Below are 115,343 nucleotides of genomic sequence, written 5' to 3' on the forward strand. Positions count from 1 at the left end.
CAGCGCCAGGGACTTGGCGCCGAAGCCCTTCGAGGACACGTGGACGCGGCCCTCGTCGGCGAGGTAGGTCAGCAGGCAGGCCGAGCCGTGCAGCTTCTCCGTCACGACGACGGGCTCGCCCGGCGTGAAGATGTCCGGGTACCGCTGGATGTTCTCGATGTCGACCCAGGGCAGCAGTTCGGGCGCCGACTCGACGTCGCCGTTCATCGTGGGCGGGATCGGCGGCACCCATTTCACGATGCCGAGGAACTCCGCGAAGTCCGTGTCGTTGTCAGCGGCGCGCGCCAGGTCCACGTCCGCCAGCGCCTTCGGGCGGCACACGATGCCCTGCGACAGCTCGCCGCGCAGCCGCACCGCCCTGACCCGGTCCGACGCGCTGCCCGCGAGTCGCCCGGTCAGCCCGAGCTCCTCGATCAGCCCGGCCGGCAGCACGGACTGCTCCGGGATGTAGAGGGCCCACTCGCCGGTGCGGTACGCGCCCTTGGCGACCACGGCCCGATACAGGCCCACCTGGGCCAGTTCGAGCGCGTCGGCGTTCGGGTGCTCGTGGATGGTCAGCATTTCGGCGGTGACGCGCAGCGTCGACACAGGGGACTCCTCGGGTTGCTCAGCCGTGTTTCATCACCCCCACTCTCCGCGGGGATATCGGCTGGAACCAGCGGATTTACGGGTGCTACCGTCGCCCCCGATCGGGTCATCGGCACAGGCGGCATCGGCACGACGGCGGCGTCGTGCCGACACGGGCGCTCTGTTCGGACGGACCGGCACCCTGTCCCCGATGCTGCCGGACACCCTGACAACCCGGGCGCCGGGAACTGCGTGCCCGGCCACGGACCTTCCGCGGCCGACGGCTCAGCCGCAGTCCCCTGCCCGGTGCCGCTCAGCCCGGCGGAGTTCCGGCCGCCCGGCCCGGCGGGGCACTCACGCGGACACGAGCAGCCGGACGCGCCTTGCGCCGGCCAGCGCTTCCGGGGTCAGGACGGGCCGCGGGACCACGATTCCGCAGCTCGTGCAGACGGGACCCGACGACGGTTCGTGGGCCAGGTCGTACATCCATACAAGGCGCTCACCGGCGCACACCGGGCAGACGGCGCCCGGCTTGCGCTCCAGCGCGGCGATCAGCCGGCGCAGCACCTCGGCCAGTGGTTCACGGGGGTGGACACGGGGGTTGTCGCACCAGGCGACACCGAACCCGCCCCAGGTCAGCCGGTGCCAGTCGTCGACACTGCCCGGCCTGCGCAGCCCGTCGTGCTTCTCCTTCTTGCGACGCTGCGCGAACTCGACCTCGTAGGCGAGCCAGACGGAGCGGGCCTCCTCCAGTTCGTCCAGTGCGGCCACGAGCCGCACTGGATCGGGGGATCGGTCCTCGGGACCGAACCCGGCCCGGGAACACAGATGGTCCCAGGTCGCCCGATGCCCGTAAGGGGCGAACCTTTCCAGGCACTTGCGCAGTGAGTACCGCCGCAGTGCCAGATCACACCTCGGATCTCGCACCTGTCTCGCCAGACTCCGGAAACCGGCCATCGCCCTGCACCTCCGTCACACCTGCACCTGTACTCCGGTCACTTCGGCGCCGTCTCGTACGGACGTCGTCGAGTAGACGTATCGACAAGCGATTCGGCTCCATCCAATTTTTCGACGACCCCCACAAGTCACCCGCCGAGTGCCCTGGACCAACCTCCCGTCGCTGTCGGCCGGCTGTCCGCCGGTCGTCCGACGCGCCCTCGCTCCCTATGAATCCCAAAAACTGACGCATGTTCATCTTCAAACTCGGGGATACCGGCGGTAACGTCCGGCCCACCCCCGTCGGTAGGAGCTGACATGCCACCGAGCACCTCACGCACCACCTTGGACAGACTGAGAACTCCCCGCAGATTCCCCAAGTTCCTCAAGGCAGCATCCCTATGCGTGCTCATTGCCGGACTTTTGTCGCCGCTTTCCCCGGCGGCGGCAGCCGACACCTCGACGGCGGCCGCAGCGAACGACTACTGCGGCGGCCAGTGTTCGGACATCCTGCCGCCCGGTGAGAACGGCAATGCCACCCTCGCCCAGATCCTGCTCAACCAGGCCTTCGGCACCCAGCCCAGCCACGCCGAGGACCAGCTCGGCCTCTACGGCAGCCTGCCCTCCGGTTACTCGACCCTCACCGACGCCAAGATCAACAACTTCTTCAACGACTCCTCCTTCGGCGTCGCCTCCGGCCAGGTCGAGTCGACCACCAAGCCCGGCGGCCGCACCGACGTCACGATCGTCCGCGACAAGAAGGCGGGCGTCCCGCACATCACCGGAACCACCCGCTACGGCACCGAGTACGGTGCCGGCTACGCCGCGGCCCAGGACCGGCTGTGGCTGATGGACGTCTTCCGTCACGTCGGACGCGGCCAGCTGACCAGCTTCGCGGGCGGCGCGGCCTCCAACCAGGGCCTGGAGCAGGAGTTCTGGCGCAACGCGCCCTACACCGAGGCCGACCTGCAGTCCCAGATCGACGAGGCGACCAGCAGGGCCGGAGCCCGTGGAGCCCAGGCGCTCACCGACGCCAACGCCTACCTCGACGGCATCAACGCCTACATCGACGCCTCCGACAGCGGCCGCTACTTCCCCGGCGAATACGTCCTGACCGGCCACAAGGACTCCATCACCAACGCCGGCACCATCGACCACTTCAAGCTCACCGACCTGGTCGCGCTGGCCTCCGTCATCGGCTCGCTGTTCGGCTCCGGGGGCGGCGGCGAGGTCAACAACGCCCTTTCGCTGCTCGCCGCCCAGAACCAGTACGGAGTGACCGAGGGCACCAAGGTCTGGGAGTCCTTCCGCGAGCGCAATGACCCGGAAGCGGCGATCACCGTGCACAACGGCGAGAGCTTCCCGTACGCCGCGAGGCCGGACAGCGCGCAGGGCGAGGCCCTGCCCGACGCCGGCTCGGTGACCCAGGAACCGCTGGTCTACGACCGCACCGGCAGCGCGGCCACCGCGAGCGCCACCAGCGCCTCCGCCACGGCGGCAAAGACGTCGCTCACCTCCGCCAAGCGCGGGATGTCCAACGCCCTGGTCGTCAGCGGCAAGTACACCGCGAGCGGCCACCCGATCGCCGTCTTCGGCCCGCAGACCGGCTATTTCGCGCCACAGCTGCTCATGCTCCAGGAGATCCAGGGTCCGGGCCTCAGCGCGCGCGGCGCCTCGTTCGCCGGCCTGAGCATGTACGTCGAACTCGGCCGCGGCCAGGACTACTCCTGGAGCGCGACGACCTCCGGCCAGGACATCATCGACACGTACGCCGTCGAACTGTGCCAGGACGACTACCACTACCTGTACCACGGCACCTGCACGGCGATGGACAAGGTCGAGCGGACCAACTCCTGGAAGCCGACCACGGCCGACGGCACCGCGGCCGGCTCGTACCGCATGCAGGTCTACCGGACCAAGTACGGACCCGTGGAGTACCGCGCGACGGTCGGCGGCAAGAAGGTCGCGTACACCACCCTGCGCAGCTCCTTCATGCACGAGGCCGACTCGATCATCGGCTTCCAGATGCTCAACGACCCCGACTACGTGAAGAGTCCGGCGACCTTCCAGAGCGCGGTGCAGAACATCAACTACACCTTCAACTGGTTCTACGCCGACTCGGCGCACACCGCCTACTACAACAGCGGTGACAACCCGGTACGGGCGAGCGGCGTCGACGCCGAGTTCCCGGTGTGGGCGCAGGCCGCGTACGAATGGCAGGGCTGGGACCCGGCCACCAACACCGCCACCTACACCCCGGCGTCCGCGCACCCCAACTCGGTCGACCAGGACTACTACATCTCCTGGAACAACAAGCAGGCCAAGGACTACACGACGGCCTCCTGGGGCGACGGCTCGGTGCACCGCGGCGACCTCCTGGAGGATCGGGTCTCCAAGCTGGTCGCGGCGGGCGGCGTGACCAGATCCGCGTTGGTGAAGGCCATGGCCGACGCGTCACTGGCCGATCTGCGGGCCGAGGACGTGCTCCCGAACCTGCTCAAGGTCGTCAACAGCTCCCCGGTCACCGACTCCACGGCCGCCGCGGCGGTGAGCAAGCTGTCCGCGTGGGTGACGGCGGGCGCCAAGCGCACGGAGACCTCGTCCGGTTCGCACACCTACGCCGACGCCGACGCGATCCGCATCCTGGACGCCTGGTGGCCGCTGCTGGTGAAAGCGGAGTTCCAGCCGGGGCTCGGCAGTGATCTCTACACGGCGTTCGGCAACAACCTCCCCGTCGACGAGGCACCCTCCGCCGGACACGGACCGACCGGCTCGCACGCCGGAAGCTCCTTCCAGTACGGCTGGTGGAGCTATGTCGACAAGGACATCCGGGCGGTGCTCGGGGAGTCCGTGCAGGGCGGTCTGTCGCAGAAGTACTGCGGCGCCGGCAGCCTCACCGCCTGCCGGGACGCCCTGATCAGCTCGCTGAAGGAGGCGGCTGGCAAGACCGCGTCGGCTGTCTACCCCGGCGACGACCAGTGCTCGGCGGGCGACCAGTGGTGCGCCGACTCGATCGTCCAGCGGACGCTCGGCGGCATCAAGCACGGCAAGATCACCTGGCAGAACCGGCCGACCTTCCAGCAGGTCGTCGAGTACACCTCGCACCGATGAGCACGGAACGGCGCCGACAGGACAGCTCCTAGGCGCGGTCGGCACCGGAACGGCGGCGGGTCGCAGGACGCGGCCCGCCGCCGGCACCAACTGGGTCAGTGGATCCGGCCCGCCGCCAGCACCAGCTGGGCGAGTTCGCGATGACAGATGTCGCTGTGCGCACCTGCCGGGACGCCACCCCGGCACACCACCGAGGCGGCGTCGATGTTCACGCACCCCGAGACGGGCAGCCGGGTGCGCAGGGCCTCGGCGAGCGTGAACGCCCTGGTTCCCGGCACCGCCTGCACCCCGTCGTGGCCCATCGCGCCCCACTGCGCGCCCAGGGCACCGCCGATGCCGAAGTCCGCCACGACGGAGCGGTCGTCTCCCGCCATCCGCGAGGCCAGCGGGTAGATCGTGCCGAGCGCCGAGTCGAAGTGGGAGTAGCAGCACACCAGAGGGCCGTCGATCCGGTTGTACTGCCCGTCCAGCACACCGCTCGCCCGCGCGTCGTGCGGCAGCCGTGCCGCGAACGCGTAGTGCGAGAAGGCGCCTTGGAGCAGCGTCACCGACTTCACCGTGCGCACTCCGGGGGGCAGCCCGCGCAGCGCGAAGGAGACCAGCCGGCCGCCGAAGCTGTGCCCGACCAGATGCACGCGCACGTCCGGTGCCGCCGCCGCGAGCTGACCGATCGCCCGTCCGAGCCCGCGCTCACCGACGGTGCCCGCGCGCCGCTTCATTGCGTAGTACGTTGCCTGGCGCAGCAGTTCGAGCGCGCCGTCCCACAGCCGGGGCAGCGCGAACGCGGCGGTACCGGGGGCCTCGGCCCCGGCGAGCGCCTGCGCGAACTCGGCGCAGACCGTCGCGGTGTCCCCGAACAGCATCTCGGGATCGCTCTCCGGCACGCCCTCCGCCAGGGTGTCCGCCGCGAAGGAGGTCTGCGGCCCCTGCGGCCGGACCTCGACGAGCAGCCGTACGAGACGGCCGAACTCCTCCAACGAGGCTCCGTCGTCCGGTTGTTGGTCGAGCAGCCGGGCGATCTGCTCGACCACCGTTGCTCGGCCGGGGAACACCTCCAGAAGGGCGTGCCGGGTGTTCTTGCCGAGCAGCGAACGGTCGTCCGGGGTGGCATCGGGGGCCACCGACGGGGGGAAATCGGGGATCGGCTCGTCCGAGAACCGCATCGAGGGCCAGATCACCCCCACGTATCCGAGGCGCGCGGCCGGCGCGAGTTCCGGGACGGGTTCGAAGAAGCCGCTGAAGAGGCGGGTGGCCGCCGAACGGTCGTTGTTCCAGCCGTGCGTGAAGACGATCAGGTCGCGGACCTTGCGTCGCGGCACCTCCTCGATCCATCGGTCCCGCTCGCGGCCGTCCGCGTCTCCGTCCGCGTCGAACGTGAGCTCCCAGTAGGGAGAAACACTCACTGCCGGTTCCGTCATGAGAGGCCCCCTGACCCCGCGAGTGGCGCGATATGGGCGCATCGTCCACCCGGCGGGGAAAGTTGGCCATACATCACGACTTACTCGTCACGCATCCGTCACTCGTCCGTGGAAAAGGGGGGCGGCTCACTTGTAGATGAGGTAATGCTTCCGAATCCTGCGGAAGGCCTCCAGCTCGTCCTGCCAGGCCGCGACGACCTCGTCGGTGCCCGCGCCCGCGTCGATCATCGTGCGCGCCAGTGTCGAGCCCGTCAGCTTGTCGATCCAGTTGTCGGAGCGCCAGGCGAAGCCGCTCCACACCCTCTTCGCGGTCACCAGGAGGGCGATTCCGGTGCGGACGGGCTCGTACGCCGCCCGGTCGTGCACATGGATCTGGACGCCCCCGATGGTCTTGCCCTGGAACTTGGAGAAGGTGGGAGCGAAGTACGCCTCTCTGAAGTGCACGCCGGACAGCCCCAGTTCACCGGCCGCCGCGGCCCAGTGCCCGTCGACGCCCTCCGCGCCGAGCAGTTCGAACGGCCGCGTCGTGCCCCGCCCCTCCGACAGGTTCGTCCCCTCGAAGAGACAGGTCCCGGAGTACACCAGTGCGGTGTCCGCCGTCGGCATGTTCGGGCTCGGCGGCACCCAGGGCAGCCCCGAGGCGTCGTAGAACTCCCCGCGCCGCCAGCCCGACATCAGTACGGTGTCCAGTTCCACGGGCGCCGCCAGGAACTCCCCGTTGAACAGCCGGGCCAGCTCCGCCACCGTCATCCCGTGCGCCTGAGAGATCGGCTGCCGCCCGACGAACGTCGCGAACTCCTTGTGCAGGACCGGTCCTTGGGCCGACCGGCCGGTGACCGGGTTCGGCCGGTCGAGCACCACGAACCGCTTGCCGGCGAGCTGCGCCGCCTCCATGCAGTCGTACAGCGTCCAGATGTACGTGTAGAAGCGCGCTCCCACGTCCTGGATGTCGAAGACGACGGTGTCCACGCCGGAAGCGCTGAAGATGTCGGCCAGGGCCTGACCGCTCTTCAAGTACGTGTCGTAGACGGGGAGTCCGGTCGCCGGGTCGTCGTAGCGGCCCTCGGAGCCCCCGGCCTGCGCGGTGCCCCGGAAACCGTGCTCGGGGCCGAAGACGGCGACCAGGTTCACGCGGTCGTCGGCGTGCATGACGTCGACGATGTGGCGGACGTCGCGGGTGATGCCCGTAGGGTTGGTGACCATGCCGACGCGCCCGCCGCCGAGTTGGGAGTACCCGGCCCCGGCGAGACGCTCGAAGCCGGTGCGGAGCCGGGTGCCGGGGCTCGCGGTCCGCACCGCCGCCCCGGCGGGCAGAGGCGTGAGGGCCGCCGCGGCGGTGCCGGCCGCGAGCAGTGACCGTCGGGACATGCGCATGGTGGGACCTCCGTGATCGCGGAAGGTTGGCACAGGCACGCTAAGGGCTCCCGGGGGAAGTTCGTAGGGCACGGATCCCACCGGCCTGTCGTGGCTCGTCACGCGGTCGCCCGCGCGGCGGAGGGGAACCCTTCCCTTGTTACATACCGACTGGTTAGTCTGGAGTCGCAGCAGAGCCGTGTCACGTCGCGTCGAAGGAGACCCGTGGTGGAAGCCATGCAGGGTGCGGGAGTCGTCGTCACCGGAGCGGGGGGCGGCATAGGGGCCGCGCTGGCCCGCCGTTTCGCAGCCGAGGGAGCGCGGGTCGTGGTCAACGACCTCGACCCGGACAAGGTGAAGGCCGTGGCCGACGAGATCGGCGGCACAGCGGTCGTCGGCGACGCCTCCCTGATCGTGGCCGAGGCCCGCGACGCCCTCGGCGGCGCGGTCGACGTCTACTGCGCGAACGCGGGAGTGGCCTCGGGCGGCTCCGAAGCGGCAGGCGAGAACGTCTGGGCCCTGGCCTGGGACGTCAACGTGATGGCGCACGTACGCGCCGCCGAGGCGCTGCTGCCGGACTGGCTGGAGCGCGGCAGCGGCCGTTTCGTCTCGACCGTCTCGGCCGCCGGACTGCTCACCATGATCGGTGCCGCGCCGTACAGCGTCACCAAGCACGGCGCGTACGCGTTCGCCGAGTGGCTGTCGCTGACGTACCGCCACCGCGGTCTGAAGGTGCACGCGATCTGTCCCCAGGGCGTGCGCACCGACATGCTCGACGCCACCGGCAGCGCGGGCGACCTGGTGCTCCAGCCGACCGCCATCGAGCCCGAGGCCGTCGCCGACGCGCTCATGAAGGGGATCGAGGAGGACCGCTTCCTGATCCTGCCGCACCCAGAGGTCGCGGGGTACTACCAGGCGCGGGCCGCCGACCCCGACCGCTGGATGACGAACATGAACCACCTCCAGCAGAAGTGGGAGACCACCGAGTGACTCGCTACGCAGACCGGCCCTGGGTGGCACTGCTCAACGAGGCGCAGCGCGGCCCGGTGAGCCCCGCGGACACCCTGGTCCACGCCATCCGGGACGTGGTCGCGCACACCCCGGACCGCACCGCGCTCGCCTACTTCGACGGGCGGCTGAGCTACCGCGAGGTCGACGACCTGAGCGACTCTGTGGCCGGGCACCTCGCCGCCCGCGGTGTGGAGCGGGGCGACCGGGTGGCGATCATGCTCCAGAACTCGCCGCACTTCGTGCTCGCCCTGCTCGGCGCCTGGAAGGCCGGCGCGACGGTCGTGCCGGTCAACCCGATGTACAAGTCCGGCGAGGTCCGGCACGTCCTGCACGACGCCGAGGTGAGCACCCTCGTCTGCTCCGACCGCGCCTGGGACACGTATCTGCGCGAGACCGCCGCCGACTCGCCCGTACGGGTCGTCCTGACGGCCTGTGAACGGGATCTCCAGACCCGCGACGACCCGCGGGTGCTGGCCTTCGAGCGACTGCCCCGGGACGCGGCGGCCGACGATCTCCTCACCGTCGCCAGGCAAGGACACAAGGCGCCCGCCGACCGTGCCCTCGGCCCGGCCGACACCGCGCTGATCAGCTACACCTCGGGCACCAGCGGCACCCCCAAGGGAGCCACCAACACGCACGGCAACATCATGTACAACGCCGAGCGGCAGCGGACCGGCCTCGCGCTGCCCGAGGCGCCGGTGTACTTCGCGATGGCGCCGCTGTTCCACATCACCGGGATGGTCTGCCAGCTCGCCGCCTGCCTCGACAGCGCGGGCACGCTGGTCCTCGCGTACCGCTTCGAGGCCGGGGTCGTCCTCGACGCCTTCGCCGAGCACCGGCCGCTCTACACGGTCGGCCCCTCGACCGCCTTCATGGCGCTGGCCGCCCACCCGGCGGTGACGCCGGACCACTTCTCCTCCTTCGCGCACATCTCCTCCGGCGGCGCCCCGCTGCCGCCCGCCCTCGTCGAGAGGTTCCGGGCCGGCTTCGGGCCGTACATCCGCAACGGCTACGGGCTCACCGAGTGCACGGCGCCGTGCGCTTCCGTGCCGCCGGGCCTGGAGGCCCCGGTGGACCCGGCCTCCGGGACCCTGGCCGTGGGAGTACCGGGCCCGGAATCGGTCGTACGCATCGTCGACGACCTGGGCGAGGAGGTCCCCTTCGGAGAGCAGGGCGAGATCCTCGTGCGCGGTCCGCAGGTCGTCCCCGGCTACTGGCGCCGTCCCGAAGCGACCGCCGAGACCTTCCCGGACGGCGAGCTGCACACCGGCGACATCGGCTTCATGGACGAGAACGGCTGGCTCTACGTGGTCGACCGGAAGAAGGACATGATCAACGCGTCCGGCTTCAAGGTCTGGCCGCGCGAGGTCGAGGACGTCCTGCACACCCACCCGGCGGTCCGCGAGGCGGCCGTCGTCGGGGTCCCGGACGGCTACCGCGGGGAGACCGTCATGGCGTACATCAGCCTGCGGCCGGGCGCTACCGAGGACCCCGCCGCGCTGGCCGCGTACTGCAAGGAGAGACTGGCCGCCTACAAATATCCGCGGCGGGTGGAGATCCTGCCCGAACTGCCGAAGACGGCGAGTGGGAAGATCCTCCGTCGGGAACTGCGTTCCCGGTCCCAGGACTCCCAGTAGCCCCCAGGACGGTCAGTGGTCCCCAGGACTCTTCGCGGACGACGGTTATCGATGTGAACGCACGGAAAGCAGGTGGCGGCAGTGCCCAGGACGACGGACGGTGACGGTACGCCCGTCCCGCAGCGGCTGCTCGCCGCCGCCACACGGCTCTTCGCCGAGCAGGGTTACGACCGCACCTCGGTGCAGGAGATCGTCGAGGCGGCGGGCGTCACCAAAGGGGCGCTGTACCACTACTTCGGCTCCAAGGACGACCTCCTGCACGAGGTCTACGCGCGCGTGCTGCGCCTCCAGCAGGAGCGGCTCGACGCGTTCGCGGACGCGGACGCGCCGGTGGAGGAACGGCTGAGGGGAGCGGCGGCCGACGTGGTCGTCACGACCATCGACAACCTCGACGACGCCTCGATCTTCTTCCGTTCCATGCACCACCTCGGCCCCGAGAAGCTCAAGCAGGTGCGCTCCGAGCGGCGCCGCTACCACGAGCGCTTCCGCGCCCTGATCGAGGAGGGCCAGAAGAAGGGCGTCTTCTCCACGGCCACCCCCGCGGACCTGGTCGTCGACTACCACTTCGGCTCGGTCCACCACCTGTCGACGTGGTACCGCCCCGACGGTCCCCTCGCCCCCCAGCAGGTCGCCGACCACCTGGCGGACCTGCTCCTGCGCGCACTGCGCCCGTAGCGGCAGCGGCGGGCACGACAAGCAGACCGAGGCCCCACCGAACGGTGGGGCCTCGGTCTGTTCTTGTCGGTCAGACGTACTTCTTGATCTCCTGGCGCGCCAGTGAGCGCTGGTGGACCTCGTCCGGTCCGTCGGCGAGCTTCAGCGTCCGCGCGGCGGCCCACAGTTCGGCCAGCGGGAAGTCCTGGCTGACACCGCCCGCACCGTGCAGCTGGACGGCCTTGTCGAGGATGTCGACGACCGTGCGCGGAGTGGCGATCTTGATGGCCTGGATCTCCGTGTGGGCGCCCTTGTTGCCGACCGTGTCCATCATCCAGGCGGTCTTCAGGACCAGCAGACGCAGCTGCTCGACGGCGACCCGCGCGTCGGCGATCCAGTTCTGGACGACACCCTGCTGGGCCAGCGGCTTGCCGAACGCCGTACGGGACACCGCCCGCCTGCACATCAGCTCGATGGCCCGCTCGGCCATGCCGATCAGCCGCATGCAGTGGTGGATCCGGCCGGGACCGAGCCGCGCCTGCGCGATGGCGAAACCGCCGCCCTCCTCGCCGATCAGGTTGCTCACCGGCACCCGGACGTGGTCGAAGACGACCTCCGCGTGCCCGCCGTGGGAGTGGTCCTCGTAGCCGTACACCTGCATGGCGCGCCGGACGACGAGGCCCGGTGTGTCGCGCGGGACCAGGACCATCGACTGCTGGCGGCGGATGTCGGCGCCGTCCGGGTCCGTCTTGCCCATCACGATGAAGATCTTGCAGTCGGGGTTCATCGCCCCCGAGATGTACCACTTGCGGCCCGTGATGACATACTCGTCGCCGTCGCGCTTGATCAGCGTGGTGATGTTCGTGGCGTCGGAGGACGCGACCTCCGGCTCGGTCATCGCGAACGCGGAGCGGATCTCACCGGCGAGCAGCGGCTCCAGCCACTGCTTCTTCTGGCGCTCGTCGCCGAACTGGGTGAGCACCTCCATGTTGCCGGTGTCGGGGGCCGCGCAGTTCAGTGCGGTGGGCGCCAAGTGCGGGCTGCGGCCGGTGATTTCGGCGAGCGGTGCGTACTGCAGGTTCGTCAGCCCGGCACCGTACTCGGCGTCCGGAAGGAAGAGGTTCCACAGGCCCTGCCTGCGCGCCTCGGCCTTCAGCTCGCCGACCACGGCGGGCGTGTCCCACGGCGAGGCCAGCAGGGCGCGCTGCTCCTCCGCGACGGCCTCCGCCGGATAGACGTACTCGTCCATGAAGGCGAGCAGCTTCTGGCGCAGCTCTTCGGTGCGTGCGTCGAATCCGAAGTCCATGGCGGATCAGCCTTCCTGAAGGGTGGTCAGGCCGTGCTCGATGAAGACGGGGGTCAGTTCGCCGATGCGGTCGAAACCGGCGCCGACCGTCTGGCCCTTGGTGTAGCGGTAGTGGATGCCCTCCAGGATCACGGCGAGCTTGAACCAGGCGAAGGCCGTGTACCAGGAGACCGCGGAGACGTCGCGCCCCGAGCGCGCGGCGTACCGCTCGACGATCTCGGCCGCCTCCGGGTGGCCGGCGGCCGAAGCGGTCGTGCTGATGGGCGAGTTGGGCAGGTCCAGGGGGGTGCTGTACATGACGAGCAGCCCCAGGTCGGTGAGCGGATCCCCGAGCGTGGACATCTCCCAGTCCAGGATCGCCCTGATCCGGTCGTCGGGCCCGATCAGTACGTTGTCGAGCCGGTAGTCGCCGTGGACGACGGTGGGCGCGGGGGAGGCGGGCAGGTCGCGTCCCAGAGCTGCGTGCAACTCGTCGATGCCGGCGAGCTCGCGGTTCCGGGACGCGTCCAACTGCTTGCCCCAGCGGCGCAGTTGCCGGTCCAGGAAGCCCTCGGGGCGGCCGAAGTCGGCGAGACCCACCTCGGCGGGATCCACCGCGTGCAGTTCGACCAGTGTGTCGACCAGGCCGAGCACCGCGTCGCGGGTGCGCTGCGGGCCGAGCGGGACGAGCTGGCCGGCGGTGCGGAACGGGGTGCCCTCCACGAACTCCATGACATAGAACGGGGCGCCGAGCACCGACTCGTCCTCGCACAGCAGCACGGGGTTCGGGACCGGCACGGCCGTCGGGTGCAGCGCGCTGATCACCCGGTGCTCGCGCTTCATGTCGTGCGCCGTGGCCAGCACATGGCCCAGCGGAGGACGCCGTACGACCCACTGGGCGGTGCCGTCGGAGACCGCGTAGGTGAGGTTCGACCGTCCGCCCTCGATCAGTCGGCCGGTCAGCGGGCCGTTCACCAGTCCGGGCCGCTCACGGTCGAGCAGGCCGCGCAACCGGTCGAGATCGAGACCTGGCGGGTGGTCCGGGCTCATCATTGCTCCTCAGCACACGGGAACGGGACGTGACTATGATGCCGACCAGTCGGTATGTCGTCCAGCGGCTGCGCGAAACGTGATCGGCGTCTCCCTCGGGGCGCGAGCCCGGGGGAGACGCCGTCGGGGCCGGGGGGGTGCCTCTATGTCTTTCGTCAAGGCGCCCATGTTGGGTTTGGGGTGGTTTGGGCTTGCTGAGGTCATGTAGCGAGTTCGACGTCCGTGGGGGTTCGGGGTTCGTAGAAGGTGCCGTCGCGGAGCATGGCGAACAGGACGCTGATGCGTTGGCGGGCGAGGCGGAGGAGGGCCTGGGTGTGGGTCTTTCCGCGGGCGCGTTGCTTGTCGTAGTAGGTGCGGGAGGCCGGGTCGGCGTTCATGCAGGCGAAGGCGGAGAGGAACATGGCGCGTTTGAGCTGCCGGTTTCCGCCTCGTGGTGCGTGTTCGCCGTGGATGGAGGTGCCCGACTGCTTCGTGGTGGGGGCGAGTCCGGCGTAGGAGGCGAGGTGGGCGGCGGTGGGGAAGCTGGTGCCGTCGCCGACGGTGGTCAGCAGGACGGCGGCGGTCCTGACGCCGACGCCGGGCATCGACGTCAGGACCGGGGAAAGAGGGTGGGCCTCCAGCAGGGCGTTGATCTGTGCTTCCAGAGCCCGGCGCTGGGTGTGGACGGCGGCGAGCGAGGCAGCCAGGGAGGGCACGACGATGTCGAGAGTGGCGGTGCCCGGGACGACGACGGTCTGTTCGTCGAGTGCGTCGAAGACCTCGTCGATCAGCCGGGTGGCCATGCGCGGGGCCCTGGGCCGGATCAGCTCGACGAGTCTGCGGCGGCCGGCCTTGCGCAGGGCGGCCGGAGAGCCGTGGCGTTCCAGGAGCCAGGTGACGGCCTGGTGATCGAGGCGTGGGCCCAGGACGCGTTCCAGCGAGGGATGGAACTGGGTGAGCAGGCCGCGTATCCGGTTGCTGGTGCGGGTGGCCTCGGCGGCGAGGTCCTGGTCGAAGCCGGTCAGCACGGTCAGCTCGGCGGTGATCTCGTCGGTCAGTTCCAGGGAGCGCAGGGTGTGGGGCATGGTGCGGGCCGCGTCCGCGATCACGGTCGCGTCCTTGGCGTCGGTCTTCGCCTCGCCCGGGTAGAGGTCGGCGATCCGCCGCATCGCCAGGCCGGGCAGGTAGGCGACCTGGCAGCCCGCGTCACGGGCGACGGTCAGCGGCAGGGCGCCGATCGAGGCCGGCTGGTCCACGATCACCAGGACGGTGCCGAACTTCGCGGTGAGCTTGTCGAACACCGCCCGCAGCTTCGGCTCGCTGTTGGGCAGCTGTTTGTCGAAGACCTTCTTCCCGGCCGGGGTGAGCCCGTGGCCGTGGTGCGTACTCTTGCCGACGTCCAGGCCGAGGAACACTCCGACGTCTTCCGTGTCGAACATCGCGCCCTTCCAGGGGAGGTGGACGGTGCCGGCCTCGGCGGTGGTGTCGTGCGCGCGCATCCACGTTATGCAGACCTGCCGCCCGCGAGCTGTCCGGCGTTGCGCCAGGCCGGGCGGTGGCCGGACCTCTCATCAGCGTCTCCGACGACACCTCCCGAGCCCGGTGACACCACCCCCCAGGTCATGCCTTCGACAGGGGGACACAGTCATGCCGGGCCCGGAGGCCAGCGGTCCCATTGCAGGACCGCGAAAAAGATAACGGGGGCCGGTGCTGAGAGGTCAGTGGTCGTCCCAGTGGCCGTCGTGCTCGGCGTGCCGGTGGCCGTCGTGCAGATAGTCGACGTGGTCGCCGTGCGCCACGGCGGGATGCCCGCAGCCCTCGCCGTGCTGATGGGCGTGCCGGTCGTGCGCCGCGTGACCGCTCGGCTCGCACTCGTCCCAGTGTCCCGCGTGCTCGCGGTGCAGATGCCCGTCGTGCGCGTAGTCGACGTGGTCCCCGTGCCGTACCTCGGTGTGACCGCACTTCGGACCGTGGACGTGCTGGTGGGTGGGGTGCTCCTGGTGAAGGGTGGTCAATTTGCTCACCTTCGGCTGTGACGTGGAATGGAGTGCCCGCGTGACGCGTCGCCCGCGCTGCGCGGGGGTGGAGCGACAACCCAGGCTATCGCCACAAACCATCCCGATTCAGGCCATTTCGGGGCGCGTGGCGCCCGCGTGCCGGAGAGCTGCCGACGCCGCCCAGGCGGCGCCGTGGGCGCCGCGGGAACAGCGCGGTCGCCCGCCGACCCGGCCGCCACCGCAGGGAGGGCGCAGCCGCCGCCGGAACATCGATCACCGGAAAACGGCCGCCGCCGGAGCGCCGATCGCTGGAGAACGACAGCCGCCACCGCTAGAACACGAACGCCACCGCGCACACGGCCAGCGCCACCGCGCACAGGGCCGTCGCCGTCGCGTGCCGGGGGGTGAGCGCCGCCGGACCCGCCGCGCCTGCGGTCGCCAGTGTCCGGATGCGGAGGTGGGCGAGGCCGAGGAAGCCCAGCCAGAGAATGCAGCAGAACGCGCACGCCACGATCCCGGCGGCCGAGCCACTGTCGTGCAGGGCCGCCTTCGCGGCGAGCACAGCGACGACGGTGCTGGAGAGGGTCGTACGGCGCCAGGCCAGCCGGGTACGTTCCGGCTGGAGGCCCGGGTCCCGTTCCTCCCGGGCGGGCGTGGTCATCCCGCCCAGCCGACGAGCACGACGACGACCATCGCGACGGCGACGACCGCGACGACGATGCTCAGCACCGCCGGGAAGCGCGACACCGGCAGGTCCTCGCCGCGCCGTATCGCCCGCTCGCAGCGCACCCAGTGATTGACGGCCCGCAGCGCGCAGAGCACGCCCGCCGCCAGCAGCGCCAGGGCGAGGCCCGCCCGCCAGGCCCAGCGCAGGTCCGGCAGGAACTGGTCCACGGCGAAGCCCCCGCCGATGAGTGCGAGCGCGGTGCGCAGCCAGGCCAGAAAGGTCCGCTCATTGGCCAGCGAGAACCGGTAGTCCGGGGTCTTGCCCTCGTCCCGGATCTCCTGCGGCGCGAACCACATCCGGACATTGCGCACGAGTTCGATCACGCCCAGGACCCTACCGGGGAGCCTGGCGAGGGTCGCTGCCGGTGCCGCCCGTCACCGTTCCCGAACCCGGACGCTCAGTCCATCGCCCGGTAGTCCGTGAGCCGCTCGTAGGCCGCCAGTCCGTCCGGCACCCAGGTCCACTCGGACAGCCGGCGCTCCACCTCTTCATCGGGGAGGAAGTCGTGCCAGGCGACCTCCTCCACCTGCGGGTTCACCGGAAGCTCGCAGCGGACCTCGTACACGGCCGACCACCAGGTCGCGCCGGCCCCGTCGTCGTACAGGAACTTGAAAAGGGGAGTCGGCCGGGGGAGCCCGAAGACGCCGAGTTCCTCCTCGGCCTCGCGCAGCGCCGCGTCGTCGTAGGACTCGCCCGCGCCGACGACTCCGCCGACGAACATGTCGTAGAACGACGGGAACACCAGTTTCGTTGGGGTGCGCCGATGGACGAAGACCCGGCCCTCGGCGTCCCGCGCCTCGATGAACACGCACCGGTGGCGCAGCCCCCGCGCGTAAGCCTCCCCGCGCGGGGACTGCCCGATGACCTGGTCGTTCTCGTCCACGATGTCGAGGATCTCGTCAGCGGCACTCATGGATCCATCCAAGCAGCTCGTGACGCCTCTGAGGGGGCGATACGTGGGCCGCCCGGGTGTTGCGGGGAGCCGCCGGCGTGCCGTGCGATGCCCTCTGGGGGCCGTGCGGGGGCGGAACGGGGGTCGTGCGGGGGTCGAGTGAGGTGGTACCGGGCCCGGGTGGGCCAGGGACTCGCTCAGTGCGGCTGGAGGTCCCGCGAGCGTTCCGGTTCCGCCGTGCCCGAGGGCATCGCCGGGTGCATGCCCAGCAGGACGATTCCCGTCACGACGCCCGCGAGCCCCGCGGCCTGCCAGGCGAGGGCGCCGGCGTCGGTGCGCAGCTGGTCCCCGAGGAAGCCCACCCCGCAGGCGATGCCGGCCAGTGGCTGGGCGGCGGTGAGCGCGGGCAGTGACATCCGCAGCGGTGCGGTCTCGAAGGCGCTCTGGACCAGGATCAGACCGGTCACGCCGAGGACGAGCACCGCGTACGGCTGCCAGCCGGTGATCAGCTCGGTCCAGCCGCCGGCGCTGAACCGCTGGCCGCTGACCCGGGTGAGCGCGTCCTGCAGGCCGTACAGCAGCCCGGCGGCGGTGGCGAGCAGCACGGGACCGGCGCTCAGCCGGGACCGTTTCGCATAGGTGGTGAGCAGCAGGGCGAGCCCGACCACGATCCCGATGATCAGCCAGTGCCGCAGCGGGTCGTCGACCGCGTCGCCGCCCTGCGGCTGCCCGGCCACGATGAACGCCGAGACACCGCCCGCGAGCAGCAGGAGCCCGGACCAGCCCTGCCGGCCCAGCGGCTGTTTGGTCTGGTGGCGGGAGAGCGCGAGCGCGAAGAGCAGGTTGGTCGCGAGGAGCGGTTCCACCAGCGAGACCTCGCCGTTGCCGAGCGCGATCGCGCCGAGCACCATGCCGCACACCATGAGCCCGATGCCGCCCAGCCAGCGCGGGACCCGGATGAGGTCGAGCAGCAGGCGGGGGGAGAGGAAGTCGCTGAGCGGGGCGTGCGAGGCGGCGTTCTGCTGGAGCACGAAGCCGAAGCCCAGACAGCAGGCCGCGCTCACAGCGAGGACCAGAACCAGTACCGACACGCTGGGTACCTCGAAACATCGGGAGTCGGGGCGGGCCAGTGTTGCGTTTCCCGCCGAATGTAGTGCCATGGGCCGGGGGCCTGCCCCCGGGAGTACCGAGATCCAGGCAGTTGACTCGGTCACCTTTCTTGCCGAAGGATCTGACCGATCAGTAACAAGTGCCGGCCGGCCGTACGGCCGACCACCACCAATGTCTCACCAACCAGCACGCTGTCGATCGGTTCGTGACGAATGTCATCAAAGCGCCCTTTTTGGCGTCGACCGGTCCGACCAGTCGGAATGTCGAGAGGACGGGCCCATGGCCTACGACGCAGATGTGATCGTCATCGGAGCGGGCCTTGCGGGGCTCGCGGCGACCGCGGAGCTCGTCGACGCGGGCCGCAAGGTGATCCTCCTCGACCAGGAGCCCGAGCAGTCGATCGGCGGTCAGGCCCACTGGTCCTTCGGCGGGCTCTTCTTCGTCGACTCGCCCGAGCAGCGCCGCATGCGGATCAAGGACACTCACGCGCTCGCCCTGCAGGACTGGATGGGCACGGCGGGCTTCGACCGGCCCGAGGACCACTGGCCGCGCCAGTGGGCCGAGGCGTACGTCGACTTCGCGGCCGGCGAGAAGCGGCCCTGGCTGCACCAGCAGGGTGTGCGCTTCTTCCCGGTGGTGGGCTGGGCCGAGCGCGGGGGCTACGACGCCAACGGGCACGGCAACTCGGTGCCGCGCTTCCACATCACCTGGGGCACCGGACCCGGCCTCGTCGCGCCCTTCGAGCGGCGGGTACGGGAAGGGGTCGCCCGCGGCCTGGTCGAGCTGAGGTTCCGGCACCGGGTCACCGGTCTGTCCCGCAGCGCGGGCTCCGTCGACACCGTCACCGGGGAGATCCTGGAGCCGTCCGGCATCGAGCGCGGCCAGGCCAGCAGCCGTACGGTCACCGGCGCCTTCGAACTCAGGGCCCAGGCCGTGATCGTCACCTCCGGCGGCATCGGCGGCAATCACGACCTCGTGCGTGCCAACTGGCCCGAGCGGCTCGGCACTCCGCCCGAGCGGATGATCTCCGGTGTCCCCGCCCACGTCGACGGCGCCATGCTCGGGATCACGGAGGAGGCCGGCGCCCGCCTCATCAACCGCGACCGCATGTGGCACTACACCGAGGGCATCCAGAACTGGAACCCCATCTGGGACAAGCACGGCATCCGCATCCTGCCGGGCCCCTCCTCCCTCTGGCTGGACGCGCGCGGCAACCGGCTCCCGGTACCGCTCTTCCCCGGCTTCGACACGCTCGGCACCCTCGAACACATCATGCGGACCGGGTACGACTACACCTGGTTCGTGCTCGACCAGAAGATCATCGGCAAGGAGTTCGCGCTCTCCGGTTCGGAGCAGAACCCGGATCTGACCGGCAAGTCGATCAGGGGCGTCATCGGGCGGGCCCGCGCGGACGTGCCCGGACCGGTCAAGGCGTTCATGGACAACGGCGCCGACTTCGTCGTGGAGAACGACCTCGGCGCGCTGGTCCGCGGGATGAACGCCCTCACCGAGAAGCCGCTCATCGACGAGGCGGCGCTGCGCCGCGAGATCGTCGCGCGCGACCGGGAGATCGCCAACCCCTTCACCAAGGACCTCCAGGTCATGTCCATCCGCGGGGCCCGCAACTACCTCGGCGACAAGCTGATCCGCACCGCGACCCCGCACCGCATCCTCGACCCCAAGGCCGGTCCGCTGATCGCGGTGCGCCTCAACATCCTGACGCGCAAGACCCTCGGCGGCCTGGAGACGGACCTCTCGTCGCGGGTGCTGACGGAGGGCGGCGACCCGCTGGAGGGTGTGTACGCCGCCGGTGAGGCCGCCGGTTTCGGCGGTGGCGGAGTCCATGGATACCGGTCGCTGGAAGGCACCTTCCTCGGCGGCTGCCTCTTCTCCGGCCGCACGGCGGGCCGGGCGGCGGCCAAGGCGGTGAACTGATCACCCCCGAGGCGCTCGGTCAAGTCGCCCGTCCCGGGCGGCCGTTCAGTGCGTGAGGTTGTGACGGCCGCCCAAGGCATCGGTCCTGGGCGGCCGTTCGGCCGTTTGGTCGAGCGGCTGTTCAAGCCATCGGTCCCGGGTCGGCTGCTCAACGCGTGGGCACAAGGTGGTCCTTCAGGTTGTGGAGACAAGATGGCTGTTCAAGTCGTTGGGGATAGGCGGTCGTTCAGGATGTTGGGGGCGGCGTTCAGTCAACTACAGCGCAAGTAAAGGCAGTTGACACGTGTAGTGACTTGGCCGGAGCTTGACTTGAACCCATGGCTCCGGGTTTGCTGTGCGTGATCACTCCTTGACGAACCGCGCCTGTGAGGTTGAGCAGCGGTGTCACCACCCCCTCCTCCGCTGGGCCGCGGCCGCAAGCGGGCGTCCCAGGCGTTCGACGCCGCCCTCGACGACGCCGGACTCGTTGCCGCACGCACCTCGTTGAACCAGGGGCGGTGGACCGACGTCCGCGCGCTGCTCGCTGCCACCGGCGACGACTGGGACCGCCGAGGGCACCGCGTCACCGTCCTCGCGCAGGAGTCCGCGACGCTCGCCTGGGCCCGCGACTGGCAGCTCGCCGAACCGGAGTCCCCCGACGCCGCCGTACTCCTCGGCTGCGCCACCGTGGAACGCGCCCTGCACGGCAAGGAACGCCCGGAGAGCGCCCGCGAGGCCTGCCACCGGGCCGCGGCCCTCGCTCCCGACGACCCCACCCCCTGGCTCGGTCTGCTCCTCCTGGAGCGCGCCCTCGGCGCCGAGGACGAGGTGGTCCGGCTCTTCGACGAGGTGCGCCACCGGCACGCCGTCCACCACCACGCGCACCATCTGATGGTCGCCCGGCTCGCCGAGCGCCGCGCCGCCGCGGGCCAGGACCCCCTTCATGAGGTGTACGACTTCGCCAACTGGTCGGCCGAACAGGCGCCCGCCGACTCGCCTCTCGCGATCCTTCCGGTCGTCGCGCACGCCGAGCGCTTCCGTGTGCTCGCCGGCGCCGGGAGCGAGCCCGCCGACCCGGTCGCCTCCGGACACTGGGCCGGGCGCCGGGCCCGCCAGGTGATGAAAGCCGCCTTCGACTGGTGGCTGGAGTGGGAGCACGGCGACCATCCGCGCCGACTCGTCGACCTCAACTTCCTTGCCCACGCCAAGATCTGCGAAGGCCGGGACGGCGAGGCCGCCGCCCTGTTCCACCGCATCGGGGAGCACGCGACCCCGGCTCCGTGGTCGTACCCGGACCGCGATGGGTACCAAGCCTTCCGTGCCGCGCGCGACAGCGCGCTCGGCACGGTGTGAACGCCCCCGAAGACCCGACATCCGAAAGGACGACCCCGCGATGACCACGGGCAGTTCGAGCACATCGAGTACGTCGAGCACGGGAAGACCGGACGCCGACGGCGCCGGCATCAGCACCTTCAAGGGCCAGGACCGGGCCCTGCGCGCCGGCCGACTGGGCACGGGAGGGCTGTTGCTGTCCGTCCTCGCGGCGACGGCCCCGCTCATGGTGGTCGCGGGTGTCATGCCCGCCACATTCGCGGTGATGGGCATCGTCGGGCAGCCCCTGCTCTTCGTCATCCTCGGCATCGTCCTCGTGCTCTTCAGCGTCGGGTACGCCGAGATGAGCCGGCACGTCCACAACGCGGGCGCCTTCTACGCGTACATCTCGCGCGGGCTCGGCGGCACCCCGGGCGCGGGTGCGGCCGCGGTCGCCCTCGTCGCCTACAGCGCGCTCCAGGTCGGCATCTACGGACTCTTCGGCTTCGAGGTCTCCGGGCTGTTCGCCACCTACCTCGACACCGAAGTCGCCTGGTGGATACCGGCGTTGGTCGCAGTGCTCGTCGTGGGCGCGCTGGCCTGGCTGAAGATCGACGTCAACGCCTGGGTGCTCGGCGTGCTGCTGATCATCGAGGTGACGCTCGTCGTCGTCTTCGATGTCGCGGCCATCGGCGATCCCGCCAAGCAGGGCCTGTCGCTGCACGCCTTCAACCCGGACACCCTCACCGGAGCGGGGCTCGGCACCGCACTCTGCTTCTGCATCGCGGCCTTCACCGGCTTCGAACAGGCCCCGGTGTACGCCGAGGAGACCAGCCGCCCGCACATCCTCGTGCCGCGCGTCATGTTCCTCGCGATCGGCTTCGTCGCCGTCTTCTTCGCGATCAGCTCCTGGGCTCTCACCATCGCCACCGGTCCCTCCGCGATCGTCGGGACGTCCCAGAAGCAGAGCGCCGGTCTGCTGTTCTTCCTCACCGAGTCACGGCTCGGCTCCACCTTCACGGACGTCCTGCACGTGCTGTTCGTGACCGGCATGTTCGCGGCACTGCTCAGCTTCCACAACGTCGTCGCGCGGTACGCCTTCGCCATGGGCCGCGAGGGTCTGCTGCCCACCGCGTTCGGCCGCACCTCCGGGGCAAGCGGCGCCCCCGGCACCGGCTCCCTCCTGCACACCGTCGTCTCGCTGATCGTGGTCGGCGGCTTCGCCCTGGCCGACGACAAGCCGACCGGCGACCCGACCGCGCCCGTGCTCCAGTTGTTCACCTGGGGCGGCAACGTCGGAGCGCTCGGCGTCACCCTTCTGATGGCGGCCGCCTCGCTGTCGGTCATCGTGTTCTTCGTCCGCCGCGGCGCGGCCCGCGCCCAGTTGTGGCGGCTGGTCACCTCCGCGATCGCGGGCGTGGCCCTGATCGTCATCGCGGTCTACACGGTCAAGGACTTCGACGTGCTCGTCGGCGCGGGTCCGGACTCCGTCCTGAACGTGCTGCTGCCCGCCGTCATCGGGGTCGCGCTGGTCGTCGGACTGGTCCAGGGTCTGGTACTGCGCTCCCGCAAGCCCGAGGCGCACGCCCGGATCGGCCTCGGCAACGAGGCGTTCCAGTTGGACAAGGCGGCCGAGTCCGCCTCCTGATGAGGCCCGGCCGTCCTCTCCGGGGCCGAAGTTCCCGGACCCTACGTGAGAAGAGATGACGGAACGCTGACGAGCACCCGCCACCGCTGGCTTTTTGGGGGTCGCGGGTGCTCGAATCAAGGGGTGAACACTGAAAGGCCCGGGGAACCGGACCCGGAGCGACCGAAGCCGAGGGAACCGGAGCGGCCGCAGCCTCGCGAGCCGGAACGGCCGGAGCCGCGGGCTCCCGAAGAGCGCCACGCGCGCGAAGAGCACGAAGAACACGAGGACCCCGCGGAGCGCGGCAGGCCCATCGGCCGCCGGGTGCTGCTCGGCACGCTCGGACTCGGCGCCCTCGGCGTACTGACCGCGCCCACGCTCCAGCGCGGGATGGAAGCCTTCCTCGCCGGCGCATCCCAGAAGGACCCCACAGGTCTGACCGGGCTGCTGCCCAACGGCGGCGGCTTCCGCTACTACTCGGTGGCCGCGTCCGTCCCCCACAAGAACGAGACGAACTACCGGCTCACCGTCGACGGCCTGGTCGACCGTCCCACCAGCTACACCCTCGCCGACCTGCGCGCCCTGCCGCAGACCCGCCTGGTGCACGACGTCCAGTGCGTCACCGGCTGGCGGGTGCCCGGCACCCCCTTCGAGGGCGTACAACTGTCCCACCTGCTCGACGCCGCCGGGGTGCACCGCACCGCCGGGGCGATCCGCTTCACCTGCTTCGACGGCACGTACACGGAGAGCCTCACCATGCGCCAGGCCCGCCGCCCGGACGTCCTGGTGGCACTGCGGATGCAGGACAAGCCAGTCGGCCACAACCACGGCGGCCCCGTGCGCCTCTACGTGGCCCCGATGTACTTCTACAAATCCGCCAAGTGGCTCTCCGGCATCACCGTCACCGAGGACGTCCGTCCCGGGTACTGGGAGGACCGGGGGTACGACGTCGACGCCTGGGTCGGCCGTTCGAACGGACGCGACGATGAACCCACGAGTTGACGACACCCCGGACGTGTCCGCGCACTCCTCCCACGTACGGCGCTTCACCCGGGCCGAGCACTGGGTGCACCGGGTCACCGCCCTCCTGATGGGGGTGTGCGTGGCCACCGCGGCCTGCCTCTACATCCCCCAATTCGCCGAACTCGTCGGCCGTCGCGAACTCGTCGTCCGCGTCCACGAGTTGGCCGGTGTGATGCTTCCGGTACCGGTCCTGGCGGGCCTGGCCTCCCGCGCGTTCCGCCGCGACCTGGGCTTCCTGAACCGCTTCGGCCCGCACGACCGGGTGTGGCTGCGGGCGGCGCTGCGCCGCGACAAGGACCACCGGTCGCGCCCGGCGGGCAAGTTCAACGCCGGACAGAAGATCTACGCCGCCTGGATCGCCGGGGCCACGCTGGTGATGCTGGGCACGGGCCTGCTGATGTGGTTCACCCACCTCACCCCGCTGATGTGGCGCACCTCGGCGACCTTCGTCCACGACTGGCTGGCCCTCACCGCCGGCATCGTCCTCGCGGGCCACGTCGGCATGGCGCTCGGCGACCCGGAGGCGCGGCGCGGCCTGCGCACGGGATCGGTGAGCCGGCAGTGGGCCGACCGCGAACACCCGCTGTGGCGACCGTGAGCCGGCGCTGACGACCCACGACGACGATCGGGCCGTGGGGAGCCGAACTCGGCTCTCCCCACGGCCCGATCACGGCCGTACAGACCCTGGATCCGTACAGACCCTGGATCCGTGCAGGCCCTAGATGACCAGGGACAGCAGCAGCACCAGTCCTCCGGCCACCACCGAGATGATCGTCTCCATGACGGACCAGGTCTTGACGGTCTCGCCGACGCTCAGGCCGAAGTACTCCTTCACCAGCCAGAAGCCGGCGTCGTTGACGTGGCTGAAGAAGAGCGAGCCCGCGCCGATCGCGAGGACGAGCAGGGAGGTGTGGGTGGTCGACATGTCGGCCGCGAGGGGCGCGACCAGACCGGCCGCCGAGATGGTGGCGACGGTCGCCGAGCCGGTCGCGAGCCGGATCGCCACCGCGATCAGCCAGGCCAGCAGCAGCGCGGGGATCGACCAGTCCTGGGAGATCTCCAGGATCATCCGGCCCACACCGGAGTCGATCAGTGTCTGCTTGAAGCCGCCGCCCGCGCCCACGATCAGCAGGATGCCGGCGATGGGCGCGAGGGACTTCTCGACGGTCGTCGAGATGCGGTCCTTGGTGAAGCCCGCCGCCCGGCCCAGGGTGAACATGCCCACGATCACGGCCGCGAGCAGGGCGATCAGAGGAGCTCCGACGACGTCGAAGACGCGCTGCGTCATGTCCGTCGGGTCGTCGACGACGATGTCCACCAGCGCCTTGGCCAGCATCAGCACCACCGGCAGCAGCATGGTGGCGAGGGTCGCGCCGAAGCTCGGGCGCTTCTCCAGGTCCTCCGAAGCACGCTGCGGGACCATGCGGTCGGGGGCCTGGACGTCCACCCAGCGGGCCGCGTACCGCGAGAACACGGGACCGGCGATGATCACCGTCGGGATGGCGATCAGGACACCGAGGGCGAGAGTGATGCCGAGGTTCGCCTTGACCGCGTCGATCGCGACCAGCGGGCCGGGGTGCGGCGGAATCAGACCGTGCATCACCGACAGGCCCGCGAGCGCCGGGATGCCGATGCGCATCAGCGAGTAGTTGCCGCGCCTGGCGACCATCAGGACCACCGGGATCAGCAGCACGATGCCGACCTCGAAGAACAGCGGCAGACCGATCACCGAGGCGATCAGCACCATCGCCCACGGCATGGCGCGCCCGCCCGCCCTGGCGAGGATCGTGTCGACGATCTGGTCGGCGCCGCCCGAGTCGGCGAGCAGTTTGCCGAGGATCGCGCCGAGGGCGATCAGGACACCCACACCTGCCACGGTCGAGCCGAGTCCGGTGGTGAAGCTGACGATGACCTTGTCGAGGGGGGCACCGGCGAACGCGCCGAGGGCCAGTGAGCCGATGGTCAGGGCCAGAAAGGCGTGCAGCTTGAACTTGGTGATGAGCAGGACTATGACGGCGATGCCCGCCAGCACGGCTATGCCCAGTTGAGCGTGGCCCGCCGAGGTGATCGGTTCGACGGTGTCCGCTGCCAGCGTCTCGACACTGAGTCTGGTCACGGTTGTTCCCTTGCTTGAGAAACGGACGCGGGGAAGGTGGTGCGCGAAGACGTGCCTTCCGTAGGGAAATCACGGGGAAGGCACGGGGAAAGCACGGCGAAGGCACGGGTGGAGACGACACCCCCGCCGCGCGGGGCGGGGCGGGTCGGCGCGGTGAGGGACGGGCGACACCGTGAGGGGACGGAGTCACCGCGAGAGATGCGGCTAACGCCGGGGCGGTGCGAGGCCGTCGAGCGCCGCTACGGCCCGCTCGGTGATCTCGGCGGGGTCGCCGGACACGTCCACCTGGACCCCCGCCTCGTCCGCCGCCAGCGGCTGGAGCGTGGCGAACTGCGAGTCCAGGAGTGCTGTGGGCATGAAGTGCCCCTTGCGGTGCGACATCCGGTCCTCGATGAGTGCCCGGTCGCCGGTGAGATGGACGAAGACGACCCCGGGCGCCGCCGCCCGCAGCCGGTCCCGGTATCCGCGCTTCAGCGCCGAACTGCTGACCACACCACCGAGCCCGGCCCGGTCGTGCGCCCAGTGCCCGATGGCGTCCAGCCACGGCCACCGGTCCTCGTCGGTCAGCGGCGTCCCGGCCGTCATCTTGGCGATGTTGGCCTGCGGGTGGAAGTCGTCGCCCTCGGCGTACGGAACGCCGAGCCGGGCCGCGAGCAGCGGGCCGACGGTGGTCTTCCCGGTACCTGCGACGCCCATGACCACGACGACATGGGGGTTGGGACTGTGCTGCATCGCGCTCTCGCTGTCTTCGTCGCCATCTGATGTCGACGCCACTGAAACGTATTAGGTACGACGAATTCAAGAGTGTGTGACATATAAGTCTGACTTTTTATTGGTGACGTCGGCCTCGTACGCTGGCTTCATGACCACACGGGGCCGGGGACTGCACGGACACGTACTGGAATCCCTCGGGCCGGCGATCACGGCGGGCGACTACCCGCCCGGGAGCGTGCTGCGCACCGACGAACTCGCGCAGCGCTTCGAGGTGTCCCGTTCCGTGATGCGCGAGGCGGTCCGGGTGCTCGAATCCATGTATCTGGTCGAGTCCCGCCGTCGCGTCGGCGTGACGGTCCGCCCCAAGTCCGAGTGGAACGTCTACGACCCTCAGGTCATCCGCTGGCGGCTGGCCGGCGCCGACCGTCCCCACCAGCTGCGCTCACTCACCGTCCTGCGCTCGGCGATCGAACCCGTCGCCGCGGGGCTCGCCGCCCGGCACGCCACCGCCGAGCAGTGCGCGCGGCTCACCGAGTGCGCGCTCGGCATGGTCTCCACCTCACGCGGGCAGCAGCTCGAGGCGTACCTCGTCCACGACGTCGCCTTCCACCGGGTGATCCTCAAGGCGTCGGGCAACGAGATGTTCGCCCGCCTCGGTGACGTCGTCGCGGAGGTCCTGTCCGGCCGCACCCATCACGACGTCATGTTCGAGGACCCCGACCCCGCCGCCGTCACCCTGCACGTCCAGGTCGCCGCGGCCGTCCGCGAGGGAGACGCGCCCCGCGCCGAGCGGCTCACCCGCGAGATCACCGTCGGCGCACTCCAGGAACTGGACGTCCTGGCCCCCTGACGGTCAGTGCGCCCCGGACGGTGTCGGCGCACCCCGGACGACCGGCGCACCCGGACGGGTCAGTTGGCCCCGACGGTCAGTCGAGGAACTCCCCGTCCACGTACACCCAGGCCCCGTCCACCCGCTCGAACCGGCTCCGCTCGTGCAGCGAGCCGCCCCGGTACGAGGCCCGGAAGGTCACGGTCCCCGTGCTGTGGAACGCCGAGCCCTGGCCCGCCTCGAGGATCTCCAGGCCGGTCCACCGCATCCCGGCATCGAACTCCACCCGGGCCGGCCGCGTCCCCGGATGCCAGGTCCGCAGCAGGTACCCCTCGTCCTCCTTCACGAAGGCGCAGTACCGCGACCGCATGAGCGCCTCGGCACTCGGCGCGGCGGCCTCGCCGCGATGGAAGCGCCCGCAGCAGCGCGCGTACGGCTCGGCGAGCCCGCAAGGACAGGAACGGCTGGGCATGGCGTCATTCTCCCCGGACCCGCGCCGAGTCCGCGTTCGTCGGCGGATAGGTGGGCCGGGCCGGCATCTGCGGGGCAGGCAACTGCGGGGCCTGCGCCGGCAACGGCGGCAGCGCCCTCTCGTACAGCCACGCCGCGAAGAGGTCGTCCAGGGGCTCGGCCGCGTAACGCGAGACGTGCGAGGTGAAGACGGCCGTGGTGACCGCGCCGCCCCGGTGCAGGGCCGCCCAGCCGCGCAGCATGCGGAAGAAGGCGTCGTCGCCCATCGCGCAGCGGATCGCGTGCACCGTGAGCCCGCCGCGCTCGTAGAGCCGGTCGTCGAACATCAGCTTGCGGCCCGGGTCGGACAGCAGCAGGTCCTGCGGCAGCGCGGACAGCTTCCGGTGCGCGGCGGCGGCCAGCTGACGCGCCGGGCGCCCGCCGGAGCGCTCCGACCACAGCCACTCGGCGTACTTCGCGAGCCCCTCGTTCAGCCAGATGTGCCGCCAGTCCGCGATCGTCACGCTGTTGCCGAACCACTGGTGCGCCAGCTCGTGCGCGATCAGCCGCTCCGAACCCCGCGACCCGTCCAGATGGTTGGCGCCGAACAGCGAGAGACCTTGCGCCTCGACCGGGACGTCGAGCTCCTCCTCGGTCACCACCACCGCGTACTCGCCGAACGGGTACGGCCCGAAGACGCTCTCGAACAGCTCCATCATCGCGGGCTGCCGCGCGAAGTCCCGGGAGAACTCAGGGAGGAGCTGCGCGGGCAGATGCCCGGACTGCGGTACGCCCCCGAGGCCCGGGTCGCCGAGCAGCACCGTCTGGTACTTGCCGATCGACAGGCCCACCAGATAGCTGGAGGTCGGCGCCGACTGCTCGTACACCCAGGTGGTCGTCGACGCCTTCGTGGTCCGCGTCAGCAGACGCCCGCCGGCCACCACCGCGTACGCGGAGGGCGTGGTGATCGAGATCTGGTACGCGGCCTTGTCGGCCGGCCGGTCGTTGCACGGGTACCAGGACGGCGAACCGGTCGGCTGGCTCGCCACCAGCGCCCCGTCCTCCAGCTCCTCCCAGCCGATCCCGCCCCAGGGGCTGTTGACCGGCTTGGGGTTGCCCGACCAGTGCACCTCGACGGTGAAGGCGGCGCCGGCCCGTATCGGCTTCGGCGGACGGACCCGCAGCCTGCCGCCCCGGTGCGTGTAGTGCGGTGCCTTGCCGTCGACCCGGACCCGGCCGATCCGGAAGTCGGCCAGGTTCAGCTGGAACTCGGTCAGCGCGGAGCGGCCCGCTATGGCGTTGATCCGTGCGGTGCCGGAGAGCCGGTTCGGGCCGGGGCGGTAGTCCAGCGCGAGCTCGTACCGGTGCACCCGGTAACGGGGATCTCCGTTGGCCGGGAAATAGGGGTCCGGTCCCGCTGTCTGCTGAACGCTCACTGCTGCGACTGCTCCCTGCCCTGTGCTGGACGTACCGCTGTACCGCCCTTCGTATCCGATATCAGGTCACGTCTGCTACGAACGCCAGGCCTCGATCGGATTGCCAAGCCAGCGGGTGTCGTCGGGAACGGACTCCGCCGCCATCACCAGCGACGCGGGGCCCAGGGTGGAACGGGCCCCGACGGTGCTGCCGGGCAGGACGATTCCGCCCGGACCCAGGGTGGCGCCCTCACGGAGGACCACAGTATCCGTCCGCAAGATCCGGTCGTGGAAGAGGTGGGTCTGCAGGACACAGCCCCGGTTGACCGTGACCGCGTCCCCGAGCGTCACGAGGTCCGTCTCGGGCAGCCAGTAGCTCTCGATCCACGCGCCCCTGCCGATCCTGGCGCCGAGCCCCCGCAGCCACGCGGTCATCAGCGGTGTGCCGGGCACGGATCCCGCCAGCCACGGCACGGCGACGACCTCGACGAAGGTGTCGGCCAGCTCGTTGCGCCACACGAAACCGCTCCACAACGGGTGCTCACCGGCGCGGTGCCGACCGACCAGCGTCCACTTCGCCACGATGGAGAGCAGGCACCCGAGCACGCCCACGGCGAGCAGTACGGCCCCCGAGAACGCCCACGCCCACGGTCCCAGCGCACACAGCGCGGCGACCGTCAGCACGGCCAGCGCCGCCGAGCAGAACACCGGCACCAGACGGCACAGCTCCACCAGAGCGCGGGCCCACAGCAGCCGGGCCGGCGGGTCGTAGGTACGGCTCTGGTCGCCGCCCTGCGCCGCACGCGGCAGCTTCATCGGCGGCAGCCCCAGATACGAGCTGCCCTTCTTCGCCTTCTTCGGCGTCGCCGACAGCACGCCGACCAGACCGCCGTCCGGCACACTGCGCCCCGGAGCTGTCATCCCGGAGTTGCCGAGGAACGCCCGGCGGCCGATCTCGGCCCGCCCGATACGCATCCAGCCGCCGCCGAGCTCGTACGGCGCGGTCAGTGTGTCGTCGGCGAGGAACGCGCCCTCGCCGACCGTCGTCAGACTCGGCAGCGCGAGAACCGTCGACACCTCGGCGCCCCGGCCGATCCGCATGCCGAGCAGCCGCAGCCACACCGGCGTGATCAGCCCGGCGTACAGCGGGAACAGCGTCTCGCGGGAGCGGTCCATCAGCTGCGTGACCGTCCAGGCCTGCCAGCCGATCCGGCTGTGCGTCGGATGCGTGCCCTCGTGCAGCCCGAGGCTCAGCAGCCGTACGGAGACAAGGAGCAGCAGCGCGTACGCGAGACCGAACGCGAGCGTCGCCGGCACCAGGGCGATCCCGGCACCGCGCAGCGCCGCGCCGAGCCCGGCGTCCGCGCCCACGAACACCCGGGCCACGAGCAGCGCGGCGGCAGCGGCCAGCACCGGCAGAGCGCTCAGCGCGAACCCGGTCGCGCCGTACATCGCCCGCCAGTACGTGCCGCGCTGCGGCCGGTCCTTGGGCCACGCGCGCTTCGCCTTGCCGAGCTTGCCCGCGGGCGCGCCGGCCCAGCGCTGCCCGGTCGGAATCTGCCCGGCCACGGCGGAACCCGGGGCCACCTCGGCGCGCTTGCCGACCCGGGCCCCGGGGAAGAGGATGCTGCGTGTTCCGACCACGGCACCCGCGCCCACCTTCACCGGGCCGATCTCCAGCCGGTCACCGTCCAGCCAGTACCCTGACAGGTCCACCTCGGACTCGACGGCGGCACCCCGGCCCAGCTTGAGCATGCCGGTCACCGGCGGCAGCGAGTGCAGATCCACGTCCGGGCCGATCCTGGCGCCCAGCGCACGGCCGTACCGCTCCAGCCAGGACCCGGTCAGCGAGGTCGCGCCGCTGAACGCGGCGAGCCGCTCGGCGGTCCAGAGCCGCAGATGGAGACTCCCGCCGCGCGGGTACCGGCCGGGCTTCACCCCGCGCAGCAGCAGCTGCGCACCGCCCGCGGCGACGGCGAGCCGTCCCGGCGGGCTGTAGAGGACGAGCGCACCGGCGCCCACCAGCCACCACGAGGTGCCCGGCGCCCACGGATACGGACCGAACCAGTGCAGTACGTTGCCGAGCGCGGCCAGCGCCACGGTCCAGCGCAGCCCGAGCAGACCGAACAGCGGGATCAGCACGAGGAGCTGGATCAGCTTGGCGCGCAGCGGGACCGGCGCGATGATCCGCTCGCCACCGTCGTCCTGGCCCGACTTCTCCAGATGCCGGGCCAGCTTGCGCAGCACGGGCTGCTGGTAGATGTCGAGCACGGCGGCGTTCGGGTAGCGGGCGCGCAGCTTCGTGGTGAGCTGGGCGGCCGCGAGACTGCTGCCGCCGATCGCGAAGAAGTCGTCGGCGGCGCCGCCGACGGGAATGCCCAGCACCTCGCTCCACTGCTCGGCGAGCCAGGCCTCGGTGCCGTACAGCTGCTCCTTGGCACCGCTCGCCTCCAGACCCTCCAGCGGCCAGGGCAGCGCGTTCCGGTCGACCTTGCCGGACGTCCGGGTCGGCAGGTCCTCGACCGGGGCGATCAGCGGCACCAGCGCGGCGGGCAGTTCGGCGCGCAGCTTCTCGACTGCGGCCGCCTGGTCCCAGCCGTCCTGGATGACGACATAGCCGACGAGGAGCTGATTGCCGCCGCGCGCGGTCCGCACGGCCGCGGCGGCGCCCGCGACACCGGGCAGCGCCTGGAGCGCCGCGTCCACCTCACCGAGCTCGATCCGGCGTCCGCCGAGCTTGATCTGCTCGTCGGCCCGCCCGAGGAAGATCAGTCCCTCGGGTTCGGCCTTGACCAGGTCACCGCTGCGGTACGCCCGCTCCCAGCCCAGCGAGGCGAGGGGCGCGTACTTCTCGGCGTCCTTCTCGGCGTCGAGGTAGCGGGCGAGCCCGACCCCGCCGATCACGAGCTGGCCGCTGCCGCCCATCGGCACCAGCTCGCCCGCCTCGTCGACGACGGCCAGCTCCCAGCCGTTCAGCGGCAGCCCGATACGGATGGGCTCGTCGCCGGTCAGCAGCGAGGCACAGGCCACCACGGTCGCCTCGGTCGGCCCGTACGTGTTCCAGACCTCCCGGCCCTCGGTCACCAGCCGCTGGGTCAGCTCGGGCGGGCAGGCCTCACCGCCGAAGATCAGCAGCCGGACGTCGTTGAGGGCCTCCGGCTCCCACAGGGCGGCGAGCGTGGGCACGGTGGAGACGACGGAGATGTCCTGCTCGACCAGCCAGGGCCCGAGGTCGGCGCCGCTGCGCACCTGGGAGCGCGGCACGGGCACCAGACAGGCTCCGTACCGCCAGGCCAGCCACATCTCCTCGCAGGACGCGTCGAAGGCAACGGAGAGGCCCGCCATGACCCGGTCACCGGGGCCGATCGGCTCCTCGGTCAGGAAGAGGTCGGCCTCCGCGTCGACGAAGGCGGCGGCGCTGCGGTGGCTCACGGCGACGCCCTTGGGCTTTCCGGTGGAACCGGAGGTGAAGATGATCCACGCGTCGTGCTCGACGCCGGGCCGCCCGGCGGGAACCTCGGAGCGGCCGTTGACGGTCAGCTCGTGCCCGGCGCCGACGACCGCGCGCACCTCGGCCTCGCCGAAGACCAGCGCGGCCCGCTCGTCGGGGTCCTCGGCGTCGACCGGAACATAGGCGGCCCCGGCCGCGAGGACGCCGAGGATCGCCACGTACAGCTCGTTCGTGCCGGACGGGACCCGTACGCCGACCCGGTCCCCGAGCCCGACCCCGGCCTCCGCGAGCCGCGACCGCACGGCCTCCACCTCGGCGGCCAGGGCGCGGTAGGTGAGGGCGCGCCGGCCGTCGTCGAGAGCGGGCTCGTCGGGGTACGCCCGTACGGAGGCATCGAGGATGTCGACGAGCGTGCGCGGCGAGGCGGCCGAAGCGGCGGAGAAACGCGCCTGGTCACCGAACTCCGCACGTACCTCGTCGTCGGACAACGCGAGTGCGGGGCCTTGCTGGAGGGCTGCCATCGGGTCCTCACGTGTTGTTCCCGGAGACTCCGGAGACTCCGGGGAGCCGGTGGGCCCGCAGGTACGCCTGGGGATATTCCGGTCCAGCTCCGAACAAGCCTGCAATTTTAGTACGACGCTAGCCTCGGACCTGGGGATCAGCGATGCGAGGCCCTTCCCGGACGCCGTCCGAACCCTTGGCCGCAGCGCTGTGACGTGGGGATATGTCAGCGTGACGAGATCTGTCCCACATCTTTCCGTGACAGCGCGAACACGACGAGCGAGGGCCCCGATCCGATGGTCGGGGTCCTCGCTGTGCCAGGGGCGGCAGGGTGGCACGGCGGCCATGGACCGCCGCGCCGAGGTGCGCTGTTCGTCGGTGTGTTTTGCGCGGTGTCAGCTCGTGCTGCAGGAGACCGTGGGCCACGTCCAGGTGCCGTTGGTCTGAATGGTGACGCCGAAGTTGTTGCCGCTGCCGTTGGGTTTGGCGGTGAGCACCTGGGCGCTGGGGTAACCGGCGCTGATGTTCCAGGTCGCGATGATCTTCTCGGGGGCGGGAACGTTCATCGTCACGGTCCAGGTGCTGGACCCGGTGACCGCGACGTTGAGGTTGTACCGGTCGCTCCACTGCTGGCCGGCGGAGAGCGTCGCTGCGCACCCGCCACCGCCACCCCCGCCACCCGTGCCGCCTCCCTCGGGGGCCACGGCGCGGCCGGTCTGCGGTGAGATCATCCCGGCGCACAGACCACGGGAGGCCAGTCCCTGAGCGATGCGCGGGATCGCGGCGATCGTGTTGGCCGGCCAGTCGTGCATGAGGATGATCTGGCCGTTGGTGAGCCGGCCGGCGGCCTGGACGATCGCGTCGGTACCGGCGCCGTTCCAGTCCTGCGAGTCGACGTCCCAGATGATCTCGGTCAGGCCGTACTTGGCCTCTACCGCCTTCAGCGTCGCGTTGGTCTCTCCGTACGGCGGGCGGAACAGTTTCGGCGTGCCGCCGCCGGCGCCGGCGATGGCCGTCTGGGTCCGGGAGATCTCCGAGTCGATCTGCGCCTGGCTCTCCTGGGTCAGGTGCGGGTGGGTGTAACTGTGGTTGCCCACCCACATGCCGGCGTCGACCTGGGCCCGTACCTGGGCGGGGTTGGCCGCGGCGTACTGGCCCTCGTTGAACATCGTGGCCCGCAGGCCGTTCTGCTTGAGCGCGTCGAGCAGGCTCGACGTGGTGCCGGACGGGCCGTCGTCGAAGGTGAGTCCGACGTACCCGCCGCAGGTGGCGGCCTGTGCCGGTCCCGCGCCGAAGGCGAGGGGGCTCGCGGCGGCCGTCGCGACGACGGCCAGCCCCGTGATCAGCGAGCGTAACGAGCGGCGTGGTCCGAGTCTCATGCGAAGTGATCTCATGCGAAGTGGTCCTCCGGTCTCGGGGTGCGGGGGTCAGCTCGTACTGCAGGAGACCGTCGGCCAGGTCCAGTTGCCGTTGGACTGGATGGTGACGCCGAAGTTGTTCCCGCTGCCGTTGGGTTTCGCGGTGAGGACCTGGGCGCTCGGATAGCTCGCGCTGATGTTCCAGGTGGAGAGGACCTTCGCCGGGGACGGCACGTTCATCGTCACGGTCCAGGTGCTGGACCCGGTGACCGCGACGTTGAGGTTGTACCGGTCGCTCCACTGCTGGCCCGCGGACAGGGCCGCGGCGCATCCGCCGGTGCCGCCACCGCCGGAGCCACCCCCCGAACCGCTGTCGCCCAGCGTGATGTTGGAGTTCCCGCTGCTCTGGTATCCCTCGGTGGCGAGGATCATGTAGTAGTTGAAGCTGCCCAGGTTCATCCCGGCGCGGGCCCAGGCGTCGAAGTGGTTGCCGGTGGTGATGGTTCCACCCGTCCTCTTCGTCTGCCGGACACTCCAGTACTGGTCGAAGGTGCGCGTGCCCTCGACGGAGGGGGCGTTCGTCCGCGTCGTCTTGTAGATGTCGTACGTGCCGCCGTCAGTGGTGACGGTGCCCTTGAACGTGCCCGTGGGCCGGTAGGTGCCCCAGTTGTCGACGATGTAGTACTCCACGAGCGGGTTCGACGTCCATCCGTAGAGGGACAGGTAGCCGTTGCCGGACGGGTTGAAGGTGCCCGAGTAGGTCACACTCCTGCGTCCGCCGTTGGCCCAGCCCTTGCCCGCGACGAAGTTCCCGGTGTTGCTCCAGGACGTGCTGTAGTTGCCGCCGGAGCCCAGGTTCATGGACACCGTTCCGCTGCTGTCGGTCCAGAACGAGTAGTAGTACCCGTTGTTGGTACCGGTCTGGTTCGAGCTGACGACCGTGTCGGCCCGGGCGGTGCCGGGCAGGGTCATCGCGGCCACGGCGACCAGCAGCATGGTGCAGACGCCGCTGATGAGCAGCCTGAAGTGGCGGAACGCCCCGGAACGACCGCTGCTGCGGCTCGACGGGTGTGCGGGTGCGTCGATCATGTGCGTGTTTCCTCCTCGTCCTCGTGAGGTGACGCGCTGCGAATCGCCCACAGTGTTGAACTGGTCCTGTCAAGTGTCAATACTTTCGACTTCTGAGCCGAAACATTCGCCAGTGCTGGCAATGACGGACGGCAGCATTCGGCCTGTTCAGATGGGCTGAGTGGCCTGCGTCCAGATCGGTGATCTCAGGGAGGGTCTCTGGCGAGATCTTTAAGGGTGTCGACTTCTCGAAATGTTTCGAAAGTTTCCCCGATCGCGCGATCGTTCTGCCCGGCCGCCCGGAAGGGCCGGAGGTGCGGCGCGGTGGGCGGAGAAGAACCCGGATACGCAAAAGACCCCACGCGAAGTGGGGTCTCAGCTGGTGTCCGAGGGGGGACTTGAACCCCCACGCCCGATAAAGGGCACTAGCACCTCAAGCTAGCGCGTCTGCCATTCCGCCACCCGGACAAGGTGTCTGTCGCGCGGGTTTCCCTCGCGGCGACAGAGGAAACATTACCAGGCTTTCGAGGGCCCTCGATCACCCCCCGTCGCCGCGTGAACGGCGTGTGACGGGCCGGGACCGGCCTTGGGGAGGAAGGAGATCGGAGAGAGGATGAGGGAGACCACCAGCGGCGACAGCGGGAGGAAGCAGCGTGAGCGAGAGCGGCACGACCAGGAACGTCACGGGCGAGGACGAGGTCGTGGACCTCTGTCGTGAGCTGATCCGGATCGACACCAGCAATTACGGGGACCACTCGGGCCCGGGTGAGCGCAAGGCCGCGGAGTACGTCGCCGAGAAGCTCGCCGAGGTCGGACTGGAGCCGCGCGTCTTCGAGTCGCACAAGGGGCGCGCCTCCACGGTGGCCCGCATCGAGGGCGAGGACCCCTCACGGCCCGCGCTGCTCATCCACGGCCACACCGATGTCGTACCGGCCAACGCGGTGGACTGGACCCACCACCCCTTCTCCGGCGAGATCGCCGACGGAATGGTGTGGGGCCGCGGCGCGGTCGACATGAAGGACATGGACGCCATGACGCTGGCGGTCGTACGGGAGCGGATGCGCACCGGCCGCAAGCCTCCGCGTGACATCGTCCTCGCCTTCCTCGCCGACGAGGAGGCGGGCGGAACGTTCGGCGCCCGGCATCTGGTCGACAAGCACCCGGACCTCTTCGAGGGCGTCACGGAGGCGATCGGCGAGGTCGGCGGGTTCTCCTTCACGGTCAACGAGAAGCTGCGGCTGTACCTCGTCGAGACCGCGCAGAAGGGCATGCACTGGATGAAGCTGACCGTGGACGGCACCGCCGGACACGGGTCGATGATCCACAAGGACAACGCGATCACCGAGCTGTCCGAGGCCGTCGGCCGGCTCGGCCGGCACAAGTTCCCGGTGCGCGTGACGAAGACCCTGCGGCACTTCCTCGACGAACTCGGCGACGCCCTCGGCACCGAGCTCGACCCGGAGAACATGGACGAGACGCTCGCCAGGCTCGGCGGCATCGCCAAGCTCATCGGCGCCTCACTGCAGAACACCGCCAACCCGACCCAGCTGGGCGCCGGTTACAAGGTCAATGTGATTCCGGGGCAGGCCACCGCGCATGTCGACGGCCGCTATCTGCCGGGCTACGAGGAGGAGTTCCTCGCCGACCTCGACCGGATTCTCGGCCCCCGGGTGAAGCGCGAGGACGTGCACGCGGACAAGGCGCTGGAGACCGGCTTCGACGGGGCCCTCGTCGACGCCATGCAGACCGCGCTCTCGGCCGAGGACCCGATCGCGCGCGCCGTGCCCTACATGCTCTCGGCCGGCACCGACGCCAAGTCCTTCGCGGACCTCGGCATCCGCTGCTTCGGTTTCGCCCCGCTCAAGCTGCCGCCGGAGCTGGACTTCGCGGGCATGTTCCACGGTGTCGACGAGCGGGTGCCGGTGGACGCCCTCCAGTTCGGCGTGCGCGTACTGGACCGCTTCATCGACGCGTCGTGACGCGCCGCCGACGGGTTGTCCTGACGCTTCGCGGACGGGTTGTGGGGAGTTGACGCCGATATTCGCCCTTGCGTGCGGCGATCACCCGGGACGGTGAATGCGACCATAAGCCCATAGCCCTACTACTCCCTCCTCGTTACAGGTGTTGCGATCCGCTGCTTGGGATCGCATTTGCCTACAAGGAGGAATAATGATCAAGAAGATCGTCGCCGCCGCCGCTGTTACTGGTGGTCTGGTTCTCGCGGGTGCGGGCATGGCCGTCGCCGACTCGGGTGCCCAGGGTGCCGCTGTGCAGTCCCCGGGTGTCGTCTCCGGCAACGTCATTCAGGTGCCTGTTCACGTCCCGGTGAACGTTTGCGGCAACACGGTCTCCGTGATCGGCCTGCTGAACCCCGCCTTCGGCAACACCTGCGTCAACCACTGACGTTGTGCCTCATCCCATGAGATCCCATGAGGGGGCACCCCGTGGGTCATCTCATGAGGGTCACTTCGTGAAGGTCTGAGCTCGTCGGCCCCGGAGTGCGCGCCATGCGCTCCGGGGCCGACCGGCTTCCCGCGCACACGTCCCGTGGGCGTGCGCGTGTTCCGGATGGTCCACGTCCCAAGGACTGATGGTCCACGTCCCAAGGACTGAAGGCAGGGATTCAGCTATGCGACAGGTCACCCGCAAGGGCCTGATGACCGTGGCGGCGGCCAGTGGTGTGCTCGCGGTCACCGGCGTCTCCGCACACGCCGACTCGGGTGCGTTCGGCTCCGCGTCGGACTCGCCCGGAGTGCTGTCGGGCAACACGGTGCAGGCGCCGGTGCACGCGCCGGTCAACGTCTGCGGAAACACGGTGAATGTGGTCGGGTTGCTCAACCCGGCGATGGGCAACACGTGCGTCAACCACGGCGGCCGAGGCGGTACGGCCGGCGGTCACGGCGACTACGGCGACCACGCCGGCCGGGGGACCCACTCGGACGGCGGCTCATGGGCCGGTGCCCACGCCGGTCACTCGCCGGGGGTGGGCTCCGGCAACCACGTACAGGCGCCGGTCGACGCCCCGGTCAATGTCTGCGGCAACAGTGTGAACGTCGTGGGGATCGGCAACGCGGCGGCGGGCGACAGCTGCGCCAACGGTGGGTCCGGCGGTGGCCACCACACCCCCCGGCCCGGCGGCCACCAGACACCCCCACCCGGAAACCCGGGTCACCCCGGCCACCCGGTTCACCCCGGCCACCCGGTTCACCCCGGACACCCGGTTCACCCCGGACACCCGGGGCAGCCGGGCCACCCCGACGAACCTTGTCGGCCGGGTCACTCCGAGCACCCGGGTCATCCCCGGCACCCGGGCCACCCTGGAATGCCTGGTGAGCCGGGTCACCCCGGAACCCCCGGTCAGCCGGGTCACCCCGGAACCCCCGGTCAGCCGGGCAACCCTGGAACGCCGGGTCACGCCGGTCAGCCGGGTACGACGCCCGTGGGCGGCGGCCGGCACCGTGGCAGCGCCTCGCAGGTCGGTCAGCCGGGCTCGCGGGCCGTCGTGCGGGCCGGCGCGGCCCAGCTCGCCCATACGGGAAGCGAGCTGCCGCTCGGCGCGGTCGTACCGGCGGGAGCCGCCGCGCTTCTGGCCGGCGCCGTGCTCTACCGCCGGGCGCGTTCGGCGGCGTAACGCAGTGATGGTGCGGTGATCACACCGGGGAGCGAAGGCGCAGGCGTGACCCGGTACGGCGCGGCGCAGGTGTGATCACTGCGCGGCACCGTTGTGACCGAGGCGCCTCGGGCTTCCTGCGCGACGTGAGCGACGGTGCGGGCCCGTGATGGCGGGGCCCGCGCCGGTTCAGCGGCCTTCCGTCACCACGTGGCGCGTACCTGGCGGATGATCCGCCGGCGCAACCGCACTCTGCGGCTGCCGTCGCGGAGCAGGCTCAGGCGGTCCAACTCCCAGTGTCCGTACTCTGCATGGTCCGTCAGCAGACGTGTCGTGTCCTTGCGGGAGACCCCGCGAGGTACGTACACGTCGACAAATTCGTATTCCGGCATCGCATCTATTGTGCGGGCAGAGGCCCTGTACGGATAGCGTCTGCACTATGTCTGATGCTGTGCAGCCCACCGCTGCCGAGGTACGCGCCGCCGCCGAGGCGGTCAAGACCGCTCTCGACCGCCACCTGGCCGCGGTCGAGCGCAGGACGGGCGATGACGACCCGGCCGTCTACGAGGCTTTCAACGAGCTCGCCGCGGCGGCCGAGGAGTACGACGAGCTCCTCTACGACCGCTATGACGAGGTCACGCCCTTCGAGATCCCCGGCAGTGACGACACGCTGCCTCCGTACACAGGACCCGAGGAGCCGAACGCGCTGAGTGTGGTGATCCGCCGGGACTACGCGGTGGTGGAGCCGCAGCGACTGCTGGCGCAGGCCCAGCGGGTGGAGGCGGTGGAGGAGGACGGCGCCACCGCCACCGAGGGCTTCGACGCGGCGGCCGGCACCGTTCACGGTGCGCTCGGGGTCCTGTTCGGAGAGTTCGAGCCGGACGAGATCGCCACCCGGCACAAGGAATTCGGGCTGGAGGAGGGCGACTCCACGCTCTGGGTGACCGCCGCGGACGAACCCGCGGAGCCCGGTGAGTGGCTGGAGGCACCCTTCGAGTCGATCGACCCGCAGCGTGTCGTCTGCCGCTTCGACGTCAGCGCGGTGTTCGACGACGAGTCGGACGACGACGATCTGGACGACGACCTCGGTTCTGACGGGGAGACCGACCCCGTGGACCCCCTGGACCCGCTGGACGCGGATCGCTGAGGCCGGGCCGGGCCCGGCGCCCGGCACCGAGGACGAGCACGGTGGCGGTCACCGGACCACGGTGGCCGCCACCTGCGTGTTCCCGCACAGCGGCAGCCGCACGGGCCTGTACGGCGCGATCCAGCAGCCGCGCGATCCAGTAGCCGCATGGGCCGGTAGCCACACGACCCGCAGCCGCACGGGCCTGTGCGGCGCGATCCAGCAGCCGCGCGATCCAGTAGCCGCATGGGCCGTTGGCCGTACGACCCGCAGCCGCACGGCCTGTGTGGCGCGATCCAGCAGCCGCACGGGCCAGCAGTCGCATGGGCCGGTAGCCACACGACCCGCAGCCGCACGGGCCTGTGTGGCGCGATCCAGTAGCCGCACGGGCCGGTAACCGCACGACCCGCAGCCGCACGGGCCAGGCGCTGGTCAGCCCGTGGCCGGTGCCTGCGCCTTCAGCAGAGCCTGAAGCCGCGTGGTGCGCGGCTTCTGCGGGACCTCCGCCACCGCGTGCGGCAGCGCCTGCTCCACCCCGTGCACGACGGAGAGGTGACGCTCGGCCCGCCCGAAGGCCGTGTAGACCCACGGCCGGGTCAGGGCCGCCGCGGCGTCGCCGGGGAGCACCACGACCGCGGCGGGCCAGCGCAGGCCCACCGCCTGGTGCGCGGTGAGCGCCCAGCCGTGCCGCACGGACTGTTCCACCCGCTCCTTCGGTACGACGACGGGGACGCCCGAGCACTCCAGATGCAGCCCCTCGGCGTCGGCCTTCACCACGTGGCCCGGGAGCGTACGACCCGGTGCGGGGGAGTAGACGATCCGGTCGCCCGGGTCGAAGCCGCCGAAACGGCCCGGACCGGGGTTCAGCCGCTCCTTGAGCGCGCTGTTCAGCGCGCGGGTGCCGACCGCGCCGCCGTGCCCCGGGGTGATCACCTGCGTCTGCTCGGCCGGGATGCCGATCGCGCGCGGCACCGAGTCGGCCACCAGCTGAACCGTCCGGTGCACCGCCTCTCCCGCGTCGCGCACCGGGACGATCACGACCTCCTTGCCGGGCGCCTCGACCTGGTTGAGCTCGCCGATGCCGACCCCGGAGACCAGCTCGCCGATGGGCCCCGGGTCGGGTGTCCGCGAGGCCACCTGCGGGCAGGCGCGGGCGGCGAGCAGGTCCGCGAAGACCCGGCCGGGGCCCGCCGACCAGAGCACCGCCGGATCACCGCTCAGCACGAGGCGCGCCCCGTCCGGCAGCGACTCCGCGATCATCGCCGCCGTCTCGACGTCGAGCTGCGGCGCGTCGAGGACGACCAGGACGTCCAGGTCCAGGGCGCCTTCCGGGTCCCGGCCCGGCCCCTCGGTGCCGGAGAGCAGCCCGGCGACGGTGGCGACACCGGTCGCCGCGCCGTCCGTGGGGCTGTCCGCGGAGCCGTCGGCCGACTCGTGCCGGGCCAGTCGGGCAGCGAAGCCGTCGCGGCCACCCGCGGTGTGCGTGGCGGCCCAGCCGCGCAGGCCGAGCGCGCGTGCCGCGTGCAGCAGCGCAGCCGCCTCGGACCGGGAGGCGTCGCCGCCGGTGTGGAGCACCAGGCCGTGAGCGGCGACCGCGCGGATCAGCTCCCCGGCGGAGCGGGGGGCCGCGGCCGCGGCCCGCTCCCAGTCGGCGGCCGAACCGTCCTCCTTCGGTACCGAGTTCATCACCCGGGCGAGTCCGTCGGCGAGGCTCTCCTCGGCCAGCGCGTACCGCTCCAGGCCGATCAGGATCCGCACCGGGAGTTCCTGCGGCTCCTCCGCGTCGTCCTCGGGCGCCGGGGCCGCGGGAGCCGTGTCCAGCGCGTCCTGGAAGACCAGGGCCTCGCCCTCCGCGAGAGCGCTCTGCACGGCCGCGTCCGGGTCAGGCACCGAGCGCTGGGAGAGGGCGGCGGTGAGCGCCGGGGCGTCCAGCGCGGTGTGCCCGGCGACGGCCGCCTGCTCCAGCAGCCACACGGTCAGCGCCATGCCACGACGCTCGTCGTCCGGGCCGCACTCCGCGCCGAGCAGCACCCGGGCGAACCCGTCGGCCTGCTCGGGCCGCACTCCGGGGACCCGCAGCAACTGCCAGGGGTCCTCGCGCAGTTGCCCTTCGGCGCCCTCGCCCAGGACCGCGACGACCTGTGCCGCGAGCGCTTCGGGGGCGCCGCCCTCGGCCAGCACGGCACGGACGGCCCCGACGGCCTCCGGCGCGGCGGTCGGCGCCGGTGCGGCCGGCGCGGTCACGGGCTGCGGTCGCCGCACGGGCTCCGGCGCGGCCCTGCGCGGTGCGGGATCCGGCTCGCGGAAGGCGGTGGCCACGGGCTTCTCGCCGCTCTCCACGGCCCGTACCGCCGCGAGCAGGTCCGCGGCCGTGCCGCTGAGCTTCCTCCCGGCCTCGATCGGCGCCTGCTTCTCGGCCTTCCGCCGCTCGATCCGCTCCCGCTCGACGCGCTGGGCCGCCAACTCGGCAGCAGCCTCGGACAACTGGGCGGCGCTTTCGGCGGTTTCGGTCCCCGCGGCGGCGTCCGTGCCGTCGGCGCCCTCCGCGCCCGAGTCCGTGCCCTCGCCCCCGGAGACGTCACCGTCCCCGGAGGGGGCGTCCGCGTGGTCCACGTCCTCGCCCGTGGTCTGCGGGGCGTCGGCGGCCGTGTCCGCGCCCGGCGTCCCCGGCTCCGCGTCCTCCGTGGTCTCGGGCTCCGTGCTCACAGCGTGCTCCAGTCGTGATCGGGATAGTGGTGCACCGGGGCCGACACGTCGTCGAGCGCCCGGCAGATCTCGTCAGGAAGACTAAGGGTCTCCACTGACAACGCGGCCGTGAGCTGCTGCGCGTTGCGCGCGCCGACGATGGGGGCGACGACCCCCGGCCGGTCGCGGACCCAGGCCAGCGCCACCTGGAGCGCGGTCACGGCGAGACCGTCCGCGGCGGTCGTCACCGCCTCCACGATGCTGCTCGCCGTGTCGTCGAGATACGGCGCGACGAAGGGCGCGAGGTGCTCCGAGCCGCCCCGGGAGTCGGTCGGCGTTCCGTTCCGGTACTTGCCGGTGAGCACGCCGCGCCCGAGCGGCGAGGAGGGCAGCAGGCCGATCCCCAGGTCGAGGGCGGCCGGCAGCACCTCCCGCTCGACCCCGCGCTGCAGCAGGGAGTACTCCATCTGCGTACTGGCCAGCCGGGTGCGTATACCGGGCGCCGCGAGCTGCCAGGTGGCGGCCTTGGCGAGCTGCCAGCCGCAGAAGTTGGACACGCCCGCATAGCGCGCGCGGCCGCTGCTGACGGCCAGGTCGAGGGCCTGGAGCGTTTCTTCGAGAGGCGTGCAGGGGTCGTAGGCGTGCACGTGCCACAGGTCCACGTAGTCCGTGCCCAGGCGGGCGAGCGAGGCGTCCAGGGCCGACAGCAGATGGCTGCGCGAGCCGTCGAAGCGGCGGTCCGGGTCGCGCACGCTCCCCGCCTTCGTCGAGATCACCAGGTCCCGGCGCGGAACGAGCCCTTCCATGAGCTGTCCGAGCAGGTACTCGGCCTCCCCGTCGCCGTACACGTCCGCGGTGTCGACGAGGGTCCCGCCCGCTTCCCAGAACGTCTTCAAGAGGTCGGCGGCGTCATGCTCGTCGGTGTCCCGCCCCCACGTGAGGGTGCCGAGTCCGATCCGGGAAACACGCAGGCCGGTACGGCCGAGATGCCTCTGCTCCATGGACGCCGAGATTACTGTCCGGCACCCGCCCTGTGGGGGCCTGTGGACAACGGAAAACTCACTGATTGCCGCACGTGGCGACGGGCGGCGCGGGCCGGCGTCGGGCACCCGCGTGCGCGGGCGCACGCGACGGGCGGCGCCGGTCGGACCCAAGGCGCCGCGGCGGCCGGGCGCAGTGGGCCGCGACGGCAGGCGCGGCAGCGCCCCGCGTCCGTGCCGAGAAGGCGAACGTGCCGCTCCCCGCCCGGGGCGCCCGCACGCTAGGGTCTCGGACACAAGGGACGTTACTGATCGGTAAGGGGAATCGGCCATGCAGCTCGGCATCAATCTCGGCTACTGGGGCGCCGGAATGGACGCGGACAATCTCGCCGTCGCCCAGGAGGCCGACCGGCTCGGATACGCCGTCTGCTGGGCCGCCGAGGCCTACGGCTCCGACGCGGCCACCGTGCTCAGCTGGGTCGCCGCCCAGACGGAGCGCATCGACGTCGGTTCGGCCATCTTCCAGATCCCGGCCCGCCAGCCCGCGATGACCGCGATGACCGCCGCGACACTGGACTCGCTGTCGGGGGGCCGCTTCCGCCTCGGACTCGGCGTCTCCGGGCCGCAGGTCTCCGAGGGCTGGTACGGCGTCAAGTTCGACAAGCCGCTGGCCCGCACCCGCGAGTACGTGGAGATCGTGCGCAAGGCCATGACGCGCGAGCGGCTCTCGTTCGAGGGCGAGCACTGGACCCTGCCGCTGCCGGGCGGTCCGGGCAAGCCGCTCAAGCTGACCGTGCACCCGGAGCGCGAGCACATCCCGCTGTACATCGCCGCGATCGGTCCCAAGAACCTGGAGCAGACCGGCGAGATCGCGGACGGCGCGCTGCTCATCTTCCCCTCGGCCGAGCACCTCGAGGACACCGCGATCAAATACCTGCGCGCGGGCCGTGAGAAGGCCGGGAAGACGATGGAGGGCTTCGACGTCTGCCCGACCCTTCCGCTCGCCCTCGGCGCCGACAAGGACGTCCCCGCGCTCGCCGACATGTTCCGCCCGTACACCGCGCTGTACGTCGGCGGCATGGGCAGCCCGAAGCAGAACTTCTACAACCAGCTCGCCCAGCGCATGGGCTACGAGAAGGAAGCCGCCGAGATCCAGGAGAAGTACCTGTCCGGCGACAAGCAGGGCGCGGCCGCCGCCATCCCGCACCAGCTGATCGACCAGACGACCCTGCTCGGTTCGGTGGACCGCATCGCCGACCGAATGAAGGCGTACGCCGCCGCCGGGGTCACCACGCTCTCGCTGGCCCCCGCGGGCTTCACGCTGGAGGACCGGATCACCTCGCTGCGGGCCGGCTCGGACGCCCTGGAGCGCGCCGGACTCGCGTAGCCGCGCCGGAATCGGCGCCGGGAAAGTTCTGCGGCCGTGGTGGGGGCTCGGGGGTCTTCCCCGCCACGGCCGTCACGGGGAACAACGCGCCGACGGCCCCTTGGTTACGCGCCCGGACCCGCCTCGTCGTCCATCGTTCGGCGGATTTGTCCGACACATCGGTTGCCGCGGCGCGAACATCCCATTTGACTCGTTTTCTGCACAACTCTGCAGAGAGGGTGTCAATGATGCTGTCCGCCAAGAGTCTGTTCCAGGAGATCCTCGACAACGACGAGTCCTACCGGCTCTTCTGCTCCATCGCCGCCAGCGGGGAGTCGCAGGGCGGCTGGGAGAACGCCCGGATCGCCGCACTGGTCCCGGCGGGCGAACGCGAACTCGCTCCCAAGATCGCCCGGCACGGCGCCGACGAGGACAAGCACGGACGGATCTTCAACGCCCTGATGAAGAAGCGCGGCCTCGAACCGGCCGAGGTCCCGCCCGACACCGACTACACGATGCTCCTGGAGCGGCACGGCATCGGTCTGGCGCACGACAAGCTCAAGGGCGACCAGCCGCTCACCGTGCAGGACATCGTCACCTATCTGGCCCACAGCCGGGTCACCGAACAGCGTGCCTCCGAGCAGATGGACCTGCTGCGCAGGGACTTCGCCGACCACCCCGACATCGGTCGAGCGGTGAAGATGATCTCGGCCGACGAGGACAACCACCTCGCCTACTGCCACGAGGAACTGCTGCGCTTCGCGTACGCCGGCCACGGCCGCGCCATCCAGCGGACCCTGCGCGACTGCGCGCTCGCCGAGATCCGCGTCTACCGCGACGTCAGCCTCGCCGTGATGGCCCACATGGGGCGCCTCCTCGGCTGGTCCAGGACCAGGGCGGTCGTCCTCGCAACAGGCATCCACGCCGTGTACGCCTACGAGCGCGCCGCGGGCTGGCGCCGGATGGTGTCCCTGAAGATGCCCGAGCGGCGCGGCGCGCTGAACGGCCCCACCACGACGGCACCGGAATTCGCCTGAACCGCCCGCGGACCTACAGCCAGCCCCGCCGCTTGAAGGTCCGGAACAGCAGGATCTCCAGGACGATCATGCACACGATCACCGCGGGATACGACCACAGCCAGTGCAGCTCGGGCATGTGGTCGAAGTTCATTCCGTAGATCCCAGCGATCATCGTGGGGACCGCGGCCATGGCCGCCCACGCGGAGATCTTCCGCATGTCGTCGTTCTGCCGCACGCTCATCTGCGCGAGATGCGCCGAGAGGATGTCCGACACCAGCCGGTCCAGCCCCTCCACGGACTCGTTGACCCGCAGCAGATGGTCGTTCACGTCACGGAAGAACGGCTGCGCCTTGCCTTCCACGAAAGGCACGTCCGCCCCCTTGAGACCCGAGCCCGAGAGCCGGGCCAGCGGCGCCGCCAGCGGCACCGTCGCCCTGCGGAACTCCTGCACCTGCCGCTTGAACGCGTAGATCCGCGAAGCGGTGTTCCGCGAGCCGCCGAGCTGCGGCGAGAATACCTCCGCCTCCAGCTCCTCCAGGTCGGTGCCGAGCTCGATCGCCACCTCCAGGTAGTGGTCCACCGCGGCGTCCGCGATCGAGTACAGCACCGCCGTCGGCCCGTGCCGCAGCATCTCGGGATCCGACTCCAGACGCCGCCGGACCGCCGCGAGGGGCGACTCCTCGCCGTGCCGCACGGTCACCACGAACGAGTCGCCGACGAAGACCATGACCTCGCCGGAGGTGACGGTGTCGCTCTCCGGCTCGTACGACACCGGTTTGAGGACCACGAAGAGTGAGTCCTCGTACACCTCCAGCTTGGGGCGCTGATGGGCTTTGAGGGCGTCCTCGACCGCCAGCGGATGAAGCCCGAACTCCTCCGTGACCAGTTCGAACTCCTTCTCCGTGGGCTCGTGCAGGCCGATCCACACGAAGGAGTCGCCCCCGGCACGGCACTGCGCGAGGGCGTCGGAGAGGTCGTCGGGGCCCTCCGTCCGCCGGCCGTCACGGTAGATGGCGCAGTCGACGATCACGGAGCGCATTCTCCCGTCGTTGTGGCCCCGTCGCACACCGGGGGCCGCTTTCCACAGGGCCCGCCGGCTTGGCGGGCCGTCCGTTTACGCTGGGCCGCATGCCCACCCTGATCCTCGTCCGGCACGGACGCTCCACCGCCAACACCGCGGGACTGCTCGCCGGCTGGACCCCCGGCGTCGCCCTCGACGAGCGCGGCAACCAGCAGGCCTCGGCGCTGCCCGGCCGGCTCGCCGGGCTGCCGATCGCCGAGATCGTCACGAGCCCGCTCCAGCGCTGCCAGGAGACCGTCCGGCCGCTGCTGGAGGCCCGCCCCGAGGTCTCCGCGCACACCGAGGAGCGTATCGGGGAGGCCCACTACGGCGACTGGTCGGGCCGCAAGCTCGCCGAGCTCAAGGACGAGCCGCTGATGGACGTCGTCCAGGCGCACCCGTCCGCGGCCGCGTTCCCGGGCGGCGAATCGATGCGGGCCATGCAGACCCGGGCCGCCGAGGCCGTACGCGAGTGGAACGCGCGCGTGGAGCGCGACCACGGCGCCGACGCGGTCTACCTCATGTGCTCGCACGGCGACATCATCAAGTCGCTCGTCGCCGACGCACTCGGACTTCATCTCGACCTCTTCCAACGGATCTCTGTCGAACCGTGTTCCATCACAGCGATCCGTTACACCCGGCTGAGGCCCTTTCTCGTGCGTCTCGGGGACACCGGTGATTTCGCGTCCCTGGCGCCGCACGAGGAACCCCCGAGCGGCGACGCTCCGGTCGGGGGCGGTGCGGGCGCACCGTGATCGTCGGCCGCAGTAGGGTGAAGCGGTCGAACCAGCACAGCAGTTGTCAACCCGTTCTCAGCCGATGCGGGCCGACGCGGTCAGCCGGCCCCCATGCCGATTCAATGGAGACAGGACGTGTCCCGTCAGGTGTTCCTCTACGACCCCCCGGACCGCTTCGTGGCCGGTACGGTCGGGTTGCCCGGACGCCGTACCTTCTTCCTGCAGGCATCCTCAGGCCCCCGGGTGACGAGTGTGGCCCTGGAGAAGACCCAGGTCGCCGCGCTCGCCGAGCGGATGGACGAGCTCCTCGACGAGGTCGTCCGGCGCACCGGGGGCAGCGCCCCCGTCCCGGCGATGGCCCCCACCGAGGTGTCCGACACCGCGCCCCTCGACACACCCGTGGAGGAGGAGTTCCGGGTCGGCACCATGGCGCTGGCCTGGGACGGTGACGAACAGCGCATGATCGTCGAGGCACAGGCACTCGTGGAAGTCGAGGCGGAGTCCGACGAGGACCTCGCCGAGGCCGAGGAGCGGCTGCTCCAGGACGAGGAGAACGGCCCGCCGATGCTCCGGGTCCGGCTCACCGGCGCGCAGGCCAGGGCCTTCGCCAAGCGCGCTCTCGACGTCGTCAACGCCGGCCGGCCACCCTGCCCGCTGTGCAGCCTCCCGCTCGACCCGGAAGGACACGTATGTCCGCGCCAGAACGGATACCGCCGCGGAGCGTGACGACCGCCGAGCTGCTCGCCCGGGGCGAGCTGAAGGTACGCGGACGGATCCGCGAGGCCTCGAACGCGGTGCTGTACTGCTCCGTGTCGTACGACGGCCGCGAGGCGTTCTGCGTCTACAAACCCGTCGCCGGGGAGCGGCCGCTGTGGGACTTCCCCGACGGCACGCTCGCCCAGCGCGAGGTCGCGGCGTACGAGGTCTCCGAGGCGACCGGCTGGGGGCTCGTCCCCACCACCGTGCTGCGCGACGGGCCGTACGGCGAGGGCATGTGCCAGCTGTGGATCGAGGCGTCCGCCGAGAACAACGGGGACGGGCTCCTCGCGCTCGTGGAGGGCGAGGAGCCGGCCGAGGGCTGGAAGGCGATCGGCTTCGCCGAGGTCGGCGAGGGCCGGACGGCCCTGCTCGTGCACGCCGACGACACCCGGCTGCGGCGGCTCGCCGTCCTCGACGCCGTCATCAACAACGCCGACCGCAAGGGCGGCCATCTGCTGCCCGCGCAGGAGGGCCGCCTCTACGCCATCGACCACGGGGTCACCTTCAACGCCGAGGACAAGCTGCGCACGCTGCTGTGGGGCTGGGCGGGGGAACCACTGACGGCCGAGGCGCTGGACGTCCTCGCCTCCCTGCGCGACGCCCTGGCGCCGGGCGCACCGCTGGCCACCCGCTTGGCCGAACTCGTCACCGCCGTCGAGATCGACGCCACACGCGCGCGGGTCGAAGCGATGCTCGGCTCCGGAAAACACCCGGAACCGAGCGGGGACTGGCCCGCGATTCCCTGGCCTCCGGTGTAGGGCGGCGGCGCGTCCGCACCGGGCGGGGAGCCGCGCAAGGGGAGCTTCCCGGCCATGAGGTGCTGCCCGGTTCGTATGCGGAAGTCCCGTCCGGTTAGTCTCATGACATGTATGCCTGGCCCGCTTCTGAGGTCCCCGCCCTGCCTGGTGAGGGCCGCGACCTCCGGATCCACGACACCGCGACCGGGGGGCTCGTCACCCTCGACCCCGGTCCCGTCGCCCGTATCTACGTCTGCGGCATCACGCCGTACGACGCCACCCACATGGGACACGCGGCGACCTACAACGCGTTCGACCTCGTGCAGCGCGTGTGGCTCGACACCAAGCGGCAGGTTCACTACGTCCAGAACGTGACGGACGTCGACGACCCGCTGCTGGAGCGGGCCGAGCGCGACGGCGTCGACTGGGTGGGACTCGCCGAGAAGGAGACCGCCCTCTTCCGCGAGGACATGACCGCTCTGCGGATGCTGCCGCCGCGCCACTACATAGGCGCCGTCGAGGCGATACCCGGCATCGTGCCGCTCGTCGAGCGGCTGCGGGACGCCGGAGCGGCGTACGAACTCGAAGGCGATGTCTACTTCTCCGTCGAGGCCGACCCTGACTTCGGCAAGGTGTCCAACCTGGACGCCGCCACGATGCGCCTGCTCTCCGCGGAGCGCGGCGGCGACCCGGACCGGGCCGGCAAGAAGAACCCCCTCGACCCCATGCTGTGGATGGCCGCCCGTGAGGGCGAGCCGAGCTGGGACGGCGGCTCACTGGGCCGCGGCCGCCCCGGCTGGCACATCGAGTGCGTCGCCATCGCCCTCGACCACCTGGGCATGGGCTTCGACGTCCAGGGCGGCGGTTCCGACCTCGCCTTCCCGCACCACGAGATGGGCGCCTCGCACGCCCAGGTGCTGACCGGCGAGTTCCCGATGGCCAAGGCGTACGTCCACGCCGGCATGGTCGCGCTGCACGGCGAGAAGATGTCGAAGTCCAAGGGCAACCTCGTCTTCGTGTCCCGGCTGCGGCGCGACGGGGTCGACCCGGCCGCCATCCGTCTCGCGCTGCTCGCGCACCACTACCGGTCCGACTGGGAGTGGACGGACACCGTCCTCGAAGGGGCCGTCGCGCGCCTGGAGAACTGGCGGGCCGCGGTGTCCCGGCCCGACGGGCCGTCCGCCGACGCGCTCGTCGAGGAGATCCGCGCCGCGCTCGCCGAGGACCTGGACGCACCGGTCGCGCTCGCCGCCGTCGACCGCTGGGCCGCGCTCCAGCACGAGACCGGCGGTACGGACGAGGGTGCCCCGGGCATCGTCTCGCGGGCCGTCGACGCGCTCCTCGGGGTCGCCCTGTAGTACCTCGTTCCGCCGCACTCCACGGGGAGCGGCGGGACATACGAGTGCCGGGCGGAGAATTTCCGCCCGGCACTCTCTACGTCGCTGGAACTCCCGTCCCTACTTGGTCACGATGACGGACTGGACGGCACCGGTGCCGGTGTCGTAGATCCCGTAGACCTGCTGCCCGTAGGCGAAGGCCTTCTGGACCACGTCGTGGGTCACCTGGTTGGGGTTGACCAGCCTGCGCCAGCCGTTGTCGATGAACAGGTAGAGGGCCTGCGGCTGGCCGGGGAGCGCGGTGACGACGTCCTGGAAGTGCTGGGCCATGCCGATGGCCAGGGCCCGGGTCTCGACGGCGCTCTGCAGGATCAGCGGCTCGCCCTGCTGGATCTGCTGGTGCTGCTGCTGACCGCCGAGCTGCTGGATCTGCTGCTGACCGCCGAGTTGCTGGAGCAGTTGCTGGAACGGCTGCTGCTGACCGAGCTGCTGGAGCTGCTGCTGCAGGTGCTGCGGAACCTGCTGACCGGTCTCGTGCCGGCCGAAGGGCTGCTGCATCTGCGGCCCGAACGGCTGCTGTTGGCCGATGCCCTGCTGCTGGTAGGGCGACGTGCTCGGGTACTGCTGCTGTCCCTGCTGGCTCATCTGCGGGATCGTGCTCATGCGCGGTGCCACCTTCCATCAATGGTTGGTTGCGTTCCGTTTCGGTCTGTTGCTGCCCGTTGTGATCTGTTGTGGTCCGTCGCGGTCGGGGAGGACCGGGTCCTCAGCCCGTGACGACCAGGCCGACGATCTCGTCGTCCGAGAACCAGACCCGTACGTCGGGCCGTCCCCCCGCGAAGGCGGTGTGCACCGCCTGACGGATCTCGGGGGACGGGTTGTTGAGGTTGCGCCAGGCACCGGACACGTACAGCCGGAGCCTCGGCGGGAGTTCGCGCGGATACGGCAGCAGCTCGTCCCAGTACCGTTCGGCCTGGCCCGAGCCGACCGCCTCCGGCAGCAGATGGGTGACCGCCGCCTTGATGTCCGGCCGGTTGCCGATCCGCTGGGACGCGGGCCGGCCCTGTGCGTCCTGCTGCGGGGAACCCGTGGCCCGCAGCACCGCGCGCGCACGCTCCGAGGACATCGGTGCCTGGCCCGCCGCCTGGAGCATGCCCTGCAGCGCGGCCAGTGCGCCGACCACCACCGGGGAGGCGGAAGAGGTCCCGGAGAACGTGTCCGTGTACCAGGCGATCTCCTCGGCGCCGCCCTGCAGATCGCCGGGCCGGTCCCAGAAGCCGCCGGTGGTCGTGACCTCGCGTCCCCAGCCCTGTGCGTCCACGCGTGCCCCGTAGTTGGAGAACGCGAGCCGTGAACGGTCCGGGCCGTGGTCGCGGCCGTGCGTGCCGGGCGGCGGTGCGCCCGCGCCGACCAGGATCGCCCCGGAGGACTGGTTGGAGGGGTTGAAGGGGTTGCGCCACCACTCGGGGAACTCCGCGGGGCGTCGCTCGTACAGCGCGTCGTCGAGCGACTCGCCGCCGTTGCCGGCGGCCGCCACCACGAGGATGCCCCGGGCGGTCGCGTACTGGATGGCCGCGAAGTTGTCGGGCCACCATTCGAGCGCTATGTAGCCCGCTTGGCTGTCGCGCTCCTCGAAGTCGAACCGGGGCCCCGGGGCCTGCAGTTCGACCAGGATGATGTCGCCGGGGCTCAGCCGTTCCGCCGCGGCGTGGATCGCCGCGGCCGTTCCGATGCCCTGGAAGGACGCGGCCGCGGTCACGGCGTCCGGCGCGATTCCGGTGATCCCGTGCTCATTTCGGTCGCCGCCGATCACGCCGATGGCGGCGGTGCCGTGGTTGCGCCAGGCGAGGTCCGTGTGAGGCGTGCCGACGACGACGCCGGCGAGCTTCGACGCCAGGTCCTCGTGCCCGAGCTGCCAGGCGCCCTCCACGTCGATCACGGTGACGCTCTGGCCCGAACCGCCCGGCCGCTGCCAGGCCCAGTACGCGTCGACGCCCTCGGGCGCCGGGCGCAAGTAGCCCTGCCGGCTGGTGAAGTCGGGGGTGACGGGCGCCCCTTCCTTCAGCCGCTGGCTGTCGTCGGCGCTCTGCCCGGTCCAGGGTGCCGATCCCCGCGAGGCGGGAACGGCCCCGGGCTTCACATACGCCGTGTCGATCTCCGGCAGTGCGGCGATCCGTGCGCGAAGTTCCTGGGCGCGGCTCTCCACGCCGCGCACCCGGTAGAAGAGCGCGAGGTCGGGCCCACCCCCGGTGCCCGTCGCCGCGGACTGCTGAAGCCGTTCCTCGCTGCCGAACAGCGGCTCCAGAGCGAGCTGTTCGTCACTGAGGAACATGTTGAGGGCCGAGACGTCGGCGCCTGCCGCCGACCGGACGCCCTCGGCCCGTGCACGCAGCCGGGCCTCCGGTCGTGCGACGACGATCAGCTCCTGCTCGGCTCCTCGGTAGGTGAATCCCGCTCCGTCGGGCCCCGGCCCGGACGTTCCCGGGCCCTGCGCCGGCTGTACCTGGTCGGTCATCGCGTACCGCTCCCTTCGATCCCTGGGGTGCCGGTCCCTGCGTGTGCCGTTCGTTGCGTGTGTCGTACGCCGTGCCGTGTGCTGTCCTCCGGTCGGCGCCTTGCGCCCTGTCCCGTTGCCGGGCGGCGCCCTCGGGGCACAACCTGGCACGCCCACGGCGTCCCGTCCACCCCGTCTTCGGCAACTTGGTTTGAAAACAAGTTGAATTGGGAAACCTGTGCAATCCGTCCTGAAACAGATGTCACGCCGAATTCACGCCAAAGGCTACGGAGGCGCATGTCATGTGGTGGGGCGACAAAGGCCGTTGACTGGCGGGAGCGCGACCGGACAGCACCGCCGTGGGCGTGATGGACCGGGGTCGGGCATCGGCCCCGACGGCCGGAAGGGGCGGCACGCGTCGCGCGTGCCGCCCCTTCCGGATCGGTCAGGGTGGAGGGTCCCTCGGAATGGGCCCCCGAAAGTCAGTCCCCGGAACTCAGTCCTCGGAGGAGTCCGACGTGCCGGAGGGATCGGAGGAATCCGCCGCGTCCGAGGGGTCCGACGTATCCGTGGAGTCCGGCGTGCCGGGCGCCTTCGACGTGCCCGAGGTGTCCTTCGAGGTATCCGAAGGGTTCTTGGGTCCCTTTGAGCCCTTGGAGCCGGGCTCGCGGTCCTGGGCCTCCGTGTCGGGGCCGTCGGCGGCCTCGCCCCGCTCCGATTCGTTGTACGACTCCTCGTCCGACCCGGCGTCCTGCCCGGTGTCGGACTCGGGGCGCTGCGTCAGCGGCGGCCGGGTGCGGCCGCCGGGAGTGTCGCGGAGGTACGAGGCCGGCTCGCCGCTCTCCGTCGCGTGGCCGCCGGCCCCCGCCGTCGGACCGCCGCCGTCCCTGCGGCGCAGATAGCGCTCGAACTCGCGGGCGATCGCCTCGCCGGACGCCTCCGGCAGCTCGGCGGTGTCCCGGGCCTCCTCCAGCGTCTGCACATACTCGGCGACCTCGCTGTCCTCGGCGGCCAGCTGGTCCACGCCCAGCTGCCACGCTCGCGCGTCCTCGGGCAGCTCGCCCAGCGGAATGCGCAGGTCGATGAGGTCCTCCAGGCGGTTGAGCAGAGCCAGCGTCGCCTTCGGGTTGGGCGGCTGCGACACGTAGTGCGGTACGGCCGCCCACAGCGACACGGCCGGTACGCCCGCGTGCGTGCACGCCTCCTGGAGGATGCCGACGATGCCCGTGGGGCCCTCGTACTTGGTCTCCTCCAGGTCCATCGTGCGGGCCAGGTCGGAGTCGGAGGTGACTCCGCTGACCGGCACCGGACGGGTGTGCGGGGTGTCGCCGAGCAGTGCGCCCAGGATCACCACCAGCTCAACGCCCAGCTCGTGCGCGAAACCGAGCAGTTCGTTGCAGAACGAGCGCCAGCGCATCGAAGGCTCGATGCCCCGGACCAGCACGAGATCGCGCGGCTTCTCGCCGCCGATCCTGACCACCGACAGACGCGTGGTCGGCCAGGTGATCTTGCGTACGCCACCGTCCAGCCACACGGTGGGACGGTTCACCTGGAAATCGTAGTAGTCCTCGGCGTCCAGCGCCGCGAACACCTCGCCCTTCCATTCCCTGTCGAGATGCGCGACCGCGGCGGAGGCGGCGTCGCCGGCGTCGTTCCAGCCTTCGAACGCGGCCACCATGACTGGGTCGATCAGCTCGGGAACCCCCTCCAGCTCGATCACCCAGCGCCTCCTTCCGATGTGCCCTCGCGTACGCCTCAACCTTACGGCGTGCCGAGGGGGCCTCCGCAGCCCCCTTGCACGGGGGAGTGAACGGATCACTGCCCCGTCGAGGGCCCGGAAACACGCGCGCCCCGCGACCCCGGGCCGCCGCGCAGTCGTCCGAGGTGTCCCTGGCCAACCTGCCCGGGGACCGGGGACGTTGCCGCGGGCCCGCACCACAGGTCGGATGACCGGGAGAGATCCGATGTCCCATGAGCTAGAGCGTGGATCTGATCCACTGCTCCGCACTCGCGATGTGCACGGTCGCCCAGGACCGGGCCGCCTCGGCGTCCCGGTCGCGCAGGGCGGACAGGATGGCGCGATGCTCGCGCAGGGTGCGGCCGGCCGCGTCCTCCTGGGCCGGACCCCGCCGGACGCGGGCCCGGGTGGTGGGTCCGGACAGGCTCTCCAGCAGGGAGCACAGCACCGAATTGCCCGAGGCCGACGCGATGCCCCGGTGGAAGTCCAGATCGCAGGCGACGAGTTCCGCCACGGACGGGTCCGGACCGAGTCCGTCCAACTGGGCGGTGAGCGCGTCCAGTTGCTGCTCGCTGATGCGGGCGGCCGCCATCGCCGTGGCCGCCGGCTCCAGGATGCGCCGCACGGCGAGGAACTCCAGAACTGTGTCGTCGCGGTGGAAGTCGACGACGAAACCCATTGCTTCGAGGAGGAGTTGCGGGTCCAGGCTCGTGACATACGTGCCGTCGCCCTGGCGCACGTCCAGGATGCGGATGAGGGACAGGGCGCGGACCGCTTCCCGCAAGGAGTTGCGGGACAGCCCGAGTTCGGCCGCCAGTTCGTTCTCCTTGGGGAGCCGGTCGCCGGGACGCAGCGCGCCGGAGACGATCAGCGCCTTGATCTTCTCGATCGCCTCGTCGGTGACTGCCATGGCGGGACCTCCCTGTCGCTCGGAATGTCCCTCAGACATCCGATGTCTCGGGGGACATTATGAGGTCCAGCAGGCTGAACGGGGGCGTCCGGCAGACCGCGCGGTGCCGATACGTACGTGGGCGTGAGGGGTGGCACGCGCGTGAGGGGCGGCACCCCCCCGTGGGAGCCGCCCCTCACCCGACCGTGCGCGCCTACTTGTTGTCGAGCACGTCCTGCACCTTGCCGCGGACGTCGTCCGTGGCGAGACCGCGGATCGTCAGCGTCGTACGGCGGCGCAGCACGTCGTCCGCCGTCTCGGCCCACTCGTTGTCCCGGGCGTACACGACCTGCGCCCAGATCTCCGGGGCGTCCGGGTGGACGCGCTCGCCGAGCGCCGGGTTCTCGTTGGCCAGCCGGGCGATGTCGAAGGCCAGCGAGCCGTAGTGGGTGGCCAGATGCCGGGCCGTGTCGGCGGCCATACGCGGGCCGGGCGCCGGGCCGTCCACCAGCAGACGGTGGGCGACCGCGCGCGGGTTGGCGACGCCGGGGAGCGGCATCCTCTTCGGCAGTTCGGAGATCGGCTCGAAGTCCTCGCCCAGCGGGTGGCCCGGCAGCGCCTCCAGCTTCTTCATGACCGTACGGCCGATGTGCCGGAAGGTGGTCCACTTGCCGCCCGCGACGGACAACATGCCGCCCCGGCCCTCCGTGACGACCGTCTCGCGCTTGGCCTTCGACGTGTCGCCGGGGCCGCCCGGCAGCACCCGCAGACCGGCGAAGGAGTACGTGATCAGATCACGCGAGAGCTGCTGGTCGCGTATGGAGAACGCGGCCTCGTCGAGTATCTGGGCCGTGTCCTTCTCGGTGACCGAGACGTCCGCCGGGTCGCCCTCGTACTCCTCGTCGGTGGTGCCGAGCAGGAGCATGTCCTCCCACGGGAGCGCGAAGGTGATGCGGTACTTGTCGATCGGGGTGGCCAGCGCGGCCTTCCAGGGGGAGGTGCGCTTCAGGACCAGGTGCGCGCCCTTGGACAGGCGTATGGAGGGAGCCGCGTCCGGGTCCTCCAGCTTGCGCAGGTGGTCGACCCACGGGCCGGTCGCGTTCAGCACGAGCCGGGCGTTCACGCCGAACTCGTCGCCGGACAGCCGGTCCCGCAGCTCCGCGCCGGTCACCCGGCCCCGGGTGAAGCGCAGGCCCGTGACCTCGGCGTGGTTCAGGACGGCGGCTCCCGACTCGACGGCCGCGCGGACCGTCATGAGAGCCATCCGGGAGTCGTTCATCTGGTCGTCGCCGTACACGGCCACGGCCTTGAGGTTGTCGGTGCGCAGCTCGGGCACGTCCTGCGCGGCCTTGGAGGGGCTGAGCAGATGGCCCACGCCGTCACCGAAGGCCGACAGGGCGGAGTAGGCGAAGACGCCCGCTCCGAGCTTCGCCGCGCCGTGCGGCCCGCCCTTGTACACGGGGAGGTAGAACGTGAGCGGGTTCGCCAGGTGGGGGGCCACCTGGCGGGAGACCGCACGGCGCTCGAAGTGGTTCTCCGCCACCAGTTTCACCGCGCCGGTCTGCAGGTAGCGCAGACCGCCGTGGAGAAGTTTGGAGGAGGCGGAGGAGGTGGCGCCGGCGAAGTCGCCGGCGTCGACCAGCGCCACCCGCAGCCCGGACTGCGCGGCGTGCCAGGCGGTGGAGATGCCCAGGATGCCGCCGCCGATGACGAGGAGGTCGTACGTTGCCTTGGAGAGCTGCTCCCGGGCCTCGGCGCGGCTCGGGTTGGAGCCGGAGGCCGGGTGCGTGCCGAGGGCAGGCACGGACTGCAGGGTGGGCTGGCTGGTCATTGCGGGTTCTTACTCCTCGTCAGTTCTCGTCTTCGATCCAGCCCATGGTCCGCTCGACGGCCTTGAGCCAGCTCTTGTACTCACGGTCGCGGACGTCCGCGTCCATGTTGGGGGTCCATTCCGCGGCCCGGCGCCAGTTGGCGCGCAGGTCCTCGGTGTTGGTCCAGAAGCCGACGGCGAGGCCGGCGGCGTAGGCGGCGCCGAGGCAGGTGGTCTCGGCGACCATCGGGCGCACCACGGGGGCGTCCAGGACGTCGGCCAGGGTCTGCATCAGCAGGTTGTTGGAGGTCATGCCGCCGTCGACCTTGAGCGCCGTGAGCTCGACGCCGGAGTCCTTGGTCATGGCGTCGCTGATCTCACGGGTCTGCCAGGCGGTGGCCTCCAGGACGGCGCGCGCGATGTGCGCCTTGGTGACGTACCGGGTCAGGCCGGCGATCACACCGCGGGCGTCGGGACGCCAGTACGGGGCGAACAGACCGGAGAAGGCCGGCACGAAGTACGCGCCGCCGTTGTCCTCGACCGAGGACGCGAGTGTCTCGATCTCGGCGGCGGACTTGATCAGGCCCATCTGGTCGCGCATCCACTGCACCAGCGAGCCGGTGACCGCGATGGAGCCTTCCAGGGCGTAGACCGGCTCCTGGTCGCCGATCCGGTAGCCGACCGTGGTCAGCAGGCCCGAGTACGAGTTGATGATCTTGTCACCGGTGTTCATCAGCATGAACGTGCCGGTGCCGTAGGTGGACTTGGCCTCGCCCTCGGAGAAACAGGTCTGGCCGAACAGGGCCGCCTGCTGGTCGCCGAGCGCGGAGGCGACCGGGATGCCGCCGAGCAGGTCGCCGAGCGGGCCGCCGGTGACCTCGCCGTAGACCTCGGCGGAGGAGCGGATCTCGGGCAGCATCGCGAGCGGGACGCCGATGGACTCGGCGATCTTCTCGTCCCACGCCAGGGTGTGCAGGTTCATCAGCATGGTGCGGGAGGCGTTGGTGACGTCGGTGACGTGCTTGCCGCCGTCGACACCGCCGGTCAGGTTCCAGATGACCCAGGTGTCCATGGTGCCGAAGAGGATGTCCCCGGCCTCGGCGCGCTCCCGCAGCCCCTCGACGTTGTCGAGGAGCCAGCGGGCCTTGGGGCCGGCGAAGTACGACGCGAGAGGCAGGCCGGTCTCGCGGCGGAAGCGGTCCTGGCCGACGTTGCGGCCGAGTTCCCGGCAGAGGGAGTCGGTGCGGGTGTCCTGCCAGACGAGGGCGTTGTGGACGGGCTCGCCGGTGTTCTTGTCCCACAGCAGCGTGGTCTCACGCTGGTTGGTGATGCCGATGGCCTTGATGTCGTCGCGGGTGATGCCGGCCTTCGAGATGGCTCCGGCGACGACTTCCTGGACGTTGGTCCAGATCTCGGCGGCGTCGTGCTCGACCCAGCCCGGCTTCGGGAAGATCTGCTCGTGCTCCTTCTGGTCGACGGAGACGATGCGTCCGTCGCGGTCGAAGACGATGCAGCGGGACGAGGTTGTGCCCTGGTCGATCGCGGCGATGAAGGGGCCGGCGGTGTGTGCGTCGGTCACGGTGTGCTCCTGGTGTCCGTCGGATAGGGGCTGTCTACGGCGCGGTGCTTCAAAGCGGTGCTGTGCGGCTCGCGGCTCTTGGGGCGCGGCTTCCAAGCGTGCTGGAGCGGGGGCTCCTAAGCGAAGGCGACGTTGTATATGCCTGCTGCGATCGCGCCGCCGATGAGCGGACCGACGACCGGTATCCAGGCGTAGCTCCAGTCCGAACCACCCTTGTTGGGCAGCGGGAGCAGGGCGTGCACGATGCGCGGACCGAGGTCACGGGCCGGGTTGATCGCGTAGCCGGTGGGGCCGCCGAGCGAGAGACCGATGCTCACCACCACGAAGGCGGTGATCAGGGCGCCCAGGGTGCCCAGGCCGTTGCCGTTGTCGTTCAGGCCCTGCGTGAGGATCGCGAGGATCAGGACGACGGTGCCGATGATCTCGGTGGCGAGGTTCTGCGCGATGTTCCGGATCTCGGGGCCGGTGGAGAAGACGCCGAGGACCGGGCCCGCACCGGTCTCCTGGGCCTCGACGGCCTTGGTCCTGGTGGCCTGCGCACCCGGACCGCCGACGATCTCGCGGTCGGTGAGGTGCGCGAGGAACTGGCCGTAGTAGGCGACCCAGACCAGCGCCGCACCGATCATGGCGCCGAGCAGCTGCCCGCCCCAGTAGGTGGCGAGGTTGCTGTAGTCGTTGTCCTTGATCGCGAGCGCGAGCGTCACGGCCGGGTTGAGGTGCGCGCCGGAGAGCGGCGCCGAGATGTAGACCGCGGTCATGACCGCGAAGCCCCACCCGAAGGCGATGGCGAGCCATCCGGCGCCCCGCGCCTTGGAGGCCTTCAGCGTGACGGCGGCGCACACGCCACCGCCCAGCAGGATGAGAACGGCGGTACCGATGGTCTCGCCGATGAAGATGTCGGAGCTGGACACCCGCGACTCCTTTGTCCTTCGTCCAGGGGAAGCCGAACCCCGGGTCCCACCGGTGGTTCGTGCTCTCGGGGAGTGAGAGCGGTCTCGGCCCTGGCATTGCCACACTCTAACGCGTATTACCGGTAGGTGTTCGACAATGTCGACCGATGGACGGGAGTCTTGCTCTCGCGTAACCAGCTCGTCAAGGGCTCGGTTATCGAAAACACGATCGTTATTGATCGCTGTGTGCTATCGGTGCGTCGTCGCTGGTCCGAGGGCATACGAAGGAGGCCGGGAAGCATTCCGCTTCCCGGCCTTGTCTCCTGTGAACCTCGGACCCCGTCCCGCTCGAACCCGGGACCTGTGTGCTTCGGAACCGCCCGGTGGGCGCCGTACCCGTCAGAACCGCCTGGTGAACGCCGTATGCGTCGGAACGGCCCGGCGAACGGCGTTCGCGTCAGAACCGCCCGGCACCCAGGTCCCGCGACACCGCGCGGGCGCAGTCCCGTACGGCGGCGATCAGGTCCGGGCGCAGCTCACCGTCCTTGCACACCCGCTCCACGGCCCCGGTGATGCCCACCGCGCCGACCGGCATCCGCCGCCGGTTGTGGATCGGGGCGGCCACCGAGGCGACACCCGTCCAGGTCTCCTCGACGTCGTCCGCGTACCCGCGCGCGCGGGTCACGTCGAGGACGCCCTCGAACTCGTCCAGCTCGCTGATCGTCCGCGGTGTGAACGCCTTGCGCTCGACCTCCAGGACCTCGCTGTGCGCCACCGGGTCGTATGCCGACAGCACCTTGCCCAGGGCTGTGGAGTGCAGCGGCTGCATCGCCCCCACCTCCAGCACCTGACGGCTGTCGTCGGGCCGGAAGACGTGGTGCACGATCAGTACGCCCTGCTGGTGCAGCACCCCCAGATAGACGCTCTCGCCGCTGGAACGGGCCAGGTCGTCGGTCCACACCAGGGCACGCGCCCGCAGTTCGTGCACGTCGAGATAGGTGGTGCCGAGGCGCAGCAGCTCGGCGCCCAACTGGTAGCGCCCGGAAGCCGTGTCCTGCTCGACGAACCCCTCCTGCTGGAGGGTGCGCAGGATGCCGTGGGCGGTTCCCTTGGCCAGGCCCAGCGAGGAGGCGATGTCCGACAGGCCGAGCTGTCGCTCGCCGCCCGCCAGCAGCCGCAGCATCGCCGCTGCCCGTTCGAGCGACTGGATGTTCCGTGCCATCGCCGTGCTGCCTCCGTCCCCTTCGACCGCCGGCGTGCGACTGCCCGCTGCCGTTCGGCAATGTCGAACACTACCGGTCGTCACCGAGCTCCCGCCAATGGGTGGTCGCCCCACGTTCCGTCCGTCTCCACACCACCGACACCCACGCCACGCCCGTCCGGCTCGTGGACGCCCACGACTGATCGGCGGTGCTCCGGGCTACCCTGACGGCGTGCGCCTTCCATGGGAAGCGCAAAGCCGACAGCCGTCGCACTCCAGGGAGCACCTTCATGGCCTCGTTGCCGAACCCGTCCCTTTCGTCCGGTCTCTCAGAGGGCCGGAAGCGAACCGACGCACTCCGAGAAGCGCTCGCCACCCGTGTCGTGGTCGCCGACGGCGCGATGGGCACGATGCTTCAGGAGCAGGACCCCACGCTCGAGGACTTCGAGAACCTCGAGGGCTGCAACGAGATCCTCAACATCACCCGCCCCGACATCGTGCGCTCCGTCCACGAGGCGTACTTCGAGGTCGGCGTCGACTGCGTCGAGACGAACACCTTCGGGGCGAACCACTCCGCGATGGCCGAGTACGACATCGCCGAGCGCGTCCACGAGCTCTCCGAGGCCGGGGCCAGGATCGCCCGCGAGGTCGCCGACGCGTTCGGCGCCCGCGACGGCCGCCAGCGCTGGGTCCTCGGCTCGATCGGCCCCGGCACGAAACTGCCGACGCTCGGCCACGTCTCCTACGGCACCCTGCGCGACGGCTTCCAGGCCAACGCCGAGGGCCTGCTCGCGGGCGGCGCCGACGCGCTGATCGTCGAGACCACCCAGGACCTGCTGCAGACGAAGTCCTCCGTGCTCGGCGCGCACCGCGCGATGGAGGCGACCGGCGTCCGGGTACCCCTGCTCGTCTCGATGGCCTTCGAGACCACCGGCACCATGCTGCTGGGCTCCGAGATCGGCGCCGCGCTGACCGCGCTGGAGCCGCTCGGCATCGACATGATCGGCCTGAACTGCTCGACCGGCCCCGCCGAGATGAGCGAGCACCTGCGCTACCTCACCCGCCACTCCCGCATCCCCCTGCTGTGCATGCCGAACGCCGGTCTGCCGGTCCTGACGAAGAACGGCGCCCACTTCCCGCTCGACGCGGAAGGACTGGCCGACGCCCAGGAGAACTTCGTACGGGACTACGGCCTCTCCCTGATCGGCGGCTGCTGCGGTACGACACCCGAGCACCTGCGCCAAGTGGTCGAGCGGGTGAACGGTGTCACGCCCCCCGAGCGCAGCCCGCAGCCCGAGCCCGGTGCCGCCTCCCTCTACCAGACGGTCTCGTTCCGCCAGGACACCGCGTACATGGCGATCGGCGAGCGCACCAACGCCAACGGCTCGAAGAAGTTCCGCGACGCCATGCTGGAGGCCCGCTGGGACGACTGTGTGGAGATGGCCCGCGACCAGATCCGCGAGGGCGCGCACATGCTCGACCTGTGCGTCGACTACGTCGGCCGGGACGGCGTCGCCGACATGGACGAGCTGGCCGGCCGCTTCGCCACCGCCTCCACGCTGCCCATCGTGCTCGACTCCACCGAGGTCGAGGTCCTGCGTGCGGGCCTGGAGCGCCTCGGCGGCCGCGCAGTCCTCAACTCCGTCAACTACGAGGACGGCGACGGCCCCGAGTCCCGGTTCGCGAAGGTCACCCGACTGGCGCAGGAGCACGGCGCCGCGCTGATCGCGCTGACCATCGACGAGGAGGGCCAGGCCCGTACCGTCGAGACCAAGGTCGCCATCGCCGAACGGCTCATCGAGGACCTCACGGGCAACTGGGGCATCCACGAGTCCGACATCCTCATCGACACGCTGACCTTCACGATCTGCACCGGCCAGGAGGAGTCCCGCAAGGACGGCATCGCGACGATCGAGGCGATCCGCGAGCTCAAGCGCCGCCGCCCGGACGTCCAGACCACGCTCGGCCTCTCCAACATCTCCTTCGGCCTGAACCCGGCCGCCCGCATCCTGCTCAACTCGGTCTTCCTGGACGAGTGCGTCAAGGCGGGCCTGGACTCGGCGATCGTCCACGCCTCCAAGATCCTGCCCATCGCCCGCTTCAGCGAGGAGGAGGTCACCACCGCTCTCGACCTCATCCACGACCGCCGGGCCGAGGGCTACGACCCGCTGCAGAAGCTGATGGCGCTGTTCGAGGGCGCCACCACCAAGTCGCTCAAGGCGGGCAAGGCCGAGGAACTGGCCGCGCTGCCCCTGGACGAGCGGCTGAAGCGGCGGATCATCGACGGCGAGAAGAACGGTCTGGAGGCCGACCTCGCCGAGGCCCTCCAGGACCGCCCCGCCCTCGACATCGTCAACGAGACCCTGCTGGACGGCATGAAGGTGGTCGGCGAGCTGTTCGGTTCCGGCCAGATGCAGCTGCCGTTCGTGCTCCAGTCCGCCGAGGTCATGAAGACGGCCGTCGCCTACCTCGAACCCCACATGGAGAAGTCGGACTCGGAGGGCAAGGGCACCATCGTGCTCGCCACCGTGCGCGGCGACGTCCACGACATCGGCAAGAACCTCGTCGACATCATCCTGTCCAACAACGGCTACAACGTCGTCAACCTCGGCATCAAGCAGCCGGTCTCCGCGATCCTGGACGCCGCCCAGGAGCACAGGGCCGACGTCATCGGCATGTCAGGGCTCCTGGTCAAGTCCACGGTGATCATGAAGGAGAACCTGGAGGAGCTGAACCAGCGGGGCCTGTCCGCGGACTACCCGGTCATCCTCGGCGGAGCGGCCCTGACCCGGGCCTACGTCGAACAGGACCTGTACGAGATCTACCAGGGCGAGGTCCGCTACGCCCGCGACGCCTTCGAGGGCCTGCGCCTGATGGACGCGCTGATCGGCGTCAAGCGCGGGGTGCCCGGAGCGGTGCTGCCTGAACTCAAGCAGCGCCGGGTGCGGGCCGCCGCGGACGTGGTCGTCGAGGAGCGCCCGGAAGAGGGCCACGTCCGCTCCGACGTCTCCGTCACCAACCCCGTTCCGAAGCCGCCCTTCACCGGCACCCGCGTGATCAAGGGCATCCAGCTCAAGGAGTACGCCTCCTGGCTGGACGAGGGCGCCCTGTTCAAGGGCCAGTGGGGTCTCAAGCAGGCCCGTGCCGGCGACGGGCCGACGTACGAGGAACTGGTCGAGACCGAGGGCCGGCCGCGGCTGCGCGGACTGCTGGACCGGCTCCAGACCGACAACCTGCTGGAAGCGGCCGTGGTCTACGGCTACTTCCCGTGCGTCTCCAAGGACGACGACCTGATCATCCTGGACGAGCGGGGCAACGAGCGGACCCGCTTCACCTTCCCCCGCCAGCGCCGGGGCCGCCGGCTGTGCCTGGCCGACTTCTTCCGCCCCGAGGAGTCGGGGGAGACCGACGTGGTCGGCCTCCAGGTCGTCACCGTCGGCTCCCGGATCGGCGAGGAGACCGCCAAGCTCTTCGAGTCCAACGCCTACCGCGACTACCTCGAACTGCACGGCCTCTCCGTACAGCTGGCCGAGGCACTCGCCGAGTACTGGCACGCGCGGGTGCGCTCGGAGCTGGGCTTCGCGGGGGAGGACCCCTCCGACGTCGAAGACATGTTCGCCCTGAAGTACCGCGGCGCACGCTTCTCGCTCGGCTACGGCGCCTGCCCCAACCTGGAGGACCGGGCGAAGATCGCGCAGCTCCTGGAGCCCGAGCGCATCGGCGTCCACCTCTCCGAGGAGTTCCAGCTCCACCCGGAGCAGTCGACCGACGCGATCGTGATCCACCACCCGGAGGCGAAGTACTTCAACGCACGGTGAGGGCTCCGACGCGCCGCGGTCCGCGCCGTCACGCACACTGATCGGATAAGTCGTACACTTGTCGGTCCATCGCAGGCCGGTTGTCCCCTGGCGCAAAAGGGGGCGACCGGCCTGATCGTCCCTCAAGGAGGTGCGCCAGGATGACCAGTACGGTCCCCGCGCTCGGAACTCGTACGGCCGAAGGCTCAGCCCTGCAGGCCGTGCTCCTCGACATGGACGGAACCCTGGTGGACACCGAGGGCTTCTGGTGGGACGTGGAGGTCGAGGTCTTCAGGGCCCTCGGACACGCGCTGGACGACTCCTGGCGCCATGTGGTGGTCGGCGGTCCGATGACCCGCAGCGCGGGCTTCCTCATCGAGGCCACCGGTGCCGACATCGCGCTCCCCGAGCTGTCCGTGCTGCTCAACGACGGGTTCGAGGAGCGCATCGGCCACTCGCTGCCGCTGATGCCGGGCGCGGCCAGGCTCCTCGCCGAGCTCGCGGCGCACGAGATCCCCACCGCGCTGGTCTCCGCCTCGCACCGGCGGATCATCGACCGTGTCCTGGGCGCGATCGGCTCGCACTTCTTCGCGCTGACCGTCGCGGGCGACGAGGTGGAGCGGACCAAGCCGTTCCCCGACCCGTATCTGCTCGCGGCCGCGCGGCTCGGGGCCGAACCGGCGCGATGTGCCGTCATCGAGGACACCTCGACCGGTGTCGCCTCCGCCGAGGCCGCGGGCTGCCAGGTGGTCGCCGTCCCCTCGGTCGCGCCCATCGCCCCGGCAGCCCGCCGCACCGTGGTGAGTTCCCTGGAAGAGGTCGACCTGCCCTTTCTGCACCGCCTGATGACGGAAATGCGCTGAAAAGTCCACCGAGCGTGTCCCGCCGTGTCACTCAGCGTGCGGTACCGAATGGCGGGGAAAGGCCCGGCGGTTCCCTGTGGTAAATGCGAGCGACAGTCCGGTGGCCATTCATAACGGGGCGGATGGCCGAATTCCGGTACTCCTCAATCAATTTCACGGTGTGACGTTCGCCACGTGACGGAGGGTCGACAGCGGGACCGACTTGTGCGCGCACCGCCCATTCATCAAGATCCGATGTGCCCTTGTGTCCCGATTGATGAAACCCTGCACTAATCCTTCCCGTGTCGGGTTATCGGTGCGTCCACGCCCGGTTTCGCAGCGTGAGCGGAAGACCGCTCCGGCACCTGATGGCCGACCCGGTGGTGCGGACTAATGTCAGCGCGAGAACATCGCCGTGACCCCGTGACCCGCCGCGCCACCCCTGCATGCCGGTTCGCGGAAACTACAGCTCTGGAGAAACACGAGCATGAACCGCAAGACTTTGGTGCTGCCGGCCGTGGTTGGCCTGCTCGCCCCGGTGCTCGCCGCGTGTGGTGGGTCCGCCAGCGGGAGCAACAGCGGCGATGCCATCGTTGTCGGCACCACGGACCGGTTCACCGCGTCGAAGGATGCCCCGGCTCCGTTCGACCCGGCGTACGCGTACGACGTCGGCACCTGGAACGTGCTGCGTCAGACCGTGCAGACGCTGATGGTCCAGCCGCGTGGTGACGGTCAGCCGCAGCCCGAGGCTGCCGAGAAGTGCGGGTTCAGCGACAGCGGCAACGAGCGTTACTCGTGCACGCTGCGCGAGGGCCTGCAGTTCTCCAACGGTGACGCGATCACCGCGAAGGACGTCAAGTTCTCGATCGACCGTGCGAGGGCCATCAAGGCCGACAGTGGTGTGTTCGCCCTGCTGTCCACCATCGACACCGTCGAGACGCGGGGCGACCGCGAGGTGATCTTCCACCTCAAGAGCGCCGACGCGACCTTCCCGTTCAAGCTGTCGACCCCGGTCGCCGGCATCGTGAACCCGAACGACTACGAGAAGAACAAGCTGCGCGACGGCTTCTCCGTCGACGGCTCCGGGCCGTACACCGTGCAGATCGAGGCCAAGGACGACACCGTCGTCAAGGCCGTCTTCACGAAGAACCCCCACTACACGGGGCAGTTGAAGATCAAGAACTCCAAGGTCGAGATGCGCTCCTTCGAGACTGCCGCGGCCATGGGTTCGGCCCTCGAAAAGGGCGACATCGACCTGATGACGCGTTCGATGACGCCGGCGCAGATCACCAAGCTCGACAACGCTTCGGGTGGCAACATCAACCTGAACGAGATGCCGGGCCTGGAAATCCGCTACCTGGCCTTCAACACCAACGCCCCGTCGGTGAAGTCGACGGCCGTCCGCCAGGCCGTGGCGCAGCTCATCAACCGCGGTGAGCTCGTCTCCAAGGTCTACGGTTCGCAGGCCGAGCCGCTCTACTCGTTGGTCCCGGCGACCATCACGGGTCACTCCAACGCGTTCTTCAACAGGTACGGCGACCCGAGCCTCAGCAAGGCCCAGACGCTGCTCTCCAAGGCCGGCATCGCCACCCCGGTCAAGGTCACCCTGCACTACACGACCGACCACTACGGCTCGGCCACCGCGCAGGAGTTCGAGATCCTGAAGAACCAGCTCAACAAGAGCGGCCTCTTCGACGTCCGGACCCAGGGCACGAGCTGGGACAAGTTCCGTCCGGCCGAGCAGAAGGGCGACTACGACGTCTACGGCATGGGCTGGTTCCCCGACTTCCCCGACGCCGACAACTACCTGGCGCCGTTCCTCGACAAGGACAACTTCCTCGGCTCGCCGTACGTGAACACCAAGATCAACAACACCCTGATCCCGGACTCCCGGCGCGAGGCCGACCGTCTCACCGCGTCCAAGAGCCTCAACCAGATCCAGGACATCGTGGCCGACGAGGTCCCGGTGCTCCCGCTGTGGCAGGGCAAGCAGTACATCGCCGCGCGCGACGACATCACGGGCTCGGAGTGGGCGCTCAACTCCTCCTCCACCCTCCAGCTGTGGGAGCTGGGTCGCGGCGTCAGCGAGTGACCGAGCAGTTCGACCCGGGGCCTCACCGCCCCGGGTCCGACCTGGGGCCCAACGGTCCCGGGTTCAGTAGATCCAACGACAAGGCTCGTGCAAGTGAACATGCGTAACCAGTGGCCAGTCCTGCCGATCGTGGCGGGGCTGGCCTCCGGCCTTCTGACCGGCTGTGGCTCGGAGACGGGCACTACCGGGAGCAGTGGCTCCTCCGTGGTGATCGGGATGTCCGACGACGTCCTGGCCACCGACCCAGCTTCCGGCTACGACCCAGGATCGTGGCTGCTGTTCAACAACGTCTTCCAGTCGCTGTTGAGCTTCCCCAAGGGCGGAACCGAGCCCGAGCCGGAAGCGGCCAAGGAGTGCGCGTTCACCGGCACCGGCACCAAGGTCTACAAGTGCACGCTGCAGGACGGTCTGAAGTTCAGCAACGGTGACGCGCTCACCTCGGCGGACGTGAAGTTCTCCTTCGACCGCATGCTGAAGATCAACGACAATGCCGGTCCCGCGATCATGTTCCCCATGCTCGACCGGGTCGTCACGCCGGACGCCCACACCGTCGTCTTCCACCTCAAGTACGCCGACGCCACCTTCCCGAGCAAGATCGCCTCCGGCGCCGGCTCGATCGTGGACCACCAGCAGTACGCCACGAACGCGCTCCGCAAGGACAACAAGGCCATCGGTTCAGGCCCGTACAAGCTCGATTCCTTCAGCCACGACAAGGCCGTCTTCTCGGTCAACCCGAGCTACAAAGGCATCGTCAAGGCCAAGAACACCGGCGTCACGCTGCAGTTCTTCCACGGCGACCAGGCGGCCCTGAAGAACTCCCTGCTGAACAAGCAGATCGACGTCGCCTACCGAGGCCTCGCCGCCGACGACATCGCGGAGATCCAGAACGCCTCCGCGACCGACAGCGGCATCAACGTCGTCGAGGGAACCAGTGCCGAAGTCCAGCACATGGTCTTCAACATGGACGACCCGGTGGCCGGCAAGCCCGGCGTCCGCAAGGCCATCGCCTACCTCCTGGACCGCGACGCCCTCGTCGGCGACGTCTACCAGGACACCGCGACCCCGCTTTACTCGATCGTCCCCTCCGGCGTCACCGGGCACAGCACGTCCTTCTTCGACACCTACGGCGCCCACCCGTCGCGCTCCAAGGCCGCGGCCGCGCTCCGCGCCGAGGGCATCACCGGCAAGGTGAAGCTCACCCTCTGGTCGACCCCGTCGCGCTACGGCCCCGCCACGGACCAGGAGTTCAAGGCGATCGCCAAGCAGCTCAACGCCAGCGGACTGTTCGACGCGACCGTGAAGTCCGTCGCCTACGGCCAGTACGAGCAGGACGTCACCGCCGGCAAGTACGGCGTCTACGTGAAGGGCTGGGTGCCCGACTACCCGGACCCGGACAACTTCACGGCCCCGTTCTTCGGCAAGGGCAACGTGCTGAGCAACAACTACACCAACAGCACGATCACCGGCAGCCTCATCCCGAAGACCGCCGCCCAGAGCGACCGCGCCTCGACCGAGGCCGAATACGGAAAGCTCCAGGACCTGGTCGCCGCCGACGTGCCCGTCCTCCCGATCTGGCAGGCCAAGCAGTACGCCGTCGCGCGCGACAACGTCTACGGCCTCGAGAACTGCCTCGACGCCTCGACCGTGTTCCGCTTCTGGGAGATCTACAAGGGCTGACCGAGCGCCGCTCGTGACCCCGTCGTACACGAAGGGCGCCCGTTCCTCACCGGAACGGGCGCCCTTCGCGCTGCCTTGAGTGAACCGGGCCAGGACCGGCCCGGAGAACCGGCGCCGCTCACTGCGCCCCGGGACGCACCAGCCCGCTCTCGTACGCGTACACCGCGGCCTGCACCCGGTCACGCAGCCCCAGCTTCGTCAGGACATGCCCCACATGCGTCTTGACCGTGGTCTCACTGACGAACAGATCGGCCGCGATCTCCGCGTTCGACAGCCCGCGCGCCACCAGCTTCAGCACCTCGACCTCACGGTCGGTCAGCGTGTGCAAAGTGTCCGGAACCGGCTCGTCGCCGGACGGCAGATGACCCGCGTACTTGTCGAGCAACCGGCGCGTGATGCTCGGCGCGAGCATCGCCTCGCCCGCCGCGACCACCCGGATCGCCTGCACCAGCTCATTGGCGGGCGCGTCCTTCAGGAGGAAACCGCTGGCGCCCGCGCGAAGCGCCTCCACCACATATTCATCGAGGTCGAAGGTCGTCAGGACGAGGACCTTCGCCGGACCGTCCCGGCCCGGGCCGGTGATCTGCCGGGTCGCCTCGACACCGTCCATCCGCGGCATACGGATGTCCATCAGAACCACATCGGGCTGCAGCGCACGAACCTGATCGAGTGCCTGGAGACCGTCACCGGCCTCGCCGACGACCGCCAGGTCCTGCTCCGCTTCCAGAATCATCCGGAAGCCGGTGCGCAGCAGCGGCTGGTCGTCGACCAGTAGGACGCGGATGGCCACGTAAGTCTCCTTCGCTAGTCCGGCCCCATTCTGCCCTGCTCCTAGGTGCCCGACCCGGGCGCCCTCACCGGGAGCGGATATGCCGGGGGAGTACCACCGAATTCCGGACACGCCGCCTGATGGTCGCACCAGCCACAGAGTTTGGTGGGCCGCGGCCGCCACTCGCCCGTCTCCGTCGCCTCCCGGATCGCGTCCCACAGCGCGAGCAGCTTGCGCTCGACCCGCTCCAGGTCCGCGATCTCCGGGTCGTACGTCAGCACGTCACCGCTGCCGAGATAGACGAGCTGGAGACGGCGCGGGACCACCTGCTTCAGCCGCCACACCACCAGGGCGTAGAACTTCATCTGGAACAGGGCACCCTCGGCGTACTCGGGCCTGGGCGCCTTTCCCGTCTTGTAGTCGACGATCCGGACCTCACCCGACGGGGCCACGTCGACCCGGTCGATGATGCCGCGCAGAGTGAGCCCGGAATCCAGCCGCGCCTCGACGAACAACTCCCGCTCGGCCGGTTCCAGCCGCGTCGGGTCCTCCAGCGTGAACCAGCGCTCCACCAACCGCTCGGCCTCGCCGAGCCAGCGCGCGAGCCGCTCCCCCTCCGGGTCGTCGGCGAACAGCTCCACGACCTCCGGCTTCGTCTCCCGCAGCCGGTCCCACTGGGCGGGGATCAGCGACTTGGCGCGCGGCGCGGTCCGGTCCGCCGCCGGAGCGTCGAAGAGCCGCTCGAGAACCGCGTGCACCAGCGTCCCTCTCGTCGCCGCCTCACTCGGCTTCTCGGGCAGCTTGTCGATCACCCGGAACCGGTACAGCAACGGACACTGCATGAAGTCACTGGCACGCGAGGGCGACAGCGAGGCGGGCGCACGCGCGACCGCGGGGGCCGGTCCGTCGGCTGCGGGCGCGCCGGCCCCGCCGGCCGCGGCCGCTTCTTCGGGTACGGCACCCTCGGTGCTGGTTTCCATGACAACAGACCTTACGGCCCGCCACCGACAGCGAACCGGTCCCGGCTGCGGCGACGGCGCGGCAAACAGAGGGGGTGCCGGGGCGGAACGTGCCGCGACGGCCGCATACCATCGACCCCAGACCCTCCTGCTCCGCATGAACCGGGGGCGGGGGACGCTATCGAACGAGGGGACATCGTGGACGAGAGCGGCGGGAGCGGGCAGCCGCGGTCCGGTACCGGCGAGGCGACCGAGCACCACGAGAGGCCCTCGGCCTCCGCCGGTCCGGCCTCCGACGCACGCCCCGAACCGGCCGGGCCCGAGACCACCGGGCCTGCGCCCACGGCCCCCGGTCACGACTCCCGGACCGGGACGGACCCCGACAGGGACACCGACACCCGGACCGAGGAAGAAACCCCCGCCCGCCCCGAGACCGATTCCCAGGCAACCGCCGAGGCCGACGCCCACACGGAGTCCGGGCCCCACGACGACACCACGGCTCAGGACCGGACCGGGCCCGAGGCACACCCCACGACCGGCCCGGAGCCGGTGTCCCGCGCCGAAGCGTCCCGCGACCCGCTGGTGAAGACCCCCGCCGTCACACAGCACACAGGGCACACCGAGGACACCGACCACGCCGAGGAGACAGGACCCCACGCCGAGCCCTCCGAGCCGTCCCACGGCCGCAGCGAGGCCCACCGCGGGGAACCGTCCCCCACGGACCACGACGAACTCGCCGACGCCCACCGGACCCGCGCCCGCACCGGCAACGGCAAGGGCAAGGGCAAGGGCAAAGGACGGCCGCCACGCCGCGGAAAGGAGCCAGGCGGCGGGCTGCTCATGGGCCGGCCGTTCGGCGTGCCCGTGTACGTCGCACCCAGCTGGTTCCTGGTCGCCGCCCTGATCACCTGGGTGTTCGGCGGCCAGCTCGACCGCGTCCTGCCCGAACTCGGCGCCGCCCGCTACCTGGTCTCCCTCTTCTTCGCCGTCGCCTTCTACGCCTCCGTACTCGTCCACGAACTCGCCCACACCGTCGCGGCCCTGCGCTTCAAACTGCCGGTCCGCCGGATCCAGCTCCAGTTCTTCGGCGGCGTCTCCGAGATCGAGAAGGAAGCCGAGACCCCCGGCCGGGAGTTCGTCCTCGCCTTCGTCGGCCCGCTGCTCTCCCTCATCCTGTCCGGCCTCTTCTACCTCGCCATGCTGCCCGTCGAACCCGGCACGGTCCCCGGCGTCCTGCTGGCCGGCCTGATGATCTCCAACCTCATCGTGGCCGCCTTCAACCTGCTGCCCGGCCTGCCCCTCGACGGCGGCCGCATGCTCCGCGCCGTCGTCTGGAAGATCACCGGCAGAGCGATGAGCGGCACCGTCGCCGCCGCATGGGTCGGCCGCGCCCTCGCCGTCTCCGTACTGATCGGACTGCCCCTGCTCACCCAGTCCCAGGCCCTCGGCGCCGCCCCCGACAACGTCGGCGGCATGGACACCATCACGGACGCCCTCCTCGCCGCCATCCTCGCGGCGATCATCTGGACCGGCGCCGGCAACAGCCTCCGCATGGCCCGGCTCCGCGAACACCTTCCGGAACTGCGCGCCCGCTCACTCACCCGGCGCGCGGTCCCGGTCGAAACCAGTACCCCGCTCTCCGAGGCGCTGCGCCGCGCCAACGACGTCGGCGCCCGCGCCCTGGTCGTCGTCGACGCGGACGGCGAACCCCTCTCCCTCGTCCGTGAGGCCGCCATCGTCGGCGTACCCGAGCACCGCCGCCCCTGGGTCACGGTCAGCGGCCTCGCCCAGGACCTCACCGACGGCATGCGGGTCTCCGCCGAGCTCGCCGGCGAGGCCCTCCTCGACGCCCTGCGCGCGAGCCCCGCCACCGAGTACCTCGTGGTGGAGGACTCGGGCGAGATCTACGGCGTCCTGTCCGCCGCGGACGTGGAACGCGCCTTCGTGAAGGCCATGGCCCGGCCCTCCTGACCGTGGTCGGCGGCCCTGTCCCGGACCGGTAGGCTGTTCACATGTCCGAACCGACCGGTGCCGCCCGCAGGCGCGGGCCCTTCAAGGTCGGGGACCAGGTTCAGCTGACCGACCCCAAGGGCCGCCACTACACGTTCACGCTCGAGGCCGGGAAGAACTTTCATACCCACAAGGGTTCCTTCCCCCACGACGAGCTGATCGGTGCTCCCGAGGGCAGCGTTGTCCGCACCACGGGGAACGTCGCCTATCTCGCGCTGCGCCCCCTGCTCCCCGACTACGTCCTGTCCATGCCCCGCGGCGCCGCCGTGGTCTACCCCAAGGACGCGGGGCAGATCCTGGCCTTCGCCGACATCTTCCCCGGCGCCCGCGTCGTGGAAGCGGGTGTCGGCTCCGGCTCGCTCAGCAGCTTCCTGCTGCGCGGCATCGGCGACCAGGGCATGCTGCACTCCTACGAGCGCCGCGAGGACTTCGCCGAGATCGCCCAGCAGAACGTGGAGCGCTACTTCGGCGGACCGCACCCCGCCTGGCAGCTCACCGTCGGCGACCTCCAGGACAACCTGAGCGACACCGACGTCGACCGCGTCATCCTCGACATGCTCGCTCCCTGGGAATGCCTGGAGGCCGTCTCCAAGGCGCTCGTCCCCGGCGGCATCCTCTGCTGCTACGTGGCGACCACCACCCAGCTCGCGCGGACCGTCGAGTCGATCCGCGAGATCGGCTGCTTCAACGAGCCGACCGCCTGGGAATCGATGATCCGCAACTGGCACGTCGAAGGCCTGGCCGTCCGCCCGGACCACCGGATGATCGGCCACACCGGCTTCCTGCTCACCGCCCGCCGCCTCGCGGACGGCGTCGAGCCGCCCATGCGCCGCCGCCGCCCCTCCAAGGGCGCGTACGGCGAGGACTACACCGGCCCGAACGCCGACGGCGGCGCCGGCCGCTGACGTACCCAACACACCACGACTGTGGCCGAGTTCCCGGAAACGACCGGGAACTCGGCCACGGCGCTTTTCCGTTGACACACCATCAGAATCGATCGACGGACCTGCCGGGACTCCGGCCGACAGCCCTGCAAAGCCCGTCGGCAGGCCACTCGTAAGGCTGCTGACGGGTCTTCGGGAAGCCGGCGGACGGAGCTGCGGGGGTGCGCCGACAGGTGGCCCGGAGGGCGTTCGACGGGTATGTCGCGAACCCGGCTCACGGTCCTGAGGCGCGCCCCGGCGGGTGACCTTGAGGGCGGTCGACGGGTCTGTCGGGAGCCTCTGTCGGGAGCCCCTCCGACGCGCGTCGGCCGTGCAGGCCAAGCCGACCTGGCGCAAGCCGACGTGGCCCAAGCCGACGTGGCCCAAGCCGACGTGGCCCAAGCCGACGTGGCCCAAGCCGACGTGGCCCAAGCCGCCGGGAAGGCCGCCGACACAGTTCCGCGGGGTGCAGGGGTCGCATCTGCCGGACGCCGGGACGCCCTGCTCGCGCGCCCCCCCGCCACGCCAGGACGCAGCGCCTCGACCTCAGCGCCTCGAACCCGGGACGAGCACGGCAGGCAGCTCGGCCGCCGACGGGTCCGTCGCGGGGCCCGGCCGACAGGCCCACCGAACCCCGCGACGGGCCGTACGGAAGGTCGACGGAAGGTTGACGGAGGGGCCGGAGGGGCCGGAGGGGCCGGAGGGGCCGGAGGCATGTCCCGCATGGCGCCCTCCCGACGGCCTTGCCGGCACTCTCCCGGCGGCTCTGCCAACGGCCTCCCGGCGGTCCTTGCCAGTGCCTTCCCGGCGGCCTGGGCGGGGCCGTCCCGGGACCCTGCCGGAAGCTCCGCCGGAACTCTTCACAAGTCCGGACCCCGCCGTTCCACCAGGCTGTGACGTGTGGCACCATGCGGGTCACCCCACCCCCACCGGCACAGCCCTCGCGGGAGACACTCCTAGTGCAGCAATCCGTTGTCCCGGAACTGGCACACACGCAGACCAGCCCCATCCAGTGGGTCGCCACGGCCACCGCCATCGCCGGAGTCGTGGCGCTGTCGTCCGTGCTCCACCCCGATCCGGCGAGGGCGGCCCAGCCCGGCGCCGACCCGAAATCGGCGACGGCACCGGTGGCCGCCCCCGACCCGACCGGCGTGGACTTCCCGATCACCTGCGGGCCCACCAAAGTCCTCGTACAGAAGAAGGCCTCAGGGGACCTGGACGGCGACGGCCGCCCCGAGACCGTGGCCGTCGTCCGCTGCGACGCCGGCTCCGGCACCCCGCCCAACGGCGTCTACGTCCTCACCCAGGCCGAGGGAGCGAAGCAGCCCCGGGTCGTGGCGACCCTCGTCGATCCCAAGGATCGGCTGAGCGTCACGGACTTCGCGGTGCGCGACGGAGCCGTCACGGCCACTCTGCTCGGCTACTCCTCGGCCGACGTACCGAGTTGCTGCCCGGACCTGAAGGACAGCGCCAAGTGGCAGTGGAAGAACGGCGCGTTCATCCGCTCGACACCGTCCGAAGCGCGGAGTGAGTGAGCGCGCCCCCGGCGCGAGACCCGAACAAAAGAAAACACCCTCCGCGGCGCGGAGGGTGTGAGGAACCAGACATCAAGTGACGCGGAGTGCCCGAAAGGTCACTCCGCGGCGGGACCGTAGACCTCGACCTTGTCCGAAACGCGACGGACGTGGATGCAGTCCCCCGGGCACTCCTTCGCCGAGTCCGTCACATCGCGCAGAAGCGGCAGCGGTACGGGCGTTGTGGCACCCACGGCCTGCAGGAGCTCGTCGTCGGGGCTCTTCACATAGGCCAGGCCGTCAATGTCCAGCTCAAAGACCTCGGGCGCGTACTGGACGCAGATCCCGTCGCCGGTACAGAGATCCTGGTCGATCCAGACCTCAAGCGCCTCGCCGTCGACTTCGGCCTCCTGCTGCACGGTCATTTCTCCTGCCGTTTTCTGCGTCGAGCGGACCGAAGACTGGGGAATCGGGCCAGCTCTGACGGGTGTTGAACACTTCGACCCTACCTCCGCCCGCTTCCCAAGCATGTTCGGTGGGTATTCCCCTGGCGTGAGGGAGAGCGCAAGGGTGAAGATCGGACACACCTCTACAGTCTTTGTGATCTAGGGGTTTCAATCGACACCCACCCAGGTAGGGTCTGGAAGCGTCCAGCTCCCCTTGGAGGAGGTGAGGACCGTGGCAGCCCACGACGACGACATGAACCGCGGCATCCGCCCGGGACGAGGGTCCGATGACCCCGCCGGGCAGATTGCCTACCTTGAGCAGGAGATCGCCGTCCTGCGACGCAAGCTCGCCGACTCTCCGCGGCACACGAGGATTCTCGAAGAGCGGATCGTCGAGTTGCAGACGAACCTGGCAGGCGTGTCCGCACAGAACGAGCGGCTCGCCAACACACTCCGTGAGGCCCGCGACCAGATCGTGGCCCTCAAGGAAGAAGTCGACCGGCTCGCGCAGCCGCCGGCCGGCTTCGGTGTCTTCCTCACGGCGAACGAGGACGGCACGGCGGACATCTTCACCGGGGGCCGCAAGCTCCGGGTGAACGTCAGCCCCAGTGTGGAGCTCGACGAGCTCAGGCGTGGCCAGGAAGTGATGCTCAACGAAGCTCTCAACGTGGTCGAGGCCATGGAGTACGAGAGCTTGGGCGAGATCGTCACCCTCAAGGAGATCCTGGAGGACGGCGAGCGCGCCCTCGTACAGGGGCACACCGACGAGGAACGGGTGGTACGGCTCGCCGAGCCGCTCCTGGACGTCAATATCCGTCCCGGGGACGCCCTGCTCCTCGAACCCCGTTCCGGCTATGTCTACGAGATCGTTCCGAAGAGCGAGGTCGAGGAACTCGTCCTCGAAGAGGTCCCGGACATCGGCTACGAGCAGATCGGCGGTCTGGGCGGCCAGATCGAGATGATCCGCGACGCGGTCGAGCTCCCCTACCTCTACCCCGACCTCTTCAAGGAGCACGAACTGCGGCCGCCCAAGGGCGTCCTGCTGTACGGGCCCCCCGGATGCGGAAAGACGCTCATCGCCAAGGCCGTGGCCAACTCGCTGGCCAAAAAGGTCGCAGAAGTGACCGGACAGGCCACAGGCAAGAGCTTCTTCCTCAACATCAAGGGCCCCGAGCTCCTGAACAAGTACGTCGGTGAGACCGAGCGGCAGATCCGGCTCATCTTCCAGCGCGCACGGGAGAAGGCCAGCGAGGGTACACCCGTCATCGTCTTCTTCGACGAGATGGAGTCCCTCTTCCGCACCCGAGGATCGGGCGTCAGCTCGGACGTGGAGAACACCATCGTCCCCCAGCTGCTCGCCGAGATCGACGGCGTGGAAGGCCTGCAGAACGTGGTGGTGATCGGCGCCTCGAACCGAGAGGACATGATCGACCCCGCCATCCTGCGGCCCGGACGGCTCGACGTGAAGATCAAGATCGAGCGCCCGGACGCCGAAGCGGCGAAGGACATCTTCCAGAAGTACCTCACCGAGCGTCTCCCGCTGCACTCCGAGGACGTGGGAGAGCACGGCGGTGACAGGGCGGCCACCGTCCACGGCATGATCCAGACAGCCGTGGAGCAGATGTACGCCGAATCGGAGGAGAACCGCTTCCTGGAGGTCACCTACGCCAACGGTGACAAGGAAGTCCTCTACTTCAAGGACTTCAATTCCGGCGCCATGATCGAGAACATCGTCGGCCGCGCCAAGAAGATGGCAATCAAGGACTTCTTGGAGCACAGCCAGAAGGGCCTCCGGGTCTCCCACCTCCTCCAGGCCTGCGTGGACGAGTTCAAGGAGAACGAGGACCTGCCGAACACCACCAACCCGGACGACTGGGCCAGGATCTCCGGAAAGAAGGGTGAACGGATCGTCTATATCCGTACGCTCATCACCGGAAAGCAGGGCGCGGACACCGGACGCTCCATCGACACGGTGGCCAACACCGGTCAGTACCTGTAAAAGACAGGGCGGCTGCGGGTGCCCTTCACGGGCATCCGCAGCCGACTGCTTTTCAGGTCACCCCCGGAGTACAGCAATGACGCAAATGATCTCCCCACCAGCGCAAAGGCGCTCTAGGCTCTTTCGTACCGCCGAGTCGCGCAGTGCGGGGACGGGCACCGCACACGCACCGGAGCGCCAGCGGTACTTGAGCAGCGCCCCCGACCGAGGGCGCCGCCGGGCAAGGAGGGCCGCATGACCGTACGGCGAGTAATGGGCATCGAGACGGAGTACGGGATCTCCGTCCCCGGTCACCCCAACGCCAATGCCATGCTCACCTCGTCCCAGATCGTCAACGCCTACGCGGCGGCGATGCACCGGGCGCGCCGCGCCCGCTGGGACTTCGAGGAGGAGAACCCGCTGCGGGACGCGCGAGGCTTCGACCTCGCTCGGGAGACCGCCGACTCCAGTCAGCTCACCGACGAGGACATCGGCCTGGCCAATGTCATCCTCACCAACGGTGCACGGCTGTACGTCGACCACGCACACCCGGAATACAGCTCCCCCGAAGTCACCAACCCGCGGGACGCCGTCCTGTGGGACAAGGCCGGCGAGCGCATCATGGCGGAGGCCGCCGAGCGAGCGGCCCAGCTCCCCGGCGCCCAGCCGATCCACCTCTACAAGAACAACACCGACAACAAAGGCGCCTCGTACGGCACGCACGAGAACTATCTGATGAAGCGGGAGACCCCCTTCTCGGACATCGTGCGGCACCTGACACCGTTCTTCGTCTCACGCCAGGTCGTCACCGGAGCGGGCCGCGTCGGTATCGGCCAGGACGGGCACGAGCACGGCTTCCAGCTCAGCCAGCGCTCCGACTACTTCGAGGTCGAGGTCGGCCTGGAGACCACCCTCAAGCGCCCCATCATCAACACCCGCGACGAACCGCACGCCGACGCCGAGAAGTACCGCCGGCTGCACGTGATCATCGGGGACGCGAACCTCTCCGAGATCTCGACCTATCTCAAGCTCGGCACGACGGCACTGGTCCTCTCCATGATCGAGGACGGCTTCATCGCCGTCGACCTGGCCGTCGACCAGCCCGTACGCACCCTCCACCAGGTCTCCCACGACCCGACCCTCAAGCGCCTGGTCACGCTCCGCAGCGGACGCACCCTCACCGCGGTGCAACTGCAGATGGAGTACTTCGAACTGTCCCGCAAGTACGTCGAGGAGCGCTTCGGAGCGGACGCCGACGAGCAGACCAAGGACGTCCTGCTGCGCTGGGAGGACACCCTGAACCGCTTGGAGAACGACCCGATGAGCCTCTCCGGGGAGCTCGACTGGGTCGCCAAACGGGAGCTCATGGAGGGCTACCGGCGCCGTGACGACCTCGACTGGGACGCCGCCCGGCTGCACCTCGTCGACCTCCAGTACGCCGACGTACGCGCCGAGAAGGGCCTCTACAACCGGCTGGCCGCCCGCGGCAAGATGAAGCGCCTGCTGGACGAGAACGAGGTCGAGCGGGCCCGTACGACCCCGCCGGAGGACACCCGCGCCTACTTCCGCGGGCGCTGCCTGGAGCAGTACGCGGACGACGTGGCGGCGGCCTCCTGGGACTCGGTCATCTTCGATCTGCCCGGCCGGGACTCGCTCCAGCGCGTCCCAACCCTGGAGCCCCTTCGCGGAACGCGTAATCACGTCAAGGAGCTCCTGGACCGCTGCCGTACGGCAGAGGACCTGGTCAGGGTCCTGTCGGGCAACTGAGCTTCCACCCGGACGGCACCGGCCGGACAGGGTGGAATACCGGCGTTACGGGAATCATCGAGGTGGTCCCCGTACGTTGTGACAACTGCGGGGCCGATGTCGGACCCTGCTTGTAGGGTCTGATCAAGAACGTCGAACCGAGCGGGGTGAGGGTTATGGCGACCAAGGACACCGGCGGCGGACAGCAGAAGGCGACGCGTTCCACCGAGGAGGTCGAGGAGCAGGCGCAGGACGCGAAGGCGACCGACGACCTCAAGGAACGCCAGGAAAAGCTGAGCGACGATGTCGACTCGGTTCTGGACGAGATCGACGATGTCTTGGAGGAGAACGCCGAGGACTTCGTTCGAAGTTTCGTTCAGAAGGGCGGCGAGTAACCTTCGAATCTAAGGCCACGGGGGGCTTCGGGTTGAAGAACGAAGAGGGTGTGAAGTGTTGCGTGCGGTGCGGCGAGGCCAAGCCGCACGCGGCCTTCGCTCGCAAGCGGTCCAATCTGGACGGTCTGCAGCATCACTGTCGAGATTGCGCGTCGGACTATCACCGAAGCCGTCAGGTGAGCCTCGGGCGGAAAGTTCGTCCTCAGGTGGACGTGCCCGAGGGGCACAAACTCTGCCTCAAATGCGGTGAGGTCAAACCCTGGAGTGAGTGGCACCGCAACGCAACGGCCTCGGACGGGCTGTCGACGCGCTGCAAGGCATGCCGGGCGATCGAAGGCCGGGCGGGTCATCTGAAGCGCCATTACGGCCTCACCGAAGCCGACCGCGACGAGATGGTGGCCTCGCAGATGGGCCTCTGCGTGATCTGTTTGAAAGCTCCCGCCATTCATGTGGATCACTGCCACAAGACGGGTAGTGTCCGTGGCGTACTGTGCTTCAACTGCAATTCGGCCATCGGCAAGTTGGGAGATGATCCCGACGCAGTTCGTCGGGCTGCCGCCTACTTGGAAGGATCCCCGTGGAAGCCAACACTCGTAGCACCGGGCGTCTACCGGCTGCCTTCCTGACGCCCGGGTCGTCGTCGTTCATGGACTTCCTGTCCGACCACCAGCCGGAGATGCTCCCCGGCAGGCGGCAACTGCCGCCCGTCCAGGGTGTGATCGAGGCCCCGCACGGCACGACCATCGTCGCCGTCACGTTCGCCGGCGGAGTCGTCCTCGCCGGTGACCGGCGGGCCACGATGGGGAACGTCATCGCCCAGCGCGACATCGAGAAGGTGTTCCCGGCCGACGAGTACTCGGCGGTGGGCATCGCCGGTACGGCGGGTCTGGCCGTGGAGATGGTGAAGCTGTTCCAGCTGGAGCTGGAGCACTTCGAGAAGGTGGAGGGCGCCACGCTCTCCCTGGAGGGCAAGGCGAACCGCCTGTCCACGATGATCCGTTCCAACCTCAGCATGGCCATGCAGGGCCTCGCCGTGGTCCCCCTCTTCGCGGGTTTCGACGTGGACCGCGACCGGGGCCGCATCTTCTCCTACGACGTCACGGGTGGCCGCTCCGAGGAGCACGGCTACGCGGCCACGGGCTCCGGCTCGATCTTCGCGCGCGGCGCCATGAAGAAGCTCTACGCCAAGGACCTGACGGAGAGCCAGGCCACGACGCTGGTCGTCCAGGCCCTCTACGACGCGGCCGACGACGACTCGGCGACCGGTGGTCCCGACGTCGCGCGCCGGATCTACCCGATCGTCACCGTGATCACCGAGAGCGGCTTCCGCCGGCTCAATGACGAGGAGTCCTCGGAGATCGCCCGAGCGATCCTGGAGCGGCGACTCGAGCAGCCCGACGGCCCGCGCGCCGCGCTGCTCTGAGACCGGCCTCTTTTCCCAGGTGATCCAGTGACTTCGACAGAAAGGGACGGGTAGCCGGTGTCGACTCCGTTCTATGTTTCACCTCAGCAGGCCATGGCCGACCGGGCGGAGTACGCCCGCAAGGGCATCGCCCGCGGTCGCAGCCTGGTCGTGCTGCAGTACGCCGACGGCATCGTGTTCGTCGGCGAGAACCCGTCCCGCGCGCTGCACAAGTTCAGCGAGATCTACGACCGGATCGGCTTCGCGGCCGCCGGCAAGTACAACGAGTACGAGAACCTGCGGATCGGCGGTGTGCGCTACGCCGACCTGCGCGGCTACACGTACGACCGTGACGACGTGACCGCCCGTGGTCTCGCGAACGTGTACGCCCAGACGCTGGGCACGATCTTCTCGTCGGCGGCGGAGAAGCCGTACGAGGTGGAGCTGGTGGTCGCCGAGGTCGGCGACACGCCGGACGGCGACCAGATCTACCGGCTGCCGCACGACGGTTCGATCGTGGACGAGCACGGTTCGGTCGCCGTGGGCGGCAGTGCCGAGCAGATCAGTACCTATCTGGACACCCAGCACCGGGACGGGATGTCGCTGGCGGAGGCTTTGAAGCTGGCCGTTCAGTCGCTGTCCCGGGAGCCCAACGGCGGCGAGCGGGAGATTCCGGTGGAGCGGCTGGAGGTCGCGGTGCTGGACCGGACGCGGCCGCAGAAGCGGAAGTTCAAGCGGATCGTGGGCCGTCAGCTGGGCCGGCTGCTGGAGGCCGGAGGAGCGGAGACCGCGACGGAGGCCGAGGACGCCGACGACGACGAGTGAGGTCACGTCCGACCTCGCGCCCGTCCGTCGGGTGCTCATACGGAAGGGGTCGCCCCGGTGCACACCGGCGCGGCCCCTTCCGTATGCGTGGCCGGGACTCGTGGGCCCGGGGGTGAGGGTGGCGGCTTCTACGGGGCTGGAGGGGCCGTGGAGCCCCGTACGACCAGTTCGACGGGGATGTCCTCCTGGGGCGGTGTGCGGCCGTCCAGGACGGCCAGGAGGGCCTTCATACCGTGTTCGCCGAAGCGTTCGGCGTCCAGGCGGACCGTCGTGAGTTCCGGGTCGAGGGCGCGGGCCAGGGCGAGGTCGTCCAGGCCGGTGATGGAGATGTCGTCGGGGATGCGCAGGCCGAGGCGGCGGGCCGCCTTGTAGGCGCCCGCGGCCAGTTTGTCGTCGTCGCAGATCACCGCGGTGGGGCGGGGGCCCGGGGCGGAGAGGGCCGTCTGGGCCGCCGCCAGGGCGTCCTCGAAGGAGATGGGCGCCCGGGCGACCCGCAGGCTGGTTCCGGGGACCTCGACGAGGCAGGAGGCCACCTCCCGGGCGCGGACCTCGAAGGTCCAGGACGGGATGTCGGCGGCGAGGTGCAGGAAGCGGCGGTGGCCCAGTTCCAGGAGGTGGCCGGTGACCTGGCGTACGCCGTCGGCGATGTCGAGGTTGACGGTCGCGGCGCCCTGGCTGCCGGCCGGGTCGCTGTCGAGCATGACCAGGGGGAGCTGGTCGCCGCGGATCGCGGTGAGGGCGTCGGCGGCCATGGAGGAGGCGATCACGCCGTCGAGGGCGGCCTGGGCGGAGCCGAAGGGGTCGCGGGCGGGGCCGATGCCCTCGGGGGAGGGATAGAGGACGACGCCGAAGCCGTGCTCGGCGGCCACGCGGGCCGCGCCGGTGTAGACGCCCGCGAAGAACTCCGTGGTGAGTGCTGGGACCACCAGGAGGACCGTGCGGGTGCGGCCGAGGCGGAGGTTGCGGGCGGCCAGGTTCGGGCGGTAGCCGAGCTCCTGGGCCGCGTCCCGGACGCGTTCCGCCGTGGCCGTGGAGACCCGGCCGCGCCACTTGTCGCCCAGCACCAGGGAGACGGCCGCCTGGGAGACCCCGGCGGCCTCGGCGACGTCCCGGCTGGTGGGGCGCGTACTACCTCTTGCCACCGTCGGCATGCTCCTTCGTCTGGACTCCCGGACAGCGCACATGGTACGTATGGAGTGAGACGTTATACGTAACACTTGAACGTCGCGCACTACTGGAAGGGCATGCCATGGCCGCGGGATACCTGGAGATCCTCAGGGCGAGGCACGCCGCCCGGCTGCTCGTCGGCACCCTCGTGGGGCGGCTGCCGAACGCCACCGCGGCCATCGCCGTCGTGCTGTTCGTGCGGGCCGAGGGCGGCACGTACAGCCTGGCGGGCGCGCTCGCCGCCGTGTACGGGGTGGCCAACGCGGTGGGACAGCCGCTGCTCGGCCGGCTCGTGGACCTCTACGGGCAACCGCGGGTGCAGCTGCCCGCGGCGGTCGTCTCGGCCCTCGGGATGGTTGTCTTCGCCTTCGTCGGGACGGACCGGCCGGGCCTCGCCTGTGCCGCGATGGCCGTGGCCGGGCTCTTCACGCCTCCCCTGGAGGGCGGCCTGCGGGCCCTGTGGCCCTCCGTCCTGCGCAGGGAGGAGCAAGTGCACACGGCGTACGCGATGGACGCCGTGGCGCAGGAAGTCATGTTCACCGTCGGGCCGTTGCTGGTGACGCTGTGCGTCTCGCTCTGGTCCGCGCGGGCGGCGCTGCTGGTCCTGAGCGTCATCGGCGTCCTGGGTGCCCTCTCCGTGGTTCTCTCGCCGCCCTCGCGCGCGTGGCGTTCGGCCCCGCGCGAGGCGCACTGGCTCGGTGCCCTGCGCTCACCGGGGCTGCTGGCCCTGCTCGGGGCCTTCCTGTTCGTCGGGATCGCGCTCGGCTCGATCACGGTCGCCTCGCTGTCGTACGCCGACGCGCACGGCGGGGACACGGTGTACGGCTGGCTGATGGCGGGCATCGGCCTCGGCGCGCTGCTGGGCGGCCTGGTCTACGGCGCGCGTCGGTGGGGCGGGGCTCCGGAGCGGCGGCTGCGGGTGCTCGTCGCTCTTCTGGCGGTGTGTTACATCCCGCTGATGCTGGTGCCCGGTCCGGTCGCCATGACCGCTCTGGCCACGCTCGCCGGGGTGTTCCTCGCGCCCTGCATCGCCTGCGCCTTCGTCCTGGTGGACCGGCACGCTCCGGCCGGTACCGTCACCGAGGCTTTCTCCTGGCTTGTGACGACGTTCACCGTGGGCGCGTCGGTCGGAACGGGCCTCGCGGGGCCCGTCGTCGAGTGGGGTGGGGCGGCCCGGGGCTTCGCCGTTCCGGGGGTCGCGGGCGCGGCCGCGCTGGTGGTTCTGCTGGCCACGGGCCGGGTCCTCGCAGCTACCGGGAGGGGCGGGGTCGTTGCGGTCTCATCGGAAAATGATCCAAACCGAGCCGTCGAACCCCGTTTCAGCTCAGGGGATCGGGCGTAATGTTCAGTCATGGACCGCCGCATTTTCGGGCTGGAGAACGAGTACGGCGTCACGTGTACGTTCAGGGGACAGCGACGCCTGTCTCCCGACGAGGTGGCGCGGTACCTCTTCCGCCGTGTCGTGTCATGGGGCCGCAGCAGCAATGTCTTTCTGCGGAACGGTGCCCGCCTTTATCTCGACGTGGGATCACATCCGGAATACGCGACACCCGAATGTGACAACGTGACGGAACTCGTCACCCACGACAAGGCCGGCGAGCGCATTCTCGAAGGACTCCTGGTGGACGCCGAACGACGCCTGCACGAGGAAGGAATCGCGGGCGACGTCTATCTGTTCAAGAACAACACCGACTCGGCAGGCAACTCCTACGGATGCCACGAGAACTATCTGGTGGCCCGGCACGGGGAGTTCTCCCGACTCGCGGACATCCTCATTCCGTTCCTGGTCACGAGGCAGCTGCTGTGCGGTGCCGGCAAGGTGCTGCAGACTCCGCGCGGTGCCGTGTACTGCGTCAGCCAGCGAGCCGAGCACATCTGGGAGGGTGTCAGCTCGGCGACGACCCGCTCCCGGCCCATCATCAACACGCGTGACGAGCCGCACGCGGACGCCGAGCGCTACCGCCGGTTGCACGTCATCGTCGGCGACTCGAACATGTCCGAGACGACCATGCTCCTCAAGGTCGGTGCCACCGACCTCGTGCTGCGCATGATCGAGGCGGGCACCGTCATGCGCGACCTCACCCTGGAGAATCCCATCCGGGCGATCCGTGAGGTGAGCCACGACATCACGGGCCGCCGCAAGGTGCGTCTGGCCAGCGGCCGCGAGGCCTCCGCGCTCGAGGTGCAGCGCGAGTACTACGAGAAGGCCGTGGACTTCTGCGAGCGCCGCGGCATCCGTACCGGAACCGTCGAACAGGTCCTCGAACTGTGGGGTCGTGTGCTCGACTCGATCGAGGCCGAGGACCTCGACCGGATCGGCACCGAGATCGACTGGGTCATGAAGTACCAGCTCATCGAGCGGTACCGGGCCAAGCACAACATGACCATGTCGCACCCCCGGGTCGCGCAGATAGACCTCGCCTACCACGACATCCACCGCCGTCGTGGCCTCTACTACCTGCTGGAGAGGAAGGGGCAAGCCGCTCGGATCTGCAACGACTTGAAGATCTTCGAGGGCAAGTCCGTGCCGCCGCAGACCACTCGGGCGCGGCTGCGCGGCGACTTCATCCGGCGCGCTCAGGAACAGCGCCGGGACTTCACCGTCGACTGGGTGCACCTGAAGCTCAACGACCAGGCGCAGCGCACAGTGTTGTGCAAGGACCCGTTCCGTTCGGTGGACGACCGGGTGGAGAAGCTCATCGCCGGAATGTGAGCCGGGAGTTCCGCGGGTGAAGCGGAACGCAACGCGGGGCGCCGTACGTTTTCCGTACGGCGCTCTTCTCACGTCGTAGAGTTGCGCGCACGCCATCAGCCAAGATCGACCGATACGAGGGCCCCACCGTGCGCCGACGCTCACTCCTTCTCTCCGTACCCGCTGGACTGGTCACACTCGCCGGATGCGGTGACGACGGCAAGTCAGACACGGCCAAGTCCAGCAGCAGCCCGTCGCCTTCGGCTTCCGCCGCGGCCTCCGCGCCGCCTCCGCCGAAGATCGTCGACGGCCCGCTGCCGGCGATCACCGCCGGTACGAAGTTCGGTGAGAAGCCGACCGTGGCCAAGGGCACGGGGGAGCCGTCGAAGGACCTCGCGGTCAGGACGGTGATCGCGGGCGGCGGTCAGACGGTCGCGGAGAACGACTACATCCAGGCCAACTACCTGGGTCAGATCTGGGCCACGGCGAAGGTCTTCGACAACTCCTACGACCGTAAGACGCCGCTGGTCATCCAGCTCGCGCAGGGCGGCATCATCGACGGCTGGCGCTACGCCCTGGTGGGCAAGAAGGCCGGCAGCCGCGTCGAGATGTCCGTCCCCCCGACCTGGGGTTACGGCACGCAGGGCAACGCGCAGGCGGGCATCAAGGGCACCGACACGCTGGTGTTCGTCGTCGACATCGAGAACACGTTCAACTCCAAGAGCTCCGCCAAGGGCAAGAACGCCGCGCAGAGCGATGCCAAGCTGCCGAAGGTCGGCACGAATACGGACGGCAGCGCTCCCAAGATCACGGTACCGAAGACGGACCCTCCCGCGGCGCTAGTGGCGAACTATGTGATCGAGGGCGACGGCGACGTGGTCAAGGCCGACAACAGCGTCCTGGTGCAGTACGAGGGCGTGCTCTGGGACACCGGCAAGGAGTTCGACTCCACGTACCAGCGGGGTCAGCTGACGTCGTTCGGGCTCCAGCAGGTCGTCAAGGGCTGGGCGCAGGGGCTGACCGGCAAGAAGGTGGGCAGTCGCGTTCTCATCGTGATTCCGCCGAAGCTGGGCTACGGCGACAAGCCGCCGGCCGGCAGCGGGATCAAGAAGGACTCCACGCTCGTCTTCTCGGTCGACATCCTGGCGAAGATGTAACGCCGTGTGTGATGTAAGACTGTCGGTGTTGCCCATACGTACACAAGCAGGAGCAAAGACGTGAGCATCGAGAAGCCCGAGATCGACTTCCCGGGCGGCGAGCCCCCGGCGGAACTCGAGATCAAGGACATCTGGGAGGGCGACGGCGCCGTCGCCAAGGCCGGCGACTTCGTGAAGGTCCACTACGTGGGTGTGGCCTTCTCCACCGGCGAGGAGTTCGATGCCTCCTGGAACCGCGGCGCCCCGCTGGAGTTCAAGCTCGGCGTCGGTCAGGTCATCAGTGGCTGGGACAAGGGCGTGCAGGGCATGAAGGTCGGCGGTCGCCGTCAGCTGGTCATCCCGGCGCACCTCGCGTACGGCGACCGCGGCGCGGGCGGCGCCATCGCCCCCGGCGAGACGCTGATCTTCGTCTGCGACCTGGTCGCGGTCTGAGACCGGCACCGGACCGTACTCCGGTCCGGGTGTCAGGAGGAACGGATCATGAAGGGCGGATCATGGACAAGAGTCCGGTCCGATCTTCGTACGCCGTGTGATCAGGGTCTGACCGGATCCGATCATCTGGGCCCATGCCTGTCCGGGCATGGGCCCTCGGCTTTTGCCGCGACACTCCGGAGCGGTACGGTCATCGGTCGGAAGCACCATAGGAAGGGCGTCGATGGCCATTGCCAAGGCCGAGCGGCTGATGAACCTCGCGCTGTGTCTGCTCGGGACGCGGCGGCCGCTCAGCAAGCGCGAACTCCGCGAGTCCATCGAGGCCTATCTGGAAGCCGGGTCGGACGACAGCTTCAACCGGATGTTCGAGCGGGACAAGGACGATCTGCGCGAACTCGGCCTGGTCATCGAGACGGTGGAGAACCTCGACGGCGAGGTCGGCTATCTCGCCCGCCGCGACAGCAACCGCCTGCCGGCGATCACCCTCGACGCCGAGGAGGCCGCGGCCCTCGGTCTGGCCGCCAAGGTCTGGCAGCAGGCCCGGCTGGCCGGTGCCGCGAGCGGCGCGCTGCAGAAGCTGCGTGCCGCGGGTCTGCCCGAGGACGTGGATCCGTACGAGTCGCACGGCGCCCTGGAGCCGCACATCCCCGTCCACGAGGCGGCGTTCGAGCCCCTGATGCTCGCGTGCCGTGACCGCCGCCCGGTCGTCTTCGACTATCGCAAGGCCACCGCCGCGCACCCCGAGACCCGGCACGTCGAGCCCTGGGCCCTGGAGTGCTGGCGCGGTCACTGGTATCTCGCGGGCTGGGACCGTGACCGTGCCGCCGAGCGCGTCTTCCGGCTCTCCCGGATCACCGGCAAGGTCCGTGCGCGTGCCGGCCGGTACACGGCCGAGGTCCCCGATGTCGTCACCGTGCGCGAGACGGTCGCCGGCTGGGCAGGGGAGATCACCGACCGCTCGGCGCTGATCCGGCTGCGTTCCGGCTCGGGCTATCCGCTGCGGGCCAAGGCCGTCTCCGTTCGGGAACTGGGCGGCGGCTGGGACGAGTTGGAGATTCCGTACGGGCACGGACTGGACGCCTGGCTCGTCGAGTTCGGACCGGACGTAGTGGTCGTGGAGCCCGCCGAACTGCGGGCCGATGTGGTCGACCGGCTGCGCGCCGTGGCCAAGGGCTGAGGGGAAAAGTAAGAAAGTGGCAGGAAAACCGGCCAGGCCCACGAACGCGATCGACCAGACCCGGCGGATGCTCTCCCTGGTGACGTATCTGCGCGAGCGCCCCGGCGCCCGTGTCAGTGATGTCGCCCGTGCCTTCGGGATCACCGAGGACGAGCTGATCTCCGACCTCGACGTGCTGCCGCTGTGCGGGACCAGCTTCCGCGGCGGGGATCTGCTCGACATCGACACCGACGGCGACCGGATCTGGTGGCACAACCCCGACGACGTCGCCGAGCCGCTGCGGATCGCCGCCGACGAGGCGACCGCGCTGCTGGTGGCCGCCCGCGCGGTGTCCACCCTGCCCGGCCTGCGCGAGGGCGACCGGCAGGCGTTGCTGCGGGCCACCGCCAAGGTGGAGGCCGCCTCGGGGGAGGCGGCGGGTGCCAGTTCCCGGCTGTCGGTGACCTTCGAGTCCGAGGGTGGCGTCTTCGCCGATGTGGACCGGGCGATCTCCGAGCGGCGCCGGCTGTGGATCCGCTACTACTCGCCCTCGCGGGACGAGCTGAGCGAGCGCGAGATCGACCCGATCCGCCTGGTCAGCGTCGGGCACACCTATGTGGAGGCCTGGTGCCGCCGCTCCGAGGCGCGCCGCACCTTCCGGCTCGACCGGGTCGCCGAGATCCGCATCCTGGACGAGCCGTCCGCGCCGCCCGAGGTCGAGCTGCGGGACCTCTCCGAGGGGCTCGTCCAGCCTGCGGCCGAGGACCCCGAGGTGGTCGTCGAGGTCGGTCCGGGCGGGCGCTGGGTCGCCGAGTACTACCCGCACGACAGCGCGGATGAGTTGCCGGACGGCGGGCTGCGTATCACTCTGCGGACCCCCGATCCCACGTCGCTGCGGCGGCTGGCCCTGCGCCTCGGCGGTGACGGCCGGATCGTCTCGCCGCAGGACCTCGCGGACAGCGCCCGGAGCGCGGCCCGCGAGGCGCTCGCCGCCTACGACGGGCCGGCCGGGCTCGAAGGGGTCGAGGACAGGCCGTACGAGGGGCGGGAGCAAGGGCTTTGAGCACGTCGTCGATGTCTGGTGCGCCGGGAAGGCCGGGCACCTCGGAGAAGCCGGGTGCCGTGCGGCGGGCGGGGACACCGGGACGGACCGGGGTGCCCTCGGGTACGCCGGGGCTGTCTGGAAGCGCCGGGGTGCCCTCGGGTACGCCGGGGATGCCGGACGGACCGGGTTGCCCTCGGGGAGGCAGGGGATGACTGGACGGACGGGGTCGCCCGCGGGGGCGCAGGAGATGTCGGTCGGGACGGCCTTCGCCGGGATGCGAAGGGTGGTCGAGGTGATGTTCAAGGCCGCCTGTCCCGACTGCCGGGCCGGCTTCGAGCTCACGCCGGGCGCCCTGCGCCTGGCCATCGGCGCCAGCAGCCGGACCACGTTCTACTCGTTCACGTGCCCCGCGTGCGGGTCCGCCGTCCGCAAGCCCGCGGGGGAACGCATCGTCGAACTGCTCACCGGGGGCGGGGTCCGCACGCTGCGGGTGCACTCCACCCTCTAGGGTCGTCTCCATGTTCTGGCCGATGTTTGCTATCGCCGCGGGTTTCCTGGGAATCACGGTCCTCGGAGTTCTCGCCGTCCGTGTTTTCCTGGAAGCGGAGCGTCTGGGCCGACAGGTGGCCGACTCCGCGCGCCGTATCGGCACGGCCTCCGACGACCTGGAACGGGCGGCTGTCGGGGCCGCACGCTCTATGGATGCGGTATGAGTCGTTCCATGGATGCGCAATGAGTCACGCCAGCCTGTCGACTTCATGTCCGGGCCAGGTACGCTCAGGGGCGCGGCCCGGAGAATGAGGCGCGGGCCGCGAACTGGGAGTACGCACAGGGATTGCCCCGCGTTCACCCCTGAGCGTTACGATCGCTGACAACATGATGATCGGACACATGTCCGAACCATCGGACAGCACCCCGACCATGCAGCCTCGGTGAGAAGGTAAAGACTTATGTTCGGAAGGCTCGGAGCTCCCGAGATCATTCTCATCCTCGTCGTCATCATCCTGCTGTTCGGCGCGAAGAAGCTTCCGGACATGGCGCGCTCCCTCGGCAAGTCGGCCCGGATCCTCAAGAGCGAGGCGAAGGCGATGAAGGACGAGGGCAGCAGCCCGGCCCCGGCCGGCCCGCCCAGCACCGACGAGCAGACCCCCGCTCAGCGCACCATCCAGGCCGCTCCCGGCGACGTGACCAGCGCGCGCCCGGTCAACGAGCCGACGGACACGACCCAGCGCTGACGCAGGGCCGGTGACATCCGGCCCGCCGCATGAGATGAGGATGTGGGTTGCTCAAGTCTGCCCGCAACACGGAGAGGGATCCCGAGGGGCGCATGCCTCTCGCGGACCATCTTCGCGAGCTCCGCAACCGGCTCGCGAAGGCGGTGCTGGCCATCGTCATAGTGACGATCGTCACAGCCTTCTATTACAACAGCATCATCAACTTCTTCACCAAGCCGGTCCTGGACTCCATCGGGTGTCCGGAGACCTTCGCCGAGCTGGCGAAGCAGCCCAAGAACCACCAGTGCGCGCAGATCACCATCAACGGTCTGCTCGCGCCGTTCACCCTGGCGCTGAAGGTCTCCCTGATGGCGGGCGTCGTGCTCGCCTCGCCGGTCTGGCTCTACCAGCTCTGGGCGTTCGTCGCGCCGGGTCTGCACAAGAGTGAGAAGAAGTACGCGTACGCGTTCGTCGGTACGGGTGTTCCGCTGTTCTTCGGCGGCGCCTTCTTCGCCTACAAGGTGCTCCCCACCACGGCGAAGGTGCTGATGCAGTTCACGCCGAGCGGCGTCAAGAACCTCCTGCCGCTGGACGACCTGCTCGACCTGGTCACGCGCATGGTGGTGGTCTTCGGTCTCTCCTTCGAGCTGCCGCTGCTCCTCGTGATGCTCAACCTCACGGGCATCCTCACCGGTCAGCGCATGCTCGGCTGGTGGCGCGGAATGATCATCGGCATCACGGTCTTCGCCGCCGTCGCCACTCCCAGCACCGACCCGCTGACGATGCTGGCGCTCGCCGGGCCGATCTGGATCCTGTACTTCGGAGCGGTCGTCTTCTCGCTGCTCAACGACCGGCGCAAGCGTCGGCGCGACGAGTCCGGGCCGGCCGACGACGAGGCGTCCGACCTCGACCTCACCCCCGAGGACATCGGCGACATCGAGAACGTGACGGCCGGCCGGACCCTTCCGGAGCAGGCCACCACGGACCGGGTCAACGGTTATGACGACGTGACCTGACGAAGCCCGGGACCTCGTAGGGTCACCCTGTGACCAGCGAGATCACCCTCTTCGTCAACCCCACCGCGGGCCGCGGCCGGGGCGCCCGAGCGGCGCTGCCGGCCGCTTCCGCTTTGCGTGACGCGGGATTCTCCGTCCGGACGGTCCTCGGCGAGGACGCGGCGGACGCCCTCGCGCGGGCGCGCGAGGCGATCGCGGGCGGCACCGGCGCACTCGTCGCGGTCGGCGGCGACGGGATGGCGAACCTCGCCCTCCAGGCCGTCGCCGGGACCCGTACCCCGTTCGGTCTGGTAGCCGCCGGGACCGGCAACGACTTCGCGCGCGCCCTCGGCCTGCCCGTGGGCGACCCGGCGGCCTCGGGACGACTGATCGCCGACGCCCTCAAGAGCGACCAGCTGCGTGACGTCGACCTGGGCCGGGTGAACGGCACCTGGTTCGGCACCGTCCTCGCCTCCGGGTTCGACTCCCGGGTCAACGACCGCGGGAACCGGATGCGGCTGCCCGCAGGGCGTTTCAAGTACGACGTCGCCATGCTCGCCGAACTGGCAGCCTTCCGGCCCTTCCCGTACCGCATCACGCTGGACGACGGCGAGACACGGGAGATCGAGGCCACGCTCGTGGCGGTCGGCAACGGATCGTCGTACGGCGGCGGTATGAGGATCTGCCCGGGCGCCGACCTCGGTGACGGGCTGTTCGACATCACGGTGGTCGGGGACTGCAGCCGCACGACGCTGCTCAAGATCTTCCCCAGGGTCTACCGGGGCACCCACGTCGACCATCCCCTGGTGAGCGTTCACCGGGCGGCCCGCGTCGAGCTCCTCGCCGAGGGCATCACCGGCTACGCCGACGGGGAGCCGCTCGGACCGCTGCCCCTCATAGCGGAGTGCATACCGGCCGCCGTACGCGTCGCACTTCCCTGAGCTGCGCGGATCCGAGGTTTCACGGCATCTGATACGGATAATGATCGTCCTCATGTCAGTGGCTCCCGGTAGTCTCGAAAGCACGATGACAGAGGACCTCTCACCGGCCGAGCGGTATGCGGCAGCACGCAGGCGCGCTGCCGAGCAGGCCACCGCGCTCGCCTCCTTCCGCGAGATGTACGACTTCGGCCTCGACCCCTTCCAGATCGAGGCCTGCCGGGCGCTCGAAGCGGGCAAGGGTGTGCTGGTGGCGGCGCCCACCGGCTCGGGCAAGACGATCGTCGGCGAGTTCGCCGTCCACCTCGCCCTCCAGCAGGGCAAGAAGTGCTTCTACACGACGCCGATCAAGGCACTCTCCAACCAGAAGTACGCCGACCTGTGCCGCCGTTACGGCGCGGACAAGGTCGGTCTGCTCACCGGCGACAACAGCGTCAACTCCGAGGCCCCGGTGGTCGTCATGACCACCGAGGTCCTGCGCAACATGCTGTACGCGGGTTCGCAGACCCTCCTCGGACTCGGCTACGTGGTGATGGACGAGGTGCACTACCTCTCCGACCGCTTCCGCGGCGCCGTCTGGGAGGAAGTGATCATTCACCTCCCCGAGTCGGTGACCCTGGTGTCGCTGTCGGCGACCGTGTCGAACGCGGAGGAGTTCGGCGACTGGCTGGACACCGTGCGCGGCGACACCCAGGTGATCGTCTCCGAGCACCGGCCCGTCCCGCTGTTCCAGCATGTTTTGGCCGGACGGCGGATGTACGACCTCTTCGAGGAGGGCGAGGGCCAGCGCAAGGCCGTCAACCCCGACCTCACGCGCATGGCGCGCATGGAGGCGAGCCGGCCGTCGTACCAGGACCGTAAGCGGGGCCGCGCGATGCGCGAGGCCGACCGGGAGCGTGAGCGCAGACAGCGGTCGCGCATCTGGACGCCCGGCCGCCCCGAGGTCATCGAGCGGCTCGATGCCGAAGGGCTGCTGCCCGCCATCACGTTCATCTTCAGCCGCGCGGCCTGCGAGGCCGCCGTGCAGCAGTGCCTCTACGCCGGTCTGCGGCTGAACGACGACGCGGCGCGTGCGCGCGTCCGTGAACTCGTCGAGGAGCGCACCGCCTCCATCCCGGACGAGGACCTGCACGTCCTCGGCTACTTCGAATGGCTGGAGGGCCTGGAGCGCGGCATCGCGGCCCACCACGCGGGCATGCTGCCCACCTTCAAGGAGGTCGTCGAGGAACTCTTCGTCCGCGGCCTCGTCAAGGCGGTCTTCGCGACGGAGACCCTCGCGCTGGGCATCAACATGCCTGCCCGCTCGGTGGTGTTGGAGAAGCTCGTCAAGTGGAACGGCGAGCAGCACGCCGACATCACCCCCGGCGAGTACACCCAGCTGACCGGCCGCGCCGGCCGCCGCGGCATCGACGTCGAGGGTCACGCGGTCGTGCTGTGGCAGCGGGGCTTCAGCCCCGAGCACCTCGCGGGACTCGCGGGCACCCGCACGTATCCGCTGCGCTCCAGCTTCAAGCCGTCGTACAACATGGCGGTGAACCTGGTCGAGCAGTTCGGGCGACACCGCTCGCGCGAGCTGCTGGAGACGTCCTTCGCGCAGTTCCAGGCCGACAAGTCGGTCGTCGGGATCTCCCGGCAGGTGCAGCGCAACGAGGAGGGTCTCGAGGGCTACAAGGAGTCCATGACCTGCCATCTCGGGGACTTCGACGCGTACATGGAGCTGCGCCGCGAACTCAAGGACCGCGAGACCGAGCTGGCCCGGCAGGGCATGTCGCAGCGCCGTGCCGAAGCGGCCGTCGCCCTGGAGAAGCTGAAGCCGGGGGACGTGATCCATGTGCCGACCGGCAAGTACGCCGGGCTGGCGCTGGTGCTGGACCCGGGGCTGCCCGCCGGCCGGTCGAACGGCCACCGGGGCTTCGAGCAGCACGACGGCCCGCGCCCGCTGGTGCTCACCGCCGAGCGCCAGGTGAAGCGGCTGGCCTCGATGGACTTCCCGGTGCCGGTCGAGGCGCTCGACCGGATGCGCATCCCCAAGTCGTTCAACGCGCGTTCGCCGCAGTCCCGTCGGGACCTGGCGTCCGCGCTGCGGACCAAGGCCGGGCACATCGTCCCGGACCGGCACCGCAAGAAGCGCGCCGAGGCCGCCGACGACCGGGAGATCGCCCGGCTGCGCACGGCGATCCGCGCGCACCCCTGCCACGGATGCAACGACCGTGAGGACCACGCCCGTTGGGCCGAGCGCTACCACCGCCTGCAGCGCGACACCTCGCAGCTCGAGCGCCGTATCGAGGGCCGGACCAACACCATCGCCCGCACCTTCGACCGGATCGTCGCCCTCCTCACCGAGCTGGACTATCTGCGCGCCGACGACGTCACCGAGCACGGCAAGCGGCTCGCCCGGCTGTACGGCGAACTCGACCTGCTGGCCAGCGAATGTCTGCGCGCCGGCGTCTGGGACGGGCTCTCCCCGGCCGAACTCGCCGCCTGCGTCTCGGCGTTGGTGTACGAGTCCCGGGTCGCCGACGACGCGATGGCGCCGAAGGTGCCGTCCGGCAAGGCCAAGGCCGCGCTCGCCGAGATGGTGCGCATCTGGGGCCGTCTCGACGCGCTGGAGGAGGACTTCGGTATCAACCAGACCGAGGGTGTCGGCCAGCGCGAGCCTGACCTCGGCTTCGCCTGGGCCGCCCACGAGTGGGCGTCCGGCAAGGGCCTCGACGAAGTGCTGCGCGAGGCCGAGATGCCCGCCGGTGACTTCGTGCGCTGGTGCAAGCAGGTCATCGACGTCCTCGGCCAGATCGCGGCCGCCGCGCCCGTCTCGGGCAGCGGGAACTCGACGGTCGCGACGAACGCGCGCAAGGCGGTCGAGGCCTTGCTGCGCGGGGTGGTGGCCTACTCGTCGGTGGGCTGAGGCAAGGCGGCCCGGCCGCCGATGAGCCGAACCGACACGGCCGGTGGCGTGCCGACCTCCTGTTCAGGAGGCGGCGTTCCACCGGCCGCGCCTGTTCCTGCGGGCTGCGGGCGGCGATTCCGCTCGCGTCCCGGCGGAGTGCGGCCGACGGCTCCGCGCCCGCCTTCGGTGGGGTGCGGTTGGCGGTTCCGCGCCCGTCTTCGGTGGGGTGGGGGCGGTGGCTGCGCGCCTGTCGTCGGTGGGGTGCGGCCGGTGGTCCCGCGCCCGTGTCGTGGGGTGTGAGCGGCTTTGTGCCTGCTCGGGCGGGGTGGGGGGGGCTCCGCGCCCGCCTTCGGTGGGATGCGGCGGCCGGTGGTCCCGCGCCTGTGCCCGGTGGGGTGCCGTCGGAGGATCGGGTGGTCAGCGGTTTGGGTGGCGGTTCACGTACGCGCGCCAGCCGCCGTACTCCGTGATGTCGGGCGCACCGTCCAGTGCGCCGGGTTCGCACAGGAAGCCGGGCACGCTGCTGCCGTCGGCCAGTTCGACACTGCCCAGCGTCATCGGGCGCGGGAGCGCCGCGAGCAGGCGTCCGAGGCCGTCCGCGGGGAGACTCCACACCTCGGCCTCGACGGCGGAGCCGCCCGCGCCGACATGGACGAGCCCCGGCTTCGGCGGGCTGGTGGCCAGGGCGTGCAGACGGTACACGGCGGCGGTGGTGGTCGTACGGTCGAGGCGGGCGCCCAGGGACAGCAACTGCGTGTTGAGTGGCTGACCGGACAGATGCGCCCCCACCACGGCGAGGCGGGTCTCCGGCTCCAGCGAGCCGGCGATCCGTGCGAGCCGCTCGTCGGTGAACGCACGTCCGATCAGCATCACGCCGAACGGGAGCCCGGCGGGCGTCCGCCCGGCCGGGACGGCGACGGCCGCCAGGTCGAAGAGGTTCGTGGAGTTGGTGAAGCGGCCCAGCCGGGCGTTGGCGCCCAGCGGGTCGGCGGCGACCTCGGCGAGCGTGGGATGGCCGGGCGCGGTGGGCAGGAGCAGCGCGTCCGCGTCGCCCAGTTCGGCGAGCGCCCGGGTGCGCAGGGAGGCCAGCCGCTCCTGGTCGGCGTACAGCTGGTGGGCCGGGACGTCCCGGGCACGGGTGATGATCCCCGCGACGGTCGGGTCGAGGCCGGCACCTCCCTCGGCGATCAGTTTGTCGACAAAGCTCCCCACCGCTGTGTAGCGCTCGGCGACGAACGCGCCCTCGTAGAGCATCGCGGCGGCCTCGGTGAACGGGGCGAGGTCGAGAGTGCGCACCTCGGCCCCCGCCGCGGCGAGCCGGTGCACCACCGCCTCGTACGCCTCGGCCCAGCCCTCGTCCAGCTCGCCGAGCTGTGCCGTCGGGGGGACGGCGATGCGCCAGGGGCCGGGGGCGCGCTGGGGGAGCGCGGGGAGTTCGCGTCCGGAGGGGGACGCCATGTACGCGAGGGCCTGTTCGGCCTCCGGGAGGGTGCGGGCGAACACGGTCACGCAGTCCAGGGAGGCGCAGGCCGGGACGACACCGGTCGTCGGCACCAGGCCGCGGGTCGGTTTCAGGCCGACGATGCCGTTGAACGCGGCGGGCACGCGGCCGGAGCCGGCGGTGTCCGTGCCGAGGGCGAGGTCGACGATGCCGAGGGCCACCGCCACGGCGGATCCCGAGCTGGAGCCGCCGCTGATCCGTTCCGCGTCCGGGGCGCCCCGGACGGCGCCGTGCGGAGAGCGGGTGCCGACCAGGCCGGTGGCGAACTGGTCGAGGTTAGTGGTGCCGATGACGACGGCTCCGGCCGCCCGGAGGCGGGCGACCGCGGGGGCGTCGGCCTCCGGGGTGTACGCGTAGGCCGGGCAGCCTGCGGTGGTGGGCAGCCCCGCCACGTCGATGTTGCCCTTCACGGCGAGGAGCCTGCCGGCGAGCGGGAGACGCTCGCCGGCGGCGACCCGGGCGTCCACGGCACGGGCTTCGTTCTCGGCCTCCGCCCGGGGGCGCAGGTCGATCCAGATCTCGGGGCGGTCCACGGCCTCGATACGGGCGTACGCGATGCGGACTCGGGTGAGGGCGGACATCGGAACTCCTTGTGCTGGGGCGGTTACCCGCCTGCGGTCCGGCGCACGTGGCGCGCCCCACCCCGCGGATCCCCTGTTGCGGCGGAACAGAAACCCGGCGGGACGGGAACGTGCCCGAGAACCGGACGCCGGTGCGGACGGCGCGGGTGGCGGTGAGGGGTGGGGTCAGGGTGCCGACGGTTCCAGGGGTGCGAGCACCAGGAGTGGCGTGCCCGCCTCCACCTGGTCGCCGGGTTTGCTGAGGATCTGCTGGACGACGCCGTCGACCGGTGCGGGGACGCGTGACTCCATCTTCATCGCCTCCAGGGCGAGCAGCGGCTGCCCCGCCGTCACCCGCTCGCCCGGCGCCACGTTCAGCTGCCACACCGACGCGGCGAACTCGGCCTCGATCAGCCGGCCGCCCTCCGGGACACTCACCTCGGCGGCCGGAGTGGGCGGGGCCCCCGCTGCCTGCGCGCGTGTGAACTCGCCCGCCGCCTCCCAGGCGTCCCGCTCGGCGGAGAACGCGCCGCCCTGCCGGGACCGGAATTCCGCGACGGACTCCGCGTTCTCGGCGAGGAAGTCCTCGTACGCGGCGAGCGAGAAGGTGCCCTCCTCGATGCGCGGCACGAAGCGGCCGGAGATGATGTCGGCCCGCAGTTCCAGGAGTTCGTCGGCCGCCACGGGGTACCACTTGATCCGGTCGAAGAAGCGCAGCAGCCAGGGCGAGCCCGGCTCGAACGCGCCGCGCTGCTGCCAGCCCGACCACACCTGGGTCGTACGGCCGACGAACTGGTAGCCGCCGGGGCCCTCCATGCCGTAGACGCAGAGGTAGGCGCCTCCGATGCCGACCGAGTTCTCGGCGGTCCAGGTGCGGGCCGGGTTGTACTTGGTGGTCACCAGGCGGTGGCGCGGGTCCAGCGGGGTGGCGACCGGCGCGCCCAGGTACACATCGCCCAGGCCGAGGACGAGATACTCCGCGTCGAAGACCGTGCGGTACACGTCGTCCACGGAGTCCAGGCCGTTCACGCGGCGGATGAACTCGATGTTCCAGGGGCACCAGGGAGCGTCGTCGCGGACACCGGCCATGTAGCGGGCGATGGCCTCGCGGGTGGCCGGGTCGTCCCAGGACAGCGGGAGATGGACGGTGCGGGAGGGGACGACGAGCTGGTTGCTCGGGGGGAGGGAGCGGACCGTCCGCCGTACGGTGTCCAGGAGTTCGCGCTGGGGCAGCCGGCGCGGGTCCGCCTGGATCTGGAGCGAGCGGATGCCCGGCGTGAGGTCCGTGACGCCGTCGAGGTCCGCCTCCGTCACCGCCTCCATCAGGGCGTGGACCCGCATGCGCAGGGCCAGATCCAGCTGCATGGGCCCGAACTCGACCAGCAGGTTGTCGTCGCCGCTGCGGCGGTACGTCACGTCGCCGTCCCGTGCGAGCACCCCGCCGTCGACGATCGCGGGTCGCGCCGAACCGTCGTCGGCGAGCGGCGCGAAGCGCACGGTGTCGCCGGGGCGGAACTGGCCGAGCTTCCAGCGTTCCGTGCTGACGACGGTCGCCGGACAGACGAAGCCGCCGAGCGAGGGGCCGTCCGGGCCGAGCAGTACCGGCATGTCGCCGGTGTAGTCGACGGCCCCGACGGAGTAGGGCGTGTCGTGGATGTTGGACGGGTGCAGGCCGGCCTCGCCGCCGTCCGTGCGGGCCCAGCGCGGCTTCGGCCCGATGAGCCGTACGCCGGTGCGGGCCGAGTTGAAGTGGACCTTCCAGTCGGCGGCGTAGAAGTCGTGGATGTCGTCCTCGGTGAAGAACTCCGGTGCGGCGTGCGGTCCTTCGAGGGCGCCGACCTGCCACTCGGCCGTGAAACCAGGACGTTCGACGGGTGGTACGGGTGCCCCGAGTGCCGTGACCGCGCCGCCGTGCAGTACGTCGCCGGTCCGCAGGGTCCGGCCCCCGTGGCCGCCGAACCGGCCGAGCGTGAAGGTGGAGGCGCTGCCGAGGAACGCGGGTACGTCCAGGCCGCCGCCCGCGAACAGGACATAGGTGCGCAGACCGTGCTCGAAGGGTGCGCCGACCTCCAGCACCGCCCCGGCCGGCACGGTCACCGGCTCCCACTGGGCGATGGCCGCCCCGGCCACCGTGACCGGCGCGGGAGCTCCTGTGACACAGACCGTCGTTGCGTGGCTGAACCTCAACGCCGGTCCCCGCAGGGTGCATTCGAGTCCCGGCGCGCCCTCGGGATTGCCGAGCGCACGGTTGCCGAGCCGGAAGGAGAGGTCGTCCATCGGGCCGCACGGCGGTACCCCGACCTGCCAGTAGCCGGTCCGGCCGGGCCAGTCCTGCACGGTGGTGAGCGTGCCGCCGGACACGACCTCGACGCGCGGGGTGGGATCGGTGACACCCGCAAGGGTGGCCGTCGAGTGCGTCGCCCGCCGGAAGGACGGTTCGGCGAGCGCGGCCCGCACCAGGCCGAGGTTCGTCTCGATCCCGTCCACCCGGGTTCTGGCCAGTGCCTCGTCGAGCCGCTCCAGGGCGTGTGCCCGGTCCGGCCCGTACGCGATGATCTTCGCGAGCATCGGGTCGTACGACGTGGTCACCTCGGTGCCCGTCTCGACCCAGCCGTCCACGCGGACACCGCCGGGGAACTCCACCCGCGTCAACAGGCCTGCGCTCGGCCGGTGTTCGCGCGAGGGGTCCTCGGCGTACACCCGTGCCTCGACGGCGTGACCGCGGGGCGCCCCCGGATCCCGTACGACCTCGGACTCGCCCCGGGCCAGGCGCAGCATCCAGGCGACCAGGTCGACGCCGTAGATCTCCTCGGTGACCGGATGCTCCACCTGGAGACGGGTGTTGACCTCGAGGAAGTACGCCTCCTCGCGGGCGGCGTCGTACACGAACTCGACGGTCCCGGCCGAGCGGTAGCCGACCGAGGCACACAACTCGCGTGCGGCGGTGGTGAGTCGGTCGCGCACCGGGGAGGACAGGCCCGGAGCGGGCGCCTCCTCCAGGACCTTCTGGTTGCGGCGCTGGAGCGAGCAGTCGCGGTCGCCGAAGGTGACGACGCGGCCCCGGCCGTCGCCGAAGACCTGCACCTCGACATGACGGGCATGCTCGACCAGGCGTTCGAGGAAGACCCCGGCGGAGGAGAAGGAGGCCGCCGCGACGCGCTGCACCCGGTCCCAGGCCTCGGTCAGTTCATCGGCGGATCGACATGCCGACATACCGATGCCGCCGCCACCGCCGGTGGCCTTGAGCATGACCGGATAGCCGATGTGCCCGGCCGCCTCCAGAGCCTCGGGAAGGCCGGCGAGCAGCCCGGTGCCCGGCGCCAGCGGCACCCCGGCGGCTTCGGCCGCGGCCCGCGCCGTGTGCTTGGCGCCGAACAGCTCCAGTTGCTCCGGTGTCGGCCCGACGAACACGATCCCGGCGTCCTCGCAGCGCCGCGCGAACGCCGCGTCCTCGGACAGGAAGCCGTACCCCGGGTGGATGGCCCCGGCCCCGGTGTCCTTGGCCGCCTTCAGGACCAGGTCGCCGTCGAGGTATGACTCCTTCGCGGGGGCCGGGCCGAGGCGTACGGCCTCGTCGGCGAGCCGTACGTGGGGTGCCGCGCGGTCGGCGTCGGAGTACACGGCGACCGTGCGCAGGCCCAGTTCGCGGGCCGTCCGGATGATCCGGACGGCGATCTCGCCGCGGTTGGCGATCAGCAGGGTGCCGAAGGTCATGCGGACGCCCCGATCGTCATCGCGACCGCCGTCGGTTCGAAGCCGTTGCACGGGTTGTTGATCTGCGGGCAGTTGGAGACCAGCACGATCACATCGCGTTCGGCGCGCAGGGTCAGCCGCAGTCCCGGCGCGGAGATGCCGTCGACGATGCCGAGGGTGCCGTCCTTCTCGACGGGCACGTTCATGTACCAGTTGATGTTCGAGACGAGATCGCGCTTGCCGAGGCCGTAACGGGCGCCCTCCGCGAGGAAGTTGTCCACGCAGGCGTGCTGGGACCAGGTGTGGTGCCCGTAGCGCAGGGTGTTCGATTCCTTGGAGCAGGCGCCGCCGACCGTGTCGTGCCGGCCGACCTCGTCCTCGACGACGGTCATCAGCGGGGTGTGTTCGTTGGACATCAGCACACTGCCCGTGGTCAGGAAGATGTTCCCCTGCGCCTGGATGGTGTCGGGCGCGCTGTAGCGGACGGCGGTGTCCCCGGCGTCGTACACCAGGAAGTCGACGGCCTGGTTGCCGTGCAGATCGGTGACGGTGAGCGTCTGACCGCTGCGGACGACGGCGGACCAGGCGGCCCGGGCCGGGACGGTGACGTGCGTCATGCGAGCCCCCTCGTGGCAAGGAATTCGGCGGTGTTGAGGAAGGCGCGGCGGCCCTCGGGCGTGGCCTCCCACAGCGGGTCGCCCGCCGCGGTCGCCCGTGCGCGCCAGGCCAGCACCTCCAGGGGGGTGCTCGTGTAGTCGGGGCGCGGATCGGCCGGGTGAGGCACGTTCGCGATCAGCACGGTGACGTCCTGCTCGGCGCGCAGCGTGACGCCGCCGCCGGGTCCGGCCGAGCCGGTGAAGTCCGGCGAGCCGTCGTCGCGGATCTCCACGCCCTGGAAGAAGGAGAGCGAAGGCGGCAGATCGCGGGGCCCGAGCCCGTTCTTGGCGGCGGCCAGTTTGAACAGCTCCCGTCCGGCCGGGGACGCGGACTGCGGAGTGCCGTCCCCGTACCGCTCGGTGTTGCGTACGAGCGTGGAGGTGCCGCACAGGGCGTCGTGCCGTCCGGAGGAGTCGGCGACCACCGAGGCCAGCACCCGGCCCTGGTCGGAGAGGAGCAACTGCCCCTGGCCCAGATAGGCGTTCCACTGGACCTTGACGGTGTCGGCGACGTTCAGGCGCTCCCACGGGCGGTCCGCGACGTACAGCAGGAGGTGTGCGCAGGCGTCGCCGGTGAGGTCGGTCAGGCGCAGTTCGGTGCCCCGGGCCAGCACCTTGTGCGTGTAGTTGCCGCCTGCCACGGTCTCCGCCCACACCAGATGGCCCGCCTCGCAGGGCGGCGCCGGCCAGTCGCCCGCGGGGACCACGGGCATGGTCTCCGCGCGGGTTCCCTGCTGGGCGCGGGCGTGGTCGCGTGCTCCGTGGGTGGTCGCTGTCGCCATCGCGGGTCCTCCGGCTCCTCGGTCATTTCTGTCGCCCGACAGAAATTAGGGGCGGGGTGGGTCGCGGCCGTGTCCCGTGTGTTGCCTCGCGGTTACCTGTCCCTCACGGACGGTGCGCCGCCGGGGAGGGCGGGGTCCGTACGCCGTCGCCCGGTGTCCGTCGCGCGCGTCGCGGCGCCCCGTCGGCGCACGTCGTGTGTGCGAGGATCGAACGCATGGGAACGGGTGGCGGACGACGGGTCGGCAGGCCTCGGGCCGCGCAGCGGCCGGACAGCGGGCTCACGCCGCGCGCCGAACTGCTCGACGCCGCAGCCGAGTTGTTCACGACGCGGGGCTACGCGGCCACCACCACCCGTGCCGTCGCCGAGCGGGCAGGGATGCGGCAGGCGTCCATGTACCACTACGTGTCCGGCAAGGAGGAGCTGCTCGCCGAGCTCCTGGAGTCCACGGTCACGCCGTCGCTGGCGTTCGCCCGCGAGCTGCTCGCCGACGACGCGGCGCCGGCGGAGGGCCGGCTGTGGGAGCTGTGCCGCACCGACGTGGAGGTGCTCTGCGGGGGCCCGCACAATCTCGGCGGTCTCTATCTGCTGCCCGAGGTGCGCACCGAACGCTTCGCCGGCTTCCACGCCGTACGTGCCGAACTCAAGGACACCTACCGTCAGTTGCTCGCCGCCACGGCCGCGGGGGGCGCACTCGCCAAGAGTGAGCTGGATCTGCGGACGGATCTGCTGTTCGGGCTGATCGAGGGAGTCATCCTCGTGCACCGCTCCGATCCGCAGCGCCCGGTGTCCGCCTTCGCCGAGGCCACGGCGGACGCGGCGCTGCGCATCGCCGGAGTCTGAGCGGCGCTCACCGCCGCCTTCTTCACCGACGCTCCGCCGTCGCCGCCTCGCGCCGACCGGGCCGCGGTCGCCCTGGTGAGCCGCGGTTTCGTACGCTCGCGGATCATCACGCACCGTGTGCGCGTGGAGGCTCAGCGTGCAAATGGGGCTGAGGGTACTCCAGTCGTATGGGCGATTTCAGGTGCTTGCTGAATATGACACAGCGATGATCCGGTCGGACTAAGCTCGCCCGCAGCGCACCGAGTTGGGATGTAATCGTGCGCTTGTTCCCAAAAGTTCCGAAGATCTCGTTTGATCCGTGCTGATCCATGCCGTTTCCCCCACAAACCTCCCCCACCCCCAGCCGACTTGTCTCAGAGGGCATACATGGTGAGTGTTCAATCGCCTCCCGGTGACAGTGAACTTCCCTACGCGCGCGTGCTGTTGCTGCCGGCCATACTGATGGCGGTGGCGACCGGCGCCGCCGTCGCCGCGGTGACGGAGCCCGCCCGGGCCGCGGTCGCCCTGTGCGGCGGCTTCGCCACGCTGCTGGTCATCGCGATCGGCGGCGAAGCGGTCCGCCGCGGCCGAGTCGCCCGTGAGCTGCGGGCCGACTTCGCGCGCCGCACCGCCTCCCTGGAACAGCGCATCGCCGCGCACGATCAGGAGATCGTGCGCTTCACCCGGGAGGTCCTGCCGTACGCGATCGACCGACTGCACGACGGGGATTCCCCCTCGGAGGTCGTTCGCACCCTGGGCCGCGACAACCCGGAGCTCCGCGAAGTCCCCAAGTCCCAGAAGGACTTGCTGAAGAAACTGCTCAAGATCGTCGACACCGAGGAGTCGATGCGCGACGCCGCGCAGCGCTCCTTCGTCAACATCGCCCGGCGCGTCCAGGCCATCGTCCACCAGCAGAACAACGAACTCCGCGAGATGGAGGAGGACCACGGGCGCAACCCCGAGGTCTTCGACGACCTGCTGCGCATCGACCACGGCACCGCGCTGATCGGCCGGCTCGCCGACTCCATCGCCGTGCTCGGCGGCGGCCGTCCCGGACGCCAATGGCCGGAGCCCGTACCGCTGTTCAGCGTGCTGCGCGGCGCGATGTCCCGCATCCTGGAGTACCGGCGCATCGAGCTGCACAACATCGTCGACATCGCCGTCGACGGCGTGTCCGTCGAACCGCTCATCCACGCCCTGGCCGAGCTCCTGGACAACGCCACCCGGTACTCGCCGCCGCACACCAAGGTGCACGTCACCGCCATCGAGGTGCAGACCGGCATCGCCATCGAGATCGAGGACGGCGGCGTCAGCCTCAGCGACGAGGCCCGCGGCAAGATCGAGGAGCTGCTCCGGCTGGCCGCGGCGGGCGTCGACCCGAACGTCATGGGCCAGGCGCCCCGGCTCGGCATGGCCGTCGTCGGACGACTCGCGCAGATGTACAGCATGCAGATCTCGCTGCGGCAGTCCGCGTACGGCGGTGTCCGCGCCGTCCTCGTCGCCCCGCGCGCCATGCTCACCACCGACTTCGCCCCCGGTCTCGCGCACGGCATCGGAGCCAACTCCGTGGCCGGCATCGACAACGGCGGGGTCGAGGGCCCGGCGCGCAAGCCCAAGAAGCGCCGGCCGACCACCGGCCCCCGCATCCCCTCGTCGAGCGGCGACCCCCGCGAGGACGACGTCCCGGTGGTCACGGAGTGGACGCCGGGCGGTCTGCCGCAGCGCCGCAGCCGGGTCAAGGTCCCGCTCAGCCAGCGGTACGCCGAGGCGCGCGCCGAGCAGGAGGCAGCCGAGGCCGCAGGCACCTCGTCGCTGTGGGAGCCCGAACCCGAACCGCAGGAGAAGGAGCCCGAACCCGGTCTGTGGGTCGAGGCGTTCATGAACGGACTCAAGGGCGACCCGGACCCGACCGCACTCAGCACGGACAACCAGCAGGCCCCTGCGGAGGCCGACGACGAGGGGGACCTCAAGTGATCCAGCAGCGAGCCAACTTCGACTGGATGCTCAAGGATCTCGCCGACGGAGTGCCGGGCATCCAGCAGATCGTGGTGCTCTCCGCCGACGGGCTGCGCATCGCCCGCTACGGCGGCGACCCGGACGCGGCCGACCGGGTCGCCGCGGCCTGCGCGGGGCTGCAGAGCCTGGCCGGTGCCGTCGCGAGCGAGATCCCCAAGAGCGACGGCCGGATGCGGATGGTCATCATCGAGATCAACGGCGGTTACTTCTACCTGATGTCGGCGGGAGCCAACGCCTACCTCGCGGTGCTCGCCAACCAGACCGCGGAACCGGGGCTGATGAGCAACCGCATGCGTGACCTCGTCGTACGGATCGGCGCCCATCTGACAAGTCCGCCGAGGCGCAACGGGCAGACCGTATGACTCCTCCGCAACGCCGGCGGCGCCAACCCGAGAAGCGGCCCCCGGACCCTCCCGCAACGGCTTCCCCCCTCGTGGCCCCCGAAGGCCACGAGGGGGAGGAAGGCCAAGGAAAACCGAAGAACCCCGAGCGGCTGTACGTGCTCACGGGCGGCGGTGAGGGCGGCGACCGGGCCGAGGTCGACCTGGTCACGCTCGTCGTGGCACGCGCCACCGCGCCGCCCGCCACCCAGCCGGAGCAGTCGGCGCTCCTGCGACTGTGCAGGACCCCTTTGTCCGTGGCCGAGATCTCGGCCTATCTCAATCTGCCGTTCAGCGTGGTGACCGTCCTGCTCACCGAGCTGCTGGCGGCCGAACTGGTACAGGCGCGCGCCCCGATCGTCCGTCAGGCGCTCCCCGACCGTTCCCTCCTCGAAGCGGTGATGCATGGACTTCAAAAGCTCTGACACCATCACGGGCCCTCGCGCCGAGGACCACCTGCCGCACACCGCACAGGCGGCGGTGAAGATCGTGATCGTGGGCGGCTTCGGAGTCGGCAAGACGACCATGGTGGGCTCCGTCAGCGAGATCAAGCCGCTGACGACCGAGGAGACCATGACGCAGGCCGGCATCGGAGTCGACGACAACTACGGGTCCGAGACCAAGACGGCCACCACCGTGGCCATGGACTTCGGCCGGATCTCCATCACGGACCAACTGGTGCTCTACCTGTTCGGCACACCCGGCCAGGAGCGCTTCTGGTTCCTGTGGAACGGCCTGTTCGAGGGAGCGCTCGGCGCGGTGGTCCTGATCGACACCCGCCGTCTGGAAGTCAGCTTCGACGTGATCGGCCGCCTGGAGGAGCGCGGAGTTCCGTTCGTCGTCGCGATAAACGACTTCCCCGACGCGCCCCGGTACCCGGTCGAGGACCTGCGGGCCGCGCTCGACCTGTCCGAGGAGATCCCCATCGTGAAGTGCGACGCCCGCCGCCGGGCCTCGAGCCGCGACACCTTGATGACACTCATGCGGTTCCTGCATTCCCTGGCGATGACTTCCGCGCGCGTCTGAACGTCGTACGGTGACGACACCCGCACGCCAACTCCCCATCCACAGAACGCATTTGAGCTTCGGAGCGATCATTGTGACGACCGAATCCCATTCCCCGACCGATACGGAAGAACCAGCGTTCGGCCCGCCGCCCGGCTGCCCCGCCCACGCCATGGGCCCCGGCGTCGGTCCGGGCGGGCTGCGCCGCCTGTACGGGCCCGAGGCGGAGGACCTGGGGGCGCTGTACGAGAAGCTCCGTGCCGAACACGGAGGCGTCGCACCCGTGTTACTGCACAACGACGTGCCGATCTGGGTGGTCCTCGGCCACACCGAGAACCTGCACATGGTCAGCACGCCCTCGCACTTCGCGCGCGACAGCCGGCTGTGGACCGCGGTCAAAGACGGCACGGCGGGCGCCGACCATCCGCTCGCCCCGCACATCGCCTGGCAGCCCATCTGCTCCCACGCCGAGGGGGACGAGCACCTGCGGTTGCGCGGAGCCGTCACCGGCGCCATGTCGACCATCGACTTCCGCAGCCTGCGGCGCTACATCAACCGCGCGACGCAGCGGCTGGTCAACGCGTTCTGCGAGCTCGGCGAGGCCGATCTGGTCGGGCAGTTCGCCGAGCATCTGCCGATGTCCGTGCTCTGCGAGATCATCGGCATGCCCGAGGACTACAACGACCGCATGGTGCAGGCGACCCGAGACCTGCTCAAGGGCACGGACACCGCGATCGCCAGCAACGAGTACGTCATGAGCGTGCTGACGCAGCACACCGTGCGACGCCGTGCCGAGCCCGAGGAGGACTTCACCAGCCATCTCATCAACCACCCGGCCCGGCTCACCGACGACGAGGTGGCCCAGCATCTGCGGCTCGTCCTGCTCGCCGCGTACGAGGCCACCGCCAACCTCATCGCCAACGTGCTGCGCATGGTGCTCACCGACCCGCGCTTCCGTGCGCAGCTCAACGGCGGGCAGATGACCGTGCCCGAGGCGGTCGAGCAGTCCCTGTGGAACGAGCCGCCGTTCAGCGCCGTCCTCGGCTACTTCGCCAAGCAGGATACGGAGCTCGGCGGTCAGCGCATCCGCAAGGGCGACGGACTGCTGTTCGGGATCGCGCCGGGCAACGTCGACCCCCGGATCCGTCCCGACCTGGCCGCCAGCATGCAGGGCAACCGCTCCCACCTCGCCTTCGGCGGCGGTCCCCACGAGTGCCCGGGTCAGGACATCGGCCGTGCCATCGCCGATGTCGGCATCGACGCCCTGCTGTTGCGGCTGCCCGACGTCGAACTCGACTGCGACGAGAACGATCTGCGCTGGCGGGGATCCATGTCGTCGCGCCACCTCGTCGATCTGCCCGTGCGGTTCCAGACCAAGCCGACGCAGGACGTATTGCAGCGGCCCTCCGTCCGCGCACTGCCCGCCCAGCGGTCCCACTGGCAGGTCACGACCGACGGCGCGGCACCGGCCGGGCCCGCCCCGCAGCCGGTGGCCACCGGACCCGTCCCGGCCGCTCCCGAGCCCGCCCGCCGGCCGGGCGCCTGGCAGCGCTTCCTGCGGTGGTGGCGCGGTTACTGATCCCCGGCGGTCCTGGCCGACCAGGCGTCGTACGAGGCCCACGCCTCCAATACCCGTTCACTCACGAACCGATGAGCCCGTCCGGTGACCGGATCGGTGAACTCCAGCGTCCGCGCCAGCAGTTGCAGCGGACGCCGGAAGTCACCGGCCGGCACCGGACCGGTCACCACCGGGTACAGCGGATCGCCGAGAATGGGCACGCCCAACGCGCTCATGTGCACCCGGAGTTGATGGGTCTGGCCGGTACGGGGAGTCAGCCGGTAGCGCCCCAGCCCGTCCCGGTGCTCCACCAGTTCGATCCCGCTGACCGCGTTCGGCTCGCCCGCCACCTCCCGCGCGGCCATCACCCCGCGCTCCTTGAGGATGCGGCTGGTGACCGTGCGCGGCAGCCCGAGACCGGCGGCGTACGGCGCCACGGCCTCGTACTCCTTGCCGACCAGCCGGTCGCGGAACAGCGACTGGTACGCGCCGCGTTCCCCGGGCCGTACGGTGAACAGCACGAGCCCGGCGGTCAGCCGGTCGAGGCGGTGCGCGGCGCCCAGCTCCGGCAGGTCCAGCTCCCGGCGCAGCCGGGCGAGGGCCGTCTCGGCGACATGGCTGCCGCGCGGTGTGGTGGCGAGGAAGTGCGGCTTGTCGGCGACGACGATGTGCTCGTCCCGGTACACCACGTCGAGCGGGAACGGCACCGGCTCCTCGTCGGGCAGCTCCCGGTGGAACCACACGAACATCCCCGGCGCGTAGGCCGCTTCGGCGGTCAGCGGCCGTCCGTCCTCACAGACGATCAGCCCCTCGTCGATCATCGTGTCGATGACCCCGTCGCCCGCCGCGAGCCGCTCCACCAGATACTCCCGCACAGTGGACCGGCTCCCCTCCCGCGGCAGTCTGATCCGCACGGGGTCGACCCCGTGGCGCTGCGGGAGGGGAGAGGGCGGGATCCGGGGCTTGCGTCTCACCCGGTCAAGCGTACGAGGCCGGGACCACCTCGGGAGCCTCCGCCACCGTCGCCCGCGCCCTGAAGGCCCGGTAGCCCGCGCCCGCGACCAGCGTCACCCCGAGGAACAGCAGGGTGAACCAGCGGAAGTACCAGTGCCCGCCCGTCGGGTCGTACACCGCGGCGCGCGGCCACGCGAGGTTGACGGTCATGAAGAGGCCGTAGACGAGGGCGAGCGCGTTGACGGGGATGCCCCAGCGGCCGAGGGAGAAGAGCGGGGCGCCCGTCTCGTCGGTGCCGTCCGCGGTGAACTGCCCGCGCAGCCGCCGCACCAGCAGCGGCCCGGTGACCATCGCGTACGCGAGGTACAGCATCACGATGCAGGTGGTGCCGATGGCCAGGAACGCGTCCGGCGAGGCGAAGTTCAGGAGCAGCAGGGCGGCCGCGAGGACGCCGACGACCAGGGCGGGGGCGACCGGCATACCGGTGCGCGGGTCGACCTTCGCGAGACGGCCGGAGAAGGGGAGCCGGCGGTCGCGGGCCATCGAGAAGAGCATGCGGCAGGCGGCGGTCTGGATCGCCAGGGTCGCCACCGCGATGGCCACCACCACGTCGGCGAGCAGCGCCCGGCCGACCCCGTCGCCGAGGCTGCTGGTCAGGACGTAGCTCAGGCCGTCGACGCCGAGGCGGCCGTCGGTCAGGCTCGGGGCGGCGAGCAGTCCGCCGAGCACGATCAGCCCGCCGAGCAGGCCCGCAGCGCCGAGCGCGGTGAGGATCGTACGGGGCGCGGTACGCCGCGGGTGGTGGGTCTCCTCGCTCATCTCCCCGGCGCTGTCGAAGCCGATCATCACGTAGGCGGCCATGAACGAGCCCACCATCAGCGCCCCGAAGAGGCCGCTGCCGCCCTGGCCGGTGTGGAAGGTGATGCCGGGGGAGCGCTCGGAGTGGGTGAGCAGGAGCACGATGATCAGGACGGCGCCGATGATCTCGGCGGTGACGCCGATCCGGTTGACCGCGGACATCACGCGGTTGTCGAGGAGGTTCACCAGTGTGGTCAGGACGAGCAGGACGACGCCGAGGACGGCCGCGTTGGCGGCGCCGTCGGGGCTGGTGGGGGCCGGATCGCTGCCGACCAGCTGGAAGCCGGACCAGATCGCGGGCAGCACCATCTGCAGGGCGAGCGCCGCGGCGGCGACCACGACGATCTGCCCGATCACCATGATCCAGCCGGCGAACCAGCCGAAGGAGAGGTTCGACAGGCGCGAGGACCACTGGTAGATCGCGCCGGAGATCGGGTAGCGCGCGGCCAGTTCCGCGAAGCACGCGGCGACGGCCAACTGGCCGATCAGGACGGCCGGCCAGGTCCAGAAGAAGACCGGGCCGCCGAAGGCGTACCCGAAGGCGAAGAACTGGAAGACCGTCGTGAGGACGGAGATGAAGGAGAACCCGGCGGCGAACGAGGCGTACCGGCCGAGGCTGCGGTGCAGCTCCTGGCGGTAGCCGAACTCGGTCAGGGAGCGGTCGTCGGAGGACTCGGGCGGATCGGGTCGTACGTCGGAGGGGGCGGTGGTGGTCACGGCGGCACCTGCCTTCGGCGCGGAAGGGAGAGGGATTCCCAGGAATTCCTGTCGGGTGACAGAAATTAGGGAGAACCTGTTTCGCCCGCGTGACGCGGCGGTGTCGGCGGCGGGCCTAAGTCCTCACGCGCCTGCCGCCCCCCGCTCCGACGCGATACATCGCGTGTATTGACGCGTCTTCTCGACACGCGATATGTTCGGTTACGGATATTCGGTGACGAGTCGAGAGGTGTGATGGCGATGAAGCGACGCAAGCTGAGCAACCCGCTGGCGCTCGCCGTCATGACGACGCTCTGGCAGAAACCGATGCATCCGTACGAGATCGCCCGGACGTTGCGCCGTCAGGGCAAGGACAGCAGCACGAAGATCAACTACGGGTCTCTGTACACGGTCGTGCAGAACCTGGAGAAACACGGCTTCGTCGAGGTCACCGATGTGGAGCGGCAGGGCAACCGTCCGGAGCGCACGATCTACGGCATCACCGAGGCCGGGCGCGAGGAGATGACCGAATGGCTCTCCGACCTGATGGCCGTCCCGGCGCGTGAGTACCCGATTTTCGAGACGGCGCTCTCGCTCATGGGGGTGCTGCCTCCGGACGAGGTCGCGCGGCTGCTCGCGGAGCGGCTCAACTCCCTCGAAGTGCAGGCCGCGAGCGCCCACGGCGGTCTGGCGAAGCTGTACGAGACGCTGCCCCGGCTCTTCCTCGTGGAGAGCGAGTACCAGCTGCACATGATCGAGGCGCAGGCACAGTGGGTCCGGGGCTTCCTCAAGGAGCTCAGGGACGGCACGCTGCCGGGCGTCGAGGCGTGGCGGACCTTCCACGAGACGGGGGAGATCCCGCCCGAGTTCCAGGACGTGGAGGAGCGCCACTTCGAGCAGTGACCCTTCGAGCAGTGACCCGAAGAAGAACAGACCCCGGCAGGACTGTTGCACCAGTCCCACCAGGGTCTCGAACCCCGAACTGAATCCGCCGTGCGGCAGTTCCAGGCCATCGAGGTGCGGCACACCCAGGATAGCCCGGCGCTCTTCACGCGGATCAGCTCGGCAGTCACCCGAGACCACTCGGGAATCCGAGATCACTCGGCTTCACGCCGAGCATCCGCTCACTTGGGAGAGCAGTCGTCATGAGTAGTACTCGTGCGCCCGCGGTCGAGGCGCGTCAGCTGATCAAGACCTATTCCGGTGACGTCACCGCGCTCAGCGGCATGGACATCACCGTGGAGCAGGGCACCGTCTTCGGCCTCCTCGGCCCGAACGGCGCCGGCAAGTCCACCACCGTCAAGATCCTCACCACACTGGCCCGCCCCGACTCGGGCACCGCCACCGTCGCGGGCCACGACGTACTGCGCCACCCGGACCGGGTGCGGCGCGCGATCGGCGTGGTCGCCCAGAGCTCGGGCGCCGACCCGGTGGCGACCGGCCGGGAGAACCTCCGGCTCCAGGGCAGGCTCTACGGTCTGAGGGGCGCGGGCCTGGACCGCCGGGTCGACGAACTCCTGGAGCGGTTCACCCTCGCCGACGCAGCGCGGCGCCCGGTCAAGGGTTACTCGGGCGGCATGCGGCGGCGCCTGGACGTGGCGCTCGGTCTGGTCCACCGGCCCGAGGTGCTCTTCCTCGACGAGCCCACCACCGGACTCGACCCCGAGGCGCGCACCGCGATGTGGGAGGAGATCGCCCGGCTCGCCGGCGACGAGGGCCTGACCATCCTGCTCACCACGCACTACCTGGAAGAGGCCGACCGGCTCGCCGAGCGCATCGCCATCGTCGACCGCGGCCGTGTCGTCGTCGAGGGCACCCCGGACGAGCTGAAGGGCGAACTCCGCGGCGACGCCGTCCATGTGGAACTGACCGAGGCGGTCGGCGAAGCCGGCCGTACGCTGCTGGAGGGCACCCTCGGCTCACTGCCGGGCGTGCATCAGGTGCTGCTCGACGGGCGGCGGATCAGCGTCCGCGCCGACGACGGCGGGGCCGCGGTACCCGCCCTGCTCGGAGCCCTGGACCGGGCCGGGGTCAAGGTCGCCGCCGCGACCGTCGCCCGTCCCTCGCTCGACGACGTCTATCTCCGCTACGCGGGCCGCCGTTACGCGGAGGCCGAGGCGGAAGGCGCCGACTCCTTCGTTCTCGCCGGAGGTGCCCGATGAGCGCGGCCGTTTCCCAGACCTGGTACATGACGCAGCGTCAACTCATGGTGTTGGCCCGCCAGCCCGCGTACGCGATCATCACCCTGATCCAGCCGGTGATCTGGCTCTTCCTGTTCGGCAGCCTCTTCAAGAAGGTCGTCGAGCTCGGCGGCTTCGGCACCACCTCCTACCTCGACTACCTGGTGCCGGGTGTGGTCGTGATGAGCGCCCTCAGCTCCAACATGTGGGCCGGGATGGGCACGTTGGAGGAGATCCAGCGCGGCACGCTCAACCGCTTCCTGACCACCCCGGTCAGCCGGGCCGCGCTGATGAACGGCAACGTCGTCAACAACGGCCTGATCACCGCACTGCAGTCGGTCGTCATCGTGCTCCTCGGACTCGCCGGCGGCGCCGACTACCCGGGCGGCGTCGGCGGTGTGGCGATCCTGGTCCTCGCCTCGGTCCTGCTCGGCACGGTGTTCGGAGCGTTGTCCAACGCACTGGGCATGCTGGTGCAGGAGCGGGAGTCGATCATCGGGATCAACACCTTCCTGCTGCTGCCGCTGACGTTCCTCTCCAGCGCCTTCATGGCGCCGTCGCAGATGCCCGGCTGGATTCGGCACATCGCCGACTTCAACCCGCTCAACTGGGCGATGGTCGCGGGCCGTTCGGCGATGTCCCAGCACCCCGACTGGGGTGACGTGCTCAGCCGGACGGGCGCGCTGCTCGCGCTCGCGGTGGCGGCGGTCTGGCTGTCGATCCGCACGTTCCGGTCGTATCAGCGGTCGGTGTAGCCCCTGGGGCGGACGGCCGGTCACGCCCAAGGGCGGTGGCCGGCCGGGGTCATGGGCGGCGGTCGGTCAGGCCCACGGGCCGGCGCCGGCCTCGCGCGCGGGCGGCCGGTCTCGCGCGCGGGCGGTGGCCCGTCGAGCCCGTAGGTGGTGGCCGGTGCGGCGCGCGGCGGCCGCCCCGCCCGGCTGTTGCGTACCTACGTACATACGTCAGGAGGCGGCCCGCGCGACGCGGGTCCGCCTCCTGACGTATGTACGGGGTGGTGACGTACGGGGTGGTGAGCCGGCGTCAGGCCGACGCCTCCTGCTCCGCCTCCACCTGGGCGTTCCACGCGCGCTTCGCCGCCTGCCA

Annotated in this window: 96 protein-coding genes and 1 tRNA gene (2 of these 97 running past the window's edge); 54 read left to right on the forward strand and 43 right to left on the reverse strand. The window is 70.4% G+C overall.

Annotation, left to right across the window (positions count from 1 at the left end; genetic code table 11):
- A protein-coding gene (locus ACFYR3_RS10635) for an RNA ligase (ATP) (protein WP_389282455.1) crosses the window boundary here: on the reverse strand, window positions 1–588 show its 5' portion. 513 nt of this gene lie to the left of the window's left edge; the window shows 588 of its 1,101 coding nt (coding positions 1–588); it begins with the start codon at window positions 586–588; its stop codon lies beyond the left edge, outside the window.
- Between the two features lie 333 nt (window positions 589–921).
- Window positions 922–1,524, reverse strand: coding sequence for a hypothetical protein (locus ACFYR3_RS10640; protein ID WP_355839947.1), 603 nt, complete (start codon window positions 1,522–1,524; stop codon window positions 922–924).
- Between the two features lie 297 nt (window positions 1,525–1,821).
- Here ACFYR3_RS10640 and ACFYR3_RS10645 point away from each other — a divergent pair, with 297 nt between their 5' ends.
- Entirely contained in the window at window positions 1,822–4,614 is a 2,793-nt protein-coding gene (locus ACFYR3_RS10645; RefSeq protein ID WP_355839945.1) for a penicillin acylase family protein, read from the forward strand.
- Window positions 4,615–4,709: 95 nt separating this feature from the next.
- On the opposite strand, the gene ACFYR3_RS10650 is transcribed toward ACFYR3_RS10645, so the two are convergent.
- On the reverse strand, window positions 4,710–6,032 hold the full coding sequence (locus tag ACFYR3_RS10650; protein ID WP_389282458.1) for a serine-threonine protein kinase: 1,323 nt from the start codon (window positions 6,030–6,032) through the stop codon (window positions 4,710–4,712).
- Between the two features lie 126 nt (window positions 6,033–6,158).
- The gene (locus ACFYR3_RS10655) at window positions 6,159–7,406 is read right to left on the reverse strand and encodes an exo-beta-N-acetylmuramidase NamZ domain-containing protein (protein ID WP_389282460.1); all 1,248 of its coding nucleotides are present in this window, start codon (window positions 7,404–7,406) and stop codon (window positions 6,159–6,161) included.
- A 204-nt stretch (window positions 7,407–7,610) separates the two neighbouring features.
- On the opposite strand from ACFYR3_RS10655, the gene ACFYR3_RS10660 reads away from it, so the two are divergent.
- The 3 genes from ACFYR3_RS10660 to ACFYR3_RS10670 all read left to right on the forward strand — a co-directional run bounded on the left by ACFYR3_RS10660 (window position 7,611) and on the right by ACFYR3_RS10670 (window position 10,708).
- Window positions 7,611–8,375 carry an SDR family oxidoreductase gene (locus ACFYR3_RS10660; RefSeq protein ID WP_355839939.1) on the forward strand — a complete coding sequence of 255 codons (765 nt, stop codon included), beginning with the start codon at window positions 7,611–7,613 and terminating at the stop codon, window positions 8,373–8,375.
- The gene (locus ACFYR3_RS10665; RefSeq protein ID WP_355839937.1) at window positions 8,372–10,033 is read left to right on the forward strand and encodes an AMP-binding protein; all 1,662 of its coding nucleotides are present in this window, start codon (window positions 8,372–8,374) and stop codon (window positions 10,031–10,033) included. Before ACFYR3_RS10660 ends, ACFYR3_RS10665 begins: the two co-directional genes overlap by 4 nt.
- An 81-nt stretch (window positions 10,034–10,114) precedes the next feature.
- On the forward strand, window positions 10,115–10,708 hold the full coding sequence (locus ACFYR3_RS10670) for a TetR/AcrR family transcriptional regulator (RefSeq protein ID WP_261709683.1): 594 nt from the start codon (window positions 10,115–10,117) through the stop codon (window positions 10,706–10,708).
- A 70-nt stretch (window positions 10,709–10,778) separates the two neighbouring features.
- Here the strand turns inward: ACFYR3_RS10670 and ACFYR3_RS10675 are convergent, their stop codons facing one another.
- From ACFYR3_RS10675 to ACFYR3_RS10710, 8 genes are all read right to left on the reverse strand, one after another.
- Entirely contained in the window at window positions 10,779–11,993 is a 1,215-nt protein-coding gene (locus tag ACFYR3_RS10675; RefSeq protein WP_389282462.1) for an acyl-CoA dehydrogenase family protein, read from the reverse strand.
- Between the two features lie 6 nt (window positions 11,994–11,999).
- Entirely contained in the window at window positions 12,000–13,022 is a 1,023-nt protein-coding gene (locus tag ACFYR3_RS10680; protein WP_355840013.1) for a phosphotransferase family protein, read from the reverse strand.
- A gap of 200 nt (window positions 13,023–13,222) precedes the next feature.
- A complete protein-coding gene (locus ACFYR3_RS10685; protein WP_389282704.1) occupies window positions 13,223–14,440 on the reverse strand; it encodes an IS110 family transposase in 1,218 nt (405 codons plus the stop codon).
- Window positions 14,441–14,719: 279 nt separating this feature from the next.
- Complete coding sequence (locus ACFYR3_RS10690) at window positions 14,720–15,016, reverse strand: hypothetical protein (protein WP_355839933.1); 297 nt, start codon at window positions 15,014–15,016, stop codon at window positions 14,720–14,722.
- Between the two features lie 313 nt (window positions 15,017–15,329).
- Window positions 15,330–15,659, reverse strand: a complete 330-nt coding sequence (locus tag ACFYR3_RS10695) for a DUF202 domain-containing protein (RefSeq protein WP_389282463.1) — start codon at window positions 15,657–15,659, stop codon at window positions 15,330–15,332.
- Window positions 15,656–16,048 (reverse strand): DUF202 domain-containing protein, encoded by a 393-nt coding sequence (locus ACFYR3_RS10700; RefSeq protein WP_355839930.1) that lies wholly within the window; start codon window positions 16,046–16,048, stop codon window positions 15,656–15,658. The genes ACFYR3_RS10695 and ACFYR3_RS10700 overlap by 4 nt, the downstream gene beginning before the upstream one ends.
- A 74-nt stretch (window positions 16,049–16,122) precedes the next feature.
- Window positions 16,123–16,638 carry an NUDIX domain-containing protein gene (locus tag ACFYR3_RS10705; protein WP_355839928.1) on the reverse strand — a complete coding sequence of 172 codons (516 nt, stop codon included), beginning with the start codon at window positions 16,636–16,638 and terminating at the stop codon, window positions 16,123–16,125.
- Window positions 16,639–16,814: 176 nt separating this feature from the next.
- Entirely contained in the window at window positions 16,815–17,708 is an 894-nt protein-coding gene (locus ACFYR3_RS10710) for a DMT family transporter (RefSeq protein WP_355839926.1), read from the reverse strand.
- A gap of 298 nt (window positions 17,709–18,006) precedes the next feature.
- On the opposite strand from ACFYR3_RS10710, the gene ACFYR3_RS10715 reads away from it, so the two are divergent.
- The 5 genes from ACFYR3_RS10715 to ACFYR3_RS10735 all read left to right on the forward strand — a co-directional run bounded on the left by ACFYR3_RS10715 (window position 18,007) and on the right by ACFYR3_RS10735 (window position 24,200).
- Window positions 18,007–19,662 carry an FAD-binding dehydrogenase gene (locus ACFYR3_RS10715; RefSeq protein ID WP_355839924.1) on the forward strand — a complete coding sequence of 552 codons (1,656 nt, stop codon included), beginning with the start codon at window positions 18,007–18,009 and terminating at the stop codon, window positions 19,660–19,662.
- Between the two features lie 381 nt (window positions 19,663–20,043).
- A complete protein-coding gene (locus ACFYR3_RS10720; RefSeq protein ID WP_355839922.1) occupies window positions 20,044–20,994 on the forward strand; it encodes a hypothetical protein in 951 nt (316 codons plus the stop codon).
- A 40-nt stretch (window positions 20,995–21,034) separates the two neighbouring features.
- A complete protein-coding gene (locus tag ACFYR3_RS10725) occupies window positions 21,035–22,600 on the forward strand; it encodes an APC family permease (protein WP_355839920.1) in 1,566 nt (521 codons plus the stop codon).
- Window positions 22,601–22,723: 123 nt separating this feature from the next.
- On the forward strand, window positions 22,724–23,581 hold the full coding sequence (locus ACFYR3_RS10730; RefSeq protein WP_389282466.1) for a molybdopterin-dependent oxidoreductase: 858 nt from the start codon (window positions 22,724–22,726) through the stop codon (window positions 23,579–23,581).
- Window positions 23,565–24,200: a cytochrome b/b6 domain-containing protein gene (locus ACFYR3_RS10735; protein WP_355839918.1), complete on the forward strand. Its 636-nt coding sequence runs from the start codon at window positions 23,565–23,567 to the stop codon at window positions 24,198–24,200. Before ACFYR3_RS10730 ends, ACFYR3_RS10735 begins: the two co-directional genes overlap by 17 nt.
- A gap of 120 nt (window positions 24,201–24,320) precedes the next feature.
- Here the strand turns inward: ACFYR3_RS10735 and ACFYR3_RS10740 are convergent, their stop codons facing one another.
- Together ACFYR3_RS10740 and ACFYR3_RS10745 are read right to left on the reverse strand one after the other, a co-directional pair.
- Window positions 24,321–25,718, reverse strand: coding sequence for a gluconate:H+ symporter (locus ACFYR3_RS10740; protein WP_355839916.1), 1,398 nt, complete (start codon window positions 25,716–25,718; stop codon window positions 24,321–24,323).
- Window positions 25,719–25,922: 204 nt separating this feature from the next.
- Window positions 25,923–26,450, reverse strand: a complete 528-nt coding sequence (locus tag ACFYR3_RS10745) for a gluconokinase (RefSeq protein WP_389282469.1) — start codon at window positions 26,448–26,450, stop codon at window positions 25,923–25,925.
- Window positions 26,451–26,580: 130 nt separating this feature from the next.
- On the opposite strand from ACFYR3_RS10745, the gene ACFYR3_RS10750 reads away from it, so the two are divergent.
- Window positions 26,581–27,282: a FadR/GntR family transcriptional regulator gene (locus ACFYR3_RS10750; protein WP_355839912.1), complete on the forward strand. Its 702-nt coding sequence runs from the start codon at window positions 26,581–26,583 to the stop codon at window positions 27,280–27,282.
- Between the two features lie 76 nt (window positions 27,283–27,358).
- Here ACFYR3_RS10750 and ACFYR3_RS10755 read toward each other — a convergent pair whose 3' ends face one another.
- The 6 genes from ACFYR3_RS10755 to ACFYR3_RS10780 all read right to left on the reverse strand — a co-directional run bounded on the left by ACFYR3_RS10755 (window position 27,359) and on the right by ACFYR3_RS10780 (window position 35,972).
- Window positions 27,359–27,733, reverse strand: coding sequence for a YchJ family protein (locus tag ACFYR3_RS10755; RefSeq protein ID WP_389282471.1), 375 nt, complete (start codon window positions 27,731–27,733; stop codon window positions 27,359–27,361).
- 4 nt (window positions 27,734–27,737) lie between these two features.
- A complete protein-coding gene (locus ACFYR3_RS10760; protein ID WP_355839908.1) occupies window positions 27,738–29,147 on the reverse strand; it encodes a M1 family metallopeptidase in 1,410 nt (469 codons plus the stop codon).
- 75 nt (window positions 29,148–29,222) lie between these two features.
- Window positions 29,223–33,098 carry a Pls/PosA family non-ribosomal peptide synthetase gene (locus ACFYR3_RS10765; RefSeq protein WP_389282473.1) on the reverse strand — a complete coding sequence of 1,292 codons (3,876 nt, stop codon included), beginning with the start codon at window positions 33,096–33,098 and terminating at the stop codon, window positions 29,223–29,225.
- A gap of 375 nt (window positions 33,099–33,473) precedes the next feature.
- Complete coding sequence (locus ACFYR3_RS10770) at window positions 33,474–34,457, reverse strand: polysaccharide deacetylase family protein (RefSeq protein ID WP_389282475.1); 984 nt, start codon at window positions 34,455–34,457, stop codon at window positions 33,474–33,476.
- A 48-nt stretch (window positions 34,458–34,505) separates the two neighbouring features.
- The gene (locus ACFYR3_RS10775; RefSeq protein WP_355840010.1) at window positions 34,506–35,432 is read right to left on the reverse strand and encodes a glycoside hydrolase family 11 protein; all 927 of its coding nucleotides are present in this window, start codon (window positions 35,430–35,432) and stop codon (window positions 34,506–34,508) included.
- A 452-nt stretch (window positions 35,433–35,884) separates the two neighbouring features.
- Window positions 35,885–35,972 (reverse strand) — tRNA-Leu (locus ACFYR3_RS10780).
- Between the two features lie 185 nt (window positions 35,973–36,157).
- Between ACFYR3_RS10780 and ACFYR3_RS10785 the strand changes: the two genes are divergently transcribed.
- The 3 genes from ACFYR3_RS10785 (at window position 36,158) to ACFYR3_RS10795 (ending at window position 39,135) form a co-directional block, all read left to right on the forward strand.
- Complete coding sequence (locus tag ACFYR3_RS10785; protein WP_355839903.1) at window positions 36,158–37,483, forward strand: M20/M25/M40 family metallo-hydrolase; 1,326 nt, start codon at window positions 36,158–36,160, stop codon at window positions 37,481–37,483.
- A 190-nt stretch (window positions 37,484–37,673) separates the two neighbouring features.
- On the forward strand, window positions 37,674–37,907 hold the full coding sequence (gene chpH / locus ACFYR3_RS10790) for a chaplin ChpH (RefSeq protein WP_355839901.1): 234 nt from the start codon (window positions 37,674–37,676) through the stop codon (window positions 37,905–37,907).
- Window positions 37,908–38,133: 226 nt separating this feature from the next.
- A complete protein-coding gene (locus ACFYR3_RS10795; RefSeq protein ID WP_389282477.1) occupies window positions 38,134–39,135 on the forward strand; it encodes a chaplin family protein in 1,002 nt (333 codons plus the stop codon).
- A 182-nt stretch (window positions 39,136–39,317) separates the two neighbouring features.
- On the opposite strand, the gene ACFYR3_RS10800 is transcribed toward ACFYR3_RS10795, so the two are convergent.
- Complete coding sequence (locus tag ACFYR3_RS10800) at window positions 39,318–39,506, reverse strand: DUF5703 family protein (RefSeq protein ID WP_326788735.1); 189 nt, start codon at window positions 39,504–39,506, stop codon at window positions 39,318–39,320.
- 47 nt (window positions 39,507–39,553) lie between these two features.
- Between ACFYR3_RS10800 and ACFYR3_RS10805 the strand changes: the two genes are divergently transcribed.
- Entirely contained in the window at window positions 39,554–40,261 is a 708-nt protein-coding gene (locus ACFYR3_RS10805) for a hypothetical protein (protein ID WP_355839899.1), read from the forward strand.
- Window positions 40,262–40,672: 411 nt separating this feature from the next.
- Here the strand turns inward: ACFYR3_RS10805 and ACFYR3_RS10810 are convergent, their stop codons facing one another.
- Together ACFYR3_RS10810 and ACFYR3_RS10815 are read right to left on the reverse strand one after the other, a co-directional pair.
- Window positions 40,673–42,946: a helix-hairpin-helix domain-containing protein gene (locus ACFYR3_RS10810; protein ID WP_355839897.1), complete on the reverse strand. Its 2,274-nt coding sequence runs from the start codon at window positions 42,944–42,946 to the stop codon at window positions 40,673–40,675.
- Window positions 42,943–43,926: an aldo/keto reductase gene (locus ACFYR3_RS10815; RefSeq protein ID WP_355839895.1), complete on the reverse strand. Its 984-nt coding sequence runs from the start codon at window positions 43,924–43,926 to the stop codon at window positions 42,943–42,945. The genes ACFYR3_RS10810 and ACFYR3_RS10815 overlap by 4 nt, the downstream gene beginning before the upstream one ends.
- A 310-nt stretch (window positions 43,927–44,236) precedes the next feature.
- Between ACFYR3_RS10815 and ACFYR3_RS10820 the strand changes: the two genes are divergently transcribed.
- Together ACFYR3_RS10820 and ACFYR3_RS10825 are read left to right on the forward strand one after the other, a co-directional pair.
- The gene (locus ACFYR3_RS10820) at window positions 44,237–45,292 is read left to right on the forward strand and encodes an LLM class F420-dependent oxidoreductase (protein WP_355839893.1); all 1,056 of its coding nucleotides are present in this window, start codon (window positions 44,237–44,239) and stop codon (window positions 45,290–45,292) included.
- Window positions 45,293–45,519: 227 nt separating this feature from the next.
- Window positions 45,520–46,308 (forward strand): ferritin-like domain-containing protein, encoded by a 789-nt coding sequence (locus ACFYR3_RS10825; RefSeq protein ID WP_355840008.1) that lies wholly within the window; start codon window positions 45,520–45,522, stop codon window positions 46,306–46,308.
- Window positions 46,309–46,321: 13 nt separating this feature from the next.
- On the opposite strand, the gene corA is transcribed toward ACFYR3_RS10825, so the two are convergent.
- Window positions 46,322–47,320: a magnesium/cobalt transporter CorA gene (corA, locus tag ACFYR3_RS10830; protein WP_355839891.1), complete on the reverse strand. Its 999-nt coding sequence runs from the start codon at window positions 47,318–47,320 to the stop codon at window positions 46,322–46,324.
- Between the two features lie 98 nt (window positions 47,321–47,418).
- On the opposite strand from corA, the gene ACFYR3_RS10835 reads away from it, so the two are divergent.
- The 4 genes from ACFYR3_RS10835 (at window position 47,419) to mshC (ending at window position 50,941) form a co-directional block, all read left to right on the forward strand.
- On the forward strand, window positions 47,419–48,105 hold the full coding sequence (locus tag ACFYR3_RS10835) for a histidine phosphatase family protein (RefSeq protein WP_355839889.1): 687 nt from the start codon (window positions 47,419–47,421) through the stop codon (window positions 48,103–48,105).
- Window positions 48,106–48,222: 117 nt separating this feature from the next.
- Complete coding sequence (locus tag ACFYR3_RS10840; RefSeq protein ID WP_355839887.1) at window positions 48,223–48,813, forward strand: DUF3090 domain-containing protein; 591 nt, start codon at window positions 48,223–48,225, stop codon at window positions 48,811–48,813.
- A complete protein-coding gene (locus ACFYR3_RS10845) occupies window positions 48,777–49,604 on the forward strand; it encodes an SCO1664 family protein (protein ID WP_355839885.1) in 828 nt (275 codons plus the stop codon). The genes ACFYR3_RS10840 and ACFYR3_RS10845 overlap by 37 nt, the downstream gene beginning before the upstream one ends.
- A gap of 107 nt (window positions 49,605–49,711) precedes the next feature.
- Window positions 49,712–50,941, forward strand: a complete 1,230-nt coding sequence (gene mshC, locus ACFYR3_RS10850) for a cysteine--1-D-myo-inosityl 2-amino-2-deoxy-alpha-D-glucopyranoside ligase (protein ID WP_355839883.1) — start codon at window positions 49,712–49,714, stop codon at window positions 50,939–50,941.
- Window positions 50,942–51,040: 99 nt separating this feature from the next.
- On the opposite strand, the gene ACFYR3_RS10855 is transcribed toward mshC, so the two are convergent.
- The 8 genes from ACFYR3_RS10855 to ACFYR3_RS10890 all read right to left on the reverse strand — a co-directional run bounded on the left by ACFYR3_RS10855 (window position 51,041) and on the right by ACFYR3_RS10890 (window position 61,542).
- The gene (locus tag ACFYR3_RS10855; protein ID WP_389282481.1) at window positions 51,041–51,583 is read right to left on the reverse strand and encodes a hypothetical protein; all 543 of its coding nucleotides are present in this window, start codon (window positions 51,581–51,583) and stop codon (window positions 51,041–51,043) included.
- Between the two features lie 103 nt (window positions 51,584–51,686).
- Entirely contained in the window at window positions 51,687–53,435 is a 1,749-nt protein-coding gene (locus tag ACFYR3_RS10860) for a S8 family peptidase (protein WP_355839879.1), read from the reverse strand.
- A 475-nt stretch (window positions 53,436–53,910) separates the two neighbouring features.
- The gene (locus tag ACFYR3_RS10865; protein WP_355839877.1) at window positions 53,911–55,134 is read right to left on the reverse strand and encodes a PAC2 family protein; all 1,224 of its coding nucleotides are present in this window, start codon (window positions 55,132–55,134) and stop codon (window positions 53,911–53,913) included.
- A 256-nt stretch (window positions 55,135–55,390) separates the two neighbouring features.
- Entirely contained in the window at window positions 55,391–56,062 is a 672-nt protein-coding gene (locus ACFYR3_RS10870; RefSeq protein WP_389282484.1) for a FadR/GntR family transcriptional regulator, read from the reverse strand.
- A 193-nt stretch (window positions 56,063–56,255) separates the two neighbouring features.
- Window positions 56,256–57,872: a glycerol-3-phosphate dehydrogenase/oxidase gene (locus tag ACFYR3_RS10875; RefSeq protein WP_355839873.1), complete on the reverse strand. Its 1,617-nt coding sequence runs from the start codon at window positions 57,870–57,872 to the stop codon at window positions 56,256–56,258.
- A gap of 19 nt (window positions 57,873–57,891) precedes the next feature.
- Window positions 57,892–59,430: a glycerol kinase GlpK gene (glpK, locus tag ACFYR3_RS10880; RefSeq protein ID WP_355839872.1), complete on the reverse strand. Its 1,539-nt coding sequence runs from the start codon at window positions 59,428–59,430 to the stop codon at window positions 57,892–57,894.
- Window positions 59,431–59,546: 116 nt separating this feature from the next.
- A complete protein-coding gene (locus ACFYR3_RS10885) occupies window positions 59,547–60,341 on the reverse strand; it encodes an MIP/aquaporin family protein (protein WP_355839870.1) in 795 nt (264 codons plus the stop codon).
- Window positions 60,342–60,777: 436 nt separating this feature from the next.
- Window positions 60,778–61,542, reverse strand: a complete 765-nt coding sequence (locus ACFYR3_RS10890) for an IclR family transcriptional regulator (RefSeq protein WP_355839868.1) — start codon at window positions 61,540–61,542, stop codon at window positions 60,778–60,780.
- 269 nt (window positions 61,543–61,811) lie between these two features.
- Here ACFYR3_RS10890 and metH point away from each other — a divergent pair, with 269 nt between their 5' ends.
- From metH to ACFYR3_RS10910, 4 genes are all read left to right on the forward strand, one after another.
- Window positions 61,812–65,339: a methionine synthase gene (gene metH, locus ACFYR3_RS10895; protein ID WP_355839866.1), complete on the forward strand. Its 3,528-nt coding sequence runs from the start codon at window positions 61,812–61,814 to the stop codon at window positions 65,337–65,339.
- A gap of 140 nt (window positions 65,340–65,479) precedes the next feature.
- Window positions 65,480–66,181 (forward strand): HAD family phosphatase, encoded by a 702-nt coding sequence (locus tag ACFYR3_RS10900; RefSeq protein WP_355839864.1) that lies wholly within the window; start codon window positions 65,480–65,482, stop codon window positions 66,179–66,181.
- 466 nt (window positions 66,182–66,647) lie between these two features.
- Window positions 66,648–68,252 carry an ABC transporter substrate-binding protein gene (locus tag ACFYR3_RS10905; protein WP_389282488.1) on the forward strand — a complete coding sequence of 535 codons (1,605 nt, stop codon included), beginning with the start codon at window positions 66,648–66,650 and terminating at the stop codon, window positions 68,250–68,252.
- Between the two features lie 93 nt (window positions 68,253–68,345).
- On the forward strand, window positions 68,346–69,929 hold the full coding sequence (locus ACFYR3_RS10910) for an ABC transporter substrate-binding protein (RefSeq protein ID WP_389282490.1): 1,584 nt from the start codon (window positions 68,346–68,348) through the stop codon (window positions 69,927–69,929).
- Between the two features lie 118 nt (window positions 69,930–70,047).
- On the opposite strand, the gene ACFYR3_RS10915 is transcribed toward ACFYR3_RS10910, so the two are convergent.
- Both ACFYR3_RS10915 and ACFYR3_RS10920 read right to left on the reverse strand, forming a co-directional pair.
- Entirely contained in the window at window positions 70,048–70,719 is a 672-nt protein-coding gene (locus tag ACFYR3_RS10915; protein ID WP_261702934.1) for a response regulator transcription factor, read from the reverse strand.
- A gap of 41 nt (window positions 70,720–70,760) precedes the next feature.
- Complete coding sequence (locus ACFYR3_RS10920) at window positions 70,761–71,678, reverse strand: PD-(D/E)XK nuclease family protein (protein WP_355839858.1); 918 nt, start codon at window positions 71,676–71,678, stop codon at window positions 70,761–70,763.
- A 177-nt stretch (window positions 71,679–71,855) separates the two neighbouring features.
- On the opposite strand from ACFYR3_RS10920, the gene ACFYR3_RS10925 reads away from it, so the two are divergent.
- From ACFYR3_RS10925 to ACFYR3_RS10935, 3 genes are all read left to right on the forward strand, one after another.
- Window positions 71,856–73,628: a site-2 protease family protein gene (locus ACFYR3_RS10925; protein ID WP_389282492.1), complete on the forward strand. Its 1,773-nt coding sequence runs from the start codon at window positions 71,856–71,858 to the stop codon at window positions 73,626–73,628.
- 41 nt (window positions 73,629–73,669) lie between these two features.
- Entirely contained in the window at window positions 73,670–74,572 is a 903-nt protein-coding gene (locus tag ACFYR3_RS10930) for a tRNA (adenine-N1)-methyltransferase (RefSeq protein WP_355839854.1), read from the forward strand.
- A 977-nt stretch (window positions 74,573–75,549) separates the two neighbouring features.
- Window positions 75,550–76,125, forward strand: a complete 576-nt coding sequence (locus ACFYR3_RS10935; RefSeq protein WP_356781507.1) for a hypothetical protein — start codon at window positions 75,550–75,552, stop codon at window positions 76,123–76,125.
- 98 nt (window positions 76,126–76,223) lie between these two features.
- On the opposite strand, the gene ACFYR3_RS10940 is transcribed toward ACFYR3_RS10935, so the two are convergent.
- Window positions 76,224–76,529 (reverse strand): ferredoxin, encoded by a 306-nt coding sequence (locus tag ACFYR3_RS10940; RefSeq protein ID WP_355839850.1) that lies wholly within the window; start codon window positions 76,527–76,529, stop codon window positions 76,224–76,226.
- 253 nt (window positions 76,530–76,782) lie between these two features.
- On the opposite strand from ACFYR3_RS10940, the gene arc reads away from it, so the two are divergent.
- The 6 genes from arc to prcA all read left to right on the forward strand — a co-directional run bounded on the left by arc (window position 76,783) and on the right by prcA (window position 82,896).
- Window positions 76,783–78,549: a proteasome ATPase gene (arc, locus tag ACFYR3_RS10945; protein WP_328556494.1), complete on the forward strand. Its 1,767-nt coding sequence runs from the start codon at window positions 76,783–76,785 to the stop codon at window positions 78,547–78,549.
- A gap of 234 nt (window positions 78,550–78,783) precedes the next feature.
- The gene (gene dop, locus ACFYR3_RS10950; RefSeq protein ID WP_355839848.1) at window positions 78,784–80,295 is read left to right on the forward strand and encodes a depupylase/deamidase Dop; all 1,512 of its coding nucleotides are present in this window, start codon (window positions 78,784–78,786) and stop codon (window positions 80,293–80,295) included.
- A 155-nt stretch (window positions 80,296–80,450) separates the two neighbouring features.
- On the forward strand, window positions 80,451–80,669 hold the full coding sequence (locus ACFYR3_RS10955) for a ubiquitin-like protein Pup (protein ID WP_355839846.1): 219 nt from the start codon (window positions 80,451–80,453) through the stop codon (window positions 80,667–80,669).
- Between the two features lie 32 nt (window positions 80,670–80,701).
- A complete protein-coding gene (locus ACFYR3_RS10960) occupies window positions 80,702–81,295 on the forward strand; it encodes an endonuclease VII domain-containing protein (RefSeq protein ID WP_355839844.1) in 594 nt (197 codons plus the stop codon).
- A complete protein-coding gene (gene prcB, locus ACFYR3_RS10965; protein WP_355839842.1) occupies window positions 81,247–82,092 on the forward strand; it encodes a proteasome subunit beta in 846 nt (281 codons plus the stop codon). Before ACFYR3_RS10960 ends, prcB begins: the two co-directional genes overlap by 49 nt.
- A 57-nt stretch (window positions 82,093–82,149) precedes the next feature.
- On the forward strand, window positions 82,150–82,896 hold the full coding sequence (gene prcA, locus ACFYR3_RS10970) for a proteasome subunit alpha (RefSeq protein ID WP_355839840.1): 747 nt from the start codon (window positions 82,150–82,152) through the stop codon (window positions 82,894–82,896).
- Window positions 82,897–83,024: 128 nt separating this feature from the next.
- On the opposite strand, the gene ACFYR3_RS10975 is transcribed toward prcA, so the two are convergent.
- On the reverse strand, window positions 83,025–84,038 hold the full coding sequence (locus ACFYR3_RS10975; protein ID WP_355839838.1) for a LacI family DNA-binding transcriptional regulator: 1,014 nt from the start codon (window positions 84,036–84,038) through the stop codon (window positions 83,025–83,027).
- Between the two features lie 107 nt (window positions 84,039–84,145).
- On the opposite strand from ACFYR3_RS10975, the gene ACFYR3_RS10980 reads away from it, so the two are divergent.
- The 12 genes from ACFYR3_RS10980 (at window position 84,146) to ACFYR3_RS11035 (ending at window position 96,597) form a co-directional block, all read left to right on the forward strand.
- On the forward strand, window positions 84,146–85,405 hold the full coding sequence (locus tag ACFYR3_RS10980) for an MFS transporter (protein WP_355839836.1): 1,260 nt from the start codon (window positions 84,146–84,148) through the stop codon (window positions 85,403–85,405).
- A 9-nt stretch (window positions 85,406–85,414) separates the two neighbouring features.
- Window positions 85,415–86,776, forward strand: a complete 1,362-nt coding sequence (gene pafA / locus ACFYR3_RS10985; protein WP_019066118.1) for a Pup--protein ligase — start codon at window positions 85,415–85,417, stop codon at window positions 86,774–86,776.
- Window positions 86,777–86,904: 128 nt separating this feature from the next.
- Complete coding sequence (locus tag ACFYR3_RS10990; RefSeq protein WP_355839834.1) at window positions 86,905–87,912, forward strand: FKBP-type peptidyl-prolyl cis-trans isomerase; 1,008 nt, start codon at window positions 86,905–86,907, stop codon at window positions 87,910–87,912.
- 60 nt (window positions 87,913–87,972) lie between these two features.
- Window positions 87,973–88,344, forward strand: a complete 372-nt coding sequence (locus ACFYR3_RS10995; RefSeq protein WP_328556501.1) for an FKBP-type peptidyl-prolyl cis-trans isomerase — start codon at window positions 87,973–87,975, stop codon at window positions 88,342–88,344.
- Between the two features lie 223 nt (window positions 88,345–88,567).
- The gene (locus tag ACFYR3_RS11000; RefSeq protein ID WP_355839832.1) at window positions 88,568–89,521 is read left to right on the forward strand and encodes a WYL domain-containing protein; all 954 of its coding nucleotides are present in this window, start codon (window positions 88,568–88,570) and stop codon (window positions 89,519–89,521) included.
- A gap of 16 nt (window positions 89,522–89,537) precedes the next feature.
- The gene (locus ACFYR3_RS11005; protein WP_355839830.1) at window positions 89,538–90,563 is read left to right on the forward strand and encodes a WYL domain-containing protein; all 1,026 of its coding nucleotides are present in this window, start codon (window positions 89,538–89,540) and stop codon (window positions 90,561–90,563) included.
- Between the two features lie 190 nt (window positions 90,564–90,753).
- The gene (locus ACFYR3_RS11010) at window positions 90,754–91,053 is read left to right on the forward strand and encodes a hypothetical protein (RefSeq protein ID WP_355839828.1); all 300 of its coding nucleotides are present in this window, start codon (window positions 90,754–90,756) and stop codon (window positions 91,051–91,053) included.
- Window positions 91,054–91,063: 10 nt separating this feature from the next.
- Window positions 91,064–91,258 carry a hypothetical protein gene (locus ACFYR3_RS11015; RefSeq protein ID WP_355839826.1) on the forward strand — a complete coding sequence of 65 codons (195 nt, stop codon included), beginning with the start codon at window positions 91,064–91,066 and terminating at the stop codon, window positions 91,256–91,258.
- A gap of 237 nt (window positions 91,259–91,495) precedes the next feature.
- On the forward strand, window positions 91,496–91,780 hold the full coding sequence (tatA, locus tag ACFYR3_RS11020; RefSeq protein WP_355839824.1) for a Sec-independent protein translocase subunit TatA: 285 nt from the start codon (window positions 91,496–91,498) through the stop codon (window positions 91,778–91,780).
- A gap of 47 nt (window positions 91,781–91,827) precedes the next feature.
- Entirely contained in the window at window positions 91,828–92,775 is a 948-nt protein-coding gene (gene tatC, locus ACFYR3_RS11025; protein WP_355839822.1) for a twin-arginine translocase subunit TatC, read from the forward strand.
- A 29-nt stretch (window positions 92,776–92,804) separates the two neighbouring features.
- Window positions 92,805–93,695, forward strand: a complete 891-nt coding sequence (locus ACFYR3_RS11030) for a diacylglycerol kinase (RefSeq protein WP_389282500.1) — start codon at window positions 92,805–92,807, stop codon at window positions 93,693–93,695.
- A 40-nt stretch (window positions 93,696–93,735) separates the two neighbouring features.
- Complete coding sequence (locus ACFYR3_RS11035) at window positions 93,736–96,597, forward strand: DEAD/DEAH box helicase (protein ID WP_389282502.1); 2,862 nt, start codon at window positions 93,736–93,738, stop codon at window positions 96,595–96,597.
- Between the two features lie 399 nt (window positions 96,598–96,996).
- Here the strand turns inward: ACFYR3_RS11035 and atzF are convergent, their stop codons facing one another.
- The 4 genes from atzF to ACFYR3_RS11055 all read right to left on the reverse strand — a co-directional run bounded on the left by atzF (window position 96,997) and on the right by ACFYR3_RS11055 (window position 103,771).
- Window positions 96,997–98,661, reverse strand: coding sequence for an allophanate hydrolase (gene atzF / locus ACFYR3_RS11040; RefSeq protein WP_355839816.1), 1,665 nt, complete (start codon window positions 98,659–98,661; stop codon window positions 96,997–96,999).
- 165 nt (window positions 98,662–98,826) lie between these two features.
- A complete protein-coding gene (locus ACFYR3_RS11045; protein WP_389282504.1) occupies window positions 98,827–102,354 on the reverse strand; it encodes a 5-oxoprolinase/urea amidolyase family protein in 3,528 nt (1,175 codons plus the stop codon).
- Complete coding sequence (locus tag ACFYR3_RS11050) at window positions 102,351–102,950, reverse strand: urea amidolyase associated protein UAAP2 (RefSeq protein WP_355839812.1); 600 nt, start codon at window positions 102,948–102,950, stop codon at window positions 102,351–102,353. The genes ACFYR3_RS11045 and ACFYR3_RS11050 overlap by 4 nt, the downstream gene beginning before the upstream one ends.
- Window positions 102,947–103,771: an urea amidolyase associated protein UAAP1 gene (locus tag ACFYR3_RS11055; protein WP_389282506.1), complete on the reverse strand. Its 825-nt coding sequence runs from the start codon at window positions 103,769–103,771 to the stop codon at window positions 102,947–102,949. The genes ACFYR3_RS11050 and ACFYR3_RS11055 overlap by 4 nt, the downstream gene beginning before the upstream one ends.
- A gap of 215 nt (window positions 103,772–103,986) precedes the next feature.
- Between ACFYR3_RS11055 and ACFYR3_RS11060 the strand changes: the two genes are divergently transcribed.
- The 6 genes from ACFYR3_RS11060 (at window position 103,987) to ACFYR3_RS11085 (ending at window position 109,572) form a co-directional block, all read left to right on the forward strand.
- Window positions 103,987–104,613: a helix-turn-helix domain-containing protein gene (locus ACFYR3_RS11060; protein ID WP_355839808.1), complete on the forward strand. Its 627-nt coding sequence runs from the start codon at window positions 103,987–103,989 to the stop codon at window positions 104,611–104,613.
- Window positions 104,614–104,979: 366 nt separating this feature from the next.
- Window positions 104,980–106,566: an ATP-binding protein gene (locus tag ACFYR3_RS11065; protein ID WP_355839806.1), complete on the forward strand. Its 1,587-nt coding sequence runs from the start codon at window positions 104,980–104,982 to the stop codon at window positions 106,564–106,566.
- Window positions 106,563–106,970: a roadblock/LC7 domain-containing protein gene (locus ACFYR3_RS11070; RefSeq protein WP_355839804.1), complete on the forward strand. Its 408-nt coding sequence runs from the start codon at window positions 106,563–106,565 to the stop codon at window positions 106,968–106,970. The genes ACFYR3_RS11065 and ACFYR3_RS11070 overlap by 4 nt, the downstream gene beginning before the upstream one ends.
- Window positions 106,967–107,413 (forward strand): DUF742 domain-containing protein, encoded by a 447-nt coding sequence (locus ACFYR3_RS11075; RefSeq protein ID WP_355839802.1) that lies wholly within the window; start codon window positions 106,967–106,969, stop codon window positions 107,411–107,413. The genes ACFYR3_RS11070 and ACFYR3_RS11075 overlap by 4 nt, the downstream gene beginning before the upstream one ends.
- On the forward strand, window positions 107,394–108,014 hold the full coding sequence (locus ACFYR3_RS11080; RefSeq protein ID WP_355839800.1) for an ATP/GTP-binding protein: 621 nt from the start codon (window positions 107,394–107,396) through the stop codon (window positions 108,012–108,014). The genes ACFYR3_RS11075 and ACFYR3_RS11080 overlap by 20 nt, the downstream gene beginning before the upstream one ends.
- 73 nt (window positions 108,015–108,087) lie before the next feature.
- Window positions 108,088–109,572: a cytochrome P450 gene (locus ACFYR3_RS11085; RefSeq protein ID WP_355839798.1), complete on the forward strand. Its 1,485-nt coding sequence runs from the start codon at window positions 108,088–108,090 to the stop codon at window positions 109,570–109,572.
- Here ACFYR3_RS11085 and ACFYR3_RS11090 read toward each other — a convergent pair.
- Both ACFYR3_RS11090 and ACFYR3_RS11095 read right to left on the reverse strand, forming a co-directional pair.
- The gene (locus ACFYR3_RS11090) at window positions 109,566–110,525 is read right to left on the reverse strand and encodes an RluA family pseudouridine synthase (protein WP_355839796.1); all 960 of its coding nucleotides are present in this window, start codon (window positions 110,523–110,525) and stop codon (window positions 109,566–109,568) included. The two genes, ACFYR3_RS11085 and ACFYR3_RS11090, sit on opposite strands and share 7 nt — an antisense overlap.
- Before the next feature lie 4 nt (window positions 110,526–110,529).
- Window positions 110,530–112,080 (reverse strand): amino acid permease, encoded by a 1,551-nt coding sequence (locus ACFYR3_RS11095; protein WP_356781518.1) that lies wholly within the window; start codon window positions 112,078–112,080, stop codon window positions 110,530–110,532.
- A 234-nt stretch (window positions 112,081–112,314) separates the two neighbouring features.
- Between ACFYR3_RS11095 and ACFYR3_RS11100 the strand changes: the two genes are divergently transcribed.
- From ACFYR3_RS11100 to ACFYR3_RS11110, 3 genes are all read left to right on the forward strand, one after another.
- On the forward strand, window positions 112,315–112,962 hold the full coding sequence (locus tag ACFYR3_RS11100) for a PadR family transcriptional regulator (protein ID WP_355839792.1): 648 nt from the start codon (window positions 112,315–112,317) through the stop codon (window positions 112,960–112,962).
- Between the two features lie 242 nt (window positions 112,963–113,204).
- A complete protein-coding gene (locus ACFYR3_RS11105; protein ID WP_355839790.1) occupies window positions 113,205–114,221 on the forward strand; it encodes an ATP-binding cassette domain-containing protein in 1,017 nt (338 codons plus the stop codon).
- Window positions 114,218–114,994: an ABC transporter permease gene (locus ACFYR3_RS11110; protein WP_389282511.1), complete on the forward strand. Its 777-nt coding sequence runs from the start codon at window positions 114,218–114,220 to the stop codon at window positions 114,992–114,994. Before ACFYR3_RS11105 ends, ACFYR3_RS11110 begins: the two co-directional genes overlap by 4 nt.
- Before the next feature lie 286 nt (window positions 114,995–115,280).
- Here the strand turns inward: ACFYR3_RS11110 and ACFYR3_RS11115 are convergent, their stop codons facing one another.
- On the reverse strand, window positions 115,281–115,343 hold the end of the coding sequence (locus ACFYR3_RS11115) for a siderophore-interacting protein (protein WP_355839787.1). It continues 774 nt past the right edge of the window; 63 of the gene's 837 nt are visible here — the last part of the coding sequence; its start codon lies beyond the right edge, outside the window; its stop codon occupies window positions 115,281–115,283.

The sequence above is a fragment of the Streptomyces sp. NPDC005784 genome (assembly GCF_042871525.1).
GTDB lineage: Bacteria > Actinomycetota > Actinomycetes > Streptomycetales > Streptomycetaceae > Streptomyces.

Excerpts from the sequence above, each read along its gene's own strand:
- ACFYR3_RS10640 (WP_355839947.1), bottom strand. The coding sequence starts at position 1,524 with ATGGCCGGTTTCCGGAGTCTGGCGAGACAGGTGCGAGATCCGAGGTGT.
- ACFYR3_RS10645 (WP_355839945.1), top strand. The coding sequence starts at position 1,822 with ATGCCACCGAGCACCTCACGCACCACCTTGGACAGACTGAGAACTCCC.
- ACFYR3_RS10650 (WP_389282458.1), bottom strand. The coding sequence starts at position 6,032 with ATGACGGAACCGGCAGTGAGTGTTTCTCCCTACTGGGAGCTCACGTTC.
- ACFYR3_RS10655 (WP_389282460.1), bottom strand. The coding sequence starts at position 7,406 with ATGCGCATGTCCCGACGGTCACTGCTCGCGGCCGGCACCGCCGCGGCG.
- ACFYR3_RS10675 (WP_389282462.1), bottom strand. The coding sequence starts at position 11,993 with ATGGACTTCGGATTCGACGCACGCACCGAAGAGCTGCGCCAGAAGCTG.
- ACFYR3_RS10680 (WP_355840013.1), bottom strand. The coding sequence starts at position 13,022 with ATGAGCCCGGACCACCCGCCAGGTCTCGATCTCGACCGGTTGCGCGGC.
- ACFYR3_RS10685 (WP_389282704.1), bottom strand. The coding sequence starts at position 14,440 with ATGTTCGACACGGAAGACGTCGGAGTGTTCCTCGGCCTGGACGTCGGC.
- ACFYR3_RS10695 (WP_389282463.1), bottom strand. The coding sequence starts at position 15,659 with ATGACCACGCCCGCCCGGGAGGAACGGGACCCGGGCCTCCAGCCGGAA.
- ACFYR3_RS10705 (WP_355839928.1), bottom strand. The coding sequence starts at position 16,638 with ATGAGTGCCGCTGACGAGATCCTCGACATCGTGGACGAGAACGACCAG.
- ACFYR3_RS10715 (WP_355839924.1), top strand. The coding sequence starts at position 18,007 with ATGGCCTACGACGCAGATGTGATCGTCATCGGAGCGGGCCTTGCGGGG.
- ACFYR3_RS10725 (WP_355839920.1), top strand. The coding sequence starts at position 21,035 with ATGACCACGGGCAGTTCGAGCACATCGAGTACGTCGAGCACGGGAAGA.
- ACFYR3_RS10735 (WP_355839918.1), top strand. The coding sequence starts at position 23,565 with ATGAACCCACGAGTTGACGACACCCCGGACGTGTCCGCGCACTCCTCC.
- ACFYR3_RS10745 (WP_389282469.1), bottom strand. The coding sequence starts at position 26,450 with ATGCAGCACAGTCCCAACCCCCATGTCGTCGTGGTCATGGGCGTCGCA.
- ACFYR3_RS10750 (WP_355839912.1), top strand. The coding sequence starts at position 26,581 with ATGACCACACGGGGCCGGGGACTGCACGGACACGTACTGGAATCCCTC.
- ACFYR3_RS10755 (WP_389282471.1), bottom strand. The coding sequence starts at position 27,733 with ATGCCCAGCCGTTCCTGTCCTTGCGGGCTCGCCGAGCCGTACGCGCGC.
- ACFYR3_RS10765 (WP_389282473.1), bottom strand. The coding sequence starts at position 33,098 with ATGGCAGCCCTCCAGCAAGGCCCCGCACTCGCGTTGTCCGACGACGAG.
- ACFYR3_RS10770 (WP_389282475.1), bottom strand. The coding sequence starts at position 34,457 with ATGAGACTCGGACCACGCCGCTCGTTACGCTCGCTGATCACGGGGCTG.
- ACFYR3_RS10775 (WP_355840010.1), bottom strand. The coding sequence starts at position 35,432 with ATGCTGCTGGTCGCCGTGGCCGCGATGACCCTGCCCGGCACCGCCCGG.
- chpH (WP_355839901.1), top strand. The coding sequence starts at position 37,674 with ATGATCAAGAAGATCGTCGCCGCCGCCGCTGTTACTGGTGGTCTGGTT.
- ACFYR3_RS10795 (WP_389282477.1), top strand. The coding sequence starts at position 38,134 with ATGCGACAGGTCACCCGCAAGGGCCTGATGACCGTGGCGGCGGCCAGT.
- ACFYR3_RS10800 (WP_326788735.1), bottom strand. The coding sequence starts at position 39,506 with ATGCCGGAATACGAATTTGTCGACGTGTACGTACCTCGCGGGGTCTCC.
- ACFYR3_RS10805 (WP_355839899.1), top strand. The coding sequence starts at position 39,554 with ATGTCTGATGCTGTGCAGCCCACCGCTGCCGAGGTACGCGCCGCCGCC.
- ACFYR3_RS10815 (WP_355839895.1), bottom strand. The coding sequence starts at position 43,926 with ATGGAGCAGAGGCATCTCGGCCGTACCGGCCTGCGTGTTTCCCGGATC.
- ACFYR3_RS10820 (WP_355839893.1), top strand. The coding sequence starts at position 44,237 with ATGCAGCTCGGCATCAATCTCGGCTACTGGGGCGCCGGAATGGACGCG.
- ACFYR3_RS10825 (WP_355840008.1), top strand. The coding sequence starts at position 45,520 with ATGCTGTCCGCCAAGAGTCTGTTCCAGGAGATCCTCGACAACGACGAG.
- ACFYR3_RS10835 (WP_355839889.1), top strand. The coding sequence starts at position 47,419 with ATGCCCACCCTGATCCTCGTCCGGCACGGACGCTCCACCGCCAACACC.
- ACFYR3_RS10845 (WP_355839885.1), top strand. The coding sequence starts at position 48,777 with ATGTCCGCGCCAGAACGGATACCGCCGCGGAGCGTGACGACCGCCGAG.
- mshC (WP_355839883.1), top strand. The coding sequence starts at position 49,712 with ATGTATGCCTGGCCCGCTTCTGAGGTCCCCGCCCTGCCTGGTGAGGGC.
- ACFYR3_RS10855 (WP_389282481.1), bottom strand. The coding sequence starts at position 51,583 with ATGAGCACGATCCCGCAGATGAGCCAGCAGGGACAGCAGCAGTACCCG.
- ACFYR3_RS10860 (WP_355839879.1), bottom strand. The coding sequence starts at position 53,435 with ATGACCGACCAGGTACAGCCGGCGCAGGGCCCGGGAACGTCCGGGCCG.
- ACFYR3_RS10870 (WP_389282484.1), bottom strand. The coding sequence starts at position 56,062 with ATGGCAGTCACCGACGAGGCGATCGAGAAGATCAAGGCGCTGATCGTC.
- ACFYR3_RS10875 (WP_355839873.1), bottom strand. The coding sequence starts at position 57,872 with ATGACCAGCCAGCCCACCCTGCAGTCCGTGCCTGCCCTCGGCACGCAC.
- ACFYR3_RS10890 (WP_355839868.1), bottom strand. The coding sequence starts at position 61,542 with ATGGCACGGAACATCCAGTCGCTCGAACGGGCAGCGGCGATGCTGCGG.
- metH (WP_355839866.1), top strand. The coding sequence starts at position 61,812 with ATGGCCTCGTTGCCGAACCCGTCCCTTTCGTCCGGTCTCTCAGAGGGC.
- ACFYR3_RS10900 (WP_355839864.1), top strand. The coding sequence starts at position 65,480 with ATGACCAGTACGGTCCCCGCGCTCGGAACTCGTACGGCCGAAGGCTCA.
- ACFYR3_RS10905 (WP_389282488.1), top strand. The coding sequence starts at position 66,648 with ATGAACCGCAAGACTTTGGTGCTGCCGGCCGTGGTTGGCCTGCTCGCC.
- ACFYR3_RS10920 (WP_355839858.1), bottom strand. The coding sequence starts at position 71,678 with ATGGAAACCAGCACCGAGGGTGCCGTACCCGAAGAAGCGGCCGCGGCC.
- ACFYR3_RS10930 (WP_355839854.1), top strand. The coding sequence starts at position 73,670 with ATGTCCGAACCGACCGGTGCCGCCCGCAGGCGCGGGCCCTTCAAGGTC.
- ACFYR3_RS10940 (WP_355839850.1), bottom strand. The coding sequence starts at position 76,529 with ATGACCGTGCAGCAGGAGGCCGAAGTCGACGGCGAGGCGCTTGAGGTC.
- dop (WP_355839848.1), top strand. The coding sequence starts at position 78,784 with ATGACCGTACGGCGAGTAATGGGCATCGAGACGGAGTACGGGATCTCC.
- ACFYR3_RS10955 (WP_355839846.1), top strand. The coding sequence starts at position 80,451 with ATGGCGACCAAGGACACCGGCGGCGGACAGCAGAAGGCGACGCGTTCC.
- ACFYR3_RS10980 (WP_355839836.1), top strand. The coding sequence starts at position 84,146 with ATGGCCGCGGGATACCTGGAGATCCTCAGGGCGAGGCACGCCGCCCGG.
- pafA (WP_019066118.1), top strand. The coding sequence starts at position 85,415 with ATGGACCGCCGCATTTTCGGGCTGGAGAACGAGTACGGCGTCACGTGT.
- ACFYR3_RS11000 (WP_355839832.1), top strand. The coding sequence starts at position 88,568 with ATGGCCATTGCCAAGGCCGAGCGGCTGATGAACCTCGCGCTGTGTCTG.
- ACFYR3_RS11010 (WP_355839828.1), top strand. The coding sequence starts at position 90,754 with ATGACTGGACGGACGGGGTCGCCCGCGGGGGCGCAGGAGATGTCGGTC.
- ACFYR3_RS11015 (WP_355839826.1), top strand. The coding sequence starts at position 91,064 with ATGTTCTGGCCGATGTTTGCTATCGCCGCGGGTTTCCTGGGAATCACG.
- tatA (WP_355839824.1), top strand. The coding sequence starts at position 91,496 with ATGTTCGGAAGGCTCGGAGCTCCCGAGATCATTCTCATCCTCGTCGTC.
- ACFYR3_RS11035 (WP_389282502.1), top strand. The coding sequence starts at position 93,736 with ATGATCGTCCTCATGTCAGTGGCTCCCGGTAGTCTCGAAAGCACGATG.
- atzF (WP_355839816.1), bottom strand. The coding sequence starts at position 98,661 with ATGTCCGCCCTCACCCGAGTCCGCATCGCGTACGCCCGTATCGAGGCC.
- ACFYR3_RS11045 (WP_389282504.1), bottom strand. The coding sequence starts at position 102,354 with ATGACCTTCGGCACCCTGCTGATCGCCAACCGCGGCGAGATCGCCGTC.
- ACFYR3_RS11050 (WP_355839812.1), bottom strand. The coding sequence starts at position 102,950 with ATGACGCACGTCACCGTCCCGGCCCGGGCCGCCTGGTCCGCCGTCGTC.
- ACFYR3_RS11055 (WP_389282506.1), bottom strand. The coding sequence starts at position 103,771 with ATGGCGACAGCGACCACCCACGGAGCACGCGACCACGCCCGCGCCCAG.
- ACFYR3_RS11060 (WP_355839808.1), top strand. The coding sequence starts at position 103,987 with ATGGGAACGGGTGGCGGACGACGGGTCGGCAGGCCTCGGGCCGCGCAG.
- ACFYR3_RS11065 (WP_355839806.1), top strand. The coding sequence starts at position 104,980 with ATGGTGAGTGTTCAATCGCCTCCCGGTGACAGTGAACTTCCCTACGCG.
- ACFYR3_RS11075 (WP_355839802.1), top strand. The coding sequence starts at position 106,967 with ATGACTCCTCCGCAACGCCGGCGGCGCCAACCCGAGAAGCGGCCCCCG.
- ACFYR3_RS11080 (WP_355839800.1), top strand. The coding sequence starts at position 107,394 with ATGGACTTCAAAAGCTCTGACACCATCACGGGCCCTCGCGCCGAGGAC.
- ACFYR3_RS11100 (WP_355839792.1), top strand. The coding sequence starts at position 112,315 with ATGGCGATGAAGCGACGCAAGCTGAGCAACCCGCTGGCGCTCGCCGTC.
- ACFYR3_RS11105 (WP_355839790.1), top strand. The coding sequence starts at position 113,205 with ATGAGTAGTACTCGTGCGCCCGCGGTCGAGGCGCGTCAGCTGATCAAG.
- ACFYR3_RS11110 (WP_389282511.1), top strand. The coding sequence starts at position 114,218 with ATGAGCGCGGCCGTTTCCCAGACCTGGTACATGACGCAGCGTCAACTC.